Below are 106,487 nucleotides of genomic sequence, written 5' to 3'. Positions count from 1 at the left end.
GCCGCCGTCCTGGAAGCCGGTGATCAGCAGGGGGCTCAGGTTGGCCCGGGCGGCGTAGATGGCCGCGGTGTAGCCGGCAGGGCCGGACCCCACAATCACCAGGTTCTCAAGGGCTCCGGCCGAATTGGAAGAAGGGCCTGCAGCCATCCCGGGGGATGTCATGACTTAAGCGGACTGAGTATGACTTAAGCCTAGGGGATGGTCGGCTCTGCTCAGATTTCCAGGAGCCCATCCATTTCGGGCTGGCTCAGCTCAGCGCGATTCCTGGGCACCATCAGCACATTGGCGGCTAGGTGTTCGGGATGCTCCTCCAAGCACACCAGCCATTCCCTGAATTCCTCGGTGACGGCAAAGCTTTCTTCGAAATGCTCCTGGCAATCCAGGGTTGCCCTGCGGGCTAGGGCCCAGCTGACAGCAACGGTGAGACGGCGATTGACTGCGGCGTCCATTCCCCTACTGCGTTGGTTCGCACCAAGTTGCCGGCACGGTGCCTTTACGGAGGTAGTGGTTGACACAACGTCGCATTCTCGCCCCAGAGCCCTCAGGCCCACATTGGGGTTCAAGCCCTTTGACCGAGAAAATCAGGCAGTTCAGGCCCCCCCAGCTGAATCACCTGCCCAACCCTTTCGCCAACGGTTTCGAGGGGCTGCTGGCCGCCGTTGCCACCAGCATTCTCTGAGCCGGGAGTGGCCAGCCTGGGGCGAATCAGGTAGGGCTCGCTTATGGACCAGCTGCGGGCATAGCGGATCAGCAGGGGGTCGGCAGGGGCGAACACATAGGAGGGATCACGAGGTATGGCTTCCAGGCTGCTGCGGCCACCGTCGATGCGCACGGCCCGGGTGATCGCCTGCACGAAGCGACTGCGGGTGACAACGGTGGTGAGGTAGGCCACTACCCGCAGCCTTGGGGCATCAAAGCCCTCGGCGCACATATCTATGCTCACCAGCCAATCGGCCTCCCCGGCCTGGAAGCCGGCCAGTCGGGTGGCGGCTGCCGGGTCCTGGGAGTGCACCAGGTGGACCTGATCGCCCTGCTCCTCGAGCAGGCCAGTGATGCGCCTGGCATGGGCAATGTCGCGGGCAATTACCAGCCCGCCGGCCTCCGGGTGGCTGCTGCGCACCAGCTCGAGCCGTTTGCGGGCATTGAGCAGGAGCCGCAGGGCGATGCAGCTCGAGTCCCCCAGGCGAATGGCGCGGCGTAGGTTGCGAGCCCGCCAGCTCTCGCGCCCCTCGCCCGAGAGAGGTGAGGTCTCCGTAGGGGCGCCGGCCTGGGGCCTGCCGTGGTCCACCCAGCCGTCCTGAAAACGAAATTCCAGGGGGCGCACGTCGCCGGCCAGGATCAGTTGGCGGGGGGCAATGCTCAGGTCTGGGACGATGCGCTCGATCTCCTCCTCGCCTTCGCGTAACCGCACCCGGCGGGCAGCGCAGAAGGCCAGGTTGTCAGCTCGGAAGGGGGTTCCCGTGAGCCCGAGCCTCAGTCGGGCTGCGCTGGTGAGCTGGCCGAAGGCAAAGCCCCAGGCGGCGGCCTCCGGTTCGTCGGGATCGAGCCCGAGGTGATGGACCTCGTCGGCGATCGCCAGCCAGGGCCCCAGGCTCCCTGCTCCCAGGGCCGCGCTGAGCGGGCGGCGGTGCCGACCTGCGCTCTGGTAGCTCAGCAGCAGTCCATCCCAGCCGCGGCTGGGATGGACTGCTGCCAGCCCCTGCTCCGGATCCCACTCCACCAGCTGCAGATTGAGTCGTGCCGCCGCCGCCAGCCATTGGCGGGCGATTGAACTGCGATGGCAGAACACCACGAAGTGGCCAATCCGGCCCTCCCGCTGCATGGCCTGGAAGCTGAGCAGGGCTCCCAGGGTTTTGCCGGCTCCCGGCCCGGCGTGGATCAGCACGTCATGGCCCCCTGGTTCGGGATTGAGCAGTCGGGCTCTCAGCAGCTGGATCAGCCGGCTCTGCCATTGCCTGGGTCGCAGGGTTGGGGCCGCACCACCTGTTGTCAGGCCCAGATCAAAGGAAGGGAACCCCATGGCGCCATTGTGTCGAAGGCGGGTGGGGCCAGACCAGCCCAGCTGCAAATGAGTGATCTGGCCTAATAGGTTTGGGGCGTGTCGTGTCTAACTTTTGATCATTCCTCCGGGCCGGCGCCACCCATCCCCCATGGCCATCCCCTTCCATGACCCGGGTTGCTGGGCCTGGTCAGATGCCCTGCACCGGCAGCATCTGAGCCTCTGCTGGGCGCTGGAGTGCGACATCGACCCCATGATTCTGCGGGCCCGCCAGCTGCGGCGCCAGGGCGCCCTGCCCCAGGCCAGCTGCGTGGAAGAGGAGTTGTTACCCCTGTTTTGATGCCAGCGCCCCATGGGCAACTGCGCACATTTGTAGGTGCCGTATTGCCCCCGGGCGGGCCATTCCCCCCTAATAGGTAGGTGGCTACAGGCGATCCCCTTGGCTGATGTATTGATTCTGCGGGAACGCAGTCCTGGTGAGTGTCGGGTGGCGGCGACCCCGGAAACCGTGCGCAGGCTGCGGGCCCGCGGCCTGGAAGTACGGTTGCAACAGGGTGCCGGCCTGGCTGCCGGCTATAGCGATGGCGATTTCTCCGAGGCCGGGGCCCGGCTGGTGGAGCCGGAAGCCAACTTGGGCGAGGAGATAGATGCGGTGCTCTGCGTCAATCCACCGGCCGCTGAGCTGCTGGACCAGCTCAAGCCAGGGACCCTGGTGGCCGGTTTGCTCTCCCCCTACGGAGCGGTCGATTTGGTGGAGCAGCTCCTGGCCCGCCGGGTGTCAGCCCTGGCGCTCGAGCTGCTGCCCCGCATCAGCCGGGCCCAGAGCATGGATGTGCTCTCGTCCCAGGCGAACATCGCCGGTTACAAGGCGGTGCTGTTGGCTGCTGCCGCCATGGATCGCTACGTGCCCATGCTGATGACAGCTGCCGGCACGATCCAGCCCGCCCGCGCCCTGATCCTGGGTGCGGGGGTGGCTGGCCTGCAGGCCCTTGCCACGGCCCGCCGTCTTGGAGCGGTGGTCTACGTCAGTGATGTGCGGCCTGCAGCCAAGGAACAGGTGGAATCCCTGGGTGGCAGGTTTCTCTCCCCACCCGAGCAGGAGGAGGCACCAGCCGAATCCGGCGGCTATGCCAAAGCCGCCAGCGAGGCCTTTCTCGCCGCCCAGCGCCAGCAGCTGGCCGACCAGCTGGCCCTGGCAGACATGGTTATCTGCACGGCCCTAGTGCCCGGCCGGCGGGCGCCGCTGCTGATCTCTGAGGAGATGCTGGCGGGCATGCGGCCCGGTTCTGTGGTGGTTGACCTGGCCGTGGCCCAGGGTGGTAACTGTGCCGGCACGGTCTGCGGCCAGACCGTCGAGCGCAACGGGGTGCAGCTGATCGGTGGCGATGGCCTGCCCAGCTCGGTTGCCAACCACGCCAGCGCCCTCTACGCCCGCAACCTGGCCGCCCTGGTGGAGCATGTGCTCGATGGAGCCGGCTTCCAGCTCGACCAGGAGGATCCGATTGTGGCGGGCTGCCTGCTCACCCACGATGGCCACTGCCGTTTCCCCGATCTCGTTTCCGGAGTTAACCGATGAGCGCCTTGACCCAGGCCCTGTGGGTGCTGCTGCTGGGCAGCCTGCTCGGCCTTGAACTGATCGGTAAGGTGCCGCCCACCTTGCACACGCCGCTGATGAGCGGTGCCAACGCCATCAGCGGCATCACCGTGCTGGCTTCACTCACCCTGATCGCCCAGGCCAACGGCCAGGTGCCCCTGTTGTTGCTTGGATCCCTGTCGCTGGGGTTCGCCCTGTTCAACGTGGTCGGTGGCTTCCTGGTCACCGACCGGATGCTGGCGATGTTTTCGCGTAAATCTTCCCGCAGCGGGGGGCCGAACTGATGGCCTTACCCAATCTCTTACCAGCTTTGATTGATCTGGTGGCGGTGTTGCTGCTGGCACTGGGCATCAAAGGACTCTCGAAGGTCAGCACGGCACGCTCGGCCAATGGCCTGGCGGCCCTGGCCATGGGCCTGGCGGTGCTGGGCCTGCTGATCCAGCAGCCCCTCAGCGCCCAGGCCTGGCTCTGGATAGCGATCGGCACGGGCCTCGGCGGCCTGCTCGGCCTGCTGACGGCCCAACGGGTGCCGATGACGGCCATGCCCGAAACAGTCGCCCTGTTTAACGGCTGCGGCGGCATGGCATCCCTGCTGGTGGCCCTGGGCGTGGCCCTCTACAGCCCCAATGGTGCCCCTGGCCTGGTGGAGCAGATCTCGATTGTGATCTCGGTCTTTGTGGGGGCGATCACCTTCAGTGGCTCAATCGTGGCCATGGGCAAGCTGCAGGGTTGGATCAGTACCCCGGCGTGGACCCAGAACTCCCTGCGCCATGCCGTCAACATCTCCCTGGCAGTTGCCTGCCTTGCAGGTGCAATCACCTTGCCCGGAGCCATGGCTGGCGCCCCTCTCTGGGTTCTGTTGCTGGCCTCCTCCCTGCTGGGCATCGGTGTCACCCTGCCGATCGGTGGTGCAGACATGCCGGTGGTGATTTCCCTGCTCAACAGCTACTCGGGTGTGGCTGCAGCCGCCGCCGGTTTTGTGGTGGGCAGCCAGTTGTTGATCGTCGCGGGGGCAATGGTTGGGGCCGCTGGCCTGATCCTCACCCAGGTGATGTGCACAGGCATGAACCGCTCCCTGGTGAGCGTGTTGTTTGGCGGAGCCCTAGGCGGGGTAGCTCCCGTTGGTGGGGGCGGCGATGAGGCCGGCTACACCCGGATCACCAGTTGCAGCGCCGAGGAATGCGCCCTGGCCCTGGAAGCGGCCGAAAGGGTCGTGTTTGTGCCCGGCTACGGCCTGGCCGTGGCCCAGGCCCAGCACGCCCTGCGCGAACTCTCCAAGTTGCTCGAGCTCCATGGGGTGGAGGTTTCCTATGCCATCCACCCGGTGGCAGGTCGCATGCCTGGCCACATGAATGTGTTGCTGGCAGAGGCCGATGTGCCCTACGAGCAGTTGCTGGAGATGGATACGATCAACCCCGAATTTCCCCGCACAGACGTGGTGATCGTGCTGGGTGCCAATGACGTTGTGAACCCCGACGCTAAGAGCGATTCCTCCAGTCCCCTATATGGCATGCCCGTGCTTGAGGTTGACCAGGCCCGCCAAGTATTTGTGGTGAAGCGCAGCCTTGGAGCCGGTTATGCCGGCATCAAGAACGCCCTGTTTGAACTACCTCAGACGGCGATGGTCTTTGGTGATGCCAAGGCCGTGCTCAACGGTCTGCTCACGGAGCTGCGCAGCATGGGGATCGGCAAGAAGTAGATGCAATTTAGCAGTTGCTAAAACCTATAATAGAGAACGGTAAAGGCTTCGACATCTCTGTTGTCTTGATCGGAGCCTTCAAGTATATAATTTAAGCCCAGGCTCAAGCTCAGGTGTTTGACAAGATTGATGTCCAGGCCACCTGTGATCATGGCATCAGCATTGCCATTGCTGTCTGTATTGGTTGCCACGCCAACGCCGGCATAGGGGCTGACTGGGCTATTTGGATAGAGATCAAGTGTCAGGGGCATCTGGAAGGCGCCTTGGTTGTTTGAGGAGCCATCAGAACCAACGTTTCCGAAAATGTAGGCCGGGCGCAATGAAATTGCCGCATCTTTGCCAATTTCTCTGCCAATGCGGCCATAGACCATTCCGTCGGTTGGTTCGTCATTGCCGACACCGATGCGTACGCCGCCCCCCAGTCCCACAATCCAGGGTGCAAGCGAAGTTTGAGCCGAGGGCTTTGGCTGATCACCTAGCTGAACAGCTGGTGTTGGCTGGGCGGCTGGCTGTTCAGTCGTTGGCACTGGCTGCCAATCTGGCGATGAGTTTGTAGGGAGAGGGGAAGCTTTTTGCCAGGTTGAGCCAGGCTTGGTATTGGCGGGTTGGCCCAATTCCCAGGTGGGCGCTGGGATTGAATCTTGGCTGGTCAAGCTGGATGAAATGTCATGGTTGAAGGGCCTTGCATGCCGATTCGGGTTATCAGGCAGGCTTGCTGCTGGCCTGAGGGTTTGGGCCGCCGCAAGTGAAGGGTGGAAAGCGGCTGTGCAAATGATCGAGATTGATACAGAGGCCGAAATTGATACAGGGCCCGATATGGAAAGCGACGGAATCTTCACCACGGCTGTCTACTGTAAATACTATTTAATTTAGCAGGCCTGTGCCTTGAGATCAATGGCTGATCTTGTGTCTGGCTGCCAACAGCGCTGGCCCTGGATCGGTGGCGATCTGCAGACCCAGCGGGACACCTTGATGGTTCCCCGCTGCCCTGCCGATACGGCTCAGCGCCTTTTGATCAGGGCCCCAGATGGGGGTTCCCTGCTGCTCAAGCTGGATCTGCCCTTGCTGCAGGATCCCTGGGGCTGGGTGCTGTTGGTGCATGGCCTTGGCGGCAGCAGTGATCGCCCTGGCGTGCGGCGACTGGCCCGTTTACTTGTTCTCAAAGGGTTCGCTGTTTGGCGTTTGAATTTGCGGGGTGCTGGCGAGGGGCGCTCCCTGGCCTCGGGTACCTATGCGGCCGCCTGCAATCGAGATCTGATTCCTGTTCTGACGGCTTTGAGGGAACGGGCCCGGGGCCGGCCCTTGCTGGGGGTGGGCCTCTCCCTGGGGGGCACCGTGCTGCTCAACGCCCTGTTGGAGCACCCGGGCGGCCTTGATGGACTTGCCTGCGTCAGCAGCCCCCTGGATCTGGGTGCTTGCGCGCGTCAGATCGCCCGACCCCGCAACGCTCTTTACCAGTGGCATATGGTGCGGGGCCTGATCCGCCTGGCCCTGGCCGATCCCCAGGCGATCGCACCAGCCAGAGTGAGCAGGCTCGCTCGGATCGCCACGATTCGAGACTTTGATGCCCTGATCACCGCACCCGGCTGGGGCTACGCGAACGTGGACCACTACTACAGGGAGGCCTCTCCCCTGGGGGGGCTTTGCTCAGGGGCCTCCCTACCGCCCCTGTTGCTGATCCATGCCCTGGATGATCCCTTGGTTCCCGCCGGTTCGCTCGTGGCACTGGCCGGCCAGCAATTTGAAAATAGAGAGATTTTGCTGCCGCGTTGGGGCGGCCACAACGGCTTCCATGGCGCGGCCGATCCGCCCGACGCCAGCTGGGCTGACTGCCACGTTGCCGAGTGGCTGGCAAGGCGGTGTCGAGAGCTTCCGGCTGGCTTTCTCTGAAAAGTATGGACCAGCCCTTTTCAACCCGTGGGCTGGATTTGTAGTTGATAGCGCTGCACAACCCATTCCCCAACGATCCGGCCGCCGATCACGTGTTCGCGCACGATCCGCTCCATCCGCTCTGGCGTGACGCCCCCATAGACAATTCCCTCGGGCCAGATCAGCAGCACGGGGCCCGCGGCGCAGACCCGCAGGCAATCGGCCTTGGTGCGCAGCACGATGCCGCCGGGTCGGGCCGGATCCTCCAGGCCCAGTTCTCGCACCAGGCGCTTGAGGGCCGCCCAGCTGGCGGCGCCGATGGCGGAATCTGGGCAGCAGAGGGCGTTGCTGGGGGTGGCGCAGAGCAGCAGGTGGTGGGAGACGGGCATCAGACCGGCAGCGCCGCCGGGGTCTTGGCATTCAGCCGGGCTGCAGCTTCATGCACCGCCTGCCGGGCCCAGGCGTCGATGGCCAGGACGTCGTCCAGGGAGGGGTTGGCCGTCAGATCGGCCCGGTGGCGATCACACACCCCGTCGATCAGCCTGGGGATATCGAGGAAATGCACCTGCTCTTCGAGGAAGAGGGCCACGGCCTGCTCGTTGGCGGCGTTCATCACCGCCGGCATTGTGCCGCCGGCGCGCCCCACCGCGTAGGCCAGCTCCATGCAGGGGTAGCGGGCCGGGTCGGGAGCGCGGAAGGTGAGGGAGCCCACCTCGGTGAGATCCAGGCGGCGCCAGGGGGTTTCCAGGCGTTCGGGCCAGCTGAGGCAGTAGAGGATCGGCAGCTTCATGTCTGGCCAGCCCAGCTGGGCCAGCACCGAGGAATCGGCCAGCTCCACCATCGAGTGGATGATCGACTGGGGGTGCACGACGATCTCGATGTGGTCGTAGTCGAGGCCAAATAGGTAGTGGGCCTCGATCACCTCTAGCCCCTTGTTCATCAGGGAGGCCGAATCGACGGTGATCTTGCGGCCCATCGTCCAATTGGGATGGCTGGTGGCGTCGGCCACGGTGGCCTTGTGGAGGTCTTCGGGGGGCCAGTCGCGGAAGGCGCCGCCGCTGGCGGTGAGCTGGATGCGGCGCAGGCCTGGAGTCGGCACTCCGGTGGAGAGGCGGGCCGTGTCGGCCCAGGGGGTGCCCTGCAGGCACTGGAAGATGGCGGAATGCTCGGAATCGGCAGGCAGCAGGCGCGAGCCGCTCTTCGCCAGCTCGGGCAGCACCACGGGGCCGGCGGCGATCAGAGTTTCCTTGTTGGCCAGGGCTAGATCCTTGCCGGCCTTGATCGCCGCCAGGGTGGGCAGCAGGCCGGCGCAGCCAACGATGCCGGTGACCACCAGATCGGCCGTGGGCCAGGCGGCGGCCGCGCAGAGGCCCTCATTGCCCCCCAGCAGCTCCGGCAGGCGCTCTGGCCTGGCGGCGGGCTCAAGGGCGTGGAGGCGCTCGCGCAATTCGCCAACGCGATCGCCGTTGGCCAGGGCCACCACCTCCGGGGCGTGGCGGCGGATCTGGTCGACCAGCAGGTCGAGGTTGTTGCCGGCGGTGAGGGCCACCACCTTGAAGCGATCGGGAAACTCTTCGGCCAGCTCCAGGGTCTGGGTGCCGATCGAGCCGGTGGAGCCGAGCACGGAGAGGGCTTTCACGGTGGGGGGCCCTTAAGGTTTCGGCACATCAGTCTCCCACCGCTCCTTCCCGATGACCGCAGCTCCTCCTCCACAAGCCCCGTTGCCGCGTGGGTACGTGCTGCTCTGTGGCCTGGCCATGGGGGCTGCCGACGTGGTGCCGGGTGTCAGCGGCGGTTCGATGGCCTTCATCCTCGGCATCTACTCCACCCTGCTGGAGGCCATTGCGGGCTTCGATCTGGAGCTGCTCAAACTGTTCGCTGCGGGGCAGTGGGGGGCGGCGGCGGCACGGGCGCATCTGGGTTTCCTGCTGCCCCTGCTGGCGGGGATATTCGGCTCGGTGCTGCTGCTGGTGCGACCGATCACCTGGCTATATGTCCAGCACCCGGTGTTTCTATTTGCCTTCTTCTTCGGTTTGATCGTGGGCTCGATCGTGCTGATTGCCCGCCATGCCCACTGGGGTGCCAGCGGCCTGGTGGCGATGGCGCTGGGGGCTGCCGGGGCCCTGGTTTTTGTGACCCGGGTGCCGGTGACCATGCCCCACGACCCTTTCACTATCTTCTGGAGCGGGGCGGTGGCAATCATGGCGATGATCCTGCCTGGGATTTCCGGCTCCTTCCTGCTGCTGGTGCTGGGTCAGTACCAGCACGTGATGGAGGCGGTCAAGGGCCTCGACCTGGTTGTGCTGCTGCCCTTCGCCCTGGGATGTGCCACCGGGCTGATCGCCTTTGTGCGGGTGCTGCGCTGGCTGCTGGCCCGCTGGCACGGCCAGACCGTGGCCCTGTTAGTGGGGGTGATGGCCGGCTCGCTCTGGAAGATCTGGCCGTTCCGCACCGTGCTCGAGAGCAGCACCAATGCCAAGGGCAAGCTGATCGTGCTGCGCGATGCCCTGGCAGCGCCGCCAAGTGCTTCGGCCCTGCTGGTGGCCCTGCTGCTGGGGGCGATTGGGGTGCTGCTGGTGGTGGGCCTGGAGTGGCTGCAGCAGCGGGTGGGTGTGGCTGAAATGGGCGGCTGAGACCTGTCGATGGCCCCGGCCCGCTTCCACGCGGACCTGATCGGCCGCGGGGCGGGCTGATTAGGCTCGAGATGCCCCCGCCCTTGGCCTTTGAACGCCTTTCTGCAGCGCTGGAACTTCATTGAGCGGGCCCGGCTGGAGCGGCAGCTGTGGGAGGCCTTCGAGCGCAAGGAAGACCTGGAGGCGCTGGTGGAGAACTGTCCGCCCGGTTTTCAGAAGGAGGTGTGGACCACCACCCTGCAGCGGCTTCGCAAGATCGAGCGAATGATGCAGGGCCAACAGCGTCCGCCTGGAAGCTGAGTTGTTTGTGCCGATCAGGCCAGCCCAGTCCCCCAGCCCAATTCACTCAGGCCCAATTCACTTAGCTCCGAATCCACTCAGTGACGCCGCCGGGCCGGTCGATCAGCTCGATCCCCTGGGTTTTGAGGCCGTCGCGGATCCGGTCGGCTTCTGCGAAGTCGCGGGCTGCCTTGGCGGCTAGGCGGGCTTGGATCTGGGCTTCGATCTCGGCATCGCTGGGGCTGGCTGCACTCGAGCCTGGGCCAGCGGCCGGGCTCTCGGCTGCCGGCTCATGCTGGAGGCCCAGCACCCCCGCCAGCTCCAGCAGCAGCTGGCCCTGGGCCACCAGGGCCGGGGTGGCGGCTGCGTCTGCGGCGGCCCCGTCGCCCCGCTCCAGTCGGTTGGCCAGGGCCCGCAGGGGTTTGGCCAGCTCGAACAGCACCGCCAGGGCAGCAGAGGTGTTGAGGTTGTCGTCCATGGCGGCGGCAAAGCGCTGGCGGGCGGCGGCGAGCTCTGGGGGAAGCTCCGCGAGGCTAGTGGCGGCGGCCGCGGCGCTTTCGCTGCCCACCAGACCCAGGGCGGCGTTGAGGCCCTTCCAGCCGGTGGCGGCTGCCTCGAGGGCTTCGGCGGTGAAATCGAGCGGTTTGCGGTAGTGGGCCTGGAGTGTGAACAGGCGCAGCGTCATCGGCGAGACGCCCGAATCCAGCAGGGCACGGATGGTGGTGAAGTTGCCCAGGGATTTGGACATCTTCTGGCCGCCCACATTGACCATGCCGTTGTGCAGCCAGTAGCGAGCCAGTTCATGGCCAGTGGCCGCCTCCGACTGGGCGATCTCGTTTTCGTGGTGGGGAAAGATCAGGTCGGCGCCACCGAGGTGGATGTCGATCGTGTCGCCCAGCTCCTCGCGCACCATCGCTGAGCACTCGATGTGCCAGCCGGGTCGGCCGGGGCCCCAGGGGGATTCCCAGCTGGGCTCGCCCGCTTTGGTGCCCTTCCAGAGGGCAAAGTCGAAGGGGTGCTGCTTGCGGGCTTCTTCCTCCGTGGCCACCCGCCCAGCGGCATTGTCCTGTTGCTCAGCTAGATCGCGGCCGCTCAACTTGCCGTAACCGGCGTGTTTAATCACGGCGAAATAAACATCGCCATCGGCGCTGTAGGCCGCCCCCTTGGCTTCCAGCTCGGTGATCAGGCTGCGAATGGCGTCCAGGCTTTGGGTGGCCCGCGGCATACGGTCGGGCGGCAGGATATTTAGCCGGGCCATGTCGGCCACGAAGGCCTCGATATTGCGCTCACTCACCGCCTGCATCGAGCTGCCCTCCTCGGCGGCGCGGTTCAGGATCTTGTCATCGATGTCGGTGTAGTTCTGCACAAAAGTGACGGCGAAGCCGCTCCAGAGCAGATACCGGCGCAGCACATCCCAGGCGATGTAGCTGCGGGCATGGCCCAGGTGGCAGAGGTCGTAGACCGTGACGCCGCAGCAGTAGATGCTCACCTGGCCGGGTACCAGGGGCTCGAACAGTTCAATGCGGCGCGTAAGGGTGTTGGTGAGGCGCAGGGTCATTGAGCTGCTGGTTACTTGGCTTCCATCCAGTTGGGGCCGACGCCGGTTTCGACTACGAGGGGCACGGTGAGGGCCACGGCCCGCTCCATGGTTTCACGCGTCAAGGTGAGCACCGCTTCGAGGGCTTCAGGCGCTGCCTCCAGCACCAGTTCGTCGTGCACCTGCAGCAAAAGTCTTGCCGGTAGCTGGGCCGCCGCTAGCTCTTGGTGCAGTTGCACCATGGCCAATTTGATGATGTCGGCGCTGGAACCCTGGATCGGCGCGTTGGCGGCGGCCCGCAGTTGCTGGGCTTCCATACCGCCGCGGCGGGCCACCTCCAGCTCGATCTCTAGGGGATCCTTGCCGCGCAGGCGGCCCAGGCCGTTGGGGTCAAAGTGGAAGGGTCGCCTCCGGCCCAGGATCGTTTCCACATAGCCCCGGCTCAAGGCCAGCCGCTCTTGTAATTCCAGGAAGGCGAACACCTTCGGGTAGCGCTGCTTGTATTTGAGCAGAAAGTCTTTGGCTTCGGCCTGGCTGACGCCTGTTTCGCGTGCGAAACGCTGGGCGCCCATGCCGTAGATCACGCCGAAGTTGATCGTCTTGCCCAGGCGGCGCTCATCCGGCGTCACGGTGTCCTTCTCGAGCAGCAGCCGGGCTGTGAGGGCATGCACGTCGTCGCCGCTGCGGTAGGCCTCCACCAGCACCGCTTCGCCGCAGAGGTGGGCCAGGATGCGTAGCTCGATCTGGGAGTAGTCGGCGCTGATCAGGCTCCAGCCCTCCTGGGGCAAAAAGGCCTTGCGGATCCGGCGGGAAAACTCAGTGCGGATCGGGATGTTTTGCAGGTTGGGATTGCTGCTGGAGAGCCGGCCGGTGGCGGTTACCGCCTGGTTGAAATCCGTGTGCACTCGACCCGTCTCCGGCTCCATCAGGGCCGGCAGGGCATCCACATAGGTGCTCTTGAGCTTGCTGAGGGTGCGGTGCTCCAGCACCAGGGCCACCACCGGGTGGGCATCTTCGAGCTTTTCGAGCACCACCGCATCGGTGCTCCAGCCGGTTTTGGTCTTGCGCGATTTCTTGCGATCGAGCCCGAGGGTGTCGAACAACAGTTCGCCCAGCTGTTTGGGGGAGGCGAGGTTGAAGTCCACCCCGGCGGCCGCCTTCGCCTCGCCCTCGAGGCGATCCAGGGTGATTTTGAGCTCGGTGCTCAGCTCGCCCAGGTAGGCGGTGTCGATGCGGATGCCGGTGGCCTCCATCTGGGCCAGCACCGGCTCCAGCGGCAACTCCAGCTGGTCGAGCAGTTGGGGCAGGGCCGCGCCCATGGCGATCAGCTCCTTGCGCAGCAGCAGGGCCAGGCGCCAGGTGAGGTGCACATCCATGCCGCAGTAGTGGGCCGCGGCCTCGATCGACACCGCTGAAAAATTGGCGCCCTTGGGCACCAGCTCGCCATAGCTGGTGGGGCTAAAGCCGAAGTTGCGCTCTGCCATCGCCTCAAGGCCGTGTTTGTCGCCGGCATCGCGCAGGTAATCGGCCAGCAGGGTGTCCATCACCACCCCGCCCAGGGGCAGGCCGTGGCGCATCAGGATCAGCCGGTCGTATTTGGCGTTTTGCAGCGCTTTGGGGTGGGCGGCGCTGGCCAGCCAGGGGGCCAGGGCGGTGAGCACCACAGCGAGGGATAGTTGCTGAACCTGTTGAGGAGGTTGTACATCTGTACAACCTCCTGGAGCGCTTTCTGTTGAGGTTCCAGAAGGGATCTTCAGAAGCTCCTGGATGTCCCCGCTCGCTTCGCGCTGCTGCTCGGGGAGATGGTGGCCAATCGGGATGTAGGCCAGTTCCCCCGGGCCATCTCCCCAGGCCACGCCCACCCCCACCAGCTCGGCCTGGAAGGGATTGAGGCTGGTGGTTTCGGTGTCTAGGGCCACGGGGCGGCCCGGATCTGTGCAGCCGTTGAGGCGCTGCACCAGGGCGGCCAGGGCCTCGGCGCTGGTGATCAGCTGGGGCTCGAGGGCAGGCAGCCCCTTGCTGTCCGGCTGATCGGGAGCTGTTTCACCAGCCGAAACCGCGTGAATGGCGGCTGTGACGGCCTTGCCGCCCGCGGGGCTGGATCCCTCACTGGGCTCCGGCGGCACGGCCGAGAACAGCTGGGCGAAGTTGGGCACCTGTTTCACCAGGCTGTACAGCTCCAGCTCCTCCAGGCTGCTGGCCAGGGCTTCGGCCCGCACTGCCCCCAGCTCCAGCCGCGGCTCACTGGGTAGGGGGATGTCGATCAGAATCTCGGCCAGCATGCGCGAGCGATAGGCGCTTTCACGGTCGGCGCGCAGCTTCTCGATTAGGGCACCCTTGAGGCTGCCCTGGGTGGCCTTGGCTCCCGCGGCCGCCAGCTGGTCGAGGGCGGCATAGATGCCATCGACATGCTCAAACTCCTTCAGCAAATTGATGGCGGTTTTGGGGCCCACGCCCTTGACGCCGGGGATGTTGTCGGAGCTGTCGCCCGTGAGCGCCTTGAGGTCAACGACCTCGTCTGGCGTCACGCCGAGCTTGGCGATCACGCCGTCGCGGCGGATCTCCAGCGGCCCGCTGTTTTTGGCATAGGGGCCGCCGCCCATGTAGAGCACGGCGATGTCACGCTCGTCGTCGACCAGCTGGAACAGATCGCGGTCGCCCGAGAGGATCCGCACCCGCCAGCCTTCTGCCGCCGCCCGGTTGGCCAGGGTGCCGAGCACGTCGTCTGCTTCATAGCCGGGCGCCATCGCCAGGGGGATGTCGAGGCTCTCGGCCAGGATCTGCTGCAGGTTGGCCAGGTCGGCGAAGAAGTGCTCCGGCGCCACATCCCGGTGGGCCTTATAGGCCGTATCTGCCTCGTGGCGGAAGGTGGGCTCGGCCGTGTCGAAAGCCACCACCAGGCCATTGGGTTTGAGGCCCTTGCAGTTGTCGAGCAGGGCCTTTAAGAAGCCGTAGGTGACGCTGGTGGGCACCCCCGCCTTGGTGCTCAGCCCCCCGTCGCCCCCCTTGGCAAAGGCGTAAAAGCTGCGGAAGGCCAGGGAGTGGCCGTCGATCAGCAGCAGCAGGGGCTTGGTGCCAGGGGCCACGTTGCTGCAAGGGGTGATGGGTCGGGTCAGCCTGCCAGAGCTCAGGCTTGCAGTTGGGCCATGGCGATCCGCACCACGGCCTCCGCGGTGCCCAGGGCAGTGGTGCTGTCGTTGGCATCGAAGAGATCAGCCGGCGCCTCATCGCCTTGGGGGTAGCGGCTGGCGCTATTCATGCGGGTTAGCGCCTTGAGATGCAGCTCAGCCAGGCCTGGGAGATCCAGGCCCTGCTGTTGCAATAGCTCCACCAGTTTCTCGAGGGAGTGGCTGTAGGGCGGGGTGATCCCGGCTGCCAGCACCAGGGCCTTGAGCGCCTTTTCGGCGGCCTGACCCGCCAGGTAGCAGGCCTGGGCATGGAACCCCTGGCCGGCCGTTAGGCCCGCCGCTTCCAGATCGTTGTTCGCCTGGCGGATCCAGGCTTCAACCCGGGGAGTCACGGCTGATCCAGGCGCAGGGCGTCGCGGCCGATGGCCTGCCAGTAGGGATCGTCACCGCTACGAAGCTGCTTCCAGCGCTCCTGGCTGAGGGCCAGCACGTCGTCACCCAGACGGGCGCCCAGCAGCGCATCTGCCAGGGCATCCGCCAGCTGCTGGTTGGGGGCGATGGCCAGTAGGTCAACGTCTGAGCAGGCATCCCAATCGCCGCGGGCCAGCGAGCCAAATAGCCACACCTCGCCGCCCGGCTGGCTGGCGGCGACCTCTGCGGCGCCTGCGAGCAGCGCCCTTAGGCGGGCGCTGTGGCCCTGTTCGCGAATGGCGGCCAGGCTGGGCATCGTTCCATGCTAGGTCGATGGGGCAGGTGGTCATCGTCAGCGGCAGCGCCGCCTTCAGCCCCTGCGGCCGCTACCGCTGGTGGCTGGAGCGGGTGTGGCAGCCGGCGGCGCCACGGCTGCTGTTCATCGGCCTCAATCCTTCGCGGGCCGGTGGCCAGTGCGACGATCCCACCCTGCGGCGGTTGGTGGGGTTTGGCCAGCGCTGGGGCTTCGGCAGCCTCGAGGTGCTCAACCTGTTTGCCCGCGTCAGCCCTTCGCCGCCGGTGTTGCGCCGCGCCGCCGATCCGGTGGGTGCCCAGGCCGATGCCTGGCTGCAGCAACGCCTGGTGGCCCATCCCCAGGCGGCGCTTTGGCTGGGCTGGGGCAACCAGGGCGCCTGGCGGGGGCGCGATCAGGAGGTGCTGGCCTTGTTGCAGGGCCGGGACCTCTGGGCCCTGGGCCTCACCGCCGCCGGCCAGCCCCGCCATCCTCTCTATGTTGCCGGCGATGTTGCGCTGCAGCCACTCACCTGCCCCAACCCAGGGAGCCTGGGCCATCCTGAGGACACCACCGGACTGCTGCCCGCTAATCCGTTGCCCGCCAAGACCCCATGTCTGCCCTCCCCCGCCGCTATGCCGTTCATCTGCACCTGAGTGGGGGGCAGAGCGAAACCGTCCATTTCCACACCCTGGAGGCCTTTCAGCAGTGGTATGGGAGTGTGCTGAACGCTTCGGCTCCCGATACCTTCGTGAATGTGCCGCTGGCGGATCTGGAGGGTGAATATCTGGTGGTAAGGCCTGCGGCGGTGATTGGAATTCATGTGGAGCCCAAGTTCAATGCCCTTGATGAATGACACCTGAGCGGCTGGGGCTGCTCTGGGGCGTCACCGTGTTTGCCGGTGCGGTGGCCCAGGGGCTTGCCTGGCTCACCGGTCTGCCGGGCGTGGTGTTGCTGCTCAGTGCCGGCCTGGTGATCGGGCGCTCGGGCTTTGGCCTGGTCGAACCCCTCGACCTCGGGGCAGGGCTGGGCACGGTGGTGGGCCTGCTGGTGAGCCTGGTGCTGTTCGATGGCGGCATCAACCTGCGCCTGCCCGATGACGGCACCCGCCAAGCCGTGCTGCGCATCGTGCTGGTGCGGCTGGTGCTCGCCCTTGCGGCCGGCCTGCTGGCGGCCCACTGGTTGGCGGGATTGAACTGGTCGCTGGCAGCGGTGTTCAGCGCCATTGTGCTGGCCACCGGCCCCACCGTGGTGACTCCACTGGTGCGCCAGATTCGCCTGGCAGCCCCCCTGGGCGAGGTGCTGGAGGGGGAGGGGCTGGTGCTCGAGCCGATCGGGGCCGTGCTGGCCCTGCTGCTGCTTGAGCTGGCCCTCGGCGATCTGCATGGCTGGCGGGAGCTGGCCCTGGGCCTGCTGCAAAGGCTTGGCGGTGGGGTGCTGATCGGTGCTGGCTGTGGCTGGTTGCTGGCCGAAGCCCTCAGCCGCATCCCCGCCCAGGCGGCCGGCGCCCTGCGGCTCCAGCTCACCCTGGGCAGTCTTTTTCTGATGTTCAGCGGCTGCGAGTTGTGGCTGCCCGAATCGGGCCTGCCCGCGGCGGTGGCCGCCGGGGTGGTGGTCGGCCGCAGGCCGGATACGGATGCGGCCGAGCTCGATGGGCTGATCCGTCAGTTGGCCCAGCTGGCGATCACCATGCTCTTCCCCTTGCTGGCCGCCGATGTGAGCTGGGCCGAACTCAGCCCCCTGGGCTGGGGTGGGGTGGCCTGCGTGCTGGTGTTGATGCTTGTGGTGCGCCCCGTGGCGATCGGCCTGGCCACCTGGGGCCTGGATTTCAGCCTGCCCCAGCGGGCCCTGCTGGCCTGGTTGGCGCCCAGGGGCATTGTCACCGCCGCCGTGGCAAGCCTATTTGCCATCCGCCTCGAGCAGGCGGGAGTTGCGGGGGCTGGCCGCCTCCAGGGGCTTGTGTTTCTGACGATCCTGCTCACCGTGGGCCTGCAGGGCCTCAGCGCCGGCCCCCTGGCCCGCCGCCTGGGCCTAGAGGCAGCGGCTGATCCGGGCCCGGTCGGCGCCGCTGCGGTGCAGCAACAGCCAGGTGATCAGTAGGTCGGGGCCCTGGAGGCTGCCCAGCAGGGAGGCCCGCAGGGTCTTCATGATCACCCCTTTTTTAACTCCAGCCGCCGTGGCCGCCTCCAGGAGCAGGGCCTGGGCCTGGTCGGCCTCCAGGGGGGCCTCCGGCGAGAGTTTCAGCAGGCTCTCCAGCAGGGCCGCCAGGGCAGCTCTGGCTCCGTCGGTGGCCAGTTGGGTTTCGGCGGCTTGCTCCAGCTCGGGGGTGGTGAAAAAGGGGCGGGCCTGCTCCACCCCATCGGCCAGCAAGGTGAGGGAGGGGCCGATCAGGCTGCAGAGGTCAATCTGCCAGGCGGGATCAGCGCAGGCGCTGCCAGGTTCGGTGCCCCAGCTGTGCTCTGCCCACAGGGGCAGCAGTTGCTGGCGCAGGCTCTCGGGGCCGAGGCCGTGCAGCACCTGGCCGTTGAGCCAGTTGAGTTTCTCCCAGTCGAAGCGGGCCCCGGCCCGGTTGACCCGCTCGAAGTCAAACACCGCTGCCGCCTCGGCCAGGCTGAAGCGTTCCCCCATGCCCTCCGGCGGCGACCAGCCCAGCAGGGTCATGTAGTTGGCCAGGGCTTCGGCGGTGTAGCCCATGGCCCGAAATTCGCTCACCGAAGTGACGCCATCGCGCTTGGAGAGCTTTTTGCCCTCCTGGTTAAGGATCAGGGGTGTGTGGGCAAATACCGGCGGCTCGGCGGCGAGGGCCTGGTAGAGCAGCAGCTGCTTGGCGGTGTTGGCGATATGGTCTTCGCCGCGGATCACGTGGCTGATGGCCATGGCGATGTCGTCCACCACCACCACCAGGTTGTAGAGCGGGTCGCCGATCTGATCGGCCGGGGCCCGGCGGGCGATCACCATGTCCCCGCCCAGGTCGCTGCCCTTCCAGGCCATCTCCCCGCGCACCAGGTCGCTCCAGGTGATGCTGGCGGCGTCGGCGATGCGGAAGCGGATCGTGGCCTGGCGCCCCTCGGCGATGTAGGCCTGTTGCTGCTCGGCGCTCAGGTCGCGGTGGCGATTGTCGTAGCGGGGGGCCTGCTTGTGGGCGGCCTGCTGCTCCCGCATGGCGGTGAGTTCAGCTTCGCTGGCGAAGCAGCGGTAGGCGTGGCCACCATCCAGTAGCCGCTGGATCGCGGCCCGGTGCTCGCCGATCCGCTCGCTCTGGATCACGGGCTCGCCATCCCAGTCCAGCCCGAGCCACTGCAGCCCTTCGAGGATGTTGGCGGTGTATTCGGGCTTGCTGCGGGCGCTGTCGGTGTCTTCAATGCGCAGCAGAAACTGGCCGCCCTGGCGGCGGGCGAACAGCCAGTTGAACATTGCAGTGCGGGCCGTGCCGATGTGCAGGGTTCCCGTGGGGCTGGGGGCAAGGCGTACTCGCACCGCAGATCCAGCTGCACTGGCAAACTTCACGCAGACGTTCTCCAATTCAGTGAAAGGGGCTCCGATTTATGAACGGCTCGGATTAAATAAACGGGACTGACGGGATTCGAACCCGCAACTTCCGCCGTGACAGGGCGGTGCTCTAACCGGTTGAACTACAGTCCCAAGTCTGGTCTGATTTGAATACTCAGGCTGGTTTTCCAGTCTGAATCCCCAGTCAAGAGTCCGATTCGGGGCAGGCCCGATTGCGCCGACTCACCGACATAAGAAGTATCCATCGCCACCCTGCCCGCCGTCAACGGCCCCTCAGGGCCTGAATCCGGCGGGCTCGATCAGACGCACCTGGTTGCCACGGGCGGTGAATTCACGCCCCTGGTCGCTTTGAACCACCACTCGACCACCGGACTTGACCCGGATCACGCGGGCTCGCACCCAGCCCAGAGCCGCTGACTCGAGCACCTTCACCACATCTCCGGGTTGTAAATCCAACTCCATGCTCGAAACCAGGAAACTGCAGATTGGAGCATCGAACGCGCCGTGGAGGACTTGAACCCCCGACATCAGGTTTTGGAGACCTGCGTTCTACCAACTGAACTAACGGCGCAATGCCGATGCCCCGTAAACATGAGGCCAATGGGCGGGAACCAATACGACTGGGGAGAAACTCTCCAGACATATGGGCAGACCCGCCGCAGCCTCAGCGATCGAAGCGTTGCTTGACCCGTGTGGCTTTACCCACCCGATCACGCAGATAGAAGAGCTTCGCCCGACGCACCTTACCGCGGCGCTCCACTTTCACGGAGGCCACCTGGGGACTGTGGAGCATGAAGACCCGTTCCACGCCGATGCCCTGAAAGATGCGCCGCACGGTGATGGTCTCGTTGAGACCGCCGTGGCGCTTGGCAATAACCACGCCCTCGTAGGGCTGGACGCGCTCCTTGTTGCCCTCACGGATCCGCACGCCCACCTTCACGGTGTCGCCCACATAAATCTCGGGCAACTCGCTCTTGAGTTGTTCGGCCTCGAAGGCTCGAATCAGCTCCTGGGCGCTGAGTTTGCCAGTGGTGACCTTGGTTTTCACCGCCACTGGACCGGTTTCAGGAATCTCAGCTGGATTTTCCGGCTGGTTCTCGGTCTGGTTGTCGGTCGTCTCCGTTGCCATCTCAACTCCGCTTAGGCCTGGCCAATCCCTCAGTGTACCGGCCGGCGGGGAGCCCGCAGCACCTCCCCGCCATTGGTAGCTTGATCTCAGATGTGTCCATCGCGGCTCGAGCTCCCAGCATGAATCTGTTTGCCGATCTGCTGGCTACCACCAAAACCCCAGTCCTGGAGACAGGCCCCCGCATCCAGAAGGGCAGACGGGGCGTGGAGATCAAGAGCGCCCGGGAGATCGCCACGATGCGCCAGGCCAGCCGGATCGTGGCCACGGTGCTGCGTGAGCTCCTGGAGCTGGCGGCCCCTGGCATGACCACCGGCGACCTCGACAGCCATGCCGAAAAGCGCATCCGCGAAATGGGAGCCACTCCCAGTTTTAAGGGCTACCACGGCTTCCCTGCCAGCATTTGCGCCTCGATCAACAACGAGGTGGTGCACGGCATCCCCAGCAGCAAGCGGGTGATCCAGGCCGGCGATCTGCTCAAGATCGATACGGGGGCTTACTTCGACGGCTACCACGGGGACAGCTGTGTGAGCCTCTGCGTCGGCCAAGGTGCCAGTGAGGAAGCTCAGACCCTCTGCCGCGTGGCTCAGGAATCCCTGATGCGGGGCTTGGCCCAAATCAAGGCGGGCAACACCCTGCTGGATATCGCCGGCGCCGTTCAAGACCACGTCGAAGCTCACGGCTTCGCCGTCGTCGAGGACTACACCGGCCATGGGGTTGGCCGCAACCTGCACGAAGAGCCATCGGTGTTCAATTTCCGCACCAGGGATCTGCCCAACATGAAGTTGCGTTCGGGCATGACCCTGGCGGTGGAGCCGATCCTCAATGCCGGCAGCAAGGCCTGCCGCACCCTTAGGGACCGCTGGACCGTGGTGACGGCCGATGGCAGTTGGTCGGCCCAGTGGGAGCACACCATCGCCGTTGGCAGCGACGGTTGCGAGATTCTCACCGACCGGGATTTCTAGGCCAGCTCAGCCCTCAGCTCTTGTCAGCAGCTCTCGTCAGCAGCCCGCGTCAGCAGCCGGAAGTAAAGCCAGCGGCTCAGGGTGCTGAGTGGCATCAGCACGTAGGTGAGGGGGTTGGGGCTGACGATGATCAGGTTGCAGCCCAGCCGGGCCTGGGCCAGCACCTGGCCGGCCACGAAATCGGCCCCCATCAAGCCAATCGGGTTGAGGGCAGAGCGGAAGGGCCCCAGCACCAACCGGCGGATGCGCAGCGGCCCCTGGCTGCCGCCGAGGTCTAGGGCCCGCAGGCTCACCAGGTTTCCCAGCAGCCGTTTACTGAGCTCGTAGAGCGGGCTCAGGGCCGGCTGGATCTCCGCTTCGGAGGTGTTGACCCAAACCTCTGCCTGGCGGCGGGCGGCGGCGCGTTGCTGCACGACCTCGGCAAACAGTTCCAGCAGCCGCCAGCTGCTGAGGGCATTCACCTCCAGGGCCTGGCCGGTGGCTGCGCGGCTGCGGGCCTGGGGTTGGTTGATGCCATGGTTGAGCACGAGCACATCCACCCGTTCCAGCACCGGCCGCAGGGCCCACTCCTCGCCGATCCGCCAGACCACCTGCTCGAGGGGGATCGGCTCTCCGGCTTCATCGCGCAGATCCAGCGGCTCTGGGCTACTGGTGAGCCCCACCAGGTGGACATCCTGGCGGGGCCAGCGACGCAGCAGGGCCCTGCCGAAGCTGCCACTTGCCCCTGTGACGGCAACGGTGCATTGATCCTGGCAACTCGACATGAGCCTGGCGCTAACGACCCCTGACGCGCCAGCATGGAGCAGGTCGGTATGGAAACAACCGCCTAAATTCCCACCAGCTGAGCCCCAGCGAGGTTGACCCGATGGCCCCCACCTTGCTGGTTGGTTCCTGTGAACCCTTTAGCGGCAAATCCGCCGTGGTGCTTGGGCTCGCTCGCCAGCTGCTCCGCCAAGGGGTAGAGGTTCGCTTCGGTAAGCCCCTGGCCACCAGCCTGGATTCCCCTGCCGAGATGCCGGTTGGTACCCCACTGCTCGATGCGGATGTGCGCTTTGTGGGGGCCACCCTGGGGCTGCCTGACAGCCAGCTGATCCCCTCCCTCCAGGTTGCCGACCCCCAGCAGGCCCAGCAGCGTTTGTTGCAGGGCAACCTGGATCCGGGGGCCGGCTTCAGCGAACAGATTTTGCAGCTGGCAGCTTTTAGCGATGGCCTCACCCTGCTGGAAGCTGGCGGCAGCATGGCTGAGGGTTTGCTCTACGGCCTCAGCCTGCCCCAGCTGGCTGAGGGGATGGGGGCCCAGGTGCTGTTGGTGCATCCCTGGGTCGACAGCAGCAGCGTTGATCCCCTGCTGGCGGCTCGGGCCTGGCTGGGTGACCGTCTGGCCGGGGTGGTGCTCAATGCCGTTCAACCCCAGCTGGTTGGGCCCCTGCGCGCCGACATGGTGCCTGCCCTCGAGCGCTTGGGACTGCCGGTGCTGGGGGTGATGCCCCAGAGCCCCCTGCTGCGCAGCGTCACGGTGGAGGAGCTGGTTCTGCGGCTCGGGGCCAAGGTGCTCTGTTGCCCCGAGCGGCTCGACCTGCTGGTTGAAACCCTCTCAATCGGAGCCATGAATGTCAACTCGGCGATGGAATTTTTCCGTCGCCGCCGCAACATGGCGGTTGTGACCGGTGCGGACCGCACCGATATCCAGCTGGCCGCCCTGGAGGCATCAACCCAATGTCTGATCCTCACAGGGGCCGCAGAGCCCCTGCCCCAGCTGATCAACCGGGCCGAGGAGCTGGAGGTGCCCCTGCTCAAGGTGGAACATGACACCCTCACCACCGTGGAAGTGATTGAGCAGGCCTTTGGTCACGTGCGTCTGCACGAGGCGGTCAAGGCCAGCTTTGCCTTTCGGTTGGTGGCAGAGCACTGCGATTTTGAGCGGCTGTTCACGAGGTTGCAGTTGCCCGCGCTGGCTAAATAACGCTGCTATTTTCGGGGTGCAGGCAGAGGGCTACAGGTGACCCGGTCCCTTGATCTTCCGGCATTGGGCCGGATCGACACCCTTGCCCAGGAACTGGCCATGCTCCAGGACCGGGGCAAACGCCGGATTGCCATCCTGGGCAGTCGCCACGTGCCTGTGGTTTCGATCCATCTGGTGGAGCTGGTGGCCCGCTCCCTGGCCCAGGAGGGGCACAACCTGATCACCTCCGGCTCCCAGGGGGTGAATGCGGCCGTGATCCGCAGCGTGCTGGAGATTGATCCGGCCCGGCTCACCGTGCTGCTGCCCCAGAGCCTGGATCGCCAGCCTGGCGAATCCCGGGAGCAGCTGGAGCAGGTGCTGCACCTGGTGGAGAAGCCTGAGCACGACGAATTGCCCCTGCCGATGGCCAGCAGCCTCTGCAACCACGAGATCATCACCCGCTGTGACCAGCTGATCTGCTATGCCTTCCACGACAGCGAGACCCTCCTGGCCAGCTGCCGTGTGGCCGAAGACATGGGCAAGGTGGTGAGCGTCATGTTCTTCGACTAAATCTGTTTTCTTAAGAGCCCAGCAGCGCTTTTAGGCCTTCGACGTAGAGCAAGCCACTGCAGGTCAGGGCGCCCGCCCAGCAGAGGCCGCGCAGGGGCGGCACGTTGCCCACGTACATGCCGATGTAGGCCAAGCGCAGCAGGGGATGGATCCAGGCCGCGGCTATCGCTACCGGGCTGCTGACACCAGTCACCAGGCACAGCAGGGCAGCGGGCGCGTGCAGCGTGAAGGCTTCGAAGCAGTTTTGGTGCGCCCAGGCGGCCCGCTTGCCCCAGGCCGGTAGCCGCTCGAACATCGCCCGCGGTGCCGCCAGATCGTCCATCTGGAAATTGGCCTGGGAGCGGGCGGCCCCCAGGGGCACCGTGCTGAACACCACCACGCCGGCGGCCAGCAACAACGACCAGGCAAAGGGGGCGAGGTTGGCGGTCATGGCGGCTGGCGGAGCGGACTGTGGGTCCAGGTTGGCAGGCCGCATCTACGATCCGCAGACGTCTTCGTCCAGCCGAACCAGCCCCATGGCCGACACCTATTCCTTCGATGTGGTGAGTGATTTTGATCGCCAGGAGCTCGTCAACACGATTGACCAGGTGCGCCGCGACGTCGGCACCCGCTACGACCTCAAGGATTCGGCCACCGAGATAGACGTGGAGGAAGCAAGCCTCACGATCACCACCGCCTGCGACATGACCCTCCAGGCCGTGGAGGATGTGCTGCGCCAGAAGGCCACCAAGCGCAATCTCTCGCTGAAGATCTTCGACTTCCAGACCCCCGAGCCCGTGGGCGGCAACCGGGTCAAGCAGGTGGTGAAACTGCGCAAGGGGCTCAGCTCGGAGCTGGCCAAGCAGCTAAGCAAAACCGTGCGGGACGAGCTCAAGAAGGTCACCGTCTCGATCCAGGGCGACAGCCTGCGGATCACCGGCAAGAACAAGGACGACCTGCAGCAGGCCATCAACCTGCTCAAGGCCCAGGATGTGGAGGTGCCGCTCCAGTTTGAGAATTACCGCTGAGCCAGTGCAGCCGGCCTGCCCAACCCCCGGTTGGCGGTTCTGGATCGACCGGGGCGGCACCTTCACCGATGTGGTGGGCTGCAGCCCCGCCGGTGAGCTGGTGGTGCGCAAGGTGCTGTCGGTGCAGGCCGATTGCCCGGGCGACCCGGCGGTGAAGGCGATCGGGGCCGTGCTGGGCCTGGCGCCGGGCCAGCCCGTGCCGGAGGGCTTGGTGCAGGAGGTGCGCCTGGGCACCACCGTTGCCACCAATGCCCTGCTGGAGCAGCGTGGCGCTGGCTTGGTGCTGCTGATCAACCGCGGCTTTGCCGACCTGCTCAGCATCGGCGATCAGCACCGCCCCGATCTTTTTGCCCTGGCGATTGAGCGTCCCCAGCCCCTGCGGGTGCGGGTGTTGGAGGTGGAGGGGCGCCTGGCGGTTGACGGCGCCGAGCTCGAGCCCCTGCAGCTCACGGAGCAACTGGGCCAGTCGCTGCGCCGTGCCCAGGCCGACGGCTTCAGCAGCTGCGCCGTTGCCCTGCTGCACAGCACCAGCAATCCCTGCCATGAGCAAAGGCTGGGGGATTGGCTTGCACCCCTGGGGTTTGGGGCGGTGGTGCTCTCCCACCGGCTCAGCAGCCAACCCCGGCTGGTGCCCCGCGGTCAGACCGCCCTGGTGGAGGCGGCGGTGGCGCCGGTGCTGCGGCGCTACCTGAACCAGGTGCAGCTGGCCTTGGGGCCAGCAACCCGGCTGCGGGTGATGTGTTCCAGCGGAACCCTGGCGGATCCGCAGGAGCTGCTGGCCAAGGACACGATCCTCTCCGGTCCCGCCGGCGGCATGGTGGGGGCGGTGGCCGTGGCCCAGCGGGCCCTGGGGCTCGCGGGCTTGCCGCCCCAGCCCATCGTTGGCTTCGACATGGGTGGCACCTCCACCGACGTGTTTCATTTCGACGGGCGGCGGGGGGATCTGGCCTGGGAGCGCAGCCCCTGCACCGAGATCGTCGGGCTGCAACTCCAGGCTCCGATGCTGCCCATTCACTCGGTGGCAGCCGGTGGGGGATCAATCTTGCGTTTCGATGGCCAGCGGCTGCAGGTGGGGCCGGCCTCAGCCGGGGCCGACCCGGGGCCGGCGGCTTACCGCCGCGGCGGGCCGGCCACGATCACCGATGCCAATTTGCTGCTGGGCCGGCTGCCGATCGCTGCCCTGCCGGCGGTGTTTGGTCCCACCGCCGACCAACCCGCCGATGGAGAGGCGGTGCGGCAGCGCTTCTCCGAGCTGGCCACTGCCATGGCGGCGGCGGCCCCAGGCATCACGCCGGAGCGGGTGGCGGCCGGCGCCCTCCAGATCGCGGTGGAAACCATGGCTGAGGCCCTGCGCCGGATCTCAATTCAGCGCGGCCACGACCTGCGCGAGGCCCTGCTGGTGAGTTACGGCGGAGCAGGAGGTCAGCACGCCTGCCGCCTGGCCGAGCTGCTGGGCCTGCAGCGGGTGCTGCTCCACCCCCTGGCCGGGGTGCTATCTGCCTACGGCCTGGGCATGGCCGAGCAGGCCCGGCTGCTGGAGTGCTCGCCCCGCTTGCCCCTGCGGGCCGCCTCCTTGCCCCTGTTGCGGCAACAGGGTGTCGAGCTAGTTGCCGGGGCCCTTGCCGGGCTTGGCCCCGCGGCGATGCCGCCCCGGGTTGGGGTGCGGCTTGAGATCCGGGCCGCCGCCAGCGAGCAGGGGCTGGAGGTGGGCTGGTCGCTGCAGGAGCCCAGCGCAGGGGCAGGAGTGGCTGAGCTGCAGGAGGCCTTTGCTGATAGCTACCAGCAGCGCTATGGCTACCGCCCCGGCGTCGACGATTTGATCGTGGAACGGCTGCTGGTGGCGCTGACTCCGGCTACCCCGATACCCCCGGCAGCAGGGTCCATGCCAGTTGGCTCCATGCCAGGGGGCTCCCCCCGGCCGGATGGGCCTGCCGGCATGCCCCCCCTGGCCCAAACCAGCCGCCTCTGGCTGGGTGAGGAGGCCGGCTGGCAGGCGGTGCCCCTCTGGCGGAGGTCCCAGCTGCAGCCTGGCCAACACCTGGAGGGCCCCGCCCTGGTGCTGGATCTGACCAGCACCACCGTGCTGGAGCCCGGTTGGCAGGCGCAGTTGCTGGCCGACGGGGCCCTGCTGCTGGAGCGGCTGGCTTCCCCCCTGGCCTGCCCTGGTGCGTCCGCTCGCCCTGCCGTAGGGCCAGACCCCACCCTGCTGGAGCTCTACAACCACCGCTTCTCCGCCATTGCCGAGCAGATGGGGGTGCGGCTGCAGCAGAGCGCCCGCTCGGTGAATATCCGCGAACGGCTCGACTTCTCCTGCGCCCTCTTTGATAGCGCCGGCCGACTGGTGGCCAATGCCCCCCATATCCCGGTCCATCTGGGCTCGATGGGCGACAGCGTGGCCAGCTTGCTGGAGGCCATCGCCCGCGGCGATCGCCCCCCCCTTGCCCCAGGGGACGTGGTGCTCTCCAACAACCCTTACAACGGCGGTACCCACCTGCCGGACATCACGGCGATCACACCGGTGTTTGTCGATGGGGCCCCCCTGTTCTTTGTGGCCTCGCGGGGCCACCACGCCGATGTGGGCGGAATCAACCCGGGCTCGATGCCGGCCTTCAGCCGCACCATCGCCGATGAGGGTCTGCTGCTGGACAACGTTCTTTTTCTCACCGATGGCGGCTTCGAGGAGGCCAGCTGGCGGCAACGCTTCGCAGCGGGGTGCCATCCGGTACGCAACCCCGACCAATTGCTCGCCGATCTCCAGGCCCAGGCGGCAGCCAATCGCCTGGGGGTCGATGGGCTGGAGCGACTGATTGGCCGCCATGGCCTGGAGGAAGTGCGGGCCTATCAGGCCCATGTCCTGGCCAATGGGGCAGAGGCGGTGGCCCGGGTGATTGCGGGGCTGGGCAGCGGCCAGGCCTCGGATACCTATGAGGCCCAAGTTGAGCTCGACCATGGCGGCCAGATCCGGGTGGCCGTGCAGATCGATGCGGCGGCACGCCGGGCCCGGGTGGATTTCAGCGGCACCTCCCCCCAGCACGATGGCAATCTCAATGCCCCCTTGGCCGTCACCAAGGCGGTGGTGCTCTATGTCTTCCGTTGCCTGGTGGGGGAGGCGATTCCGCTCAACGCCGGCTGCTTCGAGCCCATTGACCTGGTGGTGCCGGAGGGTTCCCTGCTCCATCCGCTTGCTCCAGCGGCGGTGGTGGCGGGCAATGTGGAAATCTCCCAGGCGGCCACCAATGCCCTGTTCCTGGCGCTTGGGGTGCAGGCGGCAGCCCAGGGCACGATGAACAACCTCAGCTTCGGCAATGCCCAGCTTCAGTACTACGAAACGATCTGTGGCGGCACCGGCGCCGGTCGCCGGCCAGGCGGTGAGCCCTTTGCCGGGGCCTCCGCTGTGCAGAGCCACATGACCAATTCGCGCCTAACCGATCCGGAGATCCTCGAAACCCGCTATCCGATCAGGGTGGAACGGTTTGCGATTCGCCAGGGCTCGGGGGGCGCGGGCGCTTTCCGGGGCGGCGACGGTGTGGTGAGGCAACTGCGCTTTCTTGAGCCGATGGCCGCCGCGCTCATTTCCGGATCCCGGCGAGTGGCCCCCGCCGGCTTGGCTGGCGGGGGAGCGGGGGCCTGCGGACGCAACAGCCTGATCGGCCCGGATGGTTCGATCAGGCCGCTGCCGGGCTGCTGCGAGCTGGAGCTGGGGCCTGGTGAGGCCCTGCGCATCGAAACCCCAGGCGGGGGCGGCTATGGGTTGGTCGGATCAGGTGGCCGCCTGGCGGGGGGCGGTGAGCAGGTTGATGGCTGAAAAGGCCAGACCAATGCCAAACAGCATGCCGATTGCCCAGATGCTGTCGGAGGGCCACTCTGCGATGAGCATGCCGCCGAGTACGGCGGTGACAATGCCATCAATCAGAACCAGGCCACGGGCAGCCCCCTGGCCGGTGGCGGCGGCGGCCAATTCCATCACCCCTTCAAAGGCCAGCAGGAAGCCCACAAAAAGGGTGAGGCTCACTTCGCTGGCGACCGGAAATGCCAGAACCCACACTCCGCCGGCCAAGTAAAGCAAGCCGGAAAGTAGCCGGAAAATCTTGCCCTTGATATCGGCTTCGCCAGTGAGCCGCAGCAGCTGGGACACCCCGGCAATCACCGATACGGCGCCAACGGCGAACGACTGAGCTGCCCCTGCTCAGTTCGCCAATAGTCAGTTCGCCCCTAGATAGGAGGCCTGGAGGCTGTCGTCGGCCAGGAGTTGTGCGGCGCGGCCGCCGGCGCTGATGCTTCCTGCCTCCAATACCAGGCCCCGATCGGCAATGGTCAGGGCGGCCTGGGCGTTTTGCTCTACGAGCAAAATGGTGAGCCCATCTCGGTGCAGCTGGGCCAGGGCGGCCATCACCTCGGCTACGAGCCGGGGCGCTAATCCCAGACTCGGCTCATCCAGCATCAACAGGGTGGGCCTGGCCATCAGGGAGCGGCTGATGGCCAGCATCTGCTGCTCGCCGCCGGAAAGGGAGCCGGCCAGCTGGCTGCGGCGCTCGGCCAGGCGGGGAAATAGGGCGTAGCAGCGCTCCAGATCTCTGGCGATTGCGGCTTTGTCCTGGCGCAACCAGGCGCCCAGGGCCAGGTTGTCGGCTACCGACTGGCGGCTGAGCACCCGACGACCTTCCGGGCAGTGGCTGATGCCCAACTTCACGGTGCGCTCGGTGCGCAGTCGATTGATCAAGCCGCCATGCCAGAGGATCTCGCCGCCGGCAGGGTGAATCAGGCCGGAGATGGCCCGCAGGGTGGTGCTTTTCCCGGCGCCATTGGCCCCCAGCAGGGTCACCAGCTCGCCGGCTTGCACCGTCAGATTGATGCCATGCAGGGCCGTGATGCTGCCGTAGCGCACCACCAGGTTGCGAAGTTCGAGCAGGGGCGCTTGGGGACCGTTCATGCGCCACCGCCCAGATAGGCCTCGATCACGGCCGGGTCGCGCCGCACCTGGTCTGGGCTGCCCAGGGCGATGCATTGGCCGAAGTTGAGCACTGCCAGCCGGTCGCAAAGACCCAACATCAAGGGCACATGGTGCTCAATGATCAGCACCGTTAGCTTGAACTGGTTTCGGATGCGCCGGATCAGTTCCCGCAGCTCATCTTTCTCTGAGGGGTTCATGCCAGCGGCCGGCTCATCGAGCAGCAGCAGCTGGGGGCGGCTGGCCAGGGCCCGGGCCATCTCCAGGCGGCGCCGGTTTCCGTAGGAAAGGCTGGCGGCGTTTTGGTGGGCAGCGGCTTCAAGCTGGAATAGGGCAAGCAGCTCTTGAGCCTGTTGATACAGCTGGGCCTCGCGGCGGCGAAAGGCCTGGGTTTGCAGCAGGGCCGCCAGGGGCGGCTGACGGCCGTGCTGATGCATGCCAACCAGAACGTTGTCGAGACAATTCAGCGAGCTGAACAGGCGCAGATTCTGGAAGGTGCGAGCGATGCCAAGGCGGGCAATGCGGTGGCTGCTGAGCCCATCAAGGCTTGCCCCGCGCCAGCGCACGCGACCGCTGCTGGCGGCGGTGAGGCCAGAAATCACGTTGAACAGGGTGGTCTTGCCGGCACCATTGGGGCCAAGTAGGCCAAAAATCTCTCCCTGCTGCACCTCTAGATCGACACCCTGCAAGGCCTGCAGGCCGCCGAAGCGCACCCCCACATCCTCAACCTGAAGCAGGCTCATGGTCTTCCTCCCTGCGCTGCTGGGGTGGGGGTGCGCCGCATTAGTCGCTTGAGCGTCTTAAACAGCGCCGGGGTGATCACTCCTTGGGGAAAGAACAGGGGACCCACCAGAATCACGGCGCCAAAGACGATCAGGCGCAGGTCGCCGACCGGGCGCAGCAGTTCCGGTAAGGCGGTGAGCAGCAGGCCGCCAAACACCGGCCCCAGCCAGGTGCGCGAGCCGCCGAACACCACGAAAGCCAGGGTGGTGATGCTGGCGTCAAAGTTTCCCAGTTTGGCGTTCCAGGAGTTGAAGAAGTGGGCTGCCACAACACCGGTGATCCCCGCCACCAGGCCGCTGAGCACAAAGGCGAGCAGCTTGGTGTCGGCGGTGTTGATGCCCTGGCTGGCGGCGGCCAGTTCGTCGTCGCGGATGGCGGCCATGGCCCGGCCGGGCCTGGTCTTTTCGAGCCGGTCGCATAGCCAGCAGATCAGCGCCAGCAGCGCCAGGGTGAAGGCGGCGTAGCCAGCGGCGCTAGCGAAGGGCTGGGGGATGCCGAAGATGCCCAGGGCTCCGCCGGTGAATTCCAGGTTGAGGGTGACAACCCGCAGAATCTCAACCAGGGCGATCGTGGCGATGGCTAGGTAGATGCCCCGCAGCCGCAGCACCACCCGGCCCAGGCCCAGGGCCAGTACGCCGGTGAGCAGGGCTGCTAGGGCCATCTCCAGCAAAACTGAAGTGATCGGGTAGGTGCTGCCGCTGCCGGCTAGGGCGGGCACCCGCGTCGAGAGCAGGGCTGCCACCGTGCCGCCAATGGCGAAGAAGCCAGGGGTGGCGAGGGAGAGCTGGCCGCAGCGCAGGGGCAGGTACACCGATAGGCCCAGCAGGGCCCCCAGCAGCATTTGTTCGAGCAGGCCGGCATCCATGCTGATCACACCTTGGTGGCCTGGGGGCGGCCCAGCAGACCCTGGGGCCTGATCAACAGCACCAGGAACAGGAAGCCAAAGGAGACCGCATCTTTGTAGCCCGATAGTTCGGCCGGCACGCAGGCCTCGGCCAGGCCGATGATCAAGCCGCCCAGCACGGCGCCAGGCACGCTGCCGAGCCCGCCCAGGACCAGCACCCCCAGCCCCTTGAGCCCGTAGCCAATGCCGAAGTAAGGCCCGGCGATGCTGACGCTCAACCCCACCAGGCCCCCGGCCACACCGGCCAGGAAGCCACTGATCCCGAAGGCGATCTGGATCATGCGGCCGCTGTTGATCCCCAGCAGCTGGGCGGTGATCGGGTCTTCGGAAACGGCTTGCAGGGCCTTGCCGCTGCGGCTGCCGTCTATCCAGATCGAAAGGGCTGCCAGCAGCAGGCCGGCGATGGCCAGCAGCATCACCTGCACGGTGCGCACCTTGGCACCGGCGATGCTCAGAGCCACAGGGAGCGACTCAAGCGTTTCAACCGGGATGGAATAGCTCTCGGCTCCCACCAGCAATTGGATCAGGTTCACCAAAATCACCCCGGCCCCCAGGCTGGTGATCAGGGCCAGCAGGGGATCGGAGCCCCGCTCACGCAGGGGCCGAAAGGCGATGCGTTCCAGGAGCAGGGCCACGGCGGCGGCGACTATGCCCGCCAGTGGTAGGGCCAGCCAGAAGGGCAAGGCAAAGGGCAGCTGCAGGCCGGCCACCAGTCCATTGGCCCCCACCGCGCCTCCGATCAGGAAATAGGTGAAGTAGGCCCCCAGGGTGAAGATCGCCCCGTGAGCGAAGTTGATCACGCCCAGCACCGAGAACACCAGGGTGTAGCCCAGGGCAAACAGGGCATAGACCGCCCCAACCGAGAGACCGTTAAACAACAGTTGCAGCAGGGCTTCCATGCGCTCTGGGTCTAGGGGGTGGCAGGCGATGGGTTGGGCAGCAGCGCAAAGCGCCCGGTTTTGCCCTTGGCGTCCATCTTCACGCGGGCCACGTAGAAATCCTTCTGGATCACTTCTCCTTCCGGCGTGAATCGGATCTCACCCAGGGGGGTGTCGTAGGCGCCCTGGAGCAGAATTGTGTTGAGGGCGCGGCGCAGTTCGGGCAAGGGCATGGTTGCCAGGGCCTGGTTCCGGCTCTGACTTCTGAGGGATTCTTGCCGGTCGAGGCGGGTCAGGGCTTCGCGTATTACCTGCATGGCGGCGTAGGCCTGGGCCGTGAACTGCGGGGGTGCCGTGCCTCCACGCTGTTTTTGATAGAGCTGCACAAAGCGACGGTTGACGGCCGTTTTGGCCTCAGGGCTGTAAGCCTGGGCAATCAACAGACCGTCGCAATAGCGTTGGCATACCGAATAGATGTTCGGGGAATTCATGCCGTTCCCCGCCGCAATCAGGCCTGCGTAGCCCATCTCCCGCAGCTGGCGCACCAGGTTTCCGCCATCATTGGGTAGGGCTGAAATCACGATCAGATCGGGTCTGGTCTGCAGCGTGTCGGCAATCGGCTTCTGAAAATCAATGTCAGCCGTGCTGGTGCGCTGCACGGTGACCAGCTTCAGCCCCAGCGCTTGGATGCTCTTTTGGAAGATCTTGGTTTCCGAGGTGCTGTAGGCATCGTCTTGGGCGAAGAAGACGGCCACCCGTTCCAGCTTGGGGTTGAGACGCTTGGCCGCCTGAATCGACAGGGGCGCCACCTTGGACACGGGGGCTGAGATCCTCGAGACGAAGGGGCCGATCTGGGGAATGCCGATGGCCGTGTTGGAGGCACCAAGCACTGGCACGCCGGCGCGATCGGCGATGGGATTCACGGCGAAAGCCTGCTGGGAGAGGGAGGGGCCGATCAAGGCAACCACCGGTTGCTGCAGCAAGCGCCGAAAGGCCGTGGTGGCGGTCTGCTCGTCGGAGCCACCATCCTCCAGTCGCAGGCTCAGGCCAGGGGTGCGACCACCGAATTCGCTCGCGGCCAGTTCCAAACCGATGCGCTGGTCCTGGCCAATCAGGCTGGCATTGCCAGTGAGAGCGACCACTGCACCCAGCATTAGGGTTTGGTTGCCTGAAGTAGGACCACTTGCTGGTTGGCAGCCCACCAGGATTGCGCAAGCCCCACTAAAACCAAGTGCCAGAGCTGTGAAGTAGAACGGGCCCGATCTGGTGGGGGGAATGGTCAAGGGATAGATACGGAATTACGGCAGCAGGGTAAAACGACCGCTCTTGCCATCTGGATTCATGCGCACCTTGGCCACAAAAAAGTTCTTTTGGATCACCTCGCCCTCGGGGGTGAAGCGGATTTCACCAAGGGGTGTTTGGTAGGTGCCGGCGAGGATTTCATCCATCAAGGCCCGGCGCGCCTGGCTCACTTTGAGGCCCTTGAGTGGTTTGCTGCGATCGAGGCGGGCGAGCGCTTCGCCGATCACTTGCATGGCGGTGTAGGCCTGGGCGGTGAGCTGGGGTGGGATCGGGCTGACCTTGGGATTGCGGGCCTGGGCTGCAGCGAAGGCGGCGGTAAAGCGCTGGTTGGCGGGCGTGGCCAGCTCCGGGCTGTAGGCCTGGGCGATCAAGATGCCATCGCAATACCTCTGGCAGATCGGGTAGATATTTGGCGTGTTCATGCCATTGCCCACCACGATTGCGCCGCGATAGCCCAGCTCCCGTAGCTGGCGGATCAGATTGCCGCCATCCATGGCCTGCAGTGACAGCACCACCAGATCGGGCTGCTGATTTAGGGCGGCGGTGATCTGGCTCTGGAAGTCCTGGTCGTTTAGCTGGGTGCGTTGCACCGTGACTGGCTTGAGCCCCTTGGCTGTGAGGGCCTGCTGGAAGATCACCGTCTCGGCGGTGCTGTACACGTCGTCTTGGGCGTAAAACACCGCTGCCCGGCGGATGCCAGGGTTGAGTTGCAGGGCCTTGGCAATCGAGAGGGGCGCGATCACCGAGCTCTGGGCCGAAACCCGACTAATGAAATGGCCGATCTCCGGAATGCCGGTGGCGGTATTCGAGGGAGCCACCACCGGTACGCCCCGGCGCTGGGCGATTGGATCGGCCGAAAATGCTTGCTGGGAGAGGGTGGGGCCGATCAGGGCAAGCATGCCCCGGTTGATCTGCAAGGTGAAGGCAGCGTTGGCACTGGGCTCGGCACTGCCCCCGTCTTCGATGCTTAGGAATAGGGGTTTGCCGTTAACGCCGCCGGCGGCATTGAGGGCTGCCAGGGAGAGCTCGATGCCGATTTTCTGGTCCTGACCGTAGACGTTGGCATTGCCGGTGAGGGCCAATACGGCCCCAACGGGAACCCCCTTGCTGAGATTGACCGGCCCCTGATCGTCTGAGGCCTGGCAGGAGCTGAGTGCCGCAGCAGCAGAGAGCAGGGCGGCCAGGCTGGTGGCAAGACGACGCTTCATGGGGGCTGGGCTCAGGCCACCGCCGCAAAGCTGTCGCGGAACGCGGTGATGGTGGCGTCGATGTCGGCGTCGGAGTGGGCCAGGGAGGTGAAGCCTGCCTCGAAGGCACTTGGGGCCAGGTAGATGCCGCGCTCGAGCATGGCCCGGTGCAGCTTGCCGAAACGCACGGTGTCGGCAGCCTTGGCCGCCTCGAAATTGTGCACCGGGCCCTCGCAGAGGAAGAAGCCGAACATGGCGCTGATCGAGCCGCCGCAGATCGGCAGGCCAGCGGCTCGGCCAGCCTCGAGGATGCCGCCTACCAACCGCTTGGTGATGGCATCGAGCCGCTCGTAGGTGCCGCTCTGCTTGAGCAGCTCCAGGGTCTTGATGCCGGCGGTCATCGCCAGGGGGTTGCCGCTGAGGGTGCCGGCCTGATACATGGGCCCGGCCGGGGCCACCATGGCCATGATGTCTGCGCGGCCGCCGTAGGCCCCCACCGGCAGGCCCCCACCGATCACCTTGCCCATGGTGGTGAGGTCGGGGCGGATGCCGAATTTCGCCTGGGCGCCGCCGTAGCTGATCCGGAAGCCGGTCATGACTTCATCGAACACCAGCAGGGCGCCGTTGTCCTTGGTGAGCTCGCGGATGCCCTCCAGGAAGCCGGGTTCGGGGGTGATGAAGCCGGCATTGCCCACCACCGGCTCGAGGATTACACCGGCAATCTCGCCCGGGTTCTCGGCGAAGAGTTGCTTGACGGCCTCCAGATCGTTGTAGGGGGCGGTGAGGGTGCTGGCGGCGGTGCTGCGGGGCACGCCGGGGGAATCGGGCAGCCCCAGGGTGGCCACCCCGGAGCCTGCCTTCACCAGAAACATGTCGGCGTGGCCGTGATAACAGCCTTCAAACTTGATGATCTTTTCGCGGCCGGTGAAGGCCCGCATCAGGCGCAGCACCGACATGCAGGCCTCGGTGCCGGAATTGACGAAGCGCACCATTTCAACGGATGGCACCGCTTCGATCACCATCTCGGCGAGGGTGTTTTCGAGGGCACAGGGGGCACCGAAACTGGTGCCCTTGTCAACGGCCTCGTGCAGGGCGGCGATCACTTCGGGGTGGGCATGGCCGCAGATGGCGGGGCCCCAGCTGCCGATGTAATCGATGTAGCGGTTGCCGTCCACGTCCCAGGCGTAGGCGCCCTTGACCCGGTCGAACACGATCGGCTGGCCGCCGACCGACTTGAACGCCCGCACCGGGGAGCTGACGCCACCGGGCATCAGGGTTTGGGCGGCGTGGAAGATCTCCTGGGAACGGGTGGTGTTCAGGGCAGAACCCGAAGCCGGAGCGGAGGTGGCAGCCGAGGTCAAGGCGGAATCCGCAGAGGTAGAAAAACCTCTTCCATCCTGACTCAAAACCGGACCCTGTCGATTCCGGTAAGTTCAGCGGGAATGCCACGGGTGCTTTGGGCGTCAACTGGCCAGAGTTGGAGCGGCAACTGCGGCGGTTGTTGCCAGCCCCTGCCGTGGTGTCGGCCCGCCAGGAGTTGTTGGCCTACGACTGCGATGGGCTCACCCTGAAACGCCACCAGCCCCGTTTGGTGGTGTTGCCTGAGAGCACGGAGCAAGTGGCCGCCGTGGTGCGGTTGTGCCACGAGATGGAGGTGCCGTTTGTGGCCCGGGGCAGCGGCACGGGGCTCTCCGGCGGTGCGGTGGCCGAAACCGATGCCCTGGTGATCGCCACCAGCCGCATGCGCCAGGTTCTGGCAGTGGATCTGGAGAATCGCCGCATCACCGTGCAGCCCGGCGTGATCAACAGCTGGGTGACCCGGGCGGTGGCTGGTGATGGCTTCTATTACGCCCCCGACCCCTCCAGCCAGGTGGCCTGCAGCATCGGCGGCAACGTGGCTGAAAACTCCGGCGGGGTGCACTGCCTCAAGTACGGCGTTACCAGTAACCATGTGCTCGGCATGGAGGTGGTGCTGCCCGACGGCACGGTGACCACGCTCGGCAGTGAGCTCGAGGAAACCGCCGAGCTCGACCTGCGCGGCGCTTTCATCGGCAGTGAGGGCACCCTCGGCATCGCCACGGCGATCACCCTGCGGCTGTTGCGGGCGCCCCAGAGCGTGGCGGTGTTGCTGGCTGATTTCAGCTCGATGGAGGCGGCCGGTGAGGCGGTGCGGCTGGTCACAGCGGCCGGGGTGCTGCCCTCCGGCATGGAAATGATGGATCGCCTCACAATCGAGGCGGTGGATGACTACTTCGGGGTGGATGAATACCCCCGCGATGCGGCGGCGGTGCTGCTGATCGAGCTGGATGGCCAGGAGCGGGAGGTGTCCGCCTCGGTGGAGCTCGTCAGTGCTCTCTGCCAGCAAGCGGGGGCGCGCACGATGCGGCAGGCCACCGATGAACAGGAAAGAAACCTGCTCTGGAAGGGCCGCAAGTCGGCTATCTCCGCTCTCGGTCGCCGCTTCCCCAACTACTACCTGCAGGATGGGGTGGTGCCGCGCAGCAGCCTGCCCCGGGTGCTGGCCGCGATCGAAGAGCTCAGTGCCAGCCACGGTATGCCGGTGGCCAACGTGTTCCATGCCGGTGACGGCAACCTCCATCCCCTGATCCTCTATTCCGCCAGGGAGGTGGGCGTGCAGGAGCGAGTACAGGCCCTGGGCGCAGCCATATTGAGGCTGTGCGTGGATGTGGGCGGCAGCATCACCGGCGAGCACGGTGTGGGCTCCGACAAGCGCTGTTACCTCGACTGGATGTACGGCCCCGACGACCTGGCCACGATGCAGCTGGTGCGCAAGGCCTTCGATCCCTGCGGCCTGGCCAATCCCGGGAAGATCTTCCCCACGCCCAGCAGTTGCGGCGAATCGGCGCGGCGCCAGACCGTGCTCCGGCAGCAGGGCAAGCCCCTGCCTGAGGGTGCGGTGGTGTTTTAGGAGTTTGCTGAAAAACCAAGCCTGCGCGAAAATGGATTAACCGCCCAGCCCAGATGCGAGGTCACCGGGAGCGCAGCGGCTCCCTGTTCTCCTACGTGTCGATTGAGGAGCGGATCCCGGCCAGTCATCCGCTGCGGCGGATCCGGAAACTGGCGGATCAGGCCCTCGATCGGCTCAATCCCACCTTTTGCGCGCTCTACGCCGCAGAAGGCCGGCCCTCGGTGCCGCCAGAACAGCTGCTGCTGGCCTCGTTGCTGCAGGCGTTCTACGGGATTCGCTCGGAGCGGCTGTTGCTGGAGCAGCTCCACTACAACCTGCTGTACCGCTGGTTTGTGGGCCTGAGCCCGGATGATCCGATCTGGCACCCCACCACATTCACCAAAAATCGGGAGCGGTTGCTGAACGAGCAGGTCATGGGGCGCTTCCTGGAGAAGCTGATGGGTGCTCCGGAGGTCAAGCCGCTACTCAGCGACGAACACTTCTCAGTGGATGGCACCCTGCTGCAGGCCTGGGCGTCCCATGCCTCACTGGAGCGGACCGATGGTCAGCAGGACCCACCGCCACCGTCGTCAGGCCCTGGCGAGGGCTTTGGCGCTCCAAAGCCCGGTAAGAAGCGGGCCAAGGGTGACTTCCGCGGCATCAAGCTCAGCAACAAGACCCACCGCTCCAGCGTCGATCCAGACGCCTTGCTGGCCCGCAAGTCCAATTCCCACCCGGCTCAACCCAGCTACCGAGGCCACGTGCTCATGGACAACCGCCATGCCCTGATCGTCGATTGCCGCGTTACCCAAGCAGTGGGTACCGGGGATGTCAGCCGCCAAAGCGATGGCGGCTGACATCCCCGGTGCCCACCAAAAAACCATCGGTGCCGACAAGAACTACGACACCAAGGGCTTTGTCGCCGAGATGCGTCGCATCGCCGTGACGCCGCACGTCGCTCAGAACACCGCCCGCTCTGGTGGCTCCGCCATTGATGGCCGCACCACGCGCCACGAGGGCTACGCCAAGTCGATCAATGCCCGCCGCGGTATCGAGAAGGTGTTTGGTTGGATCAAACAGTGGGGCGGTCTGCGCCAATTCAAACTGCGCGGCACCGACAAGGTGAGTGCGGTGTTTGGCCTGCACGTGATCGCCTACAACCTGATCCGGCTGGGCAACCTGCTCAAACCGGCGATGGCGGCGGCATGAACAGGTGGTTGCCCAGAGGTGTGCCAATGAGGCGGCCTCCAGGAAGCCCCAACGGGGCAAAACGCCTGAAATCGGGCGTTCTGAACCGCTGAAACGCATCATTTCAGCCCGAACGGAGCACAATCAGCTCTCTGGAGGGAAAAACGCGGCCTTTCAGGCAGTTTTTCCGCAAACTCTTAGCTCTCAGCAAACACCATTTTCAGAAGTCCTCTTCGGGCCCGTTCTCGTCCTGGGCTGGAGGCCACACCAGGTTCACCACCACCGGCGCATGGTCGCTGGGTTGGTCGTTGCCCCTGGTGGCCTTGTGGATCACGCAGCCGGTGGCGCAGTCGAGCAGCTCTTGGCAGAGGTAGATGTGGTCGATGCGCCAGCCCCGATCCCTGTCCCAGGCCCCGCTGCGGTAGTCCCACCAGCTCCAGTGGCCGCTGGCTGGTTCGAACACCCGGAAGACATCGCTGAGCCGTGGGCCCAGGGCGGCCTGCAGGGCTTCCCGCTCGGCGGCGCTGGCCATGATGCCGCCGCTGAGGCGCTCGGGATCGGGAAGATCGCGGCTCTCCGGGCCGATGTTGAAGTCGCCCACCATGCAGAGGGGATCGCCCTGCTGGGCCTGGATTTCCAGGTAGCGGCCCAGGCAGGCCAGCCACTCGAGTTTGTAGGAGTACTTCTCGCTCTTGAGGGAACTGCCGTTGGGCACGTAGAGGTTCAGCACCCGGATGCCGTCAATGAGGGCACTGATCACCCGTTTCTGCTCACTCAGGCCAGGCGATTCCGGGTCGTGGGGCAGCAGGGCGTCAAAGCCGATCTGCACGTCTTCGAGGGGCAGGCGGCTGAGGATTGCGACGCCGTTGTAGGCCTTCTGGCCGCTGATCGCCGTGGCGTAGCCCAGACCCTCGAAGGCCTCTAGGGGAAATAGCTCGTCGGTCACCTTGGTTTCCTGCAGGCAGAGCACCTCGGGCCGTTCCTGCTGCAGCCAGGCCAGCACCTGGTCGAGGCGGGTGCGCACGGAGTTGACGTTCCAGGTGGCGATCCGCATGGACTGTGGAGGAAGCAACTAGGCTGAGTATCTGCGCAAGCTGGACCTAAATTCCCCATGCCTGCAACCGCAATCGCCCTGGCTAGCTCCAGAATCCTGATCCGCCCCAGAATCTTGATGGCCCTCAGCGGTGTGGCCCTGCTTGCCGGGATGGCGGCGGGGGGAGCGCCGGTCAGGGCCCAGCAGAAGGGCTACGGCCAGACGATCAGCAGCCCCCAGCAGGAAAGGGAGCTCGACTACGGCACGGGACCCACCCGGAGCGGATCGCTAATGGACTCGGCCAATCCGATCGAACTGATGAATAAGTTGCGTAAGGCCAGCTCCCTGGACGACGCGACCCAACCAGGTGATGCGGTTGATGCGGCGCTCAGGGATTTCAATTCCCAATCTGCTTCCCCGGCTGCGACGGTGAAGTCCCCCTGAGAGGGGCCAGACCCCACTCTGCAGCCACCTGATCCAGGCGGGGATCGCTGGGCCCTGGCCTGCGGCTTCGCGCCTGGGCCAAGGATTGTTGGGCCCCTTTGTGGTCGCCCCCTTCCTGTTGCAGCAGGGCCCGGGCCAGCAGGGGCCGCTGATCCGTCGGGAAGTCTGCGGCGAGCTTCAGCAGCACTGAATCCGCCTGGGCGGGCCGACCACTTTTCTCCAGCACGTTGGCCAGCAGGAGGCCGATGGCCAGGGCCTGGGGTTTGAGCTGGGGCTTGCTGGCCCGGCTCAGGGCTGCTTCGAGTTGCTTCTGGGCCTGGGCGCTGCGGCCGGTTTCCAATTGGAGCAGGGCCAGCAACTGCAGGCCCTCGATCTGGTCTGGGCGCAGGTTGAGCAGCTGGCGCAGCTCCCGTTCGGCGCCGCTGCGATCCTGTTGGTCGCGCCGCAGTTCGGCCAGCAGCAGCCTTAGAGGCCACTTTTGGGGTTGCTGATCGGCCAGCCTTTCGAGCAGAACCGTGGCCTCAGGCTTGCGATCCAGGCCGACCAGCAGCTCCAGTAGCCGCTGCTGGTCGCCCGGGCTGGCTTGGCCCAGGTTGAGCTGCTGTTGCAGAGCGGAGGCCTGCCGCTCCAGGGAGAGCCGCACTTGATCCGTGTTGCCCGCGCCGTTCTGCAGCTGGCCCAGCCACCAGCCGCCGGCGATGCAAGTCAGCCCCAAGGCGGCCGCGGCGATTCCCTTCCAGATCCCGGAGCGGTTGGCAGCGGGCGGCATGGGCGCAGTGGTTGGGATTGCCAGCCAGTCTGCCCCGCCCTGTTTGCACCTACCGCCTTAACCGGGGCAACCTAAACTCCACCCATGCGTGAACATCCCATCGCTCCGGTCACCGAGCCCACCCAGTACCGGGCCATAGGCGTGGTGCGAGGTGTCTACGTGCCTACAGACGCGGAGCAGCTCACCCGGGGGATCATCCGCACTGCCGAGGGCGCCGAGCTCGAGGCGGTGGTTCTGGGCCGCCTGCTCACCCTGATGCGGCGTCACCTCAACCTGGAGGAGCCCCACCTCTGGGTGGTTTATCCCCGCTCCCGGGAGGACGGGGGTTTGCACCTGCAGATGGTGGGTGTGTGGGAGCCAAGCACCCTCGCTCCAGATCAGGAAGCTGGCTCCTCAACCGATGCCCTGCCAGAGGGGGACGACTATTTCTCGGTGCGAGGTGAGCTGATCTACACCCGCCCCGAAACCGGCGACATGGTGGTGAAGGTGCGTGTTATGCCCCGCCCCGATGGCAGCCGCCCGGTGCCCTTCAAATTGCAACTCAAGGGTGAGGTGCCCCTCGAGCACCTGCGCCACTTCGTCGCCCTCAACCTGCGCCGCACGGACCAGTTCCTGCAGCTGGAAAGTTTCGAGGTGATCGGTCCGGTTGCCCAGCGCGGCACCCGGGGCGGCAAGGGCCGTCGGGATGGAGCCTCCGCCAAGGGAGGCAAGGCAGCCAAGGCAGGCAAGGGACGCCCGACTGGGGCCGCTCAAACTGGGGCTCCTCAAACTGCTTCCGCTCAAAAGAGTGGGCACCTGGGCAGTGCCGTCAGTCGGCCGGCGACCTAGGTGGGCGGCCGGGGGCGGCGATCATGAGCCAACCGCTGGCGGCTGGCCTGGCAGTGTCTCTGATGAGTCTGGCAGCCATTCTGGGGCCGGCCCTGGGTCTCTCGCCCTGGTGGATCACCCTGGTGGTGGCCCTGGGACTGGGCAGCCTCACCCTCGATGCGGCCCGTTTCGGGGGGCGTGGCGGCCATGTGCTGGCCGAGGCCCTGCCAGGCGGCCAGCTGCGGTTGCGCAGGATTGCCATTCACGAAGCTGGCCACTTGCTAGTGGCACGGCAGGAGTCGATGGCGGTGCGCCAGGTGCTGGTGGGCTCCCTTGCCTGCCTGCGGGCAGGGCTGAACACCAGTGGCAGCACCGAGCTGGAGCCCCCGGCCCACGCCAAGTTGCCCCCTGAGGAGCTGCGTCGCTGGAGCCGGGTGCTGCAGGCGGGCATGGTGGCCGAACAGCTGATCTATGGCCAGAGCGTCGGCGGCAGCGACGATCGGGCCCTGCTGGGCCGGCTCTGGGGCCTCTCCGGCCACGACGTGGACACCGCCCAGCGGGAGCAGCGCCGGGCGCGGCGCGAGGTGGAGCAGCAACTGCGTCGCTGCCAGGATGAGCTCCAGGCCCAGGCCGAAACCCTGCTGGCAGCAGCCCCCCGCCTGGGCCGCCCCCAGGCTGTTGGGGTCTGAAGGTGCTCGCCCTGCTCGATGCAGCTACGGGCCTGGCAGGCAACATGCTGCTGGCTGCCCTGCTGGATCTCGGTCTGCCTGAGGCGGAGATCCATGCTCCGCTGGCGGCCCTGGGTCTGGCTGGGGCCTACCGACTGGAGCTGGAGGAGCGCCGCAGCGGCGGCTTGCGCGGCCTGCATCTGGCTGTCACCAGCCTGGAGCCCCAGCCGGCCCATCGCCGCTGGGGGGAGCTGCGCCGCCAGCTGCAGGAAGCCCCCTGGCCCGAGCCGCTGAAGCAGCGGGTGCTGGAAGTGTTTGGCCTGCTGGCCCAGGCGGAGGCCGCAGTTCACGGCCATAGCCCTGAGCAGGTGCACTTCCACGAGGTGGGTGCCCTCGATGCCCTGGTGGACGTGGTGGGGGTGTGTGCGGGCCTGCTCCACTTCGGCGTCGAGGAGCTGGTCTGCACGCCACCGCCGGCGGGCCATGGCGTGGTGGCAACGGCCCACGGCAGCCTGCCCTTGCCAGCTCCAGCGGTGCTGGAGCTGGCGCGCCTGCGGGCGATCCCCCTGGCCACGGCGCAGGGATTCCCCGCCGGAGAACTCACCACCCCTACGGGATTGGCGTTGGTGGCCTGCTGGGCGAGCCGCTTCGCTCTCCACCCCACCCATGTGCCCTGCCAGGTAGGGGTGGGCCTGGGTTCCCGCAGCCTGGATCGCCCCAACCTGCTGCGGCTCACCCTGGCCCAGGCCCATGCTGGCGAGTCCGCAGCCCAGCAGACCTTGCTGGTGCAGCAGGCCCAGATTGACGACGCCACGGCCGAGGATCTGGCTTTCCTGAGCGAGGAGCTGCGGCGGGCGGGGGCCTGGGAGGTGTTCAGCCAGCCGATCGCCATGAAGAAAGGACGCCCTGGCCAGCTGCTCACTGCCCTGCTGCCTCCGGAGCAGGCTGGGGCGTTACGTGCGGTGTGGTGGCGGCACAGCACCACCCTGGGACTGCGGGAGCAGCTTCAGAGCCGTTGGGTGCTGCCGCGCCGCAGTCTGGAGCTGGCCACGCCCCTGGGGCCGGTGCGGCTCAAGCAGGCCCAGCTGGCCGATGGCCGCTGGCGCAGCAAAGCGGAACACGACGACCTGGTCGCCCTGGCGCGCCAGCACAAACTTGGTATCGATCAGGTGCGGGCCGTTGTGCAGCGGGCCCAGTTGGACGCCGAGTTGCCCCCCTCCCAGCCGTGAGCTTCCCAGCAGTGACCCTCCCAGCCTTGAGCATGCCGCCCGCGATCCACTCCCTGCTCCAGCGCATCCGGGCTAGGGGAATGGGCCTGCCTGGCGGCCTGAAGCTGTGGATCAACCTGCTGAGCTTCGGGTTTCTGCTGGCTGCCCTGGTGGGCCATGGCCGCCAGCTGTTCCAGCTCAGCTTGGATGGCCAGGGCTGGCTGTGGCTGCTGCTGGGGGTAGGAGTCAGCCTGCTGAGCCTGGTGGCCAACGGCTTTTCCTTGGCGGTGATTCTGCGTTGGCTGGGCCTGCGCCCCCGCTGGAGCTGGCTGGTGCGTGCCTATCTCGAAACCAACCTGCGCAAGTTCCTGCCTGGGGGCATCTGGCATCTCACCAGCCGGGTGCAGCTGCTGCGAGGTGGGGAGGCCCCGCTGGCCGCGCCGGCTTCCGCTGGCCTGGCCCTGGCGGCGGTGCTGCTCGATCCCCTGCTGGCGGCGGTGGCGGCCCTGGCCCTGGTGGCTGCGGGTGGCTGGCAGAACGGCCTGGCCCTGCTCGGCGTGCTGCCTTTGGCCTTGCTCTGGCCCCGCTGGCTCAACCCCCTGCTGGGCCGGCTAGAGCGCCGCAAGGCCTCCGAGCTGGGGCTGGAGCTCGAGGCGGCCGCGGCCCCGCCGATCCGTGGCTATCCGTGGCCGCCGCTGCTGGGCCAGCTCCTGTTTGTGCTGCTGCGCTTTGGCGGCTTCGCCTGCTGCGTGCAGGCCTTTGATCTTTCCTACAGCCTCAATTGGGGCGGCTGGTTGGCGGGCTTCGCCCTGGCCTGGACCGCCGGCCTGGTGGTGCCCGGTGCCCCCGGCGGCCTTGGAGTATTTGAAGCTGCGCTGCTGCTGCGCCTCGGCTTTGCCATTTCCGAAGCGCCGCTGCTGGCGATCGCGATCAGCTACCGGCTGGTGGTGACGCTCGCCGATCTGCTGGCGGCGTTCACGGCCCGTCTGGATGGGCAGCAGCCTTAGCCAGGGACTGTCAATCGGCACGTTGTGACCGTTTAACTGCACTGCTCCCAGTGTTCACCTCAGCGGCAACGGGAAGGATTGGCGTAGGTGAAGGACTGGTAGCGATTCAGAATATTGCGCACGTCCACGCAGCTGTCCCCGCGCTTCCAGAAGGAATCCATGCCGTTTTCCCTTGGGCTGGATTGGATGTAGGTGTATCCAGACGAGGTCAGACGGCTCTCGACATAGCCGGGATCACCTCCGACCAGATTCTGAAGCCCCGGCACGGGCTGACCCTCGGCGCCTGTTGATCCGTTGCTGTGCTTGCCACCAGACAGTAAGGCTCCGATCAAGGCGCCGACGGCAGCTCCGGCCACTGTGGCTCCGGTGGAGCTGCTGTGGTGGTCTTCAAACTGGGCATTTGGGTTGGTGACCGTGTCTGTTTTTACCGCCAGTTGATGGGTTAAGCGGCCATCGTTCCAGCTGAAGCGCCCCATGTTGCCCTGGTCTTCATACAGCACATTCTGCTCAATCCCTGAAGGGGTTTCTACGTGCAGTTGTTGCCGGCTTGGCCCTGAGAAACGGAACCGATTTCCATTCTCCAGATCGACAACAAAAATGGTGGTTCCTCCATTTTGCTTTTGTTTTACCGTGCAATAGCCGTTATAGGCTTGATAGCCATTCTCTTTGAGCTGGCAGCGGCCATTTGCCCTGGCTACGGTTTCGGCCTGCGAGGGAAAAGCCAAGGCCGTGCTGGAGATCAAGAGGGCGCCAAGCAGGCCAAACTTGCGTTTAACAGACATTGGAGGATTGTGTCTTTACTTCCAGCAATTTAGGTGTATTTATCATTGCTCGCACCTTTACACAGTCTAGATTTAACATTAATGCAATATAATCCGGCCAGCAGCACTTGGCCGGCGTGAGCATGGGAGCCTCTCGCCGCCTCCCGCGACGAACACGGCCATATCGCTTGACCTCACCGCCCGCAGTGCGCCATACCTTGACGCGCGAACCGTTTGACCTGCTGCCCAATAGCGCTCTGCTCCTTTTGGGCAGCTGCACGGCGCTCACAACCACCTGGGCATTGCGGGGAAGAAAGCCCTGAAGCAGGCGTTGTGCATCTTGGTCTGCTCGCGTGTTCCGCTTTGGGAACAGCACGGATTGGCTATTACGGCCAGCGCCAGGCAGCGCGATCCAGCGCCGATTGCCCGGGCAGCAGTGTGGCTCCCTGCTCGCGCTCCAGCTGCAGTGTGCGGCAGCCCGATGTTCCCTGCAGGGCCGTGATCAGCGCCTCGGCGTGGGCGATCACCCACACCTGGGTTTGCTGTGCCACCGCATCGATCAAGCGCGCAAGGGGCGGCAGGAGATCGGGATGCAGGCTGTTTTCCGGCTCGTTGAGCACCAGCAGCGGCGGCAGCCGCGGGCTGAACAGCGCCGCCGCCAGCAGCAGGTAGCGCAGGGTGCCATCAGAGAGTTCTGCTGCATCGAGCGGGCGCAGCAGGCCTGGTTGGTGTAGCTGGAGGCGAAAGCTCGGCTGGCTGGTGTCCACCGCCAGGTGACACCCCGGGAAGGCATCGCCGATGGCGGCCTGCAGACCCTCCCCATCCCCGATTTCGAAAATCGTCTGCACCGCCGCCGCGAGATCGCCGCCATCTGCGGCCAGCGAAGGAGTGCGTGTGGAGAGGCGCGAGAGCCGGGCCGGCGCCAGGCGATCGGAGCGAAAGCTGTCGTAGAAGCGCCAGCTCAGAATCGTGCGCCGTAGCTGAAACACCTCCGGCGCCTCGAGCGGATCGGAGACAGCCGTGAACAGGCTCTCGTGGGGCGTCACCTCCAGGGCCAGGGGGCTGCGGCGGTCACCGCAGCATTCCACTACGGCGCCGCTGCGCTGCACCAAGAGGCTGCGCGGGTGAAAGGCCCCGCCAGCCCAGATCCATTCCCGTTTGATCTCTGGATCCAGCAGGAAGGCGCTGGTCTCATCGTCCGCGCGGTAGCCCAGTTCGATCGCGTACGACAACGTCTCGCCCGCGAAGCCGAGCCGCAGCCTGGTTCCCTGGCTGCCCCGCTCCGGACCAGCCCAAAGCACCGCCGCCAATCCCCCTTCTGCGGCCAGGGTGGCCACCAGCTCTCCCCGGGCGGCGGCGGCTACCAAACCCAGGGCTCGGTAGAGGTTGCTCTTGCCGCAGCCGTTGGCACCGCTCACGAGTGTGAGCTGGCCGATGGGCAGCATCAGCTGCTGCAATGAGCGGTAGCCCGCGACGCCCAGATGACTGAGGGCTGCATCAGCATGGGGCGATGGCCCCTCAACGTCGATCCCTGCGCTGGCTCTTGTTGCAGCTGGGTCTTGGCCTGGCTTGGATCGTGCTGCTGGCCAGTCGTGCATCGGGCCAGGTGGGGATTGGGCTCACACCAGCTCAGGTGGGGCAGATGCTCCTGCTGGCGGGCTGGCTCCCCAGCGTGGCCCTGGCAGCGTGGCAGGTGCGGCACCGCAGTTGGCGCGCCCTGATCGCCAGCGATTTGCTGGGCGCTGGCCTGTTGGTGCTGCTGGCCTGCACCGCCTACCTGCCGCTGTTCTTTTTCCATGTGGCGTGGTTTCTGCCTCTGGCGCTGCTGCCCCGCGGGCTGCTGGCGGAGTTGCTGGCCCGGCTGCTGGCCCGGCTGCTGGACCGGCTGTGGAGCACCTGAGGGGCACCTGATCCGCCCATGCCGCCGATCGGTACAGCGAAGTCGGGGGGTGTCATGGGCGCGGCCCCGCGCCACCATGCACACGCTTGTCGTCTGGCGATTTCTTGGCTGCATCGACCGTGGATGACCTGGAGCGCCTGTGGCATCGGAAGATCCGCGGGCTCCAGCGGTTGCTGCTCATCACGCTGTTGAGCCTGCTGCTGCTCAGCGGCACGGCCCTGGCGGTGGATTCCGGCAACGCGCCACCGGAGGCGGCGGCGCCCGTGGGCAGCTTCGACGTCGCGCCGGTGCACATCCTTGGCATCCCGGTGATGAGTGTGGCGGCTCCGGTTGTGAGCCGGGATGCGGGCATCCCCGATGCCCAGCAACGGGCGACGGTGATCGAGGGCAACCTGACGTTGCTCTATCAACCCCACGCGCTCTGCAGCAGCGGCGAGCAGATCTCCGAAGCGCTGCTGGAAGGACTGATTCTCGGTGGCCCAGCGGATCAGCGGCTCTGCAGTGGGGATCCCTGGTCGGTGCTGGGGCGGCCCGACGATCTCACGGTGGTGGTAGCCACCGATGATGACGGTCAGGTGCAGCTGCGGGCGCAGATCAAGGGCCGCGCCACGCCGCTAAAGCTGCTCACGGTCACCGAGGCTGATGCCCAGCTGCACGGCATGAGCCGCGGCGCGCTGGCTCAGCGCTGGCGCCAGGTGCTGCAACGGCGTCTTCGTCATGCCCGCTTCACCGAACAGGCCGGCCAGATCTCCCTGCGCCTCAAGATTACCCTGATCGGCGAACTGGTGCTGGCCGGCACCAGCGCGGCGACGCTCTGGCTGTGGGCGCGGCTCCGGCGCCGGTTGCAGCGGCGGATCGATCCGGCAGAACAGGGCAGCGGCATTGTCAGCCCAAGGGATCGGTGGCTGCAGTGGCTGTTGCGGCTGCTGTTCATCGCTGTTCTGGCGCAGCTGGTGGTGATGGCTGGTCTGGCTGTGGCAGCCGTTCCCGGCCAGATCCCACTGGCTATCACGGTGTTGATGCAACCCACGGCGATCCTGTTCAAGGTGGCGTTGCTGGGTCTGCTCGCCGCCGCCCTGCGCTGGTTGGCGCGTTTTGTGCTGCGGCAGTGGGTGAGCACCCTGGCGGTGCCGCTGGAGGAGCGTGCTCGCCGGCAGCAGCGCTACCTCAATCTCAGGCAGGCCAGCCACCGCTTGATCGATCTGGGTTGCATCGCCTTGTTGGTGGTGTTGGTGCTGGCGGATGTGCCCGGGATTCGGGAGCTCACCCTCGGAGCCTGGTTGGCTGGCGGCGCTTTGCTGGGTGGTTTGGCGATTGCCTTTCAGGGGCTGCTGCGCGATGGCGTGGCGGGCCTAGTGGCGTTGCTCGATGACCACTACGCCGTGGGCGATGTGGTGGAAGTGAATGGCGTGGTGGGCGAAGTGGTGGATGTGGGCCTGTTGGTGACGGAGCTGCGCACCAGCGATCAGCGGGCGGTGCAGTTCGCCAACAGCTCGCCGCAGCAGCTGATCAATCACACCAAGATTCGCTCTGGCGCTGAGGTGTTGATCCCTCTCTCGCCGCAGCATCACCAGCTGGAGCAGGCGCTGGCGGTGCTCACGGAGCGATGCGGCAGCTTTGGCGAGGATCCCCTCTGGAAGGGCAAGTTGCTGGCGCCGCCATGGGTGCGCGGCGTGAAACAGGTCACGCCGCAGGCGATTGAGCTGAGCGTGGTGCTCACCACCCGCGCGGGGCAGCAGTGGGAGGTGCAGCGTGCCCTGCTGCGGCGCCTGGTGGTGGCGTTCCAAGAGCAGGGCATTGCCTTGGCCAACGGAACCACTACCCCCAACCTGTGATCGTTGTCCACCGTTGCGAGCCGTCTAGGGCCTGGGTTGTTCTGTCGGCGAGGTGGCTGGTGGTTGGCGGCTGTCGAGCACTGGGGTGAGGGCCGGTCCCGAAAACAGCCGTGCCTGCAGCGCGTCTTTCATCAACAACAGCTGGCGTTGTCAGCGGCTTCACAGGAGCCGCCCCCCGTGAAGGGCAGGCTGCTGCCACAGCCAGGGAACAGGCCGAAATGGCGGCTGAAGTCGCCGAAGAAGCTGAAGTGGGGGGCGAAGCGGCTGGCCTGCAGCATCCGGAACGTGTTGCCGCAGACCGGGAAAACCCGACCGGTTTCGATGGTGTGGTGGCTATCGAGGTCGAAGTGGTGGGGGTAGTGGGGGATCGTGCCCCGGTAGATCACGGCTTGGCCGTGGTCTTCGCAGGCATCCTCCAGCTCGGCGATGTGGAACAGGCTATAGGTGGCGGAGTAGAAGCGGGCTTCGCCCACCAGGGGAGCCAGGGCCGGCTCGGTGATCTGGATCTCCCGGTCAGTCACCAGCCGCGGATCGGGGAAGCCGCTGCCCTTGGCGAGGCGCAGGAAGTCGTTCCAATAGAGGGCTCCGCCCAGGCATTCGCCGTAGAGCACCGGATCGCGCCGCACCGCCTCCGGCAGGCGCCGATCCACGTAGACATCCGAGAAGTACAGCTCCCCGCCGGGCTTGAGCAGCCGTTTCACGCCGCGCAGCACCGCCGCCTTGTTGGTGGAGAGGTTGAGCACGCAGTTGCTCACCACCACATCGAAACTGCCGGGCTCCAGGGGGAGCTGATCGAGGCCTTCGATCGTGCCCTCCAGAAACGACACGTTGGCGTAGCCGAACTGCTCGCCGTGGAAGGCCAGGTGCTCGCGGGCCACCGCCAGCTGCTCCGGCGTCATGTCGACGCCCACCACCGAGCCGCTGGGCCCCACCAGCTGGGCCAGGGCGTAGACGTCCCTGCCGGTGCCGCAGCCCAGATCAAGGATGCGGCAGCCCTCCAGTAGGGGCGGGCACACCAGGCCGCAGCCGTAGTAGCGCGCCAGCACATCGGGGTGGATCCGGGCCAGCAGCGGCCGCAGCCAGGCAGGCACCGCATCGGCATCGCAGCAGGCGCTGGTCTTGAGGTCGGCCGTGCCGGTGAGCTCTTTGCCGTAATAGGCCTGGACGGCGGCTTGGGTGGGCATGGCAGCGAACGGTGAGATCCTTCACTCTGCCTGCGCTGGCTGGGAGGTGGGGACGGCGCAGGCCCGATTGAGGGCCTCCAGGTAGCGCCCCAGGGGTTCGCGGGCCATCACCCGGGCCTCCGCCTCCCGTTGCCATTGGTCGGGGCGATAGAGCAGTTGCAGCTCGCGCCGGTCCCGGCGCCCCAGCTGCCGCAGCAGGGCATCGCTGCCCACCAGGGGGGCGCCCCGCAGGCACAGCGACTGAACCCCATGCCAGCCCTCGTGCAGCAGGGTTTCCAGCTGGTTGCCCTTCGGGCAGACCACCACCTCCCGCCGGCCGCGCACGTACAACCCGAAGAGCTGGGGCTCGGCGCAGCGGGGATGCTCCCGGCGGATCACAAAGCCCCGCTGCTCAAAGGCGGCGATGGCCTCCTGCAGTTTGTCGCCCCTGGCATGGGCCCCCAGGGGCTGCAGGGTCGCCACCCCCAGCAGGGTGGCGCGCAAACCCCCTGCCAGCAGCCTCCAGGCACGGCCGGCCATCTCAATAGGTGTCGACCCGCACCGGCTTGAGCTGCCAGCTCGCCTCCCCCGGTACCAGCTTGTAGCTGATCTGGCGGGTGCCCCCAGTGGGCTTGGCATTGCTATCGCCAGGGCGGTAGATCGGGAATCGGCGGGCCAGGCTGAGCTCCACCACTGCGAATTCATCGTGGCCCTGGTAGCCCTCGGCCGCCTTGCCAGTGAGCTCCGGTAGGTGAATCGTGGAGAGTGAGCGGCGCCCCTTGTTCAGGGCCCAAGCCTCTACCGAGCCGTAGCTGCCGCTGCCGGCACTGGTAATGAACACGTACACCTCGGGCAGTCCGTTGGCATCGAGGTCGGCCACCTCCACGCCGCTGACGCTGCCGAGAATTTCCTGCCGAATCGGGGCAATCGCCCGGGGGGTACCGCTGGTGGCGATGGTGAGCTGCCGCACCGAGCCCTCCCCCTGGCTGCTCACCGTGAAGGTGACGCCCTGTAGGGAGGCCCGAGTGGGGTTGGCGGGTGCTGCCAGGGCGGTGAATACTCCACCGCTGGCCACGGCCGCGGCAATGACGCAACCGAGCAGGCGCGGATAGGAGTGGGTCATGGCAGGGGCGTGAACTCCCTGCAGTGTTGGTGCCCTGCTGCGGCCTGTCATCCCCAGCTCCCGATTTCGCTCTCCAGCGCCTCGGCCAGGGCGGCCACCAACCGCTGGCGGGCCTGGCGGGAAGCCCAGCCGATGTGGGGGGTCAGGATCAGATTTGGCACCTCGTTAAGTGCATCCAACTCGTCGCCTGGGGGCTCCTTGTCGAGCACGTCGAGGGCAGCTCCGGCCAATGCCCCTCTCCTTAGGGCCTCCACCAGGACTGGCAGCTCGATCAGGCCGCCCCGGCCCAGATTCACCAGCACCGCCGAGGACTTCAACCAGCCCAGCCGCTCGGCGTTGAGCAGGCCCCGGGTCGCCGGTGTGAGGGGGGCATGGAGGCTCAGCACATCTGCCTGGCGCAGGGCCGCTTCGAGTTCGCCGGCGCTGCTGCGGCTGGTGATCAGCCGCACCTCCATCCCAAAGGCCTCCGCAACGGCGGCCACGCCCCGGCCGATCGTGCCGGCCCCCACCACCGTGAGCGTGCGGCCGGCCAGTTCGTCGAATTCCGGCTCCACCAGCGAAAAGACTGGGCTGCGTTGCCAGTCGCCCTGCAGCACCTGGCGCCGCCGGGTTTGCAGATCGCAGACCAGCTCGAGGATCAACGCCCAGGTCACCTGCACCACCGAGGCCGTGCTGTAGCGACCTGCATTGCGCACGGCGATGCCGAGCTCGCTGCAGGCCTGGCCATCGATCTGGTCGGTGCCGGTGCTGGCTGCGCAAATCAGCCGCAGCTGGGGCAGTTGCCGCAACAGCTCCCCATCCAGCCGGATCTTGTTGGTGATCGCGATCGCGGCTCCCTGCAGTCGTTCCAGGCGTAGCTCCGGCTGGGTGCTCGGCCAGCAGACCAGCTCGACATGACGCTCCAGGGGAGCCAGGTCTACCGGGCCCAAGCTGAGGGCATCGAGAAAGACGGCCCGGGGTTTACTCATGGCACCTCTTCGCAACTACATCAGTTCTTCGCAACTGCGCCTATTGTTGAGAAGCCTGGGATCATCCTTTGACTGCCCGACTCAGCCCTGGAGCCCAGCTTCCCCCCCCAACCCTTCCCGCTAGTGGGGATGGCCTGCGCACCAGCCTGCACGATCGCGGTCAGCGGCTAACGCCCCAGCGGCAGCGGGTGTTGGCCCTGTTTGAGCGCATTGGTGAAGGTAGCCACCTGGGTGCTGAAGAGGTGCACCAGCGCCTGCTGCGTAGCGAGGAGCGGGTGTCGCTCGCCACCGTGTATCGCACCCTGCGGTTGCTGAGCTCCATGGGGCTGCTGCAGGAGCTGGAGCTGCCCGAGGGTGGGCGCCGCTTTGAGCTGGCCAGTGACGCCCACCGCGACCATCACCATCTGGTGTGTGTCCGCTGCGGCCGCACTGAGGAATTCGAGACCCCGGCGGTGCTTCAGGCCGGGGAGCAGGCTGCGGGGCATCACGGTTTCCGCTTGTTGGAATGTGTGCTTAATGTGCGGGCCCTCTGTCCCAGCTGTGCGGCGGCGGCGTAGGGGCTCGCGCAGGATTTTGCAAATGCGTCAGCCCAGCTGACGGCATCGGCAGGGCTCCTTAGTTTGGGACAGCCAATGCACCCAGGCTTGCCAGCGGCCATCGATGCCTAGCTCCGAGCCCGGCTTTTTGCTTGTTTTTGATCAGGGCCTGGCGGCCCTGGCCATGGCCCTGCGCAGCGTGCTTGAGGCCTTCTCGCTCGCCACGGTGGTGCTTGGTTTGTTGATCACCCTGCGCCAGGCCTGGCGTGCCCGGCGGCGTGGCCCCAGTGCTTTTCAGGCGGTGAGGCTCACCTTTGGCAGCTGGTTGGCGATGGCTCTGGAGTTTCAGCTAGGGGCCGACATCGTCGCCACCTCCACTTCCCCCACCGGAGCCCATTTGGTGCAATTGGGCGTGGTGGCCGTGATCCGCACCTTGCTCAATGTGTTCTTGGCCCGTGATTTGGAGGCCGAAGCATCCCATCGATCCCTCAGCCCGCAGGGGCGCCCATGAATCTCACCAACGAACTGGCCAAGCAACGCAACCGGGATGCGGCCGAACGCACCCTGATGGCCTGGATCCGCACCTGTCTGTCGTTGATCAGTTTCGGCTTCGGTCTCGACAAGATCATTGCTGCGATCGATCGCGCCCTGACCGGAGGTGAGCTGCAAGCCCAGCGGGGAGTCCAGCTGGTAGCCGCGGCCTTTGTGGTCACGGGAGTGCTGGCGATGGCGGGCGCCACGGTCCAGTACCGCCGCGAATTGCGCCGCCTGCAGCACGACGACTACGTCTACCGCGACAAGCCCCAGCTGGCGGCAGCCACCGCTGTGCTGATCACCCTGATCGGGGTGACGGCGTTGGCGCTGGTCGCATTCGGCGGGTGAGCTTTAAAACCCGGACCTTCTGAGATGCTGCCAACCCCTTTCCAGCTGACTTCTGCAACCCTGTTCGCCATCATGTTTTCCCTTGGGGTGGGCCTGCCACTTGAGGGTTTCAGCTGCTGGCAGCAGAACCGGGGCCTGATCCTGCGTGCCCTTGTGGGTACCTGTGTGCTCGTGCCCCTGACGGCCCTGCTGCTGATGTGGTCGCCCACCCTGGCCCTGCCCCAGCCGGCCCGCTTTGCCATTGCCCTGATGGCTGTCTGCCCCAGTGCGCCGTTGTTGATGCGCAAGGCCGCCAAGCAGGGAGGAGATCGCTCGTTGGCGGCCCTGCTTCAGGTGGCCGCTGCCCTGCTGGCCATCGTCTCGATTCCCCTGTTGGGGCTCCTGTTCACCCGTCTGTTCGGTGTTGCTGGCTGGGCCATCCAGCCCCGTCATGTGGCCGGTCAGGTTGCCCTTGCCCAGTTGCTGCCGCTGGTGCTCGGCCTGTTGCTGCGTCGCTTTGCACCCCGCCTGGCAAAGCGGATTGAGCTGCCCCTCGATCGCATCGCCAATGTCCTGCTGCTGACCCTGGTGTTGCTGTTGCTGGTCAAGGCAGGCCCCTTGCTGATGACCTATGTGGGCGCCAACGCCGTTGCCCTGCCGGTGATGGCCGCCATGGTGCTGTTCAGCCTGGCGCTGGGTTACGGCTTGGCGGATCCCGATCCCCGCCAACGGGTGACCCTCGCCCTGGTCACCTCGATGCGCAATCCCGGCCTGGCCCTGTTGCTGGCTTCTACCCATGCCCCCGGGGTGCCGGCCGTGAAGCTGGGAATTTTGGTTTACCTGGTCATAACAATTATTTTATCCATTCCTTTCCTGCGCTGGCAGGCCAGCTTGCGGTGCTGACTTGAGGGGCTCTTACTTGTAGGCCTGACTTGCGCTTTGCGCTGATTTTTTACTTTTGCGCAAATATCCTTTGTGGGATATAGGGCCAGCTCTCCAAGTGCATGTGAAGAAGTGCATTGATCCCCCGCCCTGGCTAGCCCCTATCCCCATCCTCAAAGCAGGTGCAGTTGCCCCCTTCCTTGCCATGCCGAACGGAAAGCCCAACATCCTCATCCTCTGGGGCGATGACATCGGCCAGAGCAACCTGAGCTGCTACAGCCACGGACTGATGGGGTACCAGACCCCCAACATCGACCGGGTGGCAAATGAAGGGGCCAAGTTTGTCCACTACTACGCTGAGCAGAGCTGTACCGCCGGCCGCGCCGCCTTCATCAGCGGGCAGAGCGTCTTCCGCACCGGCCTCTCCAAGGTGGGCCTGCCGGGCGCCGAGCAGGGCTTCAAGGACGAAGATCCCACCATCGCCGAGCTGCTAAAGCCCCAGGGCTACCGCACTGGCCAGTTCGGCAAGAACCACTTCGGCGACCGCGACGAACACCTGCCGACGATGCACGGCTTTGACGAATTCTTCGGCAACCTCTACCACCTCAACGCCGAGGAGGAGCCCGAGCTGCGTGACTACCCCAAAGAGGATGACCCCGAGTTCCCCAACTTCCGCAAGCGCTTCGCACCCCGCGGCGTGCTCCACAGCTGGGCCAATGGCGATGGCAGCCAGCGGATCGAGAGCACCGGAGCGCTCACCCGCAAGCGGATGGAAACCGCCGACGATGAATTTATGGCGGAGGCCGAGCGATTTATCCGCGATGCGGTGGCGTCTGGGGAGCCCTTCTTCGTGTGGTTCAACACCACCCACATGCACTTCCGCACCTACGCGCGCCCGCAGGATGTGGGCCGCAGCGGCCGCTGGCAGTCGGAATATCACGACGTGATGATCTATCACGATGAATGTATCGGCGAAATGCTCGACCTAATCGATGAGCTGGGCATCACCGACGACACGATCGTGATGTACAGCACCGACAACGGCCCCCACATGAATAGCTGGCCCGATGCCGGCATGACTCCCTTCCGCAGCGAGAAGAACACCAACTGGGAAGGGGCTTACCGGGTGCCGGCCATGGTGCGCTGGCCTGGCAAGATTCCAGCCGGCACCAACATCACCGGCATCTGCAGCCACCTCGACTGGCTGCCCACCCTGCTTGCTGCCGCCGGCGAGCCGGAGATCAAGGAAAAGCTGAAAACCGGCTATCAGGTGGGCGAGAAGACCTTCCACATCCATTTGGATGGGTACAACATGCTCGACTACTGGACGGGCCAGGCCGACAAGAGCCCGCGGCGGGAGTTCTTCTACTTCTCCGACGACGGTGATCTGGTGGGCCTGCGCTACGACAACTGGAAGTTTGTGTTCAAGGAGCAGCGGGAGCAGGGAACTTGCCAGATCTGGGCCGAGCCCTTCGTGGAGCTGCGGGTGCCGAAGATTTTCAACCTGCTCACCGATCCATATGAGCGGGCCGACATCACCTCCAACACTTACTGGGACTGGATGTTTGATCACATCTTCCTCCTGGTTCCGGCCCAGACCTATGTGGGCGAGTTCCTCAAAACCTTTGTGGAGTTCCCACCCCGCCAGAAGGCGGCCAGCTTCTCTCTGGAGCGGGTGATGGAAAAACTCGAACAGGCTGCCAGCGGCGGCGGCTGATCCATGCCCTCGAAGCGGCCCCCGGCATCCGGCATGGTGTGGATTCCGGCGGGCTCTTTTTGGATGGGCTCTGACCAGCACTATCCGGAGGAGGCGCCGGCCCACCGGGTGCAGTTGGCGGGGTTCTGGATCGATCGGGCCCCGGTCACCAATGCCCAGTTCCTGAAGTTTGTGAAGGCCACCAGCTACCGAACCCTGGCTGAGAGCTTCGCTGATTCGGCCCTCTACCCCGATGCAGATCCGGCCCAGCTGCACCCGGCCTCGATCGTGTTCGTGCCACCTGCCGGACCCGTAGGGCAGGCCAACCACTACAGCTGGTGGCAGTACGTGCCCGGCGCCAGCTGGCGCCATCCCGAGGGCCCCGGCAGCTCAATCAAGGGCCGCGGCCAGCACCCGGTGGTGCATGTGGCCCACGCCGATGCAGCGGCCTACGCCAGCTGGATCGGCAAGCAACTGCCCACGGAGGAGGAGTGGGAGCGGGCCGCCTGGGGCGGCCGGGAGGGTTGCGAATACGCCTGGGGCGACGAACTCCATCCCGGCGGCGTGCCCGTGGCCAACACCTTTCAGGGTGACTTCCCCCATCACAACAGCTGCCTGGATGGCTGGGAGCTCACCTCGCCAGTCGGCGCGTACCCCGCCAACGGCTACGGCCTGGTGGACATGATCGGCAACGTTTGGGAATGGACCGACAGCTGGTATGGCCCCCATCAGTCAGGGGCGGCCGGATGCTGCGCCGAGGCCCAGAGCGCCCGTCAGCAGGCAAGCATCGACCCCGGCTCCCAGCACGGCGCCGCGCCGCGCAAGGTGGTGAAAGGCGGCTCCTTTCTCTGTGCCCCCAGTTATTGCCGTCGCTACCGGCCTGCGGCTCGTATGGCTCAGGGGATCGACACCAGCACCAGCCACATGGGCTTCCGCTGTATCGTCAGGCCGCCTGGCTTAAATATCACTCAGAGTTTGGATATCACTCAGAGTTGACGTTGCTCGAGGGCCATGGGGATCAGAAGAAGAATTTCAAACCAATTTCCAAGCCATTCTGGTAGCTGCTGAAGCCACTGTCTGGATTGCCACCATTATTGTAATCAAGCCCGAAATAGCGCCAGGAAATGTTCAGATCGGTGCTGTTGCCCATCGCGTAGCCAAGGCCGATCTGGGCATTGCCGGAGAGATCTTTGGCGCCGCCCAGCCCAAAGCCACCGATATCAGCGCGGGCAAAGGCCCGCAGCCGCGGTGAGAGAAACAGGCTGGCCTGGGTGCCCAGCAGGGGTTGGGCCCAGGTGCGGCCGAAGTTGCCCTGTCGTTGAACGCTGAGAATGTTGCCCAGATCAACCTGGGCAGCCACATCCATTTGGGCATCAATGACGCGAATGCCGGCGTAGGGGATCAGGCTGAATTGTCCGGCTGTGCCCACCGCCGCCTCTGGCTCCCCAAAGCGATAGCGCACTGCCAGGTCGTAGATGCCCTGGCTGACATTCACACTCGCCCGGCCGGTGAGCAAGCCGTTGGGGGTGGTGGCCCCCTCCTCCTGGCCGAGCTTGGTGTAGCTCAGGTCGGTGAGCACACCCCAGCGACCCTTTTCCACACTGCCTCGTACAGCCGTAATCCACTGGAGATTGTCTAGAACCTGGTCCAGGTTCAGTACGGCCTCAGTGGTCACGCTGCGGTTGTTTTGGGTTACAACCGTGGTTGTGGTGTCGAGCCTCAGGGGCACTGGCCCATAGAGCTCGACGCTGCTGCGCCAGGGCTCGGCCTTGGCAGGGGTAGCTGCGATGCAGAGGCAGGCAGCTGCAGATAAGGCAGAACTTTGCGAGAAGCGCAATAACTTGGCTGGCATTGATAGTTGGTGACTTGTGCGAACTAAGTAGGGGCTCAGGAGTTTCTGCAGCGATGATTGGCTGGATTTTGACCTGCAAAAAAGCCCGCGGAGTTTTCCGCGGGCCCGAGAGCATCAGGGCCTTGAGCCCGGCGTGGCAACCTCAGGCCGACCCGTAGGCCACCTGGCAGGCGGCATTGAGCAGCTCGGCTTCAGCGGCACTGTTGGGGTCTTGGCCATTGATGGTGCCACGCTTGCAGTTGGCATTGAGCTGGTACTCAGAGCCGTCCACCTTGATCACGAAGCTGACCGAATCGCTGCTCGTCGGTTGGACCGTTCCGTAGAGCAACTCGAAGTTCGTGTTGGCCACAACAATGTAGTCGTTGTGGGCGTCAATGGCGTTGCTGACGGCGTTGTTAATGATGGCTGCGGTGGTCAGGCTGGCGATTCCCCAGGTTGCAGCCCGCGCGCTCCACCAACCCCAGCTCGGAGGGGTGCTCCAGCCGCCATACCAGCCGTGGTTCCAGGGCCGAGCCACCCCCCAACCGGGCCGGGCCCAGCCGGGATAGGTGTTGACGCGGTTGACGTTGCGGCTCCAGTTCCGATTGATATCGCGGTTTACGTTGCGATTGACATCCCTGTTCACGTTCCTGTTCACATCCCGGCTGATGCTGCGGTTGCCATCCCGTTTCAGGTCGCGGGTTGCGGGTTTGTCCCGAGTGGCCATGCGGTCACCGCTGCCGATTGAGCCGCCGGGGCGAGACCCCGCTGCCTGACGGTTGGCGGCGGCCGGACGGGTCGACGCTGCGGGGCGATTGAGAGATGGTCTCCCGCCCATTTGGGCCCTGGTGCTCCAACCCCCTGCGGGCTTGGTGGAGCCGCGGTTAAGTCCGGGGCCGCTGTTGCTGAAGCCGCTGTGGCCGCCGGCCTTGCGACCGCCACCTCCACCACCGGCGCCACCCAAACGGCCGCCACCGCCAGCGCGGCCGCCACCCCCACCGCGAGCCACCAGTTGGTCGAACAGGGCGGCGGTGCTGTTCTCCGCCAAGGGGCGCTCAAAGGCCAGGGCTGCCCCCATGGGCAGGGCCATTACACCTGTCATCGCACCGGCCAACACCAGGCCGAATCCCGCCAGGGGGCCGTTTAGGGAGTTTCTCATTGGCCGATCCCCTTGCAGCCGTCGTCGTAGCAGGTGAGGTTGATCCGGCCGTCGGCGCCAAACTGCACCTTGATCAGATCCCGGCCGGCGGTGGTGTCGGGACGATCTTCCCTAACGCTGTTGAGGTAGTTGGGGTTGATGGCACAGAGATCCCGACCGTTGAAGCAGATCGTGTTGGTGGAAAAGCGCGCCGCTGCGTTGTCTAGGTTTTTCCAGGTTTTGGTGCCCTCGACCCAGACACTCATCCGCACGGGGCTGTCGGTGACGCGGATCGTCTCCACGGTTTTGCCGATGATGTGGCGGTAGAGGGTGGCGCTGCCCTCGTTGACGGCCTCAATGACGCAAGCCTGGGGTGCCCCGCCCTTGACGCTGCACTTGGTGTCGAGTTTGTAGAGCGTGTCCGACTGGGCCAGGGCGGGAGCTGCAGCTAAGGCGGTTGCAGCTAAACCTGTGGCAGCTGCGGCCAGCAGGCCGATCCGGCGGCAGGGCCAGCTGGGCAGAATCTTGCGGTTCACCATGAATAAGTACTCCCCAGCATTGGTGGGAAACAACCATATCTTGACCAGGGCGAAGCTATTTGGCAGCGGCCTGTTGCGTAGGGCCACAAAGCATGGATCTGCAGCAACATGATGTTGCCCTGGCAGTAAAAGTTGGCAAAAAACGCAATCAGTGACTGGCTCTAGCCAGTTACGGCTCCATCTTTGGGGCTTTTGTGCAGCCGAGCTGGGGTGTCACCCGCGCCAAGCCCGGTTGCAATTGACAGTTGTTACTGAGAATCGCTTGCAAAAGGGGCGGGGGCTTGTTTAGGTTGCGAGTCATTCGCAATAGGCCCCCTCCCCTTTGGCCATGAGTTTTCGCTTCCTTCCCGACGATCCCGCCCCTGCCGTGCGCATGCCGGCAGGTCAGACCGTGCTGCTGGATCCGGCTCGCGGGCCGAGTGGCAGCTGCATCGAGGTGCTCGAGGGGGTGGCCCGTGTCTATTGCCCCTGTGAGGAGACAGAGGGCATGACCCTCGCCTTCCTGCAGGCCGGCGACCAGCTCTGTACGGATCGCCTCTGCAGTGAGGGCGTCTGCGTCGAGGCCCTCACCCCCTTGAGTTTCCGCAGCGATGCCGAACCCCGTCAGGGTGAAGGGTTTGATGCCGTGAACGAATGGACCCTGCAGCTCTTGCGCATCCGCCACCTGGGCAGCGCCGAGCAGCGCCTGCATGCCCTGTTCGGGCTGCTGGTTCGCCGCTTGGGGCGCCGTTGCGGAAGTTGGTGTGATCTGCCCTTCCGTCTCACCCATGAGCGCATCGGTGAATTGATCGGCACCACTCGGGTCACGACCACCCGCCTGATTTCCCGCATCCGTCAGGCCCGCTTGATCGAGGCTCCGGTCGGTGAACCCGGCATGCGCCTGGCCCCGGAATTGATTGAAACTGCTCCCCTGGCTGCGGCCTGAGTTCTGCCATGCCCAGTCCGATCCCCCCAAGTAGCTCCCCACCATCGGAGAGCCTGGTCGCCAGCCTCTGCCGGGAAGCCGACCGGTTACGTTGCCGCGCCCGGCAGGTGGTCGGTGACATCGGCCGCTGCCGCGAGGAGGGTTTGGTGGACCGCCTGCAGCAGGAGCTCCAGCTTCTGCAGGGTCGCCGCCTAGAGCTCCAGGCCAGCGCCAAGCAGCTGTCCCGCACCAGGGCCGTGCGGGACAATCTTGCCGTCGCCTTCCTCGATGAGCTGACCCGACGTCCCCTGGCCTGCTGAATTAGGCCAGAGAAGCTGGGGCATGTTTGCCCTCGCTCAGTTCGCCATCGATCACCAGCATGGCTGCAGGGTTGGTCTGGGCAAAACGGATCCGGCCGAGCAGGTGGGCGGCCTCATGTTCGGAAGCGATCTGACCCTGCACCATTGGATCGAGGAACACGGTGGAGCGCACATCTGAGGCCCGCTCCGCCATGACGTAGAGCTGTTGCAACGAGCTGGTGACGTCGGCTTCCAACTGGAAAATGGCAGCAAAGATCTCTTCGGCATTGCGCCATTGCTGCATTGGCGCGGCTAACGCCTCAAGAGATACGGTCTGGCCGCGGGCCAGCAGGTAGTCGGCCAGCTGGGCGGCATGCTGTTGCTCATTACCGGCTTCCCCTTTGAGGTATTCGCAGAAGCCCCGCAGTTCCCGTTCTCCAAACCAGATCGCCATGGCCCAGTAGGCCGTGCTGGCCTGGCGTTCCATGGTGAGGTGCTGTTGCAATCCCTCCAGCAAGCTGGCGTCCATCGGTTGGGCCATGGCCCGGCCGGCCGGACCAGTGGCCACTGCATGGGTGGCGATGTTGGATTGCTCCATCGGCTCAGCGTTGCAACTGGCCTGACAGTAGCGATGGCTTCCCGATTGCTTGACGTCACAAATGGCACAACGGCCCGTAACAGGGGCCGCAGGGATCGATCACACTGGCCCAAGGGGGGTGGGCGATCCATAGGCTGGAACCAATCCCAAGCTTCCGATTGAGGTTTCCAGCATGGCCGCACCCCTTGGCCCCTGTCACGACACCCCGCCCCCCCTGGGGAAGCGGGGACCCAGCGCCGACAAGCACAAGGGGTGCAAGCAAAGCAAATGCTCGAAGTGGAAGGGCGGCAAGTGCCGCTGCGGCCGGGATTAGGAGGGGATGCGAGGAGGGCTTGGCGGGTCTGGGCTTCAGTCCCGCCGCTCAAGCGTCGGCACCAGGGCGAGGGCTGCAACCAAGCCAAGCGCCATGATCAGTAGCGCCGGGGCCATGGCTGCCCCCACCCGTTCATCGCTGGCGTACTGAAACACCCGCACCGCCAGGGTGTCGAAGTCGAAGGGACGCAGGGCCAGCGTGATCGGCAGTTCCTTCACCACATCGACAAAAACCAGCAGGCTGCCCACCAGCAGTGGGCCCCTCAGGAGCGGTAGGTGAATGCGGCGGAGCACCCCCTGCCAGTTGCAGCCAAGGCTGGCGGCCGTTTCGTCGATGCTTGGAGGAATGCGCTCCAGGCCGGCATCAAGCCCCTGTTTGGAAACGGCCATGAAGCGGTCGCCGTAGCCCCACAGCAGCAGCAGCACCGGACTAATTCCCAGCGGTCCTCCCAGCACAATCAGGCCCAGGGCCAGCACGCTGCCGGGGATGGCGTAGCCCAGGCCGGCCAGGAAGCTGAGCTGCTGCACGAGGGGTTGGGGGCTCCAGCGGCGGCAGATGGCCAGCAGCAGCGCGCCCATGCCGGTGAGCCCTGTCGCCAGCAGCGCCAAGCCGAGGCTGCGGCTGGCGAGCTGGGTGAGTTCCCCGATCGACTCTGCCGCCAGGGCTTGCCAGCCCTGCTGGACCCACAGCACCGGGATCGCCAGGGCGCAGAGCGGGGGCAGGGCCGTCACCAGCTGGGCCAGCAGGGCCCGCCAGCCCCGCAGCTGCCAAACGTGTTCGGCAGCGTCACGGCCCTCGAGGTTCCAGCGGCGGCTGCGCTGGCGGAGCAGCCGCTCGCCTGTGATCAACAGGGCGACGATCGCCAGCGCCGCCAAGGAGAGCAGGGCCGCCCCCTGGGGGTTGCCATCCACCTGCCAGCGATCGAGGATTCCGGCCGAGAGGCTGGGCACCCCCAGCAGGCGTACGGCGCCCAATTCATTCACCACCTCCATGGCGCTGAGGGCCACACCAGCGCCGATGGAGGGCAGGGCGATGGGTAGCGCCACCCGAAAGAAGCTGGACCAGGGCCCCACACCCAGGCTGCGACTGGCCTCGAGCAGCCGCCGGCCACTGACGGAGAAGCTTTCGGTGCTGAGCAAGAAGACATAGCTGTAGTTGGCCAGGGTGAGCAGCAGCACGGCCCAGCCGAGGCCGTGGATGCGCAGCCCCCGATAACTGGCCCAGTCGATCAGGCTGGCGGCCAGCAGATAGGCCGGAAAGGCCATAGGCACCAACTGGGCGATGCGCAGCCAGCGGCGTCCAGGGAAGCGGCAGACCGCCGTGAGCCAGCCGATGGCCGTGCCCAAAATGGCCCCGAGAAAGCCTTCTCCGGCGACGAGCAACAGGGTTCCTCGCATCTGCTCAACCCCATCGACACCCAGGGCTAGGCCGCCAGGCCCTTCGCCAAAGAGGGCACCGCCCAGCAAGCTGAGCAGGGGGGCCAGGGCCAGCAGGCTCACCAACACAACCCCGCCCACCAGAATCCAGCGGCTCGCGCGGGGCGGTGGAGCACTGGCGGCTGCAGGGCTGGTAGCTGCCGTCTGCATCAAAATCGAAATCGCCTCCAGGCCCTATTTCCAGCCAGCTTGTGCCATCAGCTCCACCGCCTCGCGGTTGCGCCTCCCCAATTGCTCCATCGAGACTGATGACGCCTTGAACGTGCCGAAGGCCTTCAGGGTGGGATTGTTGCCCCAGCCTTTGAGCGGATACTCGTCGTTGGCCGAGGCATAGCCCTCGCCGGAGCTGGGCGAGGCGAGGAATTCCAGCAGCTTGCGTGCACCTTCAGGGTTTCTGGCGCTGTTGGTCACACCCCCGGCGGTGATGTTGATGTGGGTGGGATTGGGCCACACCACCTTCACCTTGGCGGCCGCTGCGCGATCAGCCCCATTGTCACCCCGCAACATGCGGGCCAGGTAGTACTGGTTCGCGATCGCCGCCCCACATTGGCCCAGGCCGACGGCGCGCAGCATCGGGGTGTCAGATGTGAACAGCGGCTCTTTGACGTTGGCCACCATTCCCTTAATCCATTGCTGGGTGGCTGGCTTGCCGCGCCGCACCAGTTCGTCGGCTGTGAGTGATTGGTTGTACACACTTGCCCGGTTGCGCAGGCAGAGCTTGCCCTTGAGTTCGCTGCGGCTGAGATCGGCGTAGGTGCGGATCAACTTGGGATTGACCAGGGCTGGGTTCACCATCACCGGCCGTGCCCGGCGGGTGAGCGCAAACCAGCGGCCGGCCGGGTCCCGCAGGTTGGCAGGCACGTCCTTGTTGAGTTCGGCGGAGCGGATGGTTTGGAACAAGCCCAGCTCCTGGGCCCGGTAGACCCGTGCGGCATCTACCAGCACCAGCAGGTCGGCCTTGCTCTTGCTGCCTTCGCTGCGCAGACGCTGGATCAATTCATCGTCCTTTCCTTCCAGCAGATTGACCCTGATGCCGGTGCGACGGGTGAACTCGGCGTAGAGCTGTTTGTCGGTGTTGTAGTGGCGCCCGGAGTAGACGTTGACGTCTTTGGGCCCAGCCTGGGCGAGGCTAGCTACACCAATGGCGCTAGCCAGGGTGGTGGCTGCCAAGGCGCCCATGCCGATCGGAATGCTGAGATCGCGGAAAAACAGGGGTCTCATGGTGTTATGGAAAATCGGCGTCCAAGCACGCAAGGGATGCAGGCAGTGGTTTCAAGCTACGGATTTGTTGGGCTGCAGCTGCGTGATCAAAGGGAGTCTTCGGCGTAACAATTGCTACGCCGAAGCGGGCTGATGATCAGAAGCGGAACTGGGTTAGGATCACGCCTCCCCAGAGGTCTTTGTCGTTGACCTGGTTGGAGTTATTGGAGATGTAGAAGAGCCCCGGAGTGATCGAGATGTTGTCGGTCACCTGGAACTTGTAGAACAGCTCCAGGGAGAGGGGATCCTCCACGGCAGGGCCGGCACTGGGGTTCTGGCCGATGGCGATGCCGGCAGAATTACCCTTGACAAAGGCATCGTCCCACTGCAGCGCAACCGACCAGGACTGGGAGTTGGCCGCGCCACCGCTTCCCCCGCTGATATCGGTGAAGCCGTAGCTGGCGCTGATGGAGGGGATTATTCCGGTGTTGGGTGGTTGCCAGAAGCCGGCGATGGAGAAGTTGTTGGAGATCTGGTCATTCACCAGCGAGTTAAAGGCGGTGCCGTTGGCATTGATCGTGCGGGTGCCGGTGGTGCCGTTGCGGTAGGCAACAGCAGCGCCCCAGTTGGGTCCCTTGTAACCGAGCTGGGCGGTGGTGTTGAGCTTGCCCGCGCTGTCAAAGATGCCGGATGTGGAGAGTTCTCCGTCCTGGGCGATGAAGTTGACGGAGGTATTCCAGAAGCCCTTACCTTTGGCCACGGATTGCTTCCACACCGCCCCAAAGCCAGCTCCGGTTGCCTTGTTGTACACGCCCGGTGTGCCGGCAACGGAGAAGAAGTCGAGCAGCTGGGAGCGGTAGGCGGTGGGAATGAAGGCAAGGGTTTCGGTGTTGCGCATTAGCGCGCCGGCGGTAAGGGTGAACTGCTTGCCGACCGGGAACTGGTAATAGAGGCGATCGATGGTGATGGTGTCGAGCCCATTGATGCCGCCGGTACCCGCATTGGTGCTGGAGGCCTTATCTAGTTTGAAGAGGCTGTCGCCGGCGTTGAAGGGGCTGGCGGCGGTGAAATTGGCGGAGCGCAGGCGAGTTTTCAGCAGATCCTTACCGGTGAAGCTGGTATCGAGGTTGAGACGGAGGTCGTAGTTGAAGGTGGTGCGGTCTTGGTTGCCGGTGGTATTGCCGTCGTAATCAGGCACACCACCGAGGATAAAGTTCACCTCACCTTTGAGCTTGGTGGTGGTGGAGAACTGCTGGGCCTCCAGGGTGCCAACCTTGGCCTCGAGGCCATCGACGCGGCCTTTGAGCACGGCGAGTTCTTTTTTGAACTCGTCCATCAGCCGTTGCAGCTCATCGGTTACCTCGGTGACCCGATCGAGGCAGGCGTTGAGCAGGGCGGCCGCCTCAAAACGGCTCATGGGCTGCCCGCCCTTATAGGTGCCATTGGGATAGCCGGCCACGCAGCCGTACTTCTCCACCAAGTTGGAGAGAGCCTGATAGGCCCAGTCGGTGGGGCGCACATCGGCAAACTGGTTGACGCTGGTGACCTGGTTGCGGGAACGCCAGGCCTTGAGCTCGTCAATTTCCTGCTGCTCCATGTAGTCATTGATGGCCTCGCGGCCATTCGGCGACCCCAATTCAGCCGCGGCTGCGGTTTCAGGGGCGATCACGGCAGGAAGCACCAAGCCAAGGGCGGCTGGTGCCAGCAGCATGCGCTGGAACGGATTCATGAACTCCTCACAACAGAAGTAAGTGGATTCCCAAAGGAATCAACTGGGTTCTCTTCTATTGGATCCTGCCCGCCAAGGCGCAAGATCTTGATTCAAATCCAGGTATCAAAAGTCACGTGCTGTGGTGTGCCCTCTTGATGATGGCTTCAGCTTTTCTTGGCCCTCTCCCACCGGCGACTCTCTGAACTGGTGGGCTCGACCCGTTCAACGGTGACTCGGGTGATGTCCCTGTTGCGTAAGAGATCGGCCTTGCTGAGCTGTGATCAACAGATGGGCCTGCTGTTTGATCCAGCTTTCCTGGAGGATTAGCAGGTTTCAGCCAGGGTTAGTGGTGGCGGCGCACGGGCACGGGCACCAAAACCGGCTGCATCAAGCCACCGCCGCCGTTGTCGTCATCGGAGTCGGTGGTGAGCCACAAGGCCAGACCGAAGAGGGCAAGTACGCCAGAGCAGAGAATCAGTTCAGCCATAGCGTCAAGATTTGCTAACAGCACCCTAGCCAGGTTGGCCGGCTTCTGCTCAGGCGAAGCCCTTACCGGCATTCTTGGCAACGCAGAGCTGCAGCTGGCGGCGGATTTGGTCGTGGTTGAGGTTCTTGCCGATCAGCACGATCTGGTTCTTGCGGGTGGCGTCGGGCCAGTTGGAGTCGTCGATTGAGAAGCGCTTGCCGGCCAGGTGGAACACGTGCCGCCGCTCGCTCTCGTTAAACCAGAGGATCCCCTTGGCGCGAAACACCTCGGCGGGCAGCTGATTGTCGAGGAAGTTCTGGAATTTGCGCAGGGCAAAGGGACCGTCGGCCGCAAACGACAGCGAGGTGTAGCCCTCTATCGCGGCATGGTCGGGATGGGCGGCGTGCTCGTGGGAGTGTTCATGTTCGTGCTCGCAGTGGCCATGGTCGTGATCGCAGGCGCTGTGGTCTTCCGGCTCGGGGCTGGACAGCTGCTGGGCCACGATCTTGTCGCTTTCAAACAGGCCCACACTCAGCAGCAGGGGTAGGGGCACCTCCCCCTTCACCGAGCGGAGGATGCGGGCGTCGGTTTTGAGCTCACGCAGCTGGGTCTCCAGGGCGCTCAGGCGCTCTTCGCTCACCAGGTCGCACTTGTTGAGCAGCAGCATGTCGCTGTAGACGATCTGGGCTCGGGCCACCTCTCCTTCCAGCAGCTCGGCGCTGAAGTTTTCCGCATCCACCAGGGTGATGATCGAGTCGAGCCTGGTGGCATCGCGCAGGTCGCTGCCCAGGAAGGTCATGGCCACCGGCAGGGGGTCGGCCAGGCCGGTGGTCTCCACCACCAAATAGTCGACCGGCTCGGGGCGATCCAGGATTCGATAGACGGCCTCGAGGAGCTCGCCGTTGATCGAGCAGCAAATGCAGCCATTGCTCAGCTCGACCATGTCTTCACCGGTGGCGACGATCAGGTCGTTGTCGATGCCGATCTCGCCAAATTCATTCACCAGCACGGCCGTTTTCAGGCCCTGCTGGTTGCTGAGGATGTGGTTGAGCAGGGTGGTTTTCCCCGCCCCCAGGAAGCCGGTGAGGATGGTTACCGGCAGGCCTGTGGGGGCTGCTGCCATCACGTTGGATTCGCTGGCGCTGGCGGTCATTGAGTTGGGAGCTGCCGAATTGAGTTGACCCTAGGAAGGGCGCCATCGCCCCTGGCTCAGAACCGGAAGCTGGTTTTGATCAGGGCGCCGACCTGGTTGCCGCCTGCTTGATTCCCCCCCGGATTGTTGAGCACGAAGATTGCCGGGGTCACGGAGATGGAATCGCTGACCTGCCACTGGTACCACCACTCCCAAGCCCACACGCCGGATTCGCTGGCCGCCCCATTGCGGGTAGCGGTGGCAAAGGCGGGTTGGCCCACCCCCATGCCAAAGCTGTTGCCCTCCGCCAGCACATCGTTCCACTGCAGGCCCACCATCCACGACTGGCTGGTGCGCAGGTCTGAGCCGGAGCTGCCGTTGACGCCGTAACCAGCGCTGATCGAGGGCAGCCAGCCGCTCTCGGCCGGCTGCCAGAAGCCGCTGATGCCAAAGGCATTGGTGTTGACGCCGTTCTCCTCGATCTGGGTGGTGATGAACGGGGTGGCACCGGGCACAGCCACACCGGCCTCGACATAGGAATAGATCGCCGCGATGCCCCAGTTTTCCTGGCCGTAGCCCAGCTGCACGGTGCTGGTGCCTGCTGACGTGCTGCTGAACAGGCCCTGGGAGGAATCGGCCCCATTGCCCGCCACGTAATTGGCGCTCACGCTCCAGCCGTTGTCTTGCCACCAGAGGCCAAAACCGGGGCCGAGGTTTTTGTTGTAGGCCAGCGGTGCACCGTTGAGGGTGAGCACGTTGAGGATGGTGTCGCTGGGGTAGGCGCTGGGCCAGAGGGCGAGCATGTCTTCCTGACCCACCCGGCCGCCGAGGGTGGCGGTGAACTGGCCACCGATCGGAGACTGCCCAAGCGGGAACTGGTAAAAGATCTTGTCGATGCCCACCACGTCGGGGCCTCCCTCTTCCTGAAAGGCGATCTCCAGGGTGGACAGGCCGATGTTGAAGGCGTTGCGCGTGGTGTCAAAGTTGCCGGCCCGCAGCACCGTGCGCAGCAGATCCTTGCCGGTGAAGCTGGTGTCGAGGTTGAGCTGCAGGTCGTAGTTGAACGTGACCCGCTCACCGGCGGGATTGTTGCTCACCCCACCCACCATGAAGGTGGCCAGGCCAGAGAGCTTGGTGGTGGTGGAGAACTGGCTGGCCTCGATTTGGCCCGCTTTTGCTTCGAGGCCATCTGTGCGGCCCTTGAGCACGGCCAGTTCCTGCTTGAACTCGGCCATCAGGCCCTTGAGCGTGTCGGTCACTTCAGTGACCCGATCGAGACAGGCGTTGAGCAGGGCGGCGGCCTCGAAGCGGGTCATGGCTTGGCCACCTCTGAAGGTGCCATTCGGGTAGCCGGCGACGCAGCCGTATTTCTCCACCAGGTTGGTCAGGGCCTGATAGGCCCAGTCGGTGGGGCGCAGATCGGTGAACTCGCTGATGCTGGTGATCTGTTCAGCGCCCGGGGGAGCAGCGGCATAGCGGTGAATTGCATGGCGGTGCAGTGCCTCGAGATTGGCCTCGGTGGCGCTGGCCACCAGGGGCGCCAGTAGCGCCAGGGCAGTCGATGGGATTATCAATGAGGCGCGAATGTCCATTGATTGGATTGGTTCTGTTTAGATGGCTTTCCAGCGCTGGTTCAGGGCCTGCTCGCCGGATGGGTCGCAGCGGCCGCCCAGGCCGTTGACGATCAGGCAGGTGTTGGCGGTGAGGGTGGCCACCAGGTTGCCGTTGCCGCCAGGTTCCGGTGCGAGGCCATCGGCCACCAGCGGCTCGGCGGCGATGGGCACACCGCTGAGGCTGCTGACCCGCTGCAGCGCCTTGTCCGCCGGCAGCTGTTCGGCGAACAGCATCGGCACCCGCTCGCGCCGCAAACGCTCCACCACGGCCTGGAACGCCTGGGGGCGCAGGTTTGCGCTGCTGCTGGTGGCATCCACCACCGCCAGCTCCTGCAGTCCGTAGGCCCGGGCCAGGCTGGCAAAGGCCCGGTGGCCCGTGGCCAGGGGCGTGGCGGCGGGAATGGTGGCCAGTTGTTTGCGGTTCCAGGCGTCGAGCTGCTGCAGCGTTGCCGTCATCGCCTTGGCCCGGGCGGTGATGCGCTCCTGGGCAGCGGGTTTGAGCTGGCTGAGTTGGCGGGCTACCTCCGTCACCAGGGCGGCCGCCTGTTGGGGATCGTGCCACACATGGGGATCCCGATCGCCATGCGCATGGCCTGCCGCATCGAGGTGCTCGTGGGGCTGGTGGGAATCGGCGGCCGGTGGCTCTGCCTCCAGGACGGGGCTGTTGGGTACGGACAGCTCGGCTACGGCCACGGTTTTGGTCTTGCTTGTTCCCGGCTTGTCCGCGCTGGCCAGGGCTGGGGTGAGGCCGTAGCCGTTGATCAGCACCAGCTGGGCCTGGCTGAGCTCCCGGCTCTGCTGGGGCGTCAGCCGGAATTGATGGGGGTCGTCGCCCGGCTGCAATAGGCAGCTCACCCGCAGATCGCCTGCGGCCAGGCGTTGGGTGATGTCGCAAAGAACGCCATCGGCGGCGATCACCTCTGGGGGGCGGACTGGCTGGCAGGCCTGCAAGGCCAGGGCCCCTGCCAGGGCAACGCTGGTGACCGTCCAGTGGAGAGAGTGGAATCGGTGCATCACGGGCGCAGAGCAGCCAGGCCTAGGGATGCTGGAACGATAATGGTTCTCGCTGCCGGTCTTCTACCCGCTCTCAGCTCAGCAGGGCTGCGGCGTGGTGGCGCAGGTGGTCGTCAATGAAGCTGGACACGAAGAAAAAGCTGTGGTCATAGCCGGCCTGGTGCCGCAGGGTTAGGGGATGGTCGCTGGCTGTAGCGGCGGCTTCCAGGGCCTCGGGTTGGAGCTCGCTGGCGAGGAACGGATCGGCACTGCCCTGGTCCACCAGCAGCGGCAGGGGCCGGCCATCTGGACCCACCGGTCCCCGGCCGGCAGTGAGCAGCGCGCTGGCGTCCCAGGCCTGCCAGGTTTGGTGGTCGCTGCCCAGCAGATAGCTGAAAGCCTTCTGGCCCCACGGGCAGCGGGCGGGATTGGCGATCGGAGCCAAGGCAGAGACAGAGGAGTAACGGCCTGGATGGCGCATGGCACCCACCAGGGCGCCGTGGCCTCCCATGGAGTGGCCGCTGATGCCGCGCCGGTTGTTGATCGGCAGCTGGGCCTCCACCAGCTCCGGCAGTTCCACGGTTACGTAGCTGTGCATGCGGTAGTGCCGGCTCCAGGGCGCCTGGCTGGCATCCACATAGAAGCCGGCGCCGTGGCCGAAGTCCCAGCTGCCTTCGGGATCAGAAGGAACCTTTTCGCCGCGGGGGCTGGTGTCGGGCGCCACCAGGGCCAGACCCAACTCGGCGGCCAGCCGCTGGGCGCCGGCCTTCTGCATGACGTTTTCGTCTGTGCAGGTGAGGCCTGAGAGCCAGTAAAGAACCGGCACCCGGGCCCCCTCGAGGGCTTGGGGCGGCAAGAACACAGCAAACACCGTGTCGCTTGCCAGCTCACGGGAGTGGAAGCGGTAGCGGCGATGCAAGCCAGCAAAGCAGCGGTTTTCGACCAATAGTTCGAGCATGGCGATCAGGCAGAGCGGGGGCTCAGAAATGGATCACTGAGCGGATGCTCTTGCCCTGCTGCATCAGCTCAAAGGCGTGGTTGATCTGCTCGAGCCCCATGGTGTGGGTGATGAAGGTGTCGAGGGGAATCAGGCCCTGTTGGAATTCCTCCACAAATCCCGGCAGCTGGCTGCGGCCCTTCACGCCTCCGAAGGCCGAGCCGCGCCACACTCGCCCGGTGACGAGCTGGAAGGGCCGGGTGCTGATCTCCTCGCCGGCGCCAGCCACGCCGATGATCGTCGACTCGCCCCAGCCCTTGTGGCAACTCTCTAGGGCGGCGCGCATCACCTCAACGTTGCCGATGCATTCAAAGGAGTAATCCACCCCGCCTTCGGTGAGCTCGAGGATCACCTGCTGGATCGGAGCGTCGAACTCGCGGGGATTGATGCAGTCGGTGGCGCCGAGCTGGTGGGCGATGGCGAATTTCTCCGGGTTCACATCGATGCCGATGATCCGCGCGGCGCCGGCCATCACCGCGCCGATCACCACCGCCAGCCCAATGCCGCCCAGCCCGAAGACAGCCACAGTGCTGCCGGGTTCCACCTTGGCGGTGTGCCGCACGGCGCCGATGCCGGTGGTGACGCCGCAACCCAGCAGGCACAGCTTCTCCAGGGGGGCCGCTTTGTTGATCTTGGCCACGGCGATCTCCGGCAGCACGGTGTACTCAGAAAAGGTGGAGGTGCCCATGTAGTGGTGCAGCATCCGGCCGTCTTTGAACAAACGGCTGGTGCCATCGGGCATCACCCCCTGGCCCTGGGTGGTGCGGATCGCTTGGCAGAGGTTGGTCTTGCCAGAGCGGCAGAATTTGCAGCTGCCGCACTCCGGCGTGTACAGGGGGATCACGTGGTCGCCCACGGCGACCGAGGTGACACCGGGGCCGATCTCCACCACGATGGCGCCTCCCTCGTGGCCCAGCACGGCTGGGAACAGGCCCTCGGGATCGGCGCCTGAAAGGGTGTAAGCGTCGGTGTGACACACGCCGGTGGCCACCACCCGTAGCAGCACCTCACCGGCATGGGGCGGGGCCACATCGATCTCGGTGACCTCCAGGGGCTGGCCCGGGGCCCAGGCAACGGCGGCGCGGGAGCGGATCATCGCTGTGGGGGTGAGGGGAGCTCCATCTTCGGGCGCGGGCTTTGGTGCAGAGGCCTAGTTAGGTTCGGGGCTGGGTGGAAGGCCGAGCGTGTCCCTTGAGGTGAGCCAGCTGCGTGTGCGCCGTGGCTCCGATCTGGCTCTTGAGGGCGTCAACTTCGCGCTCGAGCCCGGCACCCTCACCGCCCTGGTGGGCCCTAACGGCGCCGGCAAAAGCACCTTGCTACAGGCCATCGAGGGTCAGCTGCCGATCGAGTGTGGTTCGATCCGGCTCGATGGGCAGGAGTTGACGCCGTCCCTGGCGCGACAGCAGTTGGCCCTGATGCCCCAGCGGGGGGAGATCGCCTGGAATTTTCCCATCACCGTGCGCGAGCTGGTGGCCCTCGGCCGGTTGGCGGCCCATCGCCCTGGCTGTTGTGATGTGGAGGCAGCCCTGCAGCGGGTGGGTTTGGCGGGCTTGGCTGGCCGGCGTCTGGATCAACTTTCAGGCGGCCAGCAGCAGCGGGCCCTGCTGGCCCGCACCCTGGTGCAGCCGGCCCGCCTGCTGCTGCTTGATGAGCCCTGCGCGGCCATCGATCCCCCCTCCCGCACCGAGCTGCTCAAGGTGATGGGCCAGCTGCGCGATGCCGGCCTCACCCTGCTGGTGAGCAGCCACGACTGGGGCAGCGACCTCGACGCCTATGACCGGGTGCTGGTGCTCGATCGTTGCCTGCTCGCCGAGGGCACACCGGCAGAGGTGCGTCACGCCCTTGGCGACCTGCGGGTGGGCAACCACTGCTGCGGTTAGCTGGCCTGGCGTTGTTGCCAGCTCTGGCAGAGCCCGAAGAACTCCAACGTATGGAAGAGCAATTGGAAGCCCTCTGCCTGCTCCTGGTGGAGGTGCACCTTGGGCATCGGACAGCACTCCAGCACCACCGTGGTGCCGCAATCAATGCAGGTGAGGTGGTGTTCGTCCCGATCGGTGGGTGCGAAGAGGGCCTCCCCACTGGGCAGATGGCGGCAGCGGATCAGGCCCCGCTGCTGCAGTTGGCGCAGGTGTCTGTATACCGTGGCCAGGCCCATCGGTTGGGCCCCCTGGCGCAGCAGGGCGTGCAGCTCTTGGCCGGAGAGTTCCCGGTCGGCTTGGCTCAACGCAGCCAGCAACAGCTGCTGGCGATCGCTTGGGGCGGCAACCTGGGTGGACATGGCCAATCCGGCTGGGGCGAGGTGGATTGATCCTATGGAGAGTCTCTGGTGGCTGCTGCCCCTGCTGCTGGCCCTGGTGATCGGTGGGCTCTGTCCCCTGGCGGGCACCATGCTTTTGGTGCAGCGGCGGCTGTTTCTGGCCAATCTTGTCTCCCATGCGGTGTTGCCGGGCCTGGCGCTGGCAGTGGCCCTGCGGCTGGATCCCGGCCTGGGGGGAGTGATCACTGGGGTGGCTGGAGCCCTGCTGGCGGAGCGGCTCAGCCGGGGCGATCGCCCCGGGGAGGGGGGCGATGAGGCGGTGCTCAACACGGTGCTGGCCGGGTTTCTCGGCCTGGGGGTGCTGTTGATTCCCCTCCTTCACATCCGCGTGGATCTGGAGGCGGTGCTGTTTGGCGACCTGTTGGCCGCCGCGCCGGCCGACCTGTTGCGCAGCCTGCTGGCGCTGGCGGCGGTTCTGGCCTTGATTGCCCTTCGCTATTCCCATTACGTGTATCTGGGGGTGGATCCCCTCGGCGCTGCCGGGGCCGGCCTGCCGGTGCGGCGGCTGCGGCTGTTGCTCACCCTGGTGACTGCCTTCATTGTGGTGAGTGCCATGACGGCGGTGGGGGTGGTGCTGGTGATCGCCCTGATGGGGGCTCCGGCCCTGCTGGCCCTGGCAGGCGCGTCCAGCCTGCGCCAGGCCCTTGGGCGTTCGGCCCTGGTGGGGATGGCGATCAGCGGAGCCGGTTTTCTGCTGGCTATCCAGCCGGCGGTGAACTTGCCGCCCGGGCCCCTGATCGGCGTGCTCTGTATGGCTCTGCTGCCGTTTGCGGCCCTGGGGGCAGCCAGATCCTCAGCCCGCCGGTAGCCACAGGGCCAGGCGCACCGATTTGGCCTGGGGCTGGAGCCCCAGGCTGTGGCCATCGATCAGCACTGGCTTGGCACCATCGCGGTTGCGCAGGGTCAGCAGCAGCAGCTGGCGAGTGGGATCAAAGGCCATGGCGCTGCCGGGCTCCACCTCCCAGCCGGCGAGCGAGCGTTGACGCTGCAGCAGGCCGCGGCGATCCAGGGCCAGCAACTGGGGCTGGGCGCCCTGGCGCCAGTCGCTGATGACCAGCCACACCCGCTCACCTCCCCGGTCACAGGCGCTGGCCAGCACGGCCTCGCCGCCGATCCAGAGTTGCCGGGGCGGCTGGCCGGGTTCCACCAGCTCCAGGGAGCGCGTGTAATCGGGCCAGTGGCGCACCAGCAGGGCCCGGCCGCTCACCGGACAGAAGCTGCTCAGCTCGCGGCTGCCCGGCAGCACCTGGCGGCGCCCTGGTTCGCTGGGAAGGGAGTACAGGGTCAGCCCCTCCAGCTCCGGCACCACCATGGCGCCTCCTTCCGGCAGCAGCTGAATCGGCCCGGAGGCGGCCTGGTCCAGGCGTCGCCGCTTGCCGCTTGAGCTGATCAGCAGGGTCTGGCCAGGCTCCAGGGCCGTGGTCGATGCCTGCACCAGCAGGTCGCCGCGGCGATTGCTGCTCAGGTGGGCAAACAGCAGGGGCTGATCAAGGAGGGGTGTGAGCTTCCCCGAGATCGGGTTGCGCAGGCTGCTGGGTTCGCGCACCAAATTTTGTTGCTCCAGTGGCAACAGCCAAAGTTTGTGAGCGCCCTTGCCATCCCCGCTGAGCAGCGCCACACCGGAGCCGTCACCGAGGGGCAGCACGTTGGCCAGCTGGGGCCACACCGGGCCCAGGGCCTGCCAGCGCCCATCCCGTTGCTGCAGTTGCAGTTGCTCCCCTCCGGACACCGGCACCACCGCCAGCAGCCGGGGCCGGGGGTCCCAGTGCCAGCGCTGGCGCTGGAGTGGCAGGCCGCGGCGGTCGATCCCCGCCAGCAGCAGCTGCAGCGGGCCGCGGATGGTCTGCTGGGGTAGCAGCAGCAGGCGCAGGGGGTTGCCTTCCCCCAGCCAGGTGCTTTTCAGCTGGGGTGCCAGGGCACTGGAGCGCTCCAGGCTGGAGCGCTGCATCGGCCGGCTGAAGCGCAGATCCAGGGCCGCGGGGCCCGAGCTGGCCGTGGTGGACCTCAGCTCCAGCAGGCGGGGTGGCCGGCGCAGCAGCAGTTGTTGCTGAAGCAGGGCCAGGGCGATGCCCGCTGCCAGCACGAGGCCCACCGGGTTGGGGCCCAACCTTTTCATGGCTCCAGCGGCCGTCTGGGCCGGGGAATGGCGGCGATTCGCTCCGCCACCACCACATTGCGCTTCTGGCCGTAGTGCTCTTCCACCGCCATGGTGCCCCGCACCGCCAGCCAGCGATCGGCCTTGGGCACCTGGCCCGGGGGCCAGCGCACCGGCAGGCCCACCGGCGTGGCATCGGCCAGACAGCAGCGCACCAGCAGGCGGGCCAACTGGGGCTGGTCGCCCTTCTGGGGCCAGACAAATCCGCTGATCCGCACCTGATCCCCCTCATAGAGACCGGGGTCTGGCTGGCTGCGTAGCAACCGGACCCAGTCGGTGAGGCTGCGCTGGGCAGGAGGCAATACAAAGTTAAGGGCCTCCTCCTGGCCCAGTTCGGCCGGCCGGTTGGTGGCGAGGTCGCTGAAGGAGGGGTTGGGCGGGATTGCCAGCACCAGTAGGGCGACTGCGGCGCCCAGCCACCAGCCCCTGGGGGCGCCTGGCCGCCGGCCCTGCCCCCAGGCGCCTTTCAGCTGGGCGCCGGCCAGCACCAGCAACACCACACCGCTGAAGCCCACCAGGGGGTGGAACACCCCCCGCAACAGCAGATCCAGCCGCCCGCTGAGGCTGCTGCCCAGCAGCACGATCCCCCATAGGGCGAGGCAGAGAGCGGTCATCACAGCAGCAGCAAGTTGATCCATTGCCCCAGCACCAGGACGGTCACCGCTGCAGCGGCACTGGTGAGGGCGATTGCCTTTGGCCGGAGCAGCACGCGGAGCAGCCCGAGCAACTTCAGGTCAACCACCGGGCCGAGCACCAGAAAGGCAAACAGGGCCCCGGGGGTGATCTGGGCGGCGAATCCCAGGGCGAGAAAGGCATCCACGCTGGAGCACACCGAAACCACGACCGCCAGCAGCATCAAGCTGAGCACCGAGAGGGTGGGGGCTCCCCCCACCGCCAGCAGCCAGCTGCGGGGTAGCAGGGTCTGCACCGTGGCGGCGATCGCGCAGCCCAGCACCAGCAGCACCGCCAGATCCAGAAACTCGCGGCTGCCGTGCTGCAGCACCTCCTGCAGGGGTGGCCGGGGCGTCTTGTCCGGTAGCGCCTTTGGCGTCGCGGGGCCGACCAGGCCCGTGCGCCGCTCCAGCAGGCCCACCTCCGCCAGGGGCTGGTTGAGCCGCCGTTCCTCCAGCAGGGCCGGGTCGAGCAGAGCTGTTTCAGGCAGCAGGGGCAGCACGCTGGCCAGCAGCAGGGACAGCAGCAGGGCTCCGCCTGGGCGGGCCGCCAGCAGCCAGGCCTGGTTGGGGAAGGCGACCCAGGTGCTGGCCAGCACGATCGGGTTGAGTACCGGTGCGGCAAACAGAAAGCCCAGGGCGGTGCCCAGGGGGGCACCGCCAGCCAGGAGTCGCCGGGCCACCGGCACGTTGCCGCACTCGCAGGCGGGCAGGGCAAAACCCAGGGCAGCCCCGGTCAAGGGCCCCAGCACCGGGTGGCGGGGCAGCTTCTGCATCCACCGGCCCCCAGGGGCTAGCCAGCGGGCCAGGCTGGCAATTGCCACCCCGATCAGCAGAAAGGGCAGGGCTTCGACGAGCAGGCCCTGAAAAATGGCCCAGGCGGTGGCCAGCCAAGCCAAGCAAGATCTGCGGTTGCAAGCATCATCGCCGGCCAAGCCCAGGTCGCCGGCGCCCAAGGGGCAGAGGGGCAAGGGTCCGACCCAGCCTGGCCATGGCCTGCTCCAGCCCCGTTCCCGCTGCCGAGCTGCTGGCGGCGCTGCTGGTGAGCCAGCTCAGTCCCAGGAGCGGGGTGCTGGCTTCAGCCACAGCAGTGGCAAGCAGAAGCAAGCCATCAGGGGCCCGGGAGGCAGGTTGAATCCCAGCGCTAGGCCGCAGCCGGTGACGCCCACCACCACGCCCAGCCCGGCTACCAGGCGTAGGGCCTGCGCCAAGCTCTGGGCGCGTGAAAGAACTGCCAGAGAAGGGGCGCAGATCAGCGCCATCACCAGGGCTAGGCCCACGGCGGCGGTGGCACTGACTACGACCAGGACCGTGAGAGCGGCCATCATAAGCCGCAGGCCGCGCAGCGGCAGTTCGATCTCAGCGGCGCCCTCCGGGTCGAGCCCCAGCCACTGCAGCTGGTGGAAGCGCAGCCGCAGCACGAGAAGGAGTAGGGCCAGGGCCGCTAGCAGGCGCAGCAGGTCTGCGGGGCCTGCCACCAGCAGATCGCCGAACAGCAGGCCATCGAGATCCACCGGCAATTCCAGGCCCTGGACCAGGAGCACCCCCAGTCCGAGGCTGGCGGCCAACACGGTGTTGAGCACGGCCTCCGCCTGGCCGCTGCCGGAGGGGCGGCCCGCTATCAGCAGCTCGGCCAGGAGCACCGCACCCATGGCCCCGCCCATGCCCCCCAGCAGCTCCGGCCAGCCCAGGGCCTTGGCTATCACGACGCCGGGCAATACGGCGTAGGCCATCAGATTCGTGGTGAGCACTCGTTGCTGCACCACCAACAGCGTGCCCAGCAGGGGGCACACCAGGCCACACAGCCCGGCCAGGAGGAAGGGAATCAGCCACCAGGGCTCCATCAACACGTTCATTGCCGATCCCCTGGCCCCAGCTGGCCTTGCTCCAGATGCATTTGCGGCACCTGCTCCAGGCTGCTTGGTAGATCCCCGTGGGCGGTAAGAACCACCGCCGTTCCATCAGCCGCCAGCGCCTGGATCAGGCCGCCCAGCTGCTCGCGGCTGCGGTTGTCAAGGCAGGCAAAGGGTTCATCGAGCAGCAGCACGGCCGCCTGACGGGCCAGGGCGCGGGCAATCAGGGCCCGTTGTCGCTGGCCGCCCGAGAGGCTTGCGATCGGGGCTTTGGCCAAGGCGGCCAGACCCACCTGCTCCAGGGCGGTGTGGCTGCGTTGGGGGTGGCCGCCGCAGCCCAGGCCCACCAGGCCGGCCAGGGTGATTGGGTAGTGCCAGCGCAGGCTTGGGGCCTGGGGCACCAGGGCCAGTCGCCTCCGCTGGCCCTTTAGGGGGCGCCCGCATAGGCGCACCCAGCCTGCGGTGGGCTGCAATTTGCCTTGCAGCAGCTGCAGCAGGGTTGATTTGCCGGCCCCGTTGTCACCCCGTATCAGGGTGCATGAACCCTTCGTGACATCCAGGTTGATGGACCGCAGAACGGCGGTTTTGGCGTAGCCAAAGGCGAGCTGGCGAGCCTGAAGCAAGGGCGCATCCACGGGCGGAGCCAAGAAACAGCGGGGCCGGCGCCCCATGTGGCACCCATTGTGCCTGGCAATGAATGAGAATCGTTATCATTCGCTTGTGCTGCAGGGTGCTGATGTCCGTGGTTTTTGTCAGTCGGGTGTGTCGACCGGGGCTGCTGGGTGCGCCGGCGTCGGCTCTCGTCGCCCTGCTTGCCTGCCTGCCCCCTGCAGCTGCTGCCCCGGCTCCGATGGTGGTAGCCGCTGATGGTGTGCTCTGTGACCTCACCCGCACCCTCGCTGCCGAGCAGGTGAGGGTGCTCTGCCTGATCCCGGCCGGCGCCGATCCCCATCAGGCGGTCCTGCGCCCCCGGGATCGCCAGGCCCTGGCCGAGGCCAAGTTGGTGCTGGTCAATGGCTATGGACTTACCCCTGCCCTGCAACGGGTGAAGAGCTCGGCTCCGCGGGTGGCGGTGGCGGAGCTGGCTGTGCCGGAAAGCCCCGGCCGTGATCCGCACGTATGGCACAACAGCAGCCAGGTCGCCGCCATGGTGTCAGTGGTGGAAGATCGTTTGATCGCACGATTGCCACGTAGCGCAGCTTCGGGCGTGCGGCAGCGCAGCCAAGCTGCTCGCGCTGTGTTGGATGGGCTCGGCACCTGGACAGGTGCTCAGATCCGCACTGTGCCCGAGTCCACAAGAGTTCTGGTTACTGAACACCGTGCATTCAGCAGCTTTGCGCGGCGTTACGGCATCCGGGAATTGCCCCTGCTGGATGCCTACACAACTGCGGGCGTGCTGCGGCCCGCCACTCTCGCCGCGATGACCAAGGCGATTAGGGAATCGGGCACCCGTCAGCTGTTCGCCGAATCATCGCCGGTGTCGAAAACCCTGCGGCGGGTAAGTCGCAGTAGCGGGGTGCCGGTGAATCCCACCCCCCTGGTGGCCGATGGCCTGGCGCCAGGGCGCTCCACCGTGCAGACCGCCACGGGCAATGTCTGCACCTTCGTAGATGGCCAGGGCGGTCGTTGCGATCGCGCCGCTGCCGACCAGCTCGCCCAGCGCTGGGCTGCCATCCGCTGACCCGGGTCGCCGCATCAGCCCCCACCGCGCCCAACACCCCAGCTTCCAATACCCCAGTTTTGCCTGCATCAGCCATGCCTTTGTTTCGCCCATCCCCGTTGGCGCTGCCGCTTTTTCTGCTGGCCCCCGCTGGGATTGCCCTGGCCTGCGCCTTGCCCGCTCCGGTGCGGGCCCATGGCGCCGCCGGCGGCGCTGAGTTGGCTCCCGGCGAATTTCAAATGGCCCCGGTGCTCACCATCGAGGGCCATGCCGGCCTGGAAAACAACCTGGAGGATCGTCCCCGCCACTACGCCATCGATGGCCTGGTTGGTGTGGTGATGGAGTGGGGGCTGCCCAATCGGGGCAGTTTTGCCATCGAAGCCATGGTCGGCCCGGCCTTTGTGTGGGGGGAAGCTGAACATTTCTATGGCCGGGTGCATCAACACGATGATCACGACGACCACGACGATCACGATGACGCGGAGCACGATGTAGAGGAGGGCCATGGCGGTGCCCCTTTCCAGCGCGTCGACATTAAGGGGCAGCTGCAGGCCCGCTATGCCCCGAACGATCGTCTCTCGTTCATGGCCGAATGGAAGCCTTATTACGTCACCCGCAACCAGGGGGAAGACATCAAGGGTCTCAAGAATGAGGTGGGGGTTGGCGTGGTGTGGGCCTTGGGGGATGGCGATGTGAATTTTGCCCTGGGCGATGGCCTCGAAACCATTGCCGATGGCTTTTTTCTATCCCTAGAAAATCGAACGGGCTGGGAATCTGATGGCACCTACATTGGCAACTACACAGACCCATGGCTGGGCTTTGGATTCAATGTGGACAAGCTCAATGTGACCCTTACTGGGGGGCCGCGTTTCTATAGCCCCGGCAGCTACTCAGGCCTTTCCAGCCGCACCGACTGGGGTGGTGAGTTGGCACTGGAAGTGCCTGTGAGTCCCGGCACAGTCTTGTTCGCCCACTGGAAGCCGATCTACAGCAGCCAAGGGGGCGATGGTTGGGGCCGTGGCTGGCAGCACCACATCGGCACGGGGGTGACCTTCCGCTTCTGATGGTGAGCCGTGCCGTCACGCAAACCCCCGCGCCCGCTGCAGGGGCCTGCTGCCGGCGGTAAGAAAGTCAAAGCGATCAGTGCCGGGGTAATAGATGGTGTAGTGGACGCCAGCCCCGATGACGATCACCTGGCGCTTGGGAACGCTCTGCTGCTGGTGCCGTTGGCCCTCCAGATCCCGCACCTGCGACTCAATGCCGCCGCCAGTGAGTTCGATGCGGGTGAGCCGATCAAGACCAGTGGCAGGTCATGCAGACCTTGCGGCTGCGGGTGTTGAGCAGCACCTCGCAGTCGAGGTAGGGGAGGGCGGGCGCGCCTGGCATCCCACTTGGAAATGGCCACCCCGATCGAGGTCACGCGCCATGGCCGCACCGTTGGGCTCTATGTGCCCCTGCCCCAGAAGTCAGATCTCAGTGAGCACGAGCGACTGCTGGAAGCGGGTCGGTTGATGCAAAACGAGCTGCAGCGGCTAGGCCTGACAGAAGAGGAGCTGGCTGCTGACTTCAAGGACTGGAGGCGAGCCCAGCAGCAACAGGCCCACGCCTGATGGCAGAACGCAAACGGCTGGTGATCGACGCCAACATCCTCCAATCAACCTGAGCCCGGCCGGAGGCGCTTGGGCGGCGAGCTCTGTCCTGAAATGCTCATCGAACTCTCCATTAACACATGCTTACAGAAAGGTTGAGGCACTATTGCTGCACCTTGTGGCACTCGGCTGCCTGGCAGCGGCGTTTTGTTGATTCGATGCCGTTGTTCGGGTGAGGTCTGGCCTCAAGTTGCCCCGATTGATTTGTTGCATGCCGCTGCTCCGTTTAGTCTTATCGCCACTTCTTTTGGCCGCCACGCCTTTCCAGTCTTTGGTCGCCCCTGCACCTGCAACCGCGGCTGAACTGGCTTCGCTCAATAGTCGTGAGACCATCAATGACTACATGGAGCAGCAGGAGATTGACGAGCTCAAGGCCTGGCGATCCAAAAATCAGGTGACCAGCGTCAACCAGTTCTCCGACCTGCGCCCCAGCGACTGGGCCTATCAGGCCCTCACCAACTTGGTGGAGAAATACGGTTGCGTGGCGGGCTATCCCGACGGCACCTACAAGGGCGGCCAGGCCATGACCCGCTACGAAGCGGCAGCCCTGCTCAACGCCTGCCTCGATCGAGTCACCGAGGTGACCGACGAGCTGCAACGGTTGATGGATGAGTTCAAAAAAGAACTCGCCGTGCTCAAGGGCCGCGTAGATGGTCTCGAGGCCAAGGTGGGCACATTGGAGGCCCAGCAATTCTCCATTACCACAAAGCTTTCTGGCCTGGCGACGTTTGTTGTGGGGGGCATTGTCTATTCAGGCAGCGGTAAAAATAATATTCGGGATTATCGGGGCCAGCCAGTCGCGCTCCCTGAAAATGTAACTTTTAATTATGATTTACAACTCACTTTCGATACTAGCTTTACGGGCAAGGATCTGCTGCGCACAAATCTTCGTGCCGGCAACTTTGCCACTAGCGTCTTCGGCGGAGAGCCCCATGCTCTCGGAAATTCCGCAGAGCTAGAAATTGCTTTTGAAGAAGATACGGGCCCCAATATTGTGGGCATTGACAAGCTCTTCTACCAATTCCCCATCGGCAATCAATTCACCGCCACGGTGGGGGCGCGTGTCGGCCAAGAAGACATGCTGGCGCTCTGGCCCAGCGTCTATCCTGCTGATACGGTCCTAAACATCTTTACAGTTAACGGTGCACCAGCTGCCTATAGCAAAAATCTTGGCGCCGGTGCTGGCCTGTGGTGGCAAAATAATGGCTGGAGTGTGAGTGCAAACTATGTTTCAGCCCTTGGCTCGGATTCGACAAAAGGGCTCTTCACCACTGAGTCTGGTGCCATCGCAAGTGTGCAGATCGGTTATCAACAAGAGCAGTGGGGCCTGGCTGCGATTTGGTCATATGTGCAACCACTCACCCAGTTTGTCCCAGGTACTACTCCACTTGTGCATATCTCCATCGACCATGGAGAAGCAGTTGGTGCTGAAACCAATGCGTTCGGTATAAGTGCCTTTTGGCAGCCACTAGAAAGTGGCTGGATGCCTTCTGTGAGTCTGGGCTGGGGTATCAACAGCACAAGCTATGGCGTTTCTACGATAGGGAGACCCAGTGTCAGTCAATCCTGGATGGTGGGGTTACAGTGGACGGATGTATTTGTTAAGGGCAATGATTTTGGTTTTGCCGTTGGACAAGCCGTATTTGCAACATCGCTGACCGGCGGGGTTGACCCTGATGACAGCAACTATGTGTGGGAATGGTGGTACAAGTTCCAGGTCACAGATAATATCAGTATTACGCCCGCCCTGTTTTATCTAAGTCGTCCATTGGGGCAAAGAACTCCCGAAGGACAAGGCTTCAGTTCCCTTGGGGCTCTGGTTAAAACGACATTTAAATTCTAGTTGTAAGACTAAAAGCCCCGGCAATAAGTTGTCGGGGCCCTTGCTCTTTAGCTGAAGTCAGGTTTGGCCTGAATTCATGTTTGTTCTTGATTACCCATAAGCCTCCGCAACCCTGAGATCCCGCTCCGTGCAGGGCATGCAGCAACAGACCGCATTGGCAATGCGATCAGTCATCGCAACCATCGAGAAGCGCCGGTTGAACCGGAAGCAGAAGCCGCCCAGGTAGCGCCTGGCGTACTTGTCGAAATTGAAAGCGTGGAAGGTGCCGTTGAAGCCGGTCTTGAGGTTGCCCAGCACGGTGTTGATCCAACGGAACTGCGGCAAGTCGTTTGGGTGCTTCCCACCGGTGACGATGGCGTGATGGCTGCAGCCTGCCGTGGTCACGGCACGAAAGCAGGCCAGGCCATCGGAGAGCACCTGACTGCCGGGCGCCAGATGGCGCTTGGCCCACTCAGCGATGGCCTCTGAGCTGAAGCCACTCACGGCTGTGATCCTGGCGTGAATCAGCCGGCCCGCCTCATTCAAGGAGACGGCCGCGACGATGGGGATCTTGTTCTCTGAACCCCGACCTGCCTTGCCGCCCGGCAGTTCTCCGCCGAGGTAGGAATCATCGATCTGGACTTTTCCCCGCAGCAGGTAAGCCTCCTCCCGATCAGCCATCGCCCGCAGAATCTTGTGGTGCAGCAGCCAGGCGGTGTCGTAGTTCACGCCCAGGTGGCGGCTGAGCTCCAGCGAGGAGATCCCTGTTTTGGCCTGCCCGATCATGTAAAAGGCCAGAAACCAGGTGGTCAGAGGCAATTTCGTGGCCTGCATGATCGTGCCAGCCGTGAGCGTGGCCTGATGGCCGCAGCTGCGGCACTGATAGCGCTTGAGCCTGCGGCCATAGACCAGCCCATGCTCATGGCCATTGCAGCGGGGACAGCGGAACCCACCGGGCCAGCGCGCCTTCTCCAAAGCAGCCTCACATTGCACCTCGGTGCCGTAGAGCCGCTGGAAGTCAGGCAGTGAAAGGCCTTTCTGGAACTGGATGACGTTGCGCGCCATGACTGAACTGGTATGTGCGTACCAGTCTACGGCCCAGGCTCGCGGTGCGCGGAGCGAGCTGGGTAATCAAGTGTTTGTTTGGACTGGCTTAGTGTTGGTGCTGGTTGGCTGGGCTCCCCTCGGATGTGCCGAATCCCCAGGTTTCCCATGGCCTGGCCTCGGGGGTTTGCGATAGGAGCCTGATCCGCCGCCGCCGCAGGCTAGTAGCTCAGAAGTATGGGCGACGAAATGGCTGGTTTCATTTGAATAATTTATTGATATTTTTGCCGTTGTGGGAGAAAGTGTTGATATGGTAAGTGGGCTGGAACTGATAAGGAAGAGGCTAAGAATTAGGCCCATGGCTTTGTGTTGAGGTGGAGCAAGGCCCAGCGTTGGGATGCGCTGCAGTTGAAATGCAGCTCGCGGCTTTCTCCGCTTCCGCCAGTGTGGCGTAGGCCACCGGGTGTTACCGCGGCCAGATTGAGGGAGCGCTTCAACATGGGCGCTAATCGACAGATGGAGCCAAAGCCAAGGCTAACACATATCTCCAGTTAGAGGTGGTTGCTGGAGGGATATGCGCCTGTCGTTCAAGGCTCTGGATAAAATCTCAAGGTGTCTAGCTGATGGAGGGTTTATTGATGGTGCGCCGGCCCGATGACTCTGCCCGCCAAGCTCCGGGGCTTCGCATTGGTGAAGTGGCCAGGCGATCCGGCTTGTCGGTGAAAACTATTCGCTTTTATTGTGATCAGGGTTTGCTGAATACGGCCCGATCTGAAGGTGGCTATCGAGTGTTCAGTGGTGAGAGTCTGGTGGAATTGGAGATTATCCGGGCCCTTCGCTCGATGGATGTGCCGATCGCGGAGCTGGCGCGGATCCTGGAGGTGCGCCGTGCGGGTGTCTGTAATTGTTTGGTGTTAAAAGACAGCATCGCTGCCAAGATGACCTCCATCGATGCACGCCTCGAGGAGCTCCAGGCGATGAAAGCTGAGTTGGCGCGTTTGCTCACCAGCTGGCAGGAGTGCGGGGGCGTCAAGCCTGAGCCATCTGCTCGGGGTTGATCAGCCCCTGAACCACTCAGGTAGCTCCTCGTAGCAGGCGGCATTTTTCATATTTTCGCGGGCTTCGGTTTTCCAGCAGCAACTGCGTCCGCCATCGCGCTCATGCAGCAACGCGTTGGCCCAGCCCCAAACGAGTTTTGCGCTCGCTTCCATGCCGACGTTATCCATGACCCGTAGATCCAGGGCGCCCTGGGCGTGGAGATCCCGCCAGGTGGCGAGTTGTGGATCGTCGGCATTGACCAGGAAGGTGTGGTCAAATTGCTCCGCCAGTTGAGCCTCCAGGGCGCTCAGGCTGGAGAAGTCGACCACAAATCCGTTCTCGTCAAGGCTCCCGGCCCTGAACCAGAAACTGAAGCTGCGGCTGTAGCCATGCACGAAGCGGCAGTGGCCGCTATGGCGCCATTGGCGATGGCAGCAGGGGTAGCCGCTGAAGGTCTTCGAACAGGTGAAGGCGGCGGTCATCCCCTTGGTTGGCGGATTGTGCGGGAAGATTCAGGACAGAGATGGATCAGCAGCCCTTGCAGCAATCATTTCAGCCCCCGGATCCTGGCTTTTGTGGCTCTCTAGCCGCCACGCTTCACTTTAATGAGAAAGGCCTGATCCCCGCCGTTGCCCAGGACTGGCTCGATGGCGCCGTGTTGATGGTGGCCTGGATGAACCGTGAGGCGATCGAGCGCACCCTCGCCAGCGGCGAGGTGCACTATTGGAGTCGCTCTCGCCAGGAGCTGTGGCACAAGGGGGCCACCAGCGGCCACACGCAGGTCTTGAAGGGCCTGCGTTACGACTGTGACGCCGATGTGCTGTTGCTCACGATTGAGCAGAGCGGCGATCGGGCCTGCCACACCGGCGCCCGCAGCTGTTTCTTTGACGAGGGCCCCACCCCCAGTGGTGGGGGCCCGGGGGCCGCCCAGCCCCCAGCCGACGCTTGCACCGAGCTGATGCGGGTGATTGAGGGCAGGCGCGACCGGCCCGAGCCCGGCAGCTACACCAACAAGCTGCTGGAGGGTGGTGATAACCGCATCCTCAAAAAGATCGGTGAGGAAACTGCCGAATTCGTGATGGCCTGCAAGGACGCCAACGCCAACGAGATCGCTGGCGAGGCAGCCGATATGGTTTTCCACCTGCAGGTGGCCCTGGCCCACCACGGCGTCAGTTGGCGCCAGGTGCAGCAGGTGCTGGCGTCGCGGCGGGGGGCACCCCGCCGCGACTGAGACCATCAGCCCTGGCCTGCCGTGCTCAGCATGGCGGCTGCGATCCAGAGCACCAGCCCCGTAACCACAAACCCCCCTGTCGCCACGCCGTATTGCCAGATTTTTTGCACGGCAGGGGTGGGTTGGTTGGCCAGCCACTGCGGCCGGGCCCAGCCCGACCCCACCCCCCAGGGGGTCCCCCCGGCCGGTGCCCGACGGGCCATGGTGTCGCGCCAGTAGGCGTCGTAGCGCGGAGCCTGTTGGTTGAAAGGCATGGTGCCGGCTGAGTGACCGGGCAGCACCCTTGAGCGCTGGAAAGGCACCAGGTTGTCGCCGAAGGCGCCCAGGTATTCCGGCGAATTCAGCAGGGCATCCACAAAAGCTGGCAGGCCCTGTTCGGCGATCACGATTGACCAGGCGATGCGCTCGGATTGGCCATGTACCGGTCGACCGAGCACGCGCCCAACGACCTGTTCCACTACCCGGTAATTGCTGTTACAGCGGTAGAAATCCCGCGTGAATTTATCCGAGAGCAGTAGGGCACGAATGAAATCGCGGGTGCTGATCTGGCCTGAACGCAGCTGCGACTCCAGCACCGCATCCCGATCAACTTTGAAGGCGTGGAAGTAAATCTGCCGATAAGCTTGCTCGATCAGCCCATCGGCGGCGGCGCGGTCCCTTGATAGGCAGGCCGTGTCACTTTGCCTTGGGGTTTCCTCACCGCTGGCCAGGAAGCTGGACACTCGGGCGCTGTTGGTCAGTGGTTTGGTGGCCAGAACGGGGAGGGGCATTGGCTAGCGATGGGGGGATCTGGGTACTGGGAAACGTATGCGAACTGGCCGCCGGTTGGGCGGGAGGGCTCCCTGAACGACAGACAACGTCATGGGCCACAAGGGGCCTGGCCTGGATCGGCAGTGCCTTCCTGGCCCCCTAGCCCAGGCTGCTGTTGAAGCCACAGAAAGGTGGCCCGATCCCGGCCCGTTAGGGCCAGGATCGGCGTCGGCCCCGGCACCGCCGCCATGGCGTCTAGGGGTTGGTCGCTGTGGCCCCAGAGGCCAAAGGCATGGCCCAGCTCGTGGAGGGCTGTGGCCTGGATGGCCTCAGCCCGCTGGCCAGGGCTGATGCTCACCCGCACCCGAGGCTCGAGCAGGGTTTCGCCGCCCCGTTGTACCGAAGCCAGTTCCAGTTCGGCGCGACCATGGCTGGCCCTGCCGCCCTGCAGGGGTGGTCGGCGCCGCAGCAGCTTCACCTGGGCCTGTTCAGGGCTCCCAGCCCGGCTGATGGCCACCAGTTCCCCCCAGCTGGCCAGGGCGGCTTCCACGGCTTTGAGCCAGGCCTGATCCCAGCGGGCTGCGGGGCCGATTGCGGCAACGGGCTCAATCCAGACGCACCACTGGCGCAGCCGCGGCCAGCCATGGGGGGTGGGCTCGAGCCGGTGGCGATAGTCACCAGCGGCTCCCTTGCCTTGCTCGGCTGGCGCAGGTGCTGGCAGCAGCCAAAGGCTGGCCACCAGGAAAATGGCGCCCCAGATCCGAACCACTCCCCCTCAGCTGGCCGGAAGTCCCACACCGCGGGCCATCAGGGTGGCCAGCAGGGGCACCAGGGCAAAGCCCACCAGCTCGATGTTGAGGATCCAGGCCAGGCGGCCGGCGAGGGCTTCGCTCACCTGGGGCAGTTCACCCTTGCGCAGCGGAATGGCCCAGAGGATGTAGGTGACGGTGGGGTACAACGACAGGCCGCCCACCCCGAGATAGATACCTACTTTCCACCAGAAGAGTGGATTCTCCGTATAAAAATCGCTGCCCTGGCCGAAGTAGAGCACCCGTAAAATCCCACTAACCAGCAGGGCCAGGGCGGCCAGGCCGTACACCACATCGGTGATCACCATCAAGGTGGCATCGGCCTTGCTGGGATTCGCCTTGATCAGCCGCCGCTCCAGCACCAGGGCTCCGAAGCAGAGCATGAAGCTGAGGTAGTGCACGTAGGCCACCCCGGCCCGGGAAAGCACCTCAGGTGGAATGGCGGCTAGGCCAGGCATGCTGGAGCGGGCAATTGCACGTAACGCTAACCAATCGTGCTGGCTGATCAACCTTGATGGAGGAGGCCGGCAAGTTGGAAGCTTTTCTGCTGGTTTGATTGCGGCTGCGGATTGCCCCTAGCTTAAAAACACCGCTTCGGTCAACCATGGCGAGCTCCCTGAGCGCCTTTCTCGGTGAAATTGGCCGCCATCAATTGCTCACACCGGATCAGGAGCTGACCCTGGGTCGCCGGGTGCAGGCCATGGCCCAGCTGCAGGAGCGTTGCCGCGAAGCCGGCGGCAGTGGCCCTGCCTGTGCCTATGACGACCTTGAACGCAGGACCCTCAAGACCGGCGAGCGGGCCAAAAATCAGATGATCACCGCCAACTTGCGGTTGGTGGTAAATCTGGCCAAGCGCTACCAGAACAAGGGCCTCGATCTGCTGGATCTGATCCAGGAAGGCACCCTGGGCCTGACCCGTGCCGTTGAGAAATACGACCCCACCAGGGGACACCGGTTCAGCACCTACGCCTACTGGTGGATTCGTCAGGGTCTCAATCGGGCCTTGTCTACCCAGAGCCGCACGATTCGCATCCCGGTGAATGTGAACGAAAAGCTCACCAAGCTCCGCGCTGCCAAGGCTCGCTACCTCCAGGCAAATGGCGCGGCTCCCGGGCCAGCCCATCTCGCCCAGGCGATGGATCTGCCGCTCCAGGAGGTGGAAGACCTGCTCGGCTGTGAACTGCGCAGCATCACCGTCAGCCTGCAGGGTGTGGTGAAGTCGAAATCCGATCCCTCCGAATTGGTGGATGTGCTGCCCAGCCCGGAGTTGGCACCGATGGAGCGGGCGGAGTTGGCTGAACGCACTGCCATGGTGTGGACCCTGCTGGACCGGGCCAACCTCACCGCCAAGGAGCGCGCCGTGCTGATGCTGCGCTTCGGCCTCGACAGCAGCCATGGGTGGCGCACCCTGGCCGAAGTGGCGCGGCAACTGGATTGCAGCCGTGAGTATTGCCGCCAGGTGGTGCAACGGGCCCTGGCCAAGTTGCGGAAAACCGGCATTGAGAGTGGGTTGGTGGTGGTCGACTAGCTCCCGCTTGGGCTTTGAATGGCGCTGTTGGTTGCCGTGCTGGCCATGAGCGAATCCGTAGACGCCCAGGTGCTCGACAGCACCGTGGTGGATGAGGCGTTGCTGCTGAAATTGCTGCGCCGTGCCGGTCGCACCATCGCCCGCCCGGCGCTGGAATGTCTGGAGCTTCTGCTCGACCCCGACACCCCTGTCACGGCCAAGTTCACGGTATTGGCGGCCCTCACCTACCTGCTGGTGCCCCTGGATCTGATTCCCGATTTCATCCCTGTTGCGGGTTTCAGCGACGATCTGGTGGCAGTGACGGCCCTGCTTGGGCTCTGCGCCAGACACCGCACTCCGGCTGTCAGGATGCGAGCCCAGCGTCGGTTGGATCGCTGGTTCCCCATGAATCGCTGATGGCGCAGGCCACCCTTACCGGCGACCAGCTTGAGGATCTGCAGGGGTTCATCAAGGATTGGCTAAGGCACACCGGGCGCACCCAGGCGGACCTGCGCCGGGCGCTCCATGCCAGCTCGATACGCATGCCCGTGCTGCTCGATGTGCTGCAACGAACTTACGGCCGTTTGGGGCTGGCGGGCCTGGCCGAACAGCTTTGCGCTATTGAAGATCTCTGGCAGAGCGAGGATGGAGTCTTTGAGTCGGACGCCGATGGGCTGCCGGGCTTGGAGGCTTCCCTAGGGCAGCTGGATCTGCTGTTGCAGGAGATACGTCAAGACCAACAATCCTGAGCTTTCCCGCCAGACTGAATCAGCCAGCACTGATCCCGCGATGCCTCCCATTGGCTCTCTCTGCCAGAACCTGATCCTCACTGGTGTCATTGCCCTGCTAGGGATGGTTGGAGGTACTCCTGCTCTTGCCCAGGCGGAGAGCTTTCTGGTGGGCCCGGGCAGTTCCGTGGGGCCCTCCACCAAGGTGAAGGCCAAAAACTGCGTCACCGGGCCGGATGGATCGATCACTTGTGATACCCAGCTGGAAAATTCCCCCAGCGATACCCAGGCCAAACCGATCTATGACCAGTTCAAAAATTAATACAACAATCAATTCTACCCATCCATGACCAGGCTGCGTCGCTTTTTTGAGGACAACACCTACCTCAACTTGGTGGACCGCAGCGAGCAGGCCCTGGCCAAGGTGCTTGGCCTGGTGCTGCTGGTGGTGATGGCCGCCGCCACCATTCAGCTGATCGGCACAGTGATCCTGGCCCTCAGCCAGCCAGGTACTCCTTGGCTTGCCAGCAAGCTCAACCTGGTTTTGGGTGATCTGCTCACCCTCTTGATCGCCGGGGAGGTGCTTCAGAACATCATCTCCTACCTGCGCCGCCATGTGGTGCAGATTGAACTGGTCTTGCTCACCGCCATGACAGCGGTGGCGAGGAAGGTGATCGTGCTGCCCCCCGGTTCCGAGAACAAGCCCCAGCTTCTAGCTGGTCTTGGCATTGCCGTCCTGGCCCTGGCCGCCGCCTTCTGGTTGATGCGCAGCCTCAACCTTCGCAGGCCTGGTGCCAGAACAGGGCCAGCCAGATGGATCCGGGATCGGGATCCGTAGAAACCAGCCGGTGACGGCGGTGGGCCGATATCAGCAGGCTGTCGCCCTGGCATAGCTCCCGCGGCCGATCCTCCCCTTCAAGCTGGATCTGGGCGCTGCCCTGGAGCAACACCACCCATTCGTGCTCGGCCTGGTCATACCAAAAGTCTGGTGGGCTGCATGCCTGGCAGGAATGGATTCGCTCCAGGCGCCAGCTGGACAGCTTGAGCAGCACTTCGCTGCGCTCTTCTCCAGCGGCCGGGCAGGCCTGGGTGAGCAGGTTGGGAGGGTCTGGGGCGGCGGGAGTCTTTTCCCCCCAGCGCTGGCCTATCTCAAAGCCCCGACTGCGGGCCAGGGCCACGACCGCTTGGTGGGTGCTGCAGTCCGTCAGCTCCTGGCGTAGGCCGGGGTCGATCTCGCTGAGATCGATGAAGCCATTCAGCTGGCGTACCTTTTCGAGAAATTGCTGCAGCTGGGCTTCAGCCACCTGTCTACCTCCACCTTTGGGTTGCCCAGCCCTCAGATGGGCTGGTTTAAGGATTTGATCATCCGCCATCGAAGGAAGGCCTCGCCTGCAAAGATCACCCTTTCTTCGTGGTCGATCTGCCAGCCCATCCGCAGCAACAGCGGCTTCGACAATTGACTCGCTTCGGTGTGCAACAGCTGGCAGCCCTGTTGCAAGGCATGGTTTTCCAGGCCTACAAGTATTGACCCGCTCCGGCCCTGGCGACAGGAGCGGCCACGGCAGTAGAGCAGGGAGAGCCGTTCGATTGGATCGAGCAGGCCAAAGGCTTCCACCACCCCAGCATCAGTGGGGTTACAGCTGGCCAGGCCATACCCCCTGATAAGTGCCTTGGCCAGAAAATGACTCCGGTGGGCATGGTTTGACCAGGCGCCAATCTGGGCGGAGCTGTAAAGGGGCTTGGCCTGGGTGATCACGGCATCGCGATACACCTCTTTGAGCTGATCTAGATCGCTCTCAACCAGCACACGTAGGCAGGGGGGAGTCTTCTGGATTGGAATTGATTTCAATGGGTTGGCAAGCACTGGCCATGGTGTACATTCTGAATGTAATCACTGGGCCAGGCCCTTTCATTCCCCTAATCCCCTAAATCAATGCTGATAGGATCTGAACTGCTTGCCAAGGTCAAAGAGCTCGGCGATGTGGGTAAATCGGAGATCGTCCGCTCCTGCGGCTATGTTTCAAATAAGAAGGACGGCGGAGAACGGCTCAATTTCACGGCTTTCTACGAGGCCCTGCTCGAGGCCAAGGGCGTCGACCTCGGCAGCACCGGCAAGGTCGGCAAGGGCGGGCGCAAGCTTAGTTATGTGGCCACGGTGCAGGGCAATGGCAACCTGTTGATCGGCAAGGCCTATACGGCCCTGCTCGACCTCAAGCCCGGCGACGAATTTGAGATCAAGCTGGGCCGTAAACAGATCCGCCTGATTCCTGCCGGCTCGGCCGACGAAGACGAAGAGTGATTTGCCGGCTCGCCCTCGGGCCGCACCCAATCTTGGCTGGGCTCCGGCAGCCCGGCACCTACGGCAGCGTGATCACGCTGCCGTTTTTAGTTGCGAATTCCTGATAGTCCGCCGGATTGCAGGACAGCAGGATGATCTGCGCTCCCTTTGCCAGCCCCCGCCCGAGCATGCGATGCAGCCCCCCCAGGCGCCTGGGGTCGCTGTTGGTGAAGGCGTCGTCAAAGATCAACGGCAGGCAACCGTCGTAACCAGGCAGCAGCACCTCGGCCAGGGCCAGCCTCAGGGCCGTGGCCAGCTGTTCGCGCATGCCCCCACTGAGCTGCTCAAAGCCATAGCGCTGCATGCCCTGTTGCAGCTCGAAATCGCCAAAGCCGCGCTTCGGATCAAAATCAAGCCGAACCTGTTGATCCCTGCTGCCCAGATCCTCAAGGTAGGGACCAATCGCCTCCTCCAGGGGTTCGCGATAGCGCTGGGAGAATTCCTGCCGGGCTTTGTGAAATAGCGATTGCAGGATCTGCAGGGCCAGGGTCTGGCGTTCGATGGCTTCCCGCTCACCCTGGGCGCTCTCCAGCCTGGCGAGGCATTGTTCAACCGCTGCGGCCGGATCTTCAACGCTGTGGCTTAGACATAGTTGCTCGTTCTGGCCGCGGCTGGTGAGCAGGCCATCCTTTTCGGCATCGAGTTGCTGGATCAGCTCCTCGATCCAGTTTTCCTTGCCGTGAGCGGGCTGGCTGGCGGCGCAGGCTTCCGGTAAAAGTTCCCGCAGGGATTCCTGCAGCTCGTCTAGCTCGCCCGCCTGGATGTGCAGCTCTTGCCTGCGGTGTTCCAGGTCTGCTGCAAGGGCTGCCTGGGTGCCGTGGAGCTTTTCGAGGGCCAGCTGCCGTTGCTTCAATGGGGCGAGGGAGCCGCCGAGCTCGGCTAGCTGCCTTTCCAGTTGGCTGCAGGCAGCGATCCGATCGGCCAGCTGTTGGCGCCTTGCTTGCAGCCCAGCTTCTAGCTGCTGGCGGAGCAGGCCTGCCTGGCTGCTCTGGTGCCGCAGTGCATCCAGCCAGCTTTCCAGGCTTTCCCTCTGGTCTGGCAGTCCCTCCTCCTGGGCGATGGCTAGGCGCAGCTGCCGATGGCGATCGAGATGGCGCAGCAGGCGCTCTCGCCGGGGTTCGAGGGCGCCGATCTGCTCGCTGAGCCGGCTCCAGGGGATGGCGCCAGCTGCCTGGCGCAGGCGGGCCAGTTCCCGCTCCAGCTCCTGGCGTTGCCCCGCAATCTGCTCAGCAGCCTCGCTGCTGCCGACCCCGGCCTGCTGCTGCAGGTTGAGCAGGGACTGGGCACGGGCCTCCAGCGCTTCAGCTGCTTCCAGGTTTGCCTTGCCCCCACCAGGGCTGATTCGCAGCCGCACGCCGCTGCCGATGCTGAGCTCGGCGGCGCGGCTGAGTTGCAGGGTTTCACCCGGCAGGAGTGGCTGGCCCCCTACCGTCACCGCTTGGTCGGCATCGAGCAGGGCAACGGCGGTGGCCATTGCCTGGCTGCGGGCCTGGGCCTGGGCCAGCTGTTGTTCCGCCTGTCTGAGGGCCCGGACCGTTTCCTGATCGATCGGTGCCAGCTCCAGCAGACGTTGCTTGCACAGCTGGGCATCCCGTTGAAGTTGCTCGAACTGCTGTTGGTGAGCGTTCAGCTGCCGGGCTTCCTCCTCAAGGCTGGCGAGGTCGAGCAGTTGCTGGGCCAGCTCAAGCCGCCCTGCCAGCTCCCGCTGCTGGCCATCGAGCTCCAGCAGGGCCAGCTCCCCAGCTCGGCAGCCGGCTTGGTGGGTGGTTTGCTCCTCCAGCAGGCTGGCCAGCTGCTGCTGCCAGGCCTGCTGTTGGGCCTCCAGGTTGAGGCCTTGCTGCTGGAGGGCCTGCTGCTCAGCCAGGGCCAGCTCCAACTGGGCAAATTGTTGCTGCAGGGGGCCGATCTGGGCCTGGCGCAGGCGGAGCTGGCCCGCCAGTTGGCTGGCCCGCCTCAGCCGGGGCCTTTCCACCGTGTCGATGGCCTGCAGCCTTGCGCCGATCCGCTGCAGTTGCTCCATGGCCGATTCCAGCTCAGCCCGGTGGCCCTGGGCCTGTTCCAGGGCTGAGTGGGCCTCCTGGCAGCGCTGCCGCGCCTCGGCCAGGGGGGAGCCGGCCTTCACCTTGCCCGTGGCGGTGAATTGCAAATCCAGCCTGGCTTGCAGCTGCTCCCCCACCAGCCGATCCAGGGGCGATTCCAGGGCCGCTGCGGCCCCCCGTAGCTGTAACTGCTGCACCAGGGATTTGAGGTCATAGGCCTCGCCTGGGCCGGCCAGCAGGTTGCTGCCCGACTCTCCCTGACGCACCCAGAGGTGGCCCCAGCGCTGGGGCAACTGGCCGTGCCTGCGGCCCTCAATCGGCCCCTCCACGCCCAGCAGGCGGGCCAATTGCTCCTCGGCGGCAGCCCCCTGGAGGGCTACGCCGCCGTCGCTGCCCAGCTGGCAGGTGCCACTGGCGCCGGAAAAGCGTTTGCGCAGCTCCCATCGGGCTCCGGCCGCCTCGAAGCCCACTGCAATTTCCGGCAGGCCGCTGTGCAGGCGTGAGCGCAGCTCGTCCACCGCCCGGCCGGTGGCACTTGCCCGCAGGAAGAGAACCTTATGCAGGGCCTCTACCACCGTGCTTTTGCCGGCCTCGTTGGCGCCGCCCAGCAGGGTGAAATGGGGATCAAAGCGCAGCTCCAGATGCTGATGGAGGCGCACCTGGCGCAAGCTGGCATGGAGCAGGCGCATGGTCAGCCCTGCAGCTGCCCAACGGTTTGGTGCAGCTCACAGAGGGCAAGACGCAACAGGGCTGGATCCAACCCATTGGCGCCGAGAGCTTCGTCGCAGATTCCTGCGCCGGTGGCGATTGCCTGCTGCAGTTCCCCGGCCACGCGGGCCACCAGCGGATCACAGGGGCGCTGGGTGAGTTCGGCCAGCTCAGCCTCGCCGGGAGCGGCTTCGCAACGGCCCCGCAGTTTGAGCCGCAGCAGCTGGGCTTCCAGGCGCTCGAGCAGGGCCCCATAGCGGCGGTGGCCGGCCAGGCTGAGGCTGCCGCCCACCTCCAGCAGCAGCAGATCGCTGCCAATCCGGCCGCCGAGCAGGGCATCCAGCTGATCTTCAAGCCGGTCTAGATCGCCATCCTGGTGCAACTCCACCCGCAGGGGATGCCAGCTCAGCACCCCGGTGTCCAGGGGGGTGACCTCGGGGTTCAGCCCCCTGCTGATCCGGGCCTGCAACACCACCCCGGAGCGGTAGTCAGGGCTGCGGGGGAAGCGGTCCGGTTCGGGGCTGCCGCTATACCAAACCTTTGCGGCAACCTGCTTGACCCCGTGCCAGTCCCCCAGGGCGACGTAGTCCACCTGGTCCAGCCAGGGCCCCTCGAGGCGCAGCCGGTTGTTGGCGCCGTCGCTGCTCCTGTCGAGATCGGGGGCAGCGAAGCCGTGCACCGAGCCATGGGCGATCACAACCCGGGGCTTGTCCGCCGGCAGCTGGGCCCAGTTGACCGTGTGGAGCCAACCGCAGGGATCGGCGCTGTCGCTGCGCCGCAGCAGCGGGCAGGGAAGGATCACTGCCGCTTCGAGTCCCAACGGTGCGGGCTCCAGCAGCACCTGAAGGTTGGCGGCGCGGCGCAGTTGCTCTGCCTGGAAGTAGGGGCTATGCCAGACGCTGCCAGGGCCGCCGTGGTCGTGGTTGCCCGGGATCACCAGCACTGGGCAGGGGATGGAGCCGATGGCGGCACACACGGCACTCACATCGGCTCTGCCGGGGGTGGGGGAGTCGAACAGATCTCCGGCCACCGCCACCAAATCGGCTCCCGTGCTGGCGGCATGGGTTGCGATCCGGCCGATGGCCTGGAGCCGCACCTGGCGCAGGAGGGCCCGTTTGTCCGGGTCCTGGACCCGGCCATAGGGCTTGCCGATCTGCCAGTCAGCGCTGTGCAGCAGGGTGAGGGGTGGCAGAGGGCTGGAAGCCAGGGCGGTTGGGATGACACCGGCTCCTCTTTAGCGCCTGTGGGAGCACACTGGAATCTCCGTTCAAGGGTTTTCAGGGTGGGCCAGAAACATGTTCAGGCGATGGCCCTGGTGATCGCCCTTGCCATCGGCTTGCTGGTTGGGGCTGCCCCGGCTCCAGCTGCAGGCCTCTCAGGCGCTGAATTGTTCAGCAACCATTGCGCCGGCTGCCATGTCAACGGCGGCAACATCATTCGTCGGGGGCAAACCCTGAAGCTGGGAGCCCTCGAGCGACATGGCCTCGATGGACCCGCCGGGATCCTCGAGATCGCGGTCGCTGGCCGGGGCCAGATGGCCGGCTACGGGGCCGTGCTCGGGGAGACAGGTGCCGAGGCCGTGGCGGCCTACGTGTGGCAGCAGGCCCTGCTCGATTGGCCGCGGGGCTGACTGGCTTCAGAAAGCCTGGATCCAGGGGTAGATCTGCACTTCAGTCCAGATCCCATGGCGCCAGTAGACGTCGCCCTTAACGATGGCTTCCACCAGCTCCTGATTTTCTGCCTCGAAGATGCCGAAAACGTGGGTGCTCCCCTCGGTCGGGCCGAGGGTTACCAGGGTGCCGGCATCCTTGAGTTGCTGCAGGGCTGCCAGGTGCTCCTGCCGATAGGGGGCGCGCCTGGTCAGGGCATCGTCGCAGTAGGTGCCCCAGAGCACGAAGCGCATGGCAGATGGGCTAGTGAAACGCCCAATACTTTAGGAACCCGCCTAATCCTCAGGAACCCGCCCGCGGTGGTAAGACTGGAACCAGGCTGGGCTTTTACCCGGTTCGCTCCGATCTCAGCTCCCTTCATGCCCAGCCCCGCCTCCATGTCCAGCCCTGGCTCCATTCTTCGCCTGCCCCTCCTTTTCGCCTGCGCCAGTGCCGCCCTGGTGGCGGCCCCGGCCCACGCCAACATGATGCAACAGATCATTGTTGGCAAATGCTCCAGTGCCATGCAGGCCGATTTCCAGAAGGCTGGTAAGACCCCGCCTGCCGGCATGGTCAATGACACCTGCACCTGCGTGGCCAATGGCATGCTCAAAAAGGGCCAGAGCCTGGATCAGGCCAAGACCACCTGCGTGAAGCAGTCGACGGCCAAATACAACCTCTGAGCCCCTTGGCACCACCAGGGCCAAGCCTTCGTCTCCAGGGGGTGCTCAGCCCGGTGATCCCGGAGCTGGCTGCCCTGGTGCGCCAAAGCCCGGGCTGCCTCTCCCTTGCCCAGGGCATGGTGGGGTGGGACCCGCCCGAGACCGTCCCCAGGGCCGTGGCCGAGGCGCTGGCAGCTGGTGGGCCTGAGCTGCATCGCTATGGCGCCCTGCAGGGGGATTCGCCCTTGTTGGAGGCAGTCAGCACCAAGCTCCTGAGCCAGAACGGGCTCGACCTCGATGGGGCCGCGGTGCTGGTTACAGCGGGCAGCAACATGGCCTTCAGCGCAGTTGTTCAGGTGATTGCCGAGGGCTCGCCAGCTGGGCCCAGTGAGGTGATTCTGCCGCTGCCCTATTACTTCAACCATGTGATGGCGGTGCAGCTCGCTGGCGCCGTTCCGGTGCTGGTGGAAGGCGGTGCCATCCCCGATCCCCAGCGCCTGGCTGCGGCGATCACTCCTCGCACCCGCGCCATCGTCACCGTGTCGCCCAACAATCCCAGTGGGGTGGTGATTCCGGCGGCTGTGCTGGCGGCGATCAATCGACTTTGTGCCATGCACGGCCTGTTGCACATCAGCGATGAGGCCTATGAGCTGTTTGTCCATGGCGGCGAGCCCCATTGGAGTGCTGGGTCCCAGAGCGGCAGTGCGGCCCACACCGTGTCGCTCCATTCCCTCTCGAAGGCCTATGGCATGGCCGGTTGGCGGCTTGGCTACATGGCCGTACCCGCCCCCTTGTTGCCGGCCTTACAAAAGGTGCAGGACACGGTGCTGATCTGTCCACCGCGGTTGACCCAGCATGGGGCTCTTGCCGCCTTGAGGGCCGGACCCAGCTGGTGCGCGCCCCGGATTGCCGGCCTGGCCGACCGCCGCCGGCAGCTCCTGGCGGCCGTGGCCGAAGCGCGCTACGGGGGCCTGCCGGTGCAGTTGTTGGCCAATCCCGATGGCGCCTTCTATGGCCTGCTCCAGCTGGATAGGGCCGCTGCCGGCACGTTGACAGGAGACACCCTGATGCGGCGCCTGGTGCGGGAGTACGGGCTGGCGGCCCTCAGTGGGGAAAGCTTCGGCCTAGATCCGGCCCGGGCCGGCGGGCCGGTGCTGCGGCTGAGCTATGGCCTGCTGGATGGGCCCCAACTGGCGGAAGCCTTGGATCGCCTGTTCGACGGCCTGAGGGGCCTGGTGGCCTCAGCTGGCCCCAGCGACCCATGAAGGGCCAGCGCACCAGCAGCGCAGCCTGACCCATCTCGGGCCACAGGCCCGCAAGTTCAGCCTGAAGGTTGGGGAGTGGATCGCTGCCGGCCTCTCGGCTGCGCTGCACCGCTGACCAGGTGCCGATATGGGCGATCAGTTCGGCCAGGGTCCAGTGGCGTTCGATCCATAGCCCCGTAGGAAACGGCCACTCTTCAGCTGGGAATGCCAGGCCGGCGTAGCTCTGCTCCACCCAGCGGCGCTCGGCGGGCCACCAGGGGGCCAGCGTGACGCAGTGGAACCCATCCAGTGATGACTGGAGCCGTGGATCCGCCAAGCGCAACGGCAGGTAGCCAATCCAGGCCACCACAGCCCCTGATTTGCACACTCGCCGCACTTCGGTGTTGAAAGCGTCGCCGGCGAACCAGTGCACTGCGGCCGCCACCAGCACCCCGTCGACGCTGGCGCTGTCCAGGCCACTGCTGCATGCCTCAGCGAGCTGGTAGCTGATGCGGGGGTGGGGGCGGGCGGCTGCGAGCTGGGCCGCACTGGCGTCTGTGGCAATCACCCGGGCACCGGCGGTGGCTAGGTCGATTGCGGCCTGACCGCTGCCGCAGCCACAGTCCCACACCAGGGGGTTGCTGATCAGGCGGCCCAGGAAGAGCTCGAAGAAGGCAGCGGGGTAGGTGATCCGGTGGCGGGCATAGGCCGCGGCCACCGCGCTGAATAAATTGGTTGCCTCGTTCATCGACGCTCGAGCACCAGCATTCGATTGTTGGCCGGCAGGGGCAGATCGGCTAGGCGCTCGAGACCGAAGGATCGGCCCTTTGTTGCGCTCGCAGGCGGGGGAAAACAGCATGAGGGGAAATCCCTGCAGCCTGCTCGGGGCTTAAGCGTCGAGCCCGGCCCGCAGCTCGGCGCAGAAGCGCCCGGCCGCGGCGGCAACATCGGCCTGCTGGCCATGGGCGGCCGCCATCACTTTCACGAGGGCACTGCCCACAATTGCCCCATCGGCGCCCCAGTCGCGCACCTGACGGGCTTGTTCGGGACCGGAAATGCCAAAGCCCACGGCGATTGGCGTATCTCCCAGGGTCTTGAGTTGGCCCACCAGATCGCCCACCCGGGACTCAAGGTTCGTGCGCACCCCGGTCACGCCGGTGACGCTCACCAGGTAGGTGAAGCCGCGGCTGGCCTGATGGATTCTTCCCATGCGCTCGGCTGGCGTGGTGGGCGCCACTAGCAGCACCAGATCGAGGCCGGCAGCTGCTGCGATTGCTGAGAGTTTCTCGGCCTCTTCAAGGGGTAGGTCGGGCACCACCAAGCCGGCGGCTCCGGCGGCGGCGGCGGCGGCACAGAAGGCTTCCATGCCGCGGTTGAGCAAGGGGTTGCTGTAGGTGAACAGCACCACCGGCATGGTGAGTTCACCCTTGAGGGAGCTGAGCATCTCCAGCACCCCGGCTGGAGTGGTGCGAGCCTTCAGGGCTCGGCTGGCAGCGGCCTGAATTACCGGTCCATCGGCCAAGGGATCGCTATAAGGAATGCCTAGCTCCACCAGGTCGGCGCCATTGGCCTGCAGGGCCAGCAGGCTGGCCCTGGTGTGGGCCAGATCAGGATCGCCCGCCATCAAAAACGGCATCAGGGCACAGTGTCCCCGTTGGCGAAGGGAGCTGAAACGCTGCTGGATTTGGGTGGGGGCGGCAGACAAAGCAGCAGACACAGCAGCTAGAGGAGTTTCGGCCAGTGAGCCTATGTCTCGCCCTGGGGAGCTTCTGGCAGCTGGCCCGTTTCGCGTAGCAGGCGCTCCTGCTCTTCAGGGCTGAGGGCATCAAACTTGCGCTGCAGAGCCTCAGTGGTGAGGGCGTCGTAAGCCTCGCGGTATTGGCGCCGCTGCTGGATAAAGGTCATTTTGCCTGTGACCACCCGAAATAGGTAGCTGCCCGTCCAGGCGAGCACCAGCACCATCAGCAGGGCAGAGGCGGCGATACCAGCAGAAAAGCCCTCAAAGCCCCCGGCCTGAAAAAGCCAGTAACCGCCGCCCCCCAAGCCAAAAACCCCCAGGGCCAGCAGCAGGGCCCGACCGTTGGTCACGAGAGCACGTCGCCCTGGCCTGCCATGCGCAGGTTGATGAAGGGAGCAAACAGGATCAGACCAGGGAAAAACAGGAACACCAAGCCGTAGACCCCGAAGCGCTCGAGCTTGCCCATCACCGTCCAACGCTTGATCATCCAGGCGTAGAGCAGCAGGGGCACTGCCACCAGGTAGGCGCCTGCGATCAGGGCATAGGCCACCAGCACCAGCAGCAGATCAGGCGAAACGGATTGAAGAAACCCGGGCAGCTGCACGGCAAACCTTCGTGTTGCCATCAATTTAGGATGGCCGGGTAGGGGGCATGGCGGAATTGGTAGACGCAGCGGACTTAAAATCCGCAGGCTGCAAGGCTGTGGGGGTTCAAGTCCCCCTGCCCCCACTGGTTTTCACGCAACATTGGCTCTGGAGCATCAGAAGAGCTAGGGTTGCATGGTTCGGCAGAAGCCGGCGGGCCATGTCCGCGCACGCCGGACATCAGCACCCGCGCCCCCTTCGCTTCCAGGGGGCCTCCAAGCCTGATTCCCAGGATTGCTGTTTGGAATTATTTGCCCCTTGCAACCGCGAAGGGCAAAATTCCCATAGCAACATCACTCCCTCCGAATGTCTGCCAGATGGTGGAATCACAATGTTTCGGTGCGCAGTCCATATCAGTTGAACCTTCCATGTTCCCCCCTCCTTCATCCGCAATTTCGTTTTCATTGACCGTGGCTCGCCCTCCCTCCCATACCGGCCGGGCAAGCTATCCGAGCTGCTCCCTCAGCCAGCGCCCCCAGGGCAAACCTCCGGCCCAGCTGCTCACCTGGGAGGAGTTGCTGGGCCAGCGTTGATGCCCTGCATGCCCCAACCCATGGGCTAAGCGGCCAGCAGTCGCTCCCGCTGGAGATAGACCCGAATCAATTTCTCATCCATCAGCCCTTGGCGGGCCAGGGGCGCTTCGTTGCAGCGCTCAAACAGGTCCAGCAGGGTGCTTGTCTTGAAACAGAAGCCCCCGGCAGCTGCAATCGCCACCACATCGGGGGCTGTGATCACCTCATTGAGCTGGTCTCGGAGGGCTTGATCCTGTTGAATCCGGCCCAGGAATGTGAACAGGATATTCAGTTCGCTGGCATTAGGGTCCAGTTCCATCCAGGGTGCCTCGGGCTGGGCAGGGATTGTGGCTTCAGGCTAGGGGTTAAGGCTTCAGGCTAGGGCTCAGGACCCCGGCAAAAACCACGTTCATGTAACCCTTCAGAATCAACCCACTCCGCGCCCGATCGGCGTCAACTACTGATGAATTTCCTGCCCAGTGCCCTGGAAATCCTTCTGGGCATCGTGCTCCTGTTTGGTGGCGGTGAACTTTTTGTGGCTGGGTCCTCGGCCCTGGCCCTTTTGCTGGGGGTTCCGCAGATCGTGATCGGCCTCACGGTGGTTTCCCTGGGCACCAGTGCGCCGGAGTTGTTCGTGAGCCTGATCTCCACTTTTCAAGATGGTGATGCCATCGCCGTGAGCAACGTGGTGGGCAGCAACATCTTCAATGTGATGGTGGTGCTTGGCCTCAGCGCCCTGGTGGTGCCGCTGCGGGTCAAAAGTCGTCTGGTAAAGAGGGACGTGCCCCTGCTGCTGGGCGTTTCGATGGCGGTGTGGGGCATGGCCTCCGGGGGGCGGCTCACCTGGCAGGCAGGCCTGGCCCTGCTGGTGGGCACCGCGATCAACCTGATCTGGGAGATGAACACCGCCACCAAGTATCCCGGTGAGGAAGGCGACTTTGATGAGGCCGACCGCGCCACCCCTGCCGTCGCCGCTGCGAAGCTTGCCGGCGGCCTGGTGCTGTTGGTGGTCGGATCCCAGGTGCTAGTCAAGGGCGCCACTGCGGCGGCCATCGGCCTGGGCGTCACCGAGACCGTGATCGGCCTGACAATCGTTTCAGCCGGCACCTCGATGCCGGAGCTGGTGACCTCGCTGGTGGCGGCCTACCGCGGCAAGGCCGATCTGGCCATCGGCAACGTGGTGGGCAGCAACCTGCTCAACCAGCTGGTGATCCTGGGGGTTTGCGGCGTCTTCTCCGGCGAGGGGTTGCTGGTGGATCCGGTGGTGATCAGCCGGGATCTGCCGGTGATGGTGCTCACCACCCTGGCCCTGCTGCCCATCCTCTGGACCCGGGGGGTGGTGACCCGACTGGAGGGGGGCATCCTGGTGGGCCTCTACGGGCTCTACTTAGCTGAGCAGGTGCTCTCCGAGACCTTGACCACGGCCCAGGATGAATTCCGGTTTGTGGTTCTGGTGGTTGTGGTGCCTTTGGTGCTGGTGTTTTTGGTTTGGCAGATGCTGCGCTGGCGGCTGCAGCGCCCCGCCTGAACAAATCTTGGCGGCCACTGCTGGCAAACTGCCCAAAACAAGAGCTTCCTGATGCCGGCCAGGTTCACTTTCACCATCCCCCTGCTCGCCGCCCTGGCCTTGGGGGGCTGCGCCGGCGATGGCAGCGGCATCCAGAGCCAGAAGATGGCGGCAATTAAGGGCCGGGGCACTCTCAACTGCGGCGTGGATGGCAAGCTGCCGGGCTTCAGTTTTGTGGGATCTGACGGTCGTTACAGCGGCTTGGACGTCGACATCTGCAAGGCCACGGCTGCTGCGGTGCTGGGTGATCCCGCCAAGGTGACCTACCGCGACCTCAGCTCCACCGAGCGCTTTGCGGCCCTGGGCAGCGGGGAAGTGGATCTGCTCTCCCGCAACACCACCATGACCCTCAGCCGCGATGCGCCTGGCGGCAACGCCCTTGCCTTTGCACCCACCACCTTCTTTGACGGCCAGGCCGTGATGGTGCCCGCCAGCAGCGGGATCAAATCCCTCAAAGACGTTGCCGGCAAGCCGATCTGTGTGGAGACAGGAACCTCCACAGAGCTCAACCTGGCCGACCGGATGCGGGAGCTCAATGCCACCTACACGCCGCTGAAGTTCCAGTCTGGGGATCAGACCTTTGCAGCCTATCTGCAGGGTCGTTGCGTGGCTGTCACCTCTGACCGCTCCCAGCTGGCCGCTAAGCGAACCGGCTTCCCCAACCCCGCAGAGCACCTCCTGCTCCCAGATATGTTGAGCAAGGAGCCCCTCAACCCCGCCACCATCAATGCCGATCCGGCCTGGGCCGATGCCGTCCGCTGGGTGGTCTACAGCCTTATCCAGGCCGAGGAAATGGGCATCACCGCCGCCAACATCGACGCCAAGCTGGCTGAGGCCAAAGCCAACAAGAACCTGGCCCAGCTACGCCGTTTCCTCGGCGTCGATGGCGACCTTGGCAAGCAGCTCGGCCTGCCCGCCGATTTCGTTGTCAAAACCGTGAAGGCCGTGGGGAACTACGGCGAGGTGTTTGAGCGCAATGTGGGTCAGGGCTCGCCCCTCAAGCTCGAGCGAGGTGTCAACCAGCAATGGCTCAAAGGTGGCCTGATGTACTCGCCGCCTTTCCTGTGAGGGCGTTGAGCTCCGGTTCGTTGCCATGACCAGCCGATCTTCAGCCCCCCCCTGGTGGCGCAATCGCCGCTACCTGCCCTGGCTGGTCCAGGGGGTGGTGGCCCTGGCGGTGGGAGTGGTGGTGGCCTTCCTGCTCACCAACCTGCTGCTCAATCTCACCGCCCGGGGCCTGCTGCTCAGCTGGAGCTGGTTGGGCCAACCGGCGGGATTCGATCTGGCCGAAACAATCCTGCCCTTTGATGCCAGCCTTCCCTACTGGTGGGCCATGCTGGCGGGGCTTGTCAACACCCTGCGGGTTGTGATTGCAGGCTTGGTGGGGGCCACTGTGCTGGGCACCCTGATCGGCACCGCCTCCTTCAGCAGCAATGGGCTGCTGCGGGGCCTGGCCCGGGTGTATGTGGAGGTGATTCGCAATATCCCCCTGCTACTGCAGCTGATCTTCTGGTATTTCGTGGTATTCCTGGCCTTGCCTAATGGCACCGATGCGATCCAGCTGCCGGGGCTGGTGCTGGCCAAGTCTGGGCTGTTTCTGGGGGATCCCCAACTGGTGAATGGGGTTTGGCAGGCCTCCCTGCGCTTCACCGTCGAATTTGGGGCCCTGCTCACGGGGCTGGTGGTGTACACCGCCGCCTTCATCGCTGAGGTGGTGCGGGGCGGCATTGCTTCGGTGCCCAAGGGGCAGTGGGAGGCGGCCAGCTCCCTGGGGTTCACCCCCCTGCTTACCCTAAAACGCATCGTTTTGCCCCAGGCCCTGCGGGTGATCGTGCCCGGTCTCAACAGCCAGTACATCTCCCTGGCCAAGAACTCCTCGCTGGCCGTGGCCTGTGGCTTCACCGACCTCTATTCCGTCTCGGAAACCACCCTCAACCAGACCGGCCGGGCCGTGGAGGTGATGCTGATCCTGCTGGGCTCCTATCTGGTGATCGACCTGGTGATCTCAGCCCTGATGAACGGCCTCAACGGCCTCGTGCAACTCAAGGAGCGCTGAAGATGGCCCCTGCACCTCCTGTGACGCTTCGCCCAGGGCCCTGGCAGTGGCTGCGCCGCGAACTATTCGGCAGTCGCCTCGATGGCCTCATCTCCATTGCCCTGCTCGGCTTCCTGGTGGCAGCGGCCCTGGGCCTGGCCAGGTGGGCCCTGTTCCAGGCCCAGTGGACGGTGATCAGCGCCAACAGCACCCTGTTTGCGGTGGGGCGCTACCCGCTGGAGCAGCAGTGGCGCCTCTGGTTGCTCACCACCCTGCTGGCCCTTGCCACCGGGCTCAGCTGGGGCCTGCTGCGGGCATGGTCCCGCTCCGGACGCTCCGGATCTTCCCCCACCCTGTGGCCCGGAAATGACCGCTGGGCCGCGGCGGTTCTGGTGCTGCTCGCCCTCTGGAGCCCCCTGGCACTCCAGTTAACCCTGGCTATCCAGCTGCGCTGGTGGGCCATCACCGCCCTGCTGCTGCTGGCCCGCTGGGCCGCCGGCCGCTGGGGCCAGGCCCTTTCCCCCCTGGTTCGGCGGCTGATTCCGTTGATCTGGCCCCTGCTCTACCTGGTGGGGATGGTGCTGATCAGCGGCGGCCTCGGGCTCGTGCAGGTGGCGCCCTCCGACT

At 65.3% G+C, this 106,487-nt stretch carries 119 protein-coding genes, 3 tRNA genes and 3 pseudogenes (2 of these 125 cut by a window edge); 57 read left to right on the top strand and 68 right to left on the bottom strand.

What is annotated here, in order from left to right; all coding sequences use genetic code 11:
- The 3 genes from trxB to H8F27_RS02890 form a co-directional block, all read right to left on the bottom strand.
- Positions 1-162 carry the 5' end (the start) of a thioredoxin-disulfide reductase gene (gene trxB, locus H8F27_RS02900; protein WP_231596482.1) on the bottom strand. The gene continues 1,242 nt to the left of window position 1, outside the view, so only the first 162 of its 1,404 coding nucleotides appear in the window; the start codon lies at positions 160-162; the stop codon falls past the left edge of the window.
- A 50-nt stretch (positions 163-212) separates the two neighbouring features.
- A complete protein-coding gene (locus H8F27_RS02895) occupies positions 213-449 on the bottom strand; it encodes a hypothetical protein (protein ID WP_197151110.1) in 237 nt (78 codons plus the stop codon).
- Between the two features lie 110 nt (positions 450-559).
- Positions 560-2,020 carry a DEAD/DEAH box helicase gene (locus H8F27_RS02890; protein ID WP_197151109.1) on the bottom strand — a complete coding sequence of 487 codons (1,461 nt, stop codon included), beginning with the start codon at positions 2,018-2,020 and terminating at the stop codon, positions 560-562.
- Between the two features lie 130 nt (positions 2,021-2,150).
- On the opposite strand from H8F27_RS02890, the gene H8F27_RS02885 reads away from it, so the two are divergent.
- From H8F27_RS02885 to H8F27_RS02870, 4 genes are all read left to right on the top strand, one after another.
- Entirely contained in the window at positions 2,151-2,339 is a 189-nt protein-coding gene (locus tag H8F27_RS02885) for a hypothetical protein (protein ID WP_197151108.1), read from the top strand.
- 99 nt (positions 2,340-2,438) lie between these two features.
- Positions 2,439-3,575 carry an NAD(P) transhydrogenase subunit alpha gene (locus H8F27_RS02880; RefSeq protein WP_197151107.1) on the top strand — a complete coding sequence of 379 codons (1,137 nt, stop codon included), beginning with the start codon at positions 2,439-2,441 and terminating at the stop codon, positions 3,573-3,575.
- Positions 3,572-3,877, top strand: coding sequence for an NAD(P) transhydrogenase subunit alpha (locus tag H8F27_RS02875; RefSeq protein ID WP_197151106.1), 306 nt, complete (start codon positions 3,572-3,574; stop codon positions 3,875-3,877). Before H8F27_RS02880 ends, H8F27_RS02875 begins: the two co-directional genes overlap by 4 nt.
- On the top strand, positions 3,877-5,292 hold the full coding sequence (locus H8F27_RS02870; RefSeq protein ID WP_197151105.1) for an NAD(P)(+) transhydrogenase (Re/Si-specific) subunit beta: 1,416 nt from the start codon (positions 3,877-3,879) through the stop codon (positions 5,290-5,292). Before H8F27_RS02875 ends, H8F27_RS02870 begins: the two co-directional genes overlap by 1 nt.
- 17 nt (positions 5,293-5,309) lie before the next feature.
- Here H8F27_RS02870 and H8F27_RS02865 read toward each other — a convergent pair whose 3' ends face one another.
- Positions 5,310-5,906: a hypothetical protein gene (locus tag H8F27_RS02865; protein WP_197151104.1), complete on the bottom strand. Its 597-nt coding sequence runs from the start codon at positions 5,904-5,906 to the stop codon at positions 5,310-5,312.
- Positions 5,907-5,913: 7 nt separating this feature from the next.
- On the opposite strand from H8F27_RS02865, the gene H8F27_RS02860 reads away from it, so the two are divergent.
- Positions 5,914-6,165, top strand: coding sequence for a hypothetical protein (locus H8F27_RS02860; protein ID WP_197151102.1), 252 nt, complete (start codon positions 5,914-5,916; stop codon positions 6,163-6,165).
- 21 nt (positions 6,166-6,186) lie between these two features.
- Complete coding sequence (locus H8F27_RS02855; protein WP_197151101.1) at positions 6,187-7,182, top strand: YheT family hydrolase; 996 nt, start codon at positions 6,187-6,189, stop codon at positions 7,180-7,182.
- A gap of 20 nt (positions 7,183-7,202) precedes the next feature.
- Here the strand turns inward: H8F27_RS02855 and H8F27_RS02850 are convergent, their stop codons facing one another.
- A complete protein-coding gene (locus H8F27_RS02850; protein WP_197151100.1) occupies positions 7,203-7,550 on the bottom strand; it encodes a ferredoxin in 348 nt (115 codons plus the stop codon).
- A complete protein-coding gene (locus H8F27_RS02845; protein WP_197151099.1) occupies positions 7,550-8,800 on the bottom strand; it encodes a 1-deoxy-D-xylulose-5-phosphate reductoisomerase in 1,251 nt (416 codons plus the stop codon). The genes H8F27_RS02850 and H8F27_RS02845 overlap by 1 nt, the downstream gene beginning before the upstream one ends.
- Before the next feature lie 97 nt (positions 8,801-8,897).
- On the opposite strand from H8F27_RS02845, the gene H8F27_RS02840 reads away from it, so the two are divergent.
- Both H8F27_RS02840 and H8F27_RS02835 read left to right on the top strand, forming a co-directional pair.
- The gene (locus H8F27_RS02840; protein ID WP_231596481.1) at positions 8,898-9,794 is read left to right on the top strand and encodes a DUF368 domain-containing protein; all 897 of its coding nucleotides are present in this window, start codon (positions 8,898-8,900) and stop codon (positions 9,792-9,794) included.
- Between the two features lie 90 nt (positions 9,795-9,884).
- Positions 9,885-10,094 carry a hypothetical protein gene (locus H8F27_RS02835; protein ID WP_197151097.1) on the top strand — a complete coding sequence of 70 codons (210 nt, stop codon included), beginning with the start codon at positions 9,885-9,887 and terminating at the stop codon, positions 10,092-10,094.
- Between the two features lie 61 nt (positions 10,095-10,155).
- Here the strand turns inward: H8F27_RS02835 and cysS are convergent, their stop codons facing one another.
- The 4 genes from cysS to H8F27_RS02815 are packed head-to-tail and all read right to left on the bottom strand — an operon-like array spanning position 10,156 to position 15,465.
- Entirely contained in the window at positions 10,156-11,631 is a 1,476-nt protein-coding gene (gene cysS / locus H8F27_RS02830; protein ID WP_197151096.1) for a cysteine--tRNA ligase, read from the bottom strand.
- An 11-nt stretch (positions 11,632-11,642) separates the two neighbouring features.
- Entirely contained in the window at positions 11,643-14,696 is a 3,054-nt protein-coding gene (gene polA / locus H8F27_RS02825) for a DNA polymerase I (protein ID WP_197151095.1), read from the bottom strand.
- Between the two features lie 41 nt (positions 14,697-14,737).
- The gene (locus H8F27_RS02820; protein WP_197151093.1) at positions 14,738-15,130 is read right to left on the bottom strand and encodes a HEPN domain-containing protein; all 393 of its coding nucleotides are present in this window, start codon (positions 15,128-15,130) and stop codon (positions 14,738-14,740) included.
- Positions 15,127-15,465 (bottom strand): nucleotidyltransferase domain-containing protein, encoded by a 339-nt coding sequence (locus tag H8F27_RS02815; RefSeq protein ID WP_197151091.1) that lies wholly within the window; start codon positions 15,463-15,465, stop codon positions 15,127-15,129. Before H8F27_RS02815 ends, H8F27_RS02820 begins: the two co-directional genes overlap by 4 nt.
- Positions 15,466-15,482: 17 nt before the next feature.
- Between H8F27_RS02815 and H8F27_RS02810 the strand changes: the two genes are divergently transcribed.
- The 3 genes from H8F27_RS02810 to H8F27_RS02800 are packed head-to-tail and all read left to right on the top strand — an operon-like array spanning position 15,483 to position 17,541.
- Positions 15,483-16,097 (top strand): DUF1643 domain-containing protein, encoded by a 615-nt coding sequence (locus tag H8F27_RS02810; RefSeq protein ID WP_197151090.1) that lies wholly within the window; start codon positions 15,483-15,485, stop codon positions 16,095-16,097.
- Complete coding sequence (locus H8F27_RS02805; RefSeq protein ID WP_197151088.1) at positions 16,055-16,297, top strand: hypothetical protein; 243 nt, start codon at positions 16,055-16,057, stop codon at positions 16,295-16,297. The genes H8F27_RS02810 and H8F27_RS02805 overlap by 43 nt, the downstream gene beginning before the upstream one ends.
- Positions 16,294-17,541, top strand: a complete 1,248-nt coding sequence (locus tag H8F27_RS02800) for a cation:proton antiporter (protein ID WP_197151086.1) — start codon at positions 16,294-16,296, stop codon at positions 17,539-17,541. The genes H8F27_RS02805 and H8F27_RS02800 overlap by 4 nt, the downstream gene beginning before the upstream one ends.
- Here H8F27_RS02800 and gltX read toward each other — a convergent pair.
- The 5 genes from gltX to rplS form a co-directional block, all read right to left on the bottom strand.
- Positions 17,473-18,918, bottom strand: coding sequence for a glutamate--tRNA ligase (gene gltX, locus H8F27_RS02795; protein ID WP_197151085.1), 1,446 nt, complete (start codon positions 18,916-18,918; stop codon positions 17,473-17,475). The two genes, H8F27_RS02800 and gltX, sit on opposite strands and share 69 nt — an antisense overlap.
- 91 nt (positions 18,919-19,009) lie before the next feature.
- A tRNA-Asp gene (locus tag H8F27_RS02790) sits at positions 19,010-19,083 on the bottom strand.
- A 141-nt stretch (positions 19,084-19,224) separates the two neighbouring features.
- Entirely contained in the window at positions 19,225-19,413 is a 189-nt protein-coding gene (locus H8F27_RS02785) for a hyperconserved protein Hcp (RefSeq protein WP_006043540.1), read from the bottom strand.
- A gap of 36 nt (positions 19,414-19,449) precedes the next feature.
- Positions 19,450-19,522: transfer RNA gene (locus H8F27_RS02780), tRNA-Trp, on the bottom strand.
- Between the two features lie 93 nt (positions 19,523-19,615).
- Entirely contained in the window at positions 19,616-20,080 is a 465-nt protein-coding gene (gene rplS, locus H8F27_RS02775; RefSeq protein WP_231596480.1) for a 50S ribosomal protein L19, read from the bottom strand.
- A 119-nt stretch (positions 20,081-20,199) separates the two neighbouring features.
- Between rplS and map the strand changes: the two genes are divergently transcribed.
- Positions 20,200-21,042, top strand: a complete 843-nt coding sequence (gene map, locus H8F27_RS02770) for a type I methionyl aminopeptidase (protein WP_197151083.1) — start codon at positions 20,200-20,202, stop codon at positions 21,040-21,042.
- A gap of 23 nt (positions 21,043-21,065) precedes the next feature.
- On the opposite strand, the gene H8F27_RS02765 is transcribed toward map, so the two are convergent.
- Positions 21,066-21,806 (bottom strand): NAD-dependent epimerase/dehydratase family protein, encoded by a 741-nt coding sequence (locus tag H8F27_RS02765; protein WP_197151081.1) that lies wholly within the window; start codon positions 21,804-21,806, stop codon positions 21,066-21,068.
- Between the two features lie 101 nt (positions 21,807-21,907).
- Here H8F27_RS02765 and H8F27_RS02760 point away from each other — a divergent pair, with 101 nt between their 5' ends.
- Complete coding sequence (locus H8F27_RS02760; protein ID WP_197151080.1) at positions 21,908-23,005, top strand: phosphotransacetylase family protein; 1,098 nt, start codon at positions 21,908-21,910, stop codon at positions 23,003-23,005.
- A gap of 36 nt (positions 23,006-23,041) precedes the next feature.
- The gene (locus tag H8F27_RS02755) at positions 23,042-23,554 is read left to right on the top strand and encodes a DNA recombination-mediator protein A (protein ID WP_197151079.1); all 513 of its coding nucleotides are present in this window, start codon (positions 23,042-23,044) and stop codon (positions 23,552-23,554) included.
- A gap of 10 nt (positions 23,555-23,564) precedes the next feature.
- Here H8F27_RS02755 and H8F27_RS02750 read toward each other — a convergent pair whose 3' ends face one another.
- Positions 23,565-23,984: an MAPEG family protein gene (locus tag H8F27_RS02750; protein WP_197151078.1), complete on the bottom strand. Its 420-nt coding sequence runs from the start codon at positions 23,982-23,984 to the stop codon at positions 23,565-23,567.
- Positions 23,985-24,069: 85 nt separating this feature from the next.
- Between H8F27_RS02750 and H8F27_RS02745 the strand changes: the two genes are divergently transcribed.
- Both H8F27_RS02745 and H8F27_RS02740 read left to right on the top strand, forming a co-directional pair.
- Positions 24,070-24,561 (top strand): YajQ family cyclic di-GMP-binding protein, encoded by a 492-nt coding sequence (locus H8F27_RS02745; protein ID WP_197151077.1) that lies wholly within the window; start codon positions 24,070-24,072, stop codon positions 24,559-24,561.
- A complete protein-coding gene (locus H8F27_RS02740) occupies positions 24,524-28,366 on the top strand; it encodes a hydantoinase B/oxoprolinase family protein (protein ID WP_197151075.1) in 3,843 nt (1,280 codons plus the stop codon). The genes H8F27_RS02745 and H8F27_RS02740 overlap by 38 nt, the downstream gene beginning before the upstream one ends.
- Here H8F27_RS02740 and H8F27_RS02735 read toward each other — a convergent pair.
- The 8 genes and pseudogenes from H8F27_RS02735 to hemL form a co-directional block, all read right to left on the bottom strand.
- Positions 28,322-28,726 (bottom strand): annotated as a pseudogene (locus H8F27_RS02735) (DUF308 domain-containing protein); the annotation flags it as partial. The gene H8F27_RS02740 and the pseudogene H8F27_RS02735 overlap by 45 nt on opposite strands.
- A gap of 36 nt (positions 28,727-28,762) precedes the next feature.
- Positions 28,763-29,491 carry an ABC transporter ATP-binding protein gene (locus tag H8F27_RS02730; protein ID WP_197151073.1) on the bottom strand — a complete coding sequence of 243 codons (729 nt, stop codon included), beginning with the start codon at positions 29,489-29,491 and terminating at the stop codon, positions 28,763-28,765.
- The gene (locus tag H8F27_RS02725; RefSeq protein WP_197151071.1) at positions 29,488-30,252 is read right to left on the bottom strand and encodes an ABC transporter ATP-binding protein; all 765 of its coding nucleotides are present in this window, start codon (positions 30,250-30,252) and stop codon (positions 29,488-29,490) included. The genes H8F27_RS02730 and H8F27_RS02725 overlap by 4 nt, the downstream gene beginning before the upstream one ends.
- A complete protein-coding gene (locus H8F27_RS02720; protein ID WP_197153322.1) occupies positions 30,249-31,157 on the bottom strand; it encodes a branched-chain amino acid ABC transporter permease in 909 nt (302 codons plus the stop codon). Before H8F27_RS02720 ends, H8F27_RS02725 begins: the two co-directional genes overlap by 4 nt.
- A gap of 5 nt (positions 31,158-31,162) precedes the next feature.
- Positions 31,163-32,095 (bottom strand): branched-chain amino acid ABC transporter permease, encoded by a 933-nt coding sequence (locus tag H8F27_RS02715; protein WP_197151070.1) that lies wholly within the window; start codon positions 32,093-32,095, stop codon positions 31,163-31,165.
- Positions 32,096-32,106: 11 nt separating this feature from the next.
- Positions 32,107-33,216 (bottom strand): ABC transporter substrate-binding protein, encoded by a 1,110-nt coding sequence (locus H8F27_RS02710; protein ID WP_231596478.1) that lies wholly within the window; start codon positions 33,214-33,216, stop codon positions 32,107-32,109.
- A 156-nt stretch (positions 33,217-33,372) separates the two neighbouring features.
- Positions 33,373-34,584, bottom strand: a complete 1,212-nt coding sequence (locus H8F27_RS02705; protein WP_197151067.1) for an ABC transporter substrate-binding protein — start codon at positions 34,582-34,584, stop codon at positions 33,373-33,375.
- An 11-nt stretch (positions 34,585-34,595) separates the two neighbouring features.
- The gene (hemL, locus tag H8F27_RS02700; RefSeq protein WP_231596626.1) at positions 34,596-35,834 is read right to left on the bottom strand and encodes a glutamate-1-semialdehyde 2,1-aminomutase; all 1,239 of its coding nucleotides are present in this window, start codon (positions 35,832-35,834) and stop codon (positions 34,596-34,598) included.
- A 185-nt stretch (positions 35,835-36,019) separates the two neighbouring features.
- Between hemL and H8F27_RS02695 the strand changes: the two genes are divergently transcribed.
- Together H8F27_RS02695 and H8F27_RS02690 are read left to right on the top strand one after the other, a co-directional pair.
- Positions 36,020-37,492 carry an FAD-linked oxidase C-terminal domain-containing protein gene (locus tag H8F27_RS02695; protein WP_197151065.1) on the top strand — a complete coding sequence of 491 codons (1,473 nt, stop codon included), beginning with the start codon at positions 36,020-36,022 and terminating at the stop codon, positions 37,490-37,492.
- A 53-nt stretch (positions 37,493-37,545) separates the two neighbouring features.
- A pseudogene (locus H8F27_RS02690) lies at positions 37,546-38,680 on the top strand (IS5 family transposase).
- 199 nt (positions 38,681-38,879) lie between these two features.
- On the opposite strand, the gene xth reads toward H8F27_RS02690, so the two are convergent.
- Positions 38,880-39,713 carry an exodeoxyribonuclease III gene (gene xth / locus H8F27_RS02685; protein ID WP_197151062.1) on the bottom strand — a complete coding sequence of 278 codons (834 nt, stop codon included), beginning with the start codon at positions 39,711-39,713 and terminating at the stop codon, positions 38,880-38,882.
- Between the two features lie 57 nt (positions 39,714-39,770).
- Here xth and H8F27_RS02680 point away from each other — a divergent pair, with 57 nt between their 5' ends.
- Positions 39,771-40,136 (top strand): hypothetical protein, encoded by a 366-nt coding sequence (locus H8F27_RS02680; RefSeq protein ID WP_197151061.1) that lies wholly within the window; start codon positions 39,771-39,773, stop codon positions 40,134-40,136.
- On the opposite strand, the gene H8F27_RS02675 is transcribed toward H8F27_RS02680, so the two are convergent.
- On the bottom strand, positions 40,090-40,905 hold the full coding sequence (locus H8F27_RS02675) for a lipopolysaccharide assembly protein LapB (RefSeq protein ID WP_197151060.1): 816 nt from the start codon (positions 40,903-40,905) through the stop codon (positions 40,090-40,092). The genes H8F27_RS02680 and H8F27_RS02675 overlap by 47 nt on opposite strands.
- Before the next feature lie 84 nt (positions 40,906-40,989).
- Between H8F27_RS02675 and H8F27_RS02670 the strand changes: the two genes are divergently transcribed.
- The 4 genes from H8F27_RS02670 to H8F27_RS02655 are packed head-to-tail and all read left to right on the top strand — an operon-like array spanning position 40,990 to position 44,595.
- A complete protein-coding gene (locus H8F27_RS02670; protein WP_197151059.1) occupies positions 40,990-41,733 on the top strand; it encodes a hypothetical protein in 744 nt (247 codons plus the stop codon).
- Between the two features lie 23 nt (positions 41,734-41,756).
- Complete coding sequence (locus H8F27_RS02665; protein ID WP_197151058.1) at positions 41,757-42,401, top strand: hypothetical protein; 645 nt, start codon at positions 41,757-41,759, stop codon at positions 42,399-42,401.
- On the top strand, positions 42,398-43,609 hold the full coding sequence (gene larC, locus H8F27_RS02660) for a nickel pincer cofactor biosynthesis protein LarC (protein WP_197153320.1): 1,212 nt from the start codon (positions 42,398-42,400) through the stop codon (positions 43,607-43,609). The genes H8F27_RS02665 and larC overlap by 4 nt, the downstream gene beginning before the upstream one ends.
- A 32-nt stretch (positions 43,610-43,641) precedes the next feature.
- Positions 43,642-44,595: a lysylphosphatidylglycerol synthase domain-containing protein gene (locus tag H8F27_RS02655; protein WP_197153319.1), complete on the top strand. Its 954-nt coding sequence runs from the start codon at positions 43,642-43,644 to the stop codon at positions 44,593-44,595.
- 59 nt (positions 44,596-44,654) lie between these two features.
- On the opposite strand, the gene H8F27_RS02650 is transcribed toward H8F27_RS02655, so the two are convergent.
- Together H8F27_RS02650 and H8F27_RS02645 are read right to left on the bottom strand one after the other, a co-directional pair.
- On the bottom strand, positions 44,655-45,377 hold the full coding sequence (locus H8F27_RS02650) for a hypothetical protein (RefSeq protein ID WP_197151057.1): 723 nt from the start codon (positions 45,375-45,377) through the stop codon (positions 44,655-44,657).
- A gap of 365 nt (positions 45,378-45,742) precedes the next feature.
- Positions 45,743-46,801 carry an AAA family ATPase gene (locus tag H8F27_RS02645; RefSeq protein ID WP_231596477.1) on the bottom strand — a complete coding sequence of 353 codons (1,059 nt, stop codon included), beginning with the start codon at positions 46,799-46,801 and terminating at the stop codon, positions 45,743-45,745.
- A 65-nt stretch (positions 46,802-46,866) separates the two neighbouring features.
- Here H8F27_RS02645 and H8F27_RS02640 point away from each other — a divergent pair, with 65 nt between their 5' ends.
- On the top strand, positions 46,867-47,256 hold the full coding sequence (locus H8F27_RS02640; RefSeq protein WP_197153679.1) for a hypothetical protein: 390 nt from the start codon (positions 46,867-46,869) through the stop codon (positions 47,254-47,256).
- Positions 47,257-47,360: 104 nt separating this feature from the next.
- On the top strand, positions 47,361-49,091 hold the full coding sequence (locus tag H8F27_RS02635; protein ID WP_197151055.1) for a mechanosensitive ion channel family protein: 1,731 nt from the start codon (positions 47,361-47,363) through the stop codon (positions 49,089-49,091).
- A gap of 131 nt (positions 49,092-49,222) precedes the next feature.
- On the opposite strand, the gene H8F27_RS02630 is transcribed toward H8F27_RS02635, so the two are convergent.
- The 4 genes from H8F27_RS02630 to H8F27_RS02615 are packed head-to-tail and all read right to left on the bottom strand — an operon-like array spanning position 49,223 to position 52,345.
- Positions 49,223-50,275, bottom strand: coding sequence for a methyltransferase domain-containing protein (locus tag H8F27_RS02630; RefSeq protein WP_197151054.1), 1,053 nt, complete (start codon positions 50,273-50,275; stop codon positions 49,223-49,225).
- A gap of 21 nt (positions 50,276-50,296) precedes the next feature.
- Positions 50,297-50,758 (bottom strand): hypothetical protein, encoded by a 462-nt coding sequence (locus H8F27_RS02625; RefSeq protein WP_197151052.1) that lies wholly within the window; start codon positions 50,756-50,758, stop codon positions 50,297-50,299.
- Positions 50,759-50,795: 37 nt separating this feature from the next.
- A complete protein-coding gene (locus H8F27_RS02620) occupies positions 50,796-51,428 on the bottom strand; it encodes a PliI family lysozyme inhibitor of I-type lysozyme (RefSeq protein WP_197151050.1) in 633 nt (210 codons plus the stop codon).
- On the bottom strand, positions 51,425-52,345 hold the full coding sequence (locus tag H8F27_RS02615) for an NAD(P)-dependent oxidoreductase (RefSeq protein WP_197151048.1): 921 nt from the start codon (positions 52,343-52,345) through the stop codon (positions 51,425-51,427). The genes H8F27_RS02620 and H8F27_RS02615 overlap by 4 nt, the downstream gene beginning before the upstream one ends.
- 68 nt (positions 52,346-52,413) lie before the next feature.
- Here H8F27_RS02615 and H8F27_RS02610 point away from each other — a divergent pair, with 68 nt between their 5' ends.
- From H8F27_RS02610 to H8F27_RS02585, 6 genes are all read left to right on the top strand, one after another.
- The gene (locus H8F27_RS02610; RefSeq protein ID WP_370594459.1) at positions 52,414-52,902 is read left to right on the top strand and encodes a Fur family transcriptional regulator; all 489 of its coding nucleotides are present in this window, start codon (positions 52,414-52,416) and stop codon (positions 52,900-52,902) included.
- Positions 52,903-53,005: 103 nt separating this feature from the next.
- Positions 53,006-53,392 carry a DUF1622 domain-containing protein gene (locus H8F27_RS02605; protein WP_197151047.1) on the top strand — a complete coding sequence of 129 codons (387 nt, stop codon included), beginning with the start codon at positions 53,006-53,008 and terminating at the stop codon, positions 53,390-53,392.
- Positions 53,389-53,763, top strand: coding sequence for a YidH family protein (locus H8F27_RS02600; RefSeq protein ID WP_197151046.1), 375 nt, complete (start codon positions 53,389-53,391; stop codon positions 53,761-53,763). The genes H8F27_RS02605 and H8F27_RS02600 overlap by 4 nt, the downstream gene beginning before the upstream one ends.
- Before the next feature lie 24 nt (positions 53,764-53,787).
- On the top strand, positions 53,788-54,645 hold the full coding sequence (locus H8F27_RS02595; RefSeq protein ID WP_197151045.1) for a bile acid:sodium symporter family protein: 858 nt from the start codon (positions 53,788-53,790) through the stop codon (positions 54,643-54,645).
- Between the two features lie 184 nt (positions 54,646-54,829).
- Entirely contained in the window at positions 54,830-56,341 is a 1,512-nt protein-coding gene (locus H8F27_RS02590) for an arylsulfatase (protein WP_197151044.1), read from the top strand.
- Between the two features lie 3 nt (positions 56,342-56,344).
- Positions 56,345-57,316 carry a formylglycine-generating enzyme family protein gene (locus tag H8F27_RS02585; protein WP_231596476.1) on the top strand — a complete coding sequence of 324 codons (972 nt, stop codon included), beginning with the start codon at positions 56,345-56,347 and terminating at the stop codon, positions 57,314-57,316.
- A 22-nt stretch (positions 57,317-57,338) separates the two neighbouring features.
- On the opposite strand, the gene H8F27_RS02580 is transcribed toward H8F27_RS02585, so the two are convergent.
- The 3 genes from H8F27_RS02580 to H8F27_RS02570 all read right to left on the bottom strand — a co-directional run bounded on the left by H8F27_RS02580 (position 57,339) and on the right by H8F27_RS02570 (position 59,825).
- Positions 57,339-58,172 (bottom strand): hypothetical protein, encoded by an 834-nt coding sequence (locus H8F27_RS02580; protein ID WP_197151043.1) that lies wholly within the window; start codon positions 58,170-58,172, stop codon positions 57,339-57,341.
- A gap of 142 nt (positions 58,173-58,314) precedes the next feature.
- Positions 58,315-59,310, bottom strand: coding sequence for a hypothetical protein (locus H8F27_RS02575; RefSeq protein ID WP_197151042.1), 996 nt, complete (start codon positions 59,308-59,310; stop codon positions 58,315-58,317).
- Positions 59,307-59,825 carry a hypothetical protein gene (locus H8F27_RS02570; RefSeq protein ID WP_231596475.1) on the bottom strand — a complete coding sequence of 173 codons (519 nt, stop codon included), beginning with the start codon at positions 59,823-59,825 and terminating at the stop codon, positions 59,307-59,309. Before H8F27_RS02570 ends, H8F27_RS02575 begins: the two co-directional genes overlap by 4 nt.
- A gap of 331 nt (positions 59,826-60,156) precedes the next feature.
- Between H8F27_RS02570 and H8F27_RS02565 the strand changes: the two genes are divergently transcribed.
- Both H8F27_RS02565 and H8F27_RS02560 read left to right on the top strand, forming a co-directional pair.
- Positions 60,157-60,753: a Crp/Fnr family transcriptional regulator gene (locus H8F27_RS02565; protein ID WP_197151040.1), complete on the top strand. Its 597-nt coding sequence runs from the start codon at positions 60,157-60,159 to the stop codon at positions 60,751-60,753.
- Between the two features lie 8 nt (positions 60,754-60,761).
- Positions 60,762-61,052, top strand: coding sequence for a hypothetical protein (locus H8F27_RS02560; protein ID WP_197151038.1), 291 nt, complete (start codon positions 60,762-60,764; stop codon positions 61,050-61,052).
- A gap of 1 nt (position 61,053) precedes the next feature.
- On the opposite strand, the gene H8F27_RS02555 is transcribed toward H8F27_RS02560, so the two are convergent.
- The 4 genes from H8F27_RS02555 to H8F27_RS02540 all read right to left on the bottom strand — a co-directional run bounded on the left by H8F27_RS02555 (position 61,054) and on the right by H8F27_RS02540 (position 66,307).
- Positions 61,054-61,629 (bottom strand): ferritin, encoded by a 576-nt coding sequence (locus H8F27_RS02555; RefSeq protein WP_197151037.1) that lies wholly within the window; start codon positions 61,627-61,629, stop codon positions 61,054-61,056.
- Positions 61,630-61,977: 348 nt separating this feature from the next.
- The gene (locus H8F27_RS02550; protein WP_197151035.1) at positions 61,978-63,528 is read right to left on the bottom strand and encodes an iron ABC transporter permease; all 1,551 of its coding nucleotides are present in this window, start codon (positions 63,526-63,528) and stop codon (positions 61,978-61,980) included.
- A gap of 24 nt (positions 63,529-63,552) precedes the next feature.
- Entirely contained in the window at positions 63,553-64,599 is a 1,047-nt protein-coding gene (locus H8F27_RS02545; RefSeq protein WP_197151033.1) for an extracellular solute-binding protein, read from the bottom strand.
- 136 nt (positions 64,600-64,735) lie between these two features.
- Positions 64,736-66,307, bottom strand: coding sequence for an iron uptake porin (locus H8F27_RS02540; protein ID WP_197151031.1), 1,572 nt, complete (start codon positions 66,305-66,307; stop codon positions 64,736-64,738).
- Positions 66,308-66,463: 156 nt separating this feature from the next.
- On the opposite strand from H8F27_RS02540, the gene H8F27_RS18165 reads away from it, so the two are divergent.
- On the top strand, positions 66,464-66,616 hold the full coding sequence (locus H8F27_RS18165; RefSeq protein ID WP_197151026.1) for a helix-turn-helix domain-containing protein: 153 nt from the start codon (positions 66,464-66,466) through the stop codon (positions 66,614-66,616).
- 16 nt (positions 66,617-66,632) lie between these two features.
- Here H8F27_RS18165 and H8F27_RS02530 read toward each other — a convergent pair whose 3' ends face one another.
- The 6 genes from H8F27_RS02530 to H8F27_RS02505 form a co-directional block, all read right to left on the bottom strand.
- The gene (locus tag H8F27_RS02530) at positions 66,633-66,776 is read right to left on the bottom strand and encodes a hypothetical protein (RefSeq protein ID WP_197151025.1); all 144 of its coding nucleotides are present in this window, start codon (positions 66,774-66,776) and stop codon (positions 66,633-66,635) included.
- Between the two features lie 49 nt (positions 66,777-66,825).
- Complete coding sequence (locus H8F27_RS02525) at positions 66,826-67,908, bottom strand: GTP-binding protein (protein ID WP_197151024.1); 1,083 nt, start codon at positions 67,906-67,908, stop codon at positions 66,826-66,828.
- Positions 67,909-67,964: 56 nt separating this feature from the next.
- Positions 67,965-69,479: an iron uptake porin gene (locus H8F27_RS02520; RefSeq protein WP_197151020.1), complete on the bottom strand. Its 1,515-nt coding sequence runs from the start codon at positions 69,477-69,479 to the stop codon at positions 67,965-67,967.
- Between the two features lie 18 nt (positions 69,480-69,497).
- Positions 69,498-70,514, bottom strand: a complete 1,017-nt coding sequence (locus H8F27_RS02515; RefSeq protein ID WP_197151018.1) for a metal ABC transporter substrate-binding protein — start codon at positions 70,512-70,514, stop codon at positions 69,498-69,500.
- 73 nt (positions 70,515-70,587) lie between these two features.
- Entirely contained in the window at positions 70,588-71,451 is an 864-nt protein-coding gene (fghA, locus tag H8F27_RS02510) for an S-formylglutathione hydrolase (protein WP_197151016.1), read from the bottom strand.
- A gap of 22 nt (positions 71,452-71,473) precedes the next feature.
- Positions 71,474-72,586 carry an S-(hydroxymethyl)glutathione dehydrogenase/class III alcohol dehydrogenase gene (locus tag H8F27_RS02505; RefSeq protein WP_370594458.1) on the bottom strand — a complete coding sequence of 371 codons (1,113 nt, stop codon included), beginning with the start codon at positions 72,584-72,586 and terminating at the stop codon, positions 71,474-71,476.
- A gap of 100 nt (positions 72,587-72,686) precedes the next feature.
- Here H8F27_RS02505 and H8F27_RS02500 point away from each other — a divergent pair, with 100 nt between their 5' ends.
- Positions 72,687-73,370 (top strand): metal ABC transporter ATP-binding protein, encoded by a 684-nt coding sequence (locus H8F27_RS02500; protein ID WP_231596474.1) that lies wholly within the window; start codon positions 72,687-72,689, stop codon positions 73,368-73,370.
- On the opposite strand, the gene H8F27_RS02495 is transcribed toward H8F27_RS02500, so the two are convergent.
- Positions 73,367-73,768 (bottom strand): transcriptional repressor, encoded by a 402-nt coding sequence (locus H8F27_RS02495; RefSeq protein WP_197151013.1) that lies wholly within the window; start codon positions 73,766-73,768, stop codon positions 73,367-73,369. The two genes, H8F27_RS02500 and H8F27_RS02495, sit on opposite strands and share 4 nt — an antisense overlap.
- 34 nt (positions 73,769-73,802) lie before the next feature.
- On the opposite strand from H8F27_RS02495, the gene H8F27_RS02490 reads away from it, so the two are divergent.
- Positions 73,803-74,615 (top strand): metal ABC transporter permease, encoded by an 813-nt coding sequence (locus tag H8F27_RS02490; RefSeq protein ID WP_197151011.1) that lies wholly within the window; start codon positions 73,803-73,805, stop codon positions 74,613-74,615.
- Here H8F27_RS02490 and H8F27_RS02485 read toward each other — a convergent pair.
- From H8F27_RS02485 to H8F27_RS02465, 5 genes are all read right to left on the bottom strand, one after another.
- The gene (locus H8F27_RS02485; RefSeq protein WP_197151009.1) at positions 74,601-75,923 is read right to left on the bottom strand and encodes a hypothetical protein; all 1,323 of its coding nucleotides are present in this window, start codon (positions 75,921-75,923) and stop codon (positions 74,601-74,603) included. The genes H8F27_RS02490 and H8F27_RS02485 overlap by 15 nt on opposite strands.
- On the bottom strand, positions 75,920-76,576 hold the full coding sequence (locus H8F27_RS02480; RefSeq protein ID WP_231596473.1) for a TIGR03943 family protein: 657 nt from the start codon (positions 76,574-76,576) through the stop codon (positions 75,920-75,922). Before H8F27_RS02480 ends, H8F27_RS02485 begins: the two co-directional genes overlap by 4 nt.
- Positions 76,576-77,532 (bottom strand): permease, encoded by a 957-nt coding sequence (locus H8F27_RS02475; protein WP_197151006.1) that lies wholly within the window; start codon positions 77,530-77,532, stop codon positions 76,576-76,578. The genes H8F27_RS02480 and H8F27_RS02475 overlap by 1 nt, the downstream gene beginning before the upstream one ends.
- 153 nt (positions 77,533-77,685) lie before the next feature.
- Positions 77,686-78,489, bottom strand: coding sequence for a metal ABC transporter permease (locus tag H8F27_RS02470; protein ID WP_197151004.1), 804 nt, complete (start codon positions 78,487-78,489; stop codon positions 77,686-77,688).
- Complete coding sequence (locus H8F27_RS02465; RefSeq protein WP_197151002.1) at positions 78,486-79,133, bottom strand: metal ABC transporter ATP-binding protein; 648 nt, start codon at positions 79,131-79,133, stop codon at positions 78,486-78,488. Before H8F27_RS02465 ends, H8F27_RS02470 begins: the two co-directional genes overlap by 4 nt.
- Before the next feature lie 89 nt (positions 79,134-79,222).
- Here H8F27_RS02465 and H8F27_RS02460 point away from each other — a divergent pair, with 89 nt between their 5' ends.
- Together H8F27_RS02460 and H8F27_RS02455 are read left to right on the top strand one after the other, a co-directional pair.
- Positions 79,223-80,167 carry a metal ABC transporter solute-binding protein, Zn/Mn family gene (locus H8F27_RS02460; protein ID WP_197151000.1) on the top strand — a complete coding sequence of 315 codons (945 nt, stop codon included), beginning with the start codon at positions 79,223-79,225 and terminating at the stop codon, positions 80,165-80,167.
- A 74-nt stretch (positions 80,168-80,241) separates the two neighbouring features.
- Positions 80,242-81,210: a hypothetical protein gene (locus tag H8F27_RS02455; protein WP_197150994.1), complete on the top strand. Its 969-nt coding sequence runs from the start codon at positions 80,242-80,244 to the stop codon at positions 81,208-81,210.
- A 15-nt stretch (positions 81,211-81,225) separates the two neighbouring features.
- Here H8F27_RS02455 and H8F27_RS02450 read toward each other — a convergent pair whose 3' ends face one another.
- The gene (locus H8F27_RS02450) at positions 81,226-81,393 is read right to left on the bottom strand and encodes a hypothetical protein (protein ID WP_197150992.1); all 168 of its coding nucleotides are present in this window, start codon (positions 81,391-81,393) and stop codon (positions 81,226-81,228) included.
- 150 nt (positions 81,394-81,543) lie between these two features.
- Here H8F27_RS02450 and H8F27_RS02445 point away from each other — a divergent pair, with 150 nt between their 5' ends.
- Entirely contained in the window at positions 81,544-81,756 is a 213-nt protein-coding gene (locus H8F27_RS02445) for a prevent-host-death protein (RefSeq protein ID WP_197150991.1), read from the top strand.
- Between the two features lie 250 nt (positions 81,757-82,006).
- Positions 82,007-83,638 carry an iron uptake porin gene (locus tag H8F27_RS02440; protein ID WP_197150989.1) on the top strand — a complete coding sequence of 544 codons (1,632 nt, stop codon included), beginning with the start codon at positions 82,007-82,009 and terminating at the stop codon, positions 83,636-83,638.
- A 90-nt stretch (positions 83,639-83,728) separates the two neighbouring features.
- Here H8F27_RS02440 and H8F27_RS02435 read toward each other — a convergent pair whose 3' ends face one another.
- Entirely contained in the window at positions 83,729-84,682 is a 954-nt protein-coding gene (locus tag H8F27_RS02435; RefSeq protein ID WP_197147974.1) for an IS1595 family transposase, read from the bottom strand.
- A 617-nt stretch (positions 84,683-85,299) separates the two neighbouring features.
- Between H8F27_RS02435 and H8F27_RS02430 the strand changes: the two genes are divergently transcribed.
- A complete protein-coding gene (locus H8F27_RS02430; RefSeq protein ID WP_231596472.1) occupies positions 85,300-85,719 on the top strand; it encodes a MerR family transcriptional regulator in 420 nt (139 codons plus the stop codon).
- Here the strand turns inward: H8F27_RS02430 and H8F27_RS02425 are convergent, their stop codons facing one another.
- Positions 85,720-86,181, bottom strand: coding sequence for a 6-carboxytetrahydropterin synthase (locus H8F27_RS02425; protein WP_197150987.1), 462 nt, complete (start codon positions 86,179-86,181; stop codon positions 85,720-85,722).
- A gap of 41 nt (positions 86,182-86,222) precedes the next feature.
- Between H8F27_RS02425 and hisIE the strand changes: the two genes are divergently transcribed.
- Positions 86,223-86,930, top strand: coding sequence for a bifunctional phosphoribosyl-AMP cyclohydrolase/phosphoribosyl-ATP diphosphatase HisIE (gene hisIE / locus H8F27_RS02420; protein ID WP_197150986.1), 708 nt, complete (start codon positions 86,223-86,225; stop codon positions 86,928-86,930).
- Positions 86,931-86,935: 5 nt separating this feature from the next.
- Here the strand turns inward: hisIE and H8F27_RS02415 are convergent, their stop codons facing one another.
- The 3 genes from H8F27_RS02415 to H8F27_RS02405 all read right to left on the bottom strand — a co-directional run bounded on the left by H8F27_RS02415 (position 86,936) and on the right by H8F27_RS02405 (position 88,947).
- A complete protein-coding gene (locus tag H8F27_RS02415; RefSeq protein ID WP_197150985.1) occupies positions 86,936-87,700 on the bottom strand; it encodes a phycobilisome rod-core linker polypeptide in 765 nt (254 codons plus the stop codon).
- 89 nt (positions 87,701-87,789) lie between these two features.
- Entirely contained in the window at positions 87,790-88,449 is a 660-nt protein-coding gene (locus H8F27_RS02410; RefSeq protein WP_231596471.1) for a peptidase, read from the bottom strand.
- A gap of 6 nt (positions 88,450-88,455) precedes the next feature.
- The gene (locus H8F27_RS02405) at positions 88,456-88,947 is read right to left on the bottom strand and encodes a DUF2214 family protein (protein WP_197150984.1); all 492 of its coding nucleotides are present in this window, start codon (positions 88,945-88,947) and stop codon (positions 88,456-88,458) included.
- 146 nt (positions 88,948-89,093) lie between these two features.
- Between H8F27_RS02405 and H8F27_RS02400 the strand changes: the two genes are divergently transcribed.
- The 5 genes from H8F27_RS02400 to H8F27_RS02380 are packed head-to-tail and all read left to right on the top strand — an operon-like array spanning position 89,094 to position 91,562.
- Complete coding sequence (locus tag H8F27_RS02400; protein ID WP_197150982.1) at positions 89,094-90,017, top strand: sigma-70 family RNA polymerase sigma factor; 924 nt, start codon at positions 89,094-89,096, stop codon at positions 90,015-90,017.
- 18 nt (positions 90,018-90,035) lie between these two features.
- A complete protein-coding gene (locus tag H8F27_RS02395; RefSeq protein ID WP_231596470.1) occupies positions 90,036-90,413 on the top strand; it encodes a YkvA family protein in 378 nt (125 codons plus the stop codon).
- On the top strand, positions 90,413-90,745 hold the full coding sequence (locus H8F27_RS02390; protein WP_197150980.1) for a hypothetical protein: 333 nt from the start codon (positions 90,413-90,415) through the stop codon (positions 90,743-90,745). Before H8F27_RS02395 ends, H8F27_RS02390 begins: the two co-directional genes overlap by 1 nt.
- A 40-nt stretch (positions 90,746-90,785) precedes the next feature.
- Positions 90,786-91,046, top strand: coding sequence for a hypothetical protein (locus tag H8F27_RS02385; RefSeq protein ID WP_231596469.1), 261 nt, complete (start codon positions 90,786-90,788; stop codon positions 91,044-91,046).
- Between the two features lie 24 nt (positions 91,047-91,070).
- On the top strand, positions 91,071-91,562 hold the full coding sequence (locus tag H8F27_RS02380) for a phosphate-starvation-inducible PsiE family protein (RefSeq protein ID WP_197150979.1): 492 nt from the start codon (positions 91,071-91,073) through the stop codon (positions 91,560-91,562).
- Here H8F27_RS02380 and H8F27_RS02375 read toward each other — a convergent pair.
- Positions 91,498-92,028 carry a Nif11 domain/cupin domain-containing protein gene (locus tag H8F27_RS02375; RefSeq protein WP_197150977.1) on the bottom strand — a complete coding sequence of 177 codons (531 nt, stop codon included), beginning with the start codon at positions 92,026-92,028 and terminating at the stop codon, positions 91,498-91,500. The genes H8F27_RS02380 and H8F27_RS02375 overlap by 65 nt on opposite strands.
- Positions 92,029-92,060: 32 nt before the next feature.
- Entirely contained in the window at positions 92,061-92,531 is a 471-nt protein-coding gene (locus tag H8F27_RS02370) for a GNAT family N-acetyltransferase (protein WP_231596468.1), read from the bottom strand.
- Between the two features lie 126 nt (positions 92,532-92,657).
- Between H8F27_RS02370 and H8F27_RS02365 the strand changes: the two genes are divergently transcribed.
- Positions 92,658-93,023, top strand: a complete 366-nt coding sequence (locus H8F27_RS02365) for an AbrB family transcriptional regulator (RefSeq protein WP_197150976.1) — start codon at positions 92,658-92,660, stop codon at positions 93,021-93,023.
- A gap of 58 nt (positions 93,024-93,081) precedes the next feature.
- On the opposite strand, the gene H8F27_RS02360 is transcribed toward H8F27_RS02365, so the two are convergent.
- Both H8F27_RS02360 and H8F27_RS02355 read right to left on the bottom strand, forming a co-directional pair.
- Positions 93,082-95,790: an AAA family ATPase gene (locus tag H8F27_RS02360; protein WP_197150974.1), complete on the bottom strand. Its 2,709-nt coding sequence runs from the start codon at positions 95,788-95,790 to the stop codon at positions 93,082-93,084.
- Between the two features lie 2 nt (positions 95,791-95,792).
- Positions 95,793-96,983, bottom strand: a complete 1,191-nt coding sequence (locus H8F27_RS02355) for a metallophosphoesterase (RefSeq protein WP_255517757.1) — start codon at positions 96,981-96,983, stop codon at positions 95,793-95,795.
- Positions 96,984-97,091: 108 nt separating this feature from the next.
- Here H8F27_RS02355 and H8F27_RS02350 point away from each other — a divergent pair, with 108 nt between their 5' ends.
- Positions 97,092-97,439, top strand: coding sequence for a c-type cytochrome (locus H8F27_RS02350; RefSeq protein WP_231596467.1), 348 nt, complete (start codon positions 97,092-97,094; stop codon positions 97,437-97,439).
- A gap of 6 nt (positions 97,440-97,445) precedes the next feature.
- Here H8F27_RS02350 and H8F27_RS02345 read toward each other — a convergent pair whose 3' ends face one another.
- Positions 97,446-97,712, bottom strand: coding sequence for a YciI family protein (locus H8F27_RS02345; protein ID WP_197150972.1), 267 nt, complete (start codon positions 97,710-97,712; stop codon positions 97,446-97,448).
- Positions 97,713-97,856: 144 nt separating this feature from the next.
- Here H8F27_RS02345 and H8F27_RS02340 point away from each other — a divergent pair, with 144 nt between their 5' ends.
- Both H8F27_RS02340 and H8F27_RS02335 read left to right on the top strand, forming a co-directional pair.
- Positions 97,857-98,141, top strand: a complete 285-nt coding sequence (locus H8F27_RS02340; protein WP_231596466.1) for a hypothetical protein — start codon at positions 97,857-97,859, stop codon at positions 98,139-98,141.
- Positions 98,142-98,146: 5 nt separating this feature from the next.
- Positions 98,147-99,385: an aminotransferase class I/II-fold pyridoxal phosphate-dependent enzyme gene (locus H8F27_RS02335; protein ID WP_231596465.1), complete on the top strand. Its 1,239-nt coding sequence runs from the start codon at positions 98,147-98,149 to the stop codon at positions 99,383-99,385.
- A 355-nt stretch (positions 99,386-99,740) separates the two neighbouring features.
- On the opposite strand, the pseudogene H8F27_RS17420 reads toward H8F27_RS02335, so the two are convergent.
- The 4 genes and pseudogenes from H8F27_RS17420 to H8F27_RS02320 form a co-directional block, all read right to left on the bottom strand.
- A pseudogene (locus tag H8F27_RS17420) lies at positions 99,741-100,112 on the bottom strand (class I SAM-dependent methyltransferase); the annotation flags it as partial.
- Positions 100,113-100,253: 141 nt separating this feature from the next.
- Positions 100,254-101,069 carry a tryptophan synthase subunit alpha gene (trpA, locus tag H8F27_RS02330; protein WP_197150971.1) on the bottom strand — a complete coding sequence of 272 codons (816 nt, stop codon included), beginning with the start codon at positions 101,067-101,069 and terminating at the stop codon, positions 100,254-100,256.
- A gap of 41 nt (positions 101,070-101,110) precedes the next feature.
- The gene (locus H8F27_RS02325; RefSeq protein WP_197150970.1) at positions 101,111-101,452 is read right to left on the bottom strand and encodes a DUF3007 family protein; all 342 of its coding nucleotides are present in this window, start codon (positions 101,450-101,452) and stop codon (positions 101,111-101,113) included.
- Positions 101,449-101,727 carry an NAD(P)H-quinone oxidoreductase subunit L gene (locus H8F27_RS02320; RefSeq protein WP_197150967.1) on the bottom strand — a complete coding sequence of 93 codons (279 nt, stop codon included), beginning with the start codon at positions 101,725-101,727 and terminating at the stop codon, positions 101,449-101,451. The genes H8F27_RS02325 and H8F27_RS02320 overlap by 4 nt, the downstream gene beginning before the upstream one ends.
- Positions 101,728-101,747: 20 nt before the next feature.
- On the opposite strand from H8F27_RS02320, the gene H8F27_RS02315 reads away from it, so the two are divergent.
- Positions 101,748-101,831, top strand: a tRNA-Leu gene (locus H8F27_RS02315).
- A 325-nt stretch (positions 101,832-102,156) separates the two neighbouring features.
- Positions 102,157-102,279: a hypothetical protein gene (locus H8F27_RS17930; protein ID WP_255517726.1), complete on the top strand. Its 123-nt coding sequence runs from the start codon at positions 102,157-102,159 to the stop codon at positions 102,277-102,279.
- A 25-nt stretch (positions 102,280-102,304) separates the two neighbouring features.
- Here H8F27_RS17930 and H8F27_RS02310 read toward each other — a convergent pair whose 3' ends face one another.
- On the bottom strand, positions 102,305-102,577 hold the full coding sequence (locus H8F27_RS02310) for a Nif11-like leader peptide family natural product precursor (protein WP_197150966.1): 273 nt from the start codon (positions 102,575-102,577) through the stop codon (positions 102,305-102,307).
- A gap of 144 nt (positions 102,578-102,721) precedes the next feature.
- On the opposite strand from H8F27_RS02310, the gene H8F27_RS02305 reads away from it, so the two are divergent.
- The 4 genes in view from H8F27_RS02305 to H8F27_RS02290 are tightly spaced (at most 51 nt apart) and all read left to right on the top strand, a layout consistent with a single transcriptional unit that may run on beyond the window.
- Entirely contained in the window at positions 102,722-103,786 is a 1,065-nt protein-coding gene (locus H8F27_RS02305; protein ID WP_197150964.1) for a calcium/sodium antiporter, read from the top strand.
- Between the two features lie 51 nt (positions 103,787-103,837).
- Positions 103,838-104,893, top strand: coding sequence for an amino acid ABC transporter substrate-binding protein (locus H8F27_RS02300; RefSeq protein ID WP_197150963.1), 1,056 nt, complete (start codon positions 103,838-103,840; stop codon positions 104,891-104,893).
- A gap of 25 nt (positions 104,894-104,918) precedes the next feature.
- Positions 104,919-105,881, top strand: a complete 963-nt coding sequence (locus H8F27_RS02295; protein ID WP_197150962.1) for an ABC transporter permease subunit — start codon at positions 104,919-104,921, stop codon at positions 105,879-105,881.
- Between the two features lie 2 nt (positions 105,882-105,883).
- A protein-coding gene (locus H8F27_RS02290) for an amino acid ABC transporter permease (RefSeq protein ID WP_197150961.1) crosses the window boundary here: on the top strand, positions 105,884-106,487 show its beginning. 641 nt of this gene lie beyond the right edge of the window; the window shows 604 of its 1,245 coding nt (coding positions 1-604); it begins with the start codon at positions 105,884-105,886; its stop codon lies off the right edge, out of view.

This window comes from Synechococcus sp. CBW1108 (assembly GCF_015840335.1).
GTDB lineage: Bacteria > Cyanobacteriota > Cyanobacteriia > PCC-6307 > Cyanobiaceae > Cyanobium_A.
This window is presented reverse-complemented; position numbering and strand designations above follow the sequence as displayed.

Excerpts from the sequence above, each read along its gene's own strand:
- H8F27_RS02895 (WP_197151110.1), bottom strand. The coding sequence starts at position 449 with ATGGACGCCGCAGTCAATCGCCGTCTCACCGTTGCTGTCAGCTGGGCC.
- H8F27_RS02890 (WP_197151109.1), bottom strand. The coding sequence starts at position 2,020 with ATGGGGTTCCCTTCCTTTGATCTGGGCCTGACAACAGGTGGTGCGGCC.
- H8F27_RS02885 (WP_197151108.1), top strand. The coding sequence starts at position 2,151 with ATGGCCATCCCCTTCCATGACCCGGGTTGCTGGGCCTGGTCAGATGCC.
- H8F27_RS02875 (WP_197151106.1), top strand. The coding sequence starts at position 3,572 with ATGAGCGCCTTGACCCAGGCCCTGTGGGTGCTGCTGCTGGGCAGCCTG.
- H8F27_RS02870 (WP_197151105.1), top strand. The coding sequence starts at position 3,877 with ATGGCCTTACCCAATCTCTTACCAGCTTTGATTGATCTGGTGGCGGTG.
- H8F27_RS02855 (WP_197151101.1), top strand. The coding sequence starts at position 6,187 with ATGGCTGATCTTGTGTCTGGCTGCCAACAGCGCTGGCCCTGGATCGGT.
- H8F27_RS02850 (WP_197151100.1), bottom strand. The coding sequence starts at position 7,550 with ATGCCCGTCTCCCACCACCTGCTGCTCTGCGCCACCCCCAGCAACGCC.
- cysS (WP_197151096.1), bottom strand. The coding sequence starts at position 11,631 with ATGACCCTGCGCCTCACCAACACCCTTACGCGCCGCATTGAACTGTTC.
- H8F27_RS02815 (WP_197151091.1), bottom strand. The coding sequence starts at position 15,465 with ATGCCCAGCCTGGCCGCCATTCGCGAACAGGGCCACAGCGCCCGCCTA.
- H8F27_RS02810 (WP_197151090.1), top strand. The coding sequence starts at position 15,483 with ATGGGGCAGGTGGTCATCGTCAGCGGCAGCGCCGCCTTCAGCCCCTGC.
- H8F27_RS02805 (WP_197151088.1), top strand. The coding sequence starts at position 16,055 with ATGTCTGCCCTCCCCCGCCGCTATGCCGTTCATCTGCACCTGAGTGGG.
- H8F27_RS02800 (WP_197151086.1), top strand. The coding sequence starts at position 16,294 with ATGACACCTGAGCGGCTGGGGCTGCTCTGGGGCGTCACCGTGTTTGCC.
- H8F27_RS02785 (WP_006043540.1), bottom strand. The coding sequence starts at position 19,413 with ATGGAGTTGGATTTACAACCCGGAGATGTGGTGAAGGTGCTCGAGTCA.
- rplS (WP_231596480.1), bottom strand. The coding sequence starts at position 20,080 with ATGGCAACGGAGACGACCGACAACCAGACCGAGAACCAGCCGGAAAAT.
- map (WP_197151083.1), top strand. The coding sequence starts at position 20,200 with ATGAATCTGTTTGCCGATCTGCTGGCTACCACCAAAACCCCAGTCCTG.
- H8F27_RS02765 (WP_197151081.1), bottom strand. The coding sequence starts at position 21,806 with ATGTCGAGTTGCCAGGATCAATGCACCGTTGCCGTCACAGGGGCAAGT.
- H8F27_RS02760 (WP_197151080.1), top strand. The coding sequence starts at position 21,908 with ATGGCCCCCACCTTGCTGGTTGGTTCCTGTGAACCCTTTAGCGGCAAA.
- H8F27_RS02750 (WP_197151078.1), bottom strand. The coding sequence starts at position 23,984 with ATGACCGCCAACCTCGCCCCCTTTGCCTGGTCGTTGTTGCTGGCCGCC.
- H8F27_RS02745 (WP_197151077.1), top strand. The coding sequence starts at position 24,070 with ATGGCCGACACCTATTCCTTCGATGTGGTGAGTGATTTTGATCGCCAG.
- H8F27_RS02740 (WP_197151075.1), top strand. The coding sequence starts at position 24,524 with ATGTGGAGGTGCCGCTCCAGTTTGAGAATTACCGCTGAGCCAGTGCAG.
- H8F27_RS02730 (WP_197151073.1), bottom strand. The coding sequence starts at position 29,491 with ATGAACGGTCCCCAAGCGCCCCTGCTCGAACTTCGCAACCTGGTGGTG.
- H8F27_RS02725 (WP_197151071.1), bottom strand. The coding sequence starts at position 30,252 with ATGAGCCTGCTTCAGGTTGAGGATGTGGGGGTGCGCTTCGGCGGCCTG.
- H8F27_RS02720 (WP_197153322.1), bottom strand. The coding sequence starts at position 31,157 with ATGGATGCCGGCCTGCTCGAACAAATGCTGCTGGGGGCCCTGCTGGGC.
- H8F27_RS02715 (WP_197151070.1), bottom strand. The coding sequence starts at position 32,095 with ATGGAAGCCCTGCTGCAACTGTTGTTTAACGGTCTCTCGGTTGGGGCG.
- H8F27_RS02705 (WP_197151067.1), bottom strand. The coding sequence starts at position 34,584 with ATGAAGCGTCGTCTTGCCACCAGCCTGGCCGCCCTGCTCTCTGCTGCT.
- hemL (WP_231596626.1), bottom strand. The coding sequence starts at position 35,834 with ATGCCCGGTGGCGTCAGCTCCCCGGTGCGGGCGTTCAAGTCGGTCGGC.
- xth (WP_197151062.1), bottom strand. The coding sequence starts at position 39,713 with ATGCGGATCGCCACCTGGAACGTCAACTCCGTGCGCACCCGCCTCGAC.
- H8F27_RS02680 (WP_197151061.1), top strand. The coding sequence starts at position 39,771 with ATGCCTGCAACCGCAATCGCCCTGGCTAGCTCCAGAATCCTGATCCGC.
- H8F27_RS02675 (WP_197151060.1), bottom strand. The coding sequence starts at position 40,905 with ATGCCGCCCGCTGCCAACCGCTCCGGGATCTGGAAGGGAATCGCCGCG.
- H8F27_RS02670 (WP_197151059.1), top strand. The coding sequence starts at position 40,990 with ATGCGTGAACATCCCATCGCTCCGGTCACCGAGCCCACCCAGTACCGG.
- H8F27_RS02665 (WP_197151058.1), top strand. The coding sequence starts at position 41,757 with ATGAGCCAACCGCTGGCGGCTGGCCTGGCAGTGTCTCTGATGAGTCTG.
- H8F27_RS02655 (WP_197153319.1), top strand. The coding sequence starts at position 43,642 with ATGCCGCCCGCGATCCACTCCCTGCTCCAGCGCATCCGGGCTAGGGGA.
- H8F27_RS02650 (WP_197151057.1), bottom strand. The coding sequence starts at position 45,377 with ATGTCTGTTAAACGCAAGTTTGGCCTGCTTGGCGCCCTCTTGATCTCC.
- H8F27_RS02645 (WP_231596477.1), bottom strand. The coding sequence starts at position 46,801 with ATGCTGCCCATCGGCCAGCTCACACTCGTGAGCGGTGCCAACGGCTGC.
- H8F27_RS02640 (WP_197153679.1), top strand. The coding sequence starts at position 46,867 with ATGGCCCCTCAACGTCGATCCCTGCGCTGGCTCTTGTTGCAGCTGGGT.
- H8F27_RS02630 (WP_197151054.1), bottom strand. The coding sequence starts at position 50,275 with ATGCCCACCCAAGCCGCCGTCCAGGCCTATTACGGCAAAGAGCTCACC.
- H8F27_RS02620 (WP_197151050.1), bottom strand. The coding sequence starts at position 51,428 with ATGACAGGCCGCAGCAGGGCACCAACACTGCAGGGAGTTCACGCCCCT.
- H8F27_RS02615 (WP_197151048.1), bottom strand. The coding sequence starts at position 52,345 with ATGAGTAAACCCCGGGCCGTCTTTCTCGATGCCCTCAGCTTGGGCCCG.
- H8F27_RS02605 (WP_197151047.1), top strand. The coding sequence starts at position 53,006 with ATGCCTAGCTCCGAGCCCGGCTTTTTGCTTGTTTTTGATCAGGGCCTG.
- H8F27_RS02600 (WP_197151046.1), top strand. The coding sequence starts at position 53,389 with ATGAATCTCACCAACGAACTGGCCAAGCAACGCAACCGGGATGCGGCC.
- H8F27_RS02595 (WP_197151045.1), top strand. The coding sequence starts at position 53,788 with ATGCTGCCAACCCCTTTCCAGCTGACTTCTGCAACCCTGTTCGCCATC.
- H8F27_RS02590 (WP_197151044.1), top strand. The coding sequence starts at position 54,830 with ATGCCGAACGGAAAGCCCAACATCCTCATCCTCTGGGGCGATGACATC.
- H8F27_RS02585 (WP_231596476.1), top strand. The coding sequence starts at position 56,345 with ATGCCCTCGAAGCGGCCCCCGGCATCCGGCATGGTGTGGATTCCGGCG.
- H8F27_RS02580 (WP_197151043.1), bottom strand. The coding sequence starts at position 58,172 with ATGCCAGCCAAGTTATTGCGCTTCTCGCAAAGTTCTGCCTTATCTGCA.
- H8F27_RS02575 (WP_197151042.1), bottom strand. The coding sequence starts at position 59,310 with ATGAGAAACTCCCTAAACGGCCCCCTGGCGGGATTCGGCCTGGTGTTG.
- H8F27_RS02565 (WP_197151040.1), top strand. The coding sequence starts at position 60,157 with ATGAGTTTTCGCTTCCTTCCCGACGATCCCGCCCCTGCCGTGCGCATG.
- H8F27_RS02560 (WP_197151038.1), top strand. The coding sequence starts at position 60,762 with ATGCCCAGTCCGATCCCCCCAAGTAGCTCCCCACCATCGGAGAGCCTG.
- H8F27_RS02555 (WP_197151037.1), bottom strand. The coding sequence starts at position 61,629 with ATGGAGCAATCCAACATCGCCACCCATGCAGTGGCCACTGGTCCGGCC.
- H8F27_RS02550 (WP_197151035.1), bottom strand. The coding sequence starts at position 63,528 with ATGCAGACGGCAGCTACCAGCCCTGCAGCCGCCAGTGCTCCACCGCCC.
- H8F27_RS02545 (WP_197151033.1), bottom strand. The coding sequence starts at position 64,599 with ATGAGACCCCTGTTTTTCCGCGATCTCAGCATTCCGATCGGCATGGGC.
- H8F27_RS02540 (WP_197151031.1), bottom strand. The coding sequence starts at position 66,307 with ATGAATCCGTTCCAGCGCATGCTGCTGGCACCAGCCGCCCTTGGCTTG.
- H8F27_RS02530 (WP_197151025.1), bottom strand. The coding sequence starts at position 66,776 with ATGGCTGAACTGATTCTCTGCTCTGGCGTACTTGCCCTCTTCGGTCTG.
- H8F27_RS02525 (WP_197151024.1), bottom strand. The coding sequence starts at position 67,908 with ATGACCGCCAGCGCCAGCGAATCCAACGTGATGGCAGCAGCCCCCACA.
- H8F27_RS02520 (WP_197151020.1), bottom strand. The coding sequence starts at position 69,479 with ATGGACATTCGCGCCTCATTGATAATCCCATCGACTGCCCTGGCGCTA.
- H8F27_RS02515 (WP_197151018.1), bottom strand. The coding sequence starts at position 70,514 with ATGCACCGATTCCACTCTCTCCACTGGACGGTCACCAGCGTTGCCCTG.
- fghA (WP_197151016.1), bottom strand. The coding sequence starts at position 71,451 with ATGCTCGAACTATTGGTCGAAAACCGCTGCTTTGCTGGCTTGCATCGC.
- H8F27_RS02505 (WP_370594458.1), bottom strand. The coding sequence starts at position 72,586 with ATGATCCGCTCCCGCGCCGCCGTTGCCTGGGCCCCGGGCCAGCCCCTG.
- H8F27_RS02495 (WP_197151013.1), bottom strand. The coding sequence starts at position 73,768 with ATGTCCACCCAGGTTGCCGCCCCAAGCGATCGCCAGCAGCTGTTGCTG.
- H8F27_RS02490 (WP_197151011.1), top strand. The coding sequence starts at position 73,803 with ATGGAGAGTCTCTGGTGGCTGCTGCCCCTGCTGCTGGCCCTGGTGATC.
- H8F27_RS02485 (WP_197151009.1), bottom strand. The coding sequence starts at position 75,923 with ATGAAAAGGTTGGGCCCCAACCCGGTGGGCCTCGTGCTGGCAGCGGGC.
- H8F27_RS02480 (WP_231596473.1), bottom strand. The coding sequence starts at position 76,576 with ATGACCGCTCTCTGCCTCGCCCTATGGGGGATCGTGCTGCTGGGCAGC.
- H8F27_RS02470 (WP_197151004.1), bottom strand. The coding sequence starts at position 78,489 with ATGAACGTGTTGATGGAGCCCTGGTGGCTGATTCCCTTCCTCCTGGCC.
- H8F27_RS02460 (WP_197151000.1), top strand. The coding sequence starts at position 79,223 with ATGTCCGTGGTTTTTGTCAGTCGGGTGTGTCGACCGGGGCTGCTGGGT.
- H8F27_RS02455 (WP_197150994.1), top strand. The coding sequence starts at position 80,242 with ATGCCTTTGTTTCGCCCATCCCCGTTGGCGCTGCCGCTTTTTCTGCTG.
- H8F27_RS02445 (WP_197150991.1), top strand. The coding sequence starts at position 81,544 with ATGGCCACCCCGATCGAGGTCACGCGCCATGGCCGCACCGTTGGGCTC.
- H8F27_RS02440 (WP_197150989.1), top strand. The coding sequence starts at position 82,007 with ATGCCGCTGCTCCGTTTAGTCTTATCGCCACTTCTTTTGGCCGCCACG.
- H8F27_RS02435 (WP_197147974.1), bottom strand. The coding sequence starts at position 84,682 with ATGGCGCGCAACGTCATCCAGTTCCAGAAAGGCCTTTCACTGCCTGAC.
- H8F27_RS02430 (WP_231596472.1), top strand. The coding sequence starts at position 85,300 with ATGGTGCGCCGGCCCGATGACTCTGCCCGCCAAGCTCCGGGGCTTCGC.
- H8F27_RS02425 (WP_197150987.1), bottom strand. The coding sequence starts at position 86,181 with ATGACCGCCGCCTTCACCTGTTCGAAGACCTTCAGCGGCTACCCCTGC.
- hisIE (WP_197150986.1), top strand. The coding sequence starts at position 86,223 with ATGGATCAGCAGCCCTTGCAGCAATCATTTCAGCCCCCGGATCCTGGC.
- H8F27_RS02415 (WP_197150985.1), bottom strand. The coding sequence starts at position 87,700 with ATGCCCCTCCCCGTTCTGGCCACCAAACCACTGACCAACAGCGCCCGA.
- H8F27_RS02405 (WP_197150984.1), bottom strand. The coding sequence starts at position 88,947 with ATGCCTGGCCTAGCCGCCATTCCACCTGAGGTGCTTTCCCGGGCCGGG.
- H8F27_RS02400 (WP_197150982.1), top strand. The coding sequence starts at position 89,094 with ATGGCGAGCTCCCTGAGCGCCTTTCTCGGTGAAATTGGCCGCCATCAA.
- H8F27_RS02395 (WP_231596470.1), top strand. The coding sequence starts at position 90,036 with ATGGCGCTGTTGGTTGCCGTGCTGGCCATGAGCGAATCCGTAGACGCC.
- H8F27_RS02390 (WP_197150980.1), top strand. The coding sequence starts at position 90,413 with ATGGCGCAGGCCACCCTTACCGGCGACCAGCTTGAGGATCTGCAGGGG.
- H8F27_RS02385 (WP_231596469.1), top strand. The coding sequence starts at position 90,786 with ATGCCTCCCATTGGCTCTCTCTGCCAGAACCTGATCCTCACTGGTGTC.
- H8F27_RS02380 (WP_197150979.1), top strand. The coding sequence starts at position 91,071 with ATGACCAGGCTGCGTCGCTTTTTTGAGGACAACACCTACCTCAACTTG.
- H8F27_RS02365 (WP_197150976.1), top strand. The coding sequence starts at position 92,658 with ATGCTGATAGGATCTGAACTGCTTGCCAAGGTCAAAGAGCTCGGCGAT.
- H8F27_RS02360 (WP_197150974.1), bottom strand. The coding sequence starts at position 95,790 with ATGCGCCTGCTCCATGCCAGCTTGCGCCAGGTGCGCCTCCATCAGCAT.
- H8F27_RS02345 (WP_197150972.1), bottom strand. The coding sequence starts at position 97,712 with ATGCGCTTCGTGCTCTGGGGCACCTACTGCGACGATGCCCTGACCAGG.
- H8F27_RS02340 (WP_231596466.1), top strand. The coding sequence starts at position 97,857 with ATGTCCAGCCCTGGCTCCATTCTTCGCCTGCCCCTCCTTTTCGCCTGC.
- H8F27_RS02320 (WP_197150967.1), bottom strand. The coding sequence starts at position 101,727 with ATGGCAACACGAAGGTTTGCCGTGCAGCTGCCCGGGTTTCTTCAATCC.
- H8F27_RS02310 (WP_197150966.1), bottom strand. The coding sequence starts at position 102,577 with ATGGAACTGGACCCTAATGCCAGCGAACTGAATATCCTGTTCACATTC.
- H8F27_RS02305 (WP_197150964.1), top strand. The coding sequence starts at position 102,722 with ATGAATTTCCTGCCCAGTGCCCTGGAAATCCTTCTGGGCATCGTGCTC.
- H8F27_RS02300 (WP_197150963.1), top strand. The coding sequence starts at position 103,838 with ATGCCGGCCAGGTTCACTTTCACCATCCCCCTGCTCGCCGCCCTGGCC.
- H8F27_RS02295 (WP_197150962.1), top strand. The coding sequence starts at position 104,919 with ATGACCAGCCGATCTTCAGCCCCCCCCTGGTGGCGCAATCGCCGCTAC.